A 95997-nucleotide genomic window follows, 5' to 3' on the forward strand; every position below is an offset into this window, starting at 1 on the left:
CGCGGGATAGGTGCGCCTGAGTTCCGCCCATACAGGGTCGGACGACCGCCTGAAACCCCAAACAAGACGTCAAATCCCCCGCAAAGCGAACAACCGCCGCAACCCCGCCGCCGCAAGCTTTTGCTCATGACTGCGCAACAGGTCCCTTGTGGGAGAAGGTGTCGCCGAAGGCGACGGATGAGGGGTGTTCCAGCTTGGCAAGGACGGCACTCCGTCCAACACCCCTCATCCGTCTCGGCGCTACGCGCCGATCCACCTTCTCCCACAAGAAGGGGAGAAGGGAAAGGCGGCCCTATCGCACCGGCGCTCCATAGACTGGCGTCGGAATGCCTTCCATGCGCGCCTTGATCTGCAGCGCCACGAATTTTGAATAGAAGCGCGACAGCGCAAGATTGCCGCCGTGGAACCACAGCGCTTCCTGCGCTGTCGGCTTCCACATGTTGCGCAACTCGCCTTGCCACGGACCCGGGTCGCCTTTCACGCCCGAGCCAATCCCCCAGCACGGCCCGACCTTGTCGGCGACTTCGCGCGAAACGATCGCCGCCACTGTCTCGTTCATCGAGAGATAGCCGGTGCAGGCGATGATTGCGTCGGCCGCCAGTTCCGTGCCGTCGTCGAAGAGGATGCCTGTCGGCGTCAGCGACTTGATCCCGACGCCGCTACGGATGCCGATCTCGCCGTCGATGATCAGATCGCAGGCGCCGACGTCGATGTAGAAGCCCGAGCCGGTGCGGTAGGCCTTCATCAGGAGCCCAGTCTCGTCGTCGCCGAAATCGATGGCGAAGCCGGCGCTGCGCAAGCGGTCGTAGAAGGCAGCATCGCGCGCCTTGATGACGTCGTAAAGCGCCCGCTGGCCTTGCGGCAGCAGCGCGAACGGCGTCGAGGCGACGATCATGTCGGCCTTTTCAGTGGTGATGCCGCGGGCCAGCGCCTTTTCCGAGAAGATCTCGAAGCCGATCTCCATCAGCGTGTCCGACTTGACCACCGTCGTCGGCGACCGCTGGACCATGGTCACCTCGGCGCCGCTCTCCCAGAGATCGACGCCGACGTCATGGCCGGAACTTGCCGCGCCGATGACGGCGACCCTTTTGCCGCGGAATTTCTCGCCGCTGGAATACTGGCTGGAATGCAGGATCTCGCCGTTGAAGACCTCGGCGCCCGGCAGGTCGATGCGCCTGGGCGGGCCATAAGCACCGGTCGCGAAGACGATGTGCTTCGGCTTCAGCGTGATGCGCTCGCCGGCGCGGTCGAGCTCGACCGTCCAGACCTTTTCGGTCTCGTCATAGGAGGCACTGACGCATGCCGTAGAGGTCCAGTAATTGAGCTCCATGACGCGCGTATACATCTCCAGCCAGTCGCCCATCTTGTCCTTGGGCGTGAACACCGGCCAGTTCTCGGGAAACGGGATGTAGGGCAGATGGTCGTACCAGACCGGGTCGTGCAGCACGAGCGAGCGATAGCGCTTGCGCCAGGAATCGCCGGCCTGGGCGTTCTTCTCGATGACGATGGCCGGCACGCCCAATTGCCTGAGCCGCGCCCCCAGCATGATGCCGCCCTGGCCGCCGCCGATGACCAGGCAATAGGGCTGCTGGCTAACGCCGAGGTCACGCGCCTCGCGGCGCCTTGCCTCCAGCCAGGTCTCGCGTTCCGGATCGGCCTTGTGGCGGACGCCCAGCGGCCGCGCCGGGCCTTTGCGCTCTTCAAACCCCTTGAGATCGCTCATCGCCGTGAACAGCGTCCGGCACTTGCCGTCCCTGAGGCGCATGATGCCTTGGCCCCACGCCGATGACGTCTCGAAAGAAAACCAGGCTTCGATGGTGCCTTCGTCCGAGGTGGCTTCGCCGCTGAGCTGCCATTGAGCAGGCCTTGTGGTTGCCAGCGTCGCCGCCAGCATGTCGCGGATCGCGGCCGCCCCCTCCATCGTCTTGATGTTCCAGGTGAAGGTCAAAAGATCGCGCCAGTAGCAGTCCTCGACGAACAGATTGGTTGCGGCCTCGACGTCGCCCGCTTCGAGCGCTCGCGCAAAAGAACCGAGCCAGGTGGCCGCCTGTTTCGACGGTGAAATGTCGAGCATCTGTCTTCCCTATCTTCCAGTGACGTTTGCGCTGCCGCCATTCTTACCCTGTCCCGGTTCTTTGCGGGAGAGGGTGAGGGCAGCGCAAACAGTCCGGAAGCTATGGCGCAGCGCAAGGTTGAAGCGACTGCCGCTGCTGTCAGGCCCGCGCGCGGGCCTGATCCGAACCGCTGTCCAGCCATGCAAGGTCGTCCGGCGAAAGCGAAATGTCGAGCGCCTGGAGGCTGTCTTCCAATTCGTCGAGCGTGCGCGGCCCGATCAGCGGGACGGACGGGAAGGGCTGCGCCAGGACGTAGGCGAGCGCGACGTGAATCGGGCTTTTGCCGAGCCGCTTGGCGAGCTCGATGGCACGGTCGCGGCGGCCGAAATTCTTCTCCGAGTACCAGACCCGGACCAGCTCCTCATTGTCGCGCCGGTCGCGGCCGGCGCGGTCGGTGAAGAAGCCGCGGCCCTGGCTCGACCAGGCGAAATTCGGCATCTGCCGGGCGGTAAGCCAGGTCTTCCACGCGTCGCTGGAGGAGGTGACGCAGCCTGCCCAGATCGGCTCCAGCATCTCGGCCAATGAGAAATTGTTGGAAAGTGCGCCGGGCTTCTGCTTGCCGGTGCGCTCGGCATAGGCAATCGCCTCGTCCATGCGTTCCATTGTCCAGTTCGAGCCGCCGAACGGACCGCGGATGCGGCCGGCCTTGACCTCGCGGTCCATTGCATCGACGAATTCGTCGACCGGCACGTCCGGATTGTCGCGGTGCATGAAATAAACGTCGATATGGTCGGTCTGCAGCCGCTCGAGCGACTGGGTGAGCTGCTTGCCGATGACGTCGGGATAGCAGAGCGGCGAGTGCGCGCCCTTGCCGATGACCACGGATTGCTCGCGCACGCCGCGGTTTTTCAGCCAGTGGCCAAGCAGGGTCTCGGTATAGCCGGAACCGTAGACGAAGGCCGTGTCGAACAGATTGCCGCCGGCCTCGAAATAGGCGTCGAGCAGGATGGCGCCCGACGAAAAGGTGCGGAAATCCTCGAAGCCGAGCGCCAGGCACGAGGCCCGCCGCGGCAGGCCCGGAATGCTGCGCTTGGGGATGGCGGTCCCGCCGGAGCGCAGCTTCCGTCCGGAGATCGTGTTGACGCGCTTTGCCGGTTTCTCGATGTCGTATTCGAGCCCGATCGCGGCACGCCATTTGTCGAGCACGCGCAGATTGCCGAGACTGTCGGCCCAGCCCATGCCGGGCCAGGCGAACTCCTGCTTCCCGCCGAGAATGGCCTCGCCGGCGGCGTCGACCTCGAACGCGTAAAGCCAGCCGTCCTCCTTGACCTCGACCACCTCGGTGTAACCCGGACGGATGATGCGGATTTCGCCGGTGCCGCCTTGCTGGCCGCCGGCATACCAGAAATCCGCGACCTCGATGCGGCCTTTGCTGCCGAGAATGCGCAAGACATTGTCCTGAGCGAGCGAGATGCTGCAGGAGACTTCCGCGACGATGCCGCCCGGAAAATGCAACAGCGCCGACGCCCATTCGTCGACACCGGATTGGCCGAGATGCGCAGTACCCACCACTTTGTCCGGCTCGGCGAAGGGCTTTCCCGCCGCGGCGCCGGCAATCAGCCGCGCCATCGACACGGGATAGCCGCCGACATCGAGGATGCCGCCGCCGGCAAGATCCTTGGCGTAAAGCCGGTGCTCCGGCATGAAGCCCGGCATGGCGAAGCCGAAGCTGGATTTGATCATCTTGATCTCGCCGATCGCGCCGGCACCGATCAGCTCGACCAGCTTGGCCGTCTGCGGATGCAGCCGGTACATGAAGGCTTCGCCGAGAAAGGTGCCGGCCTTGCGCGCCGCATGGATCATCGCGTCGGCCTCGAAGGCGGTCAGGCCAAGCGGCTTTTCGCAAAGCACATGCTTTCCGGCCTCGGCTGCCTTGATCGCCCATTCGGCATGGCTCGGATGCGGCGTCGAAATATAGATCGCGTCGACATCCGGATCGCCAAGCAAAGCCTCGTAGCCGTCGAGGATGCGGGCGCCGGGGAAAGCCTCGGTGAGCCCGGCCTTGCCGGGATTGCGCGCCCCTAGGGCGACCAAGGTGCCGGTGCGCGAATGGGCGACGCCGCCGGCAAAGGCCTTGGCGATGTTGCCGGGCCCGAGAATGCCCCAGCGAATTTTTTCTGGTTTGGAAGTCATGTCAAATCTCCGTGGGGTGGCCGCGAGCAATCGCGATCGGACAAAAGAAAGATGGGTTAGCGAATGCGTGCGCCGGTGGCGTCGAAGAGAAGCGAGCGGTCGGCCTTGATCGACACCACCAGGTCGTCGCCGTTGGCGCGATGCCGCGAGGCCTCGCGCTCGATGATCAGTTCTTCGCGCCCGCCCCCGGTCCCGGAATTGGCATAGACATAGCTCACCGATCCCAAGTGCTCGGCGACGTCGGCCTTGAGGGTAAGGTCGCAATCGCCCTGGCCGGCGTCGAAGAAATGCTCCGGCCGCACGCCGAGCACGACATCGCCGCCTATCGCAGGCAAGGCATCGGAAAGCGGCTTGCGCAGTCGCACGCCGCGATGGTTGACCAGCTCCACGATCGCCGCGCTGTTGTCGGTTCCGACCACTTTCGCCGCCAGAAAATTCATCTTCGGCGAGCCGACGAAGCCGGCAACGAAGCGGTTGGCGGGGTCGTCGTAGAGATCGAGCGGCGCGCCGATCTGCTCGATATTACCGGCGTTGAGCACGACGATCCTGTCGGCCAGCGTCATCGCCTCGGTCTGGTCGTGCGTCACATAGACCATGGTAACGCCAAGCTCCTTGTGAAGGCGCGATATCTCGACGCGCATCTGCACCCGGAGCTCGGCATCGAGATTGCTGAGCGGTTCGTCGAACAGGAACACTTGCGGCTCGCGCACGATGGCGCGGCCGATGGCGACGCGCTGGCGCTGGCCGCCCGACAATTGCCGCGGCCGCCGCTTCATCAGCTCGGCGATGCGCAGGATTTCGGAAGCCCGCTTCACCCGCCGCTCGGTATCTGCCTTGGGGTTGCCGGTCATTCTCAGGCCGAAGCTCAGATTCTGCTCGACCGTCATATGCGGATAGAGCGCGTAGGACTGGAACACCATGGCGATGCCGCGATCGGCCGCCTCGACGTCGTTCACCACCTTGCCGCCAATGGCGATCTCACCGTCGCTGATGTCCTCGAGCCCGGCGATCATCCGGAGCAGCGTTGACTTGCCGCAGCCGGAAGGGCCGACGAAGACGACGAATTCGCCGTCATCGATATCGATATTGGCGCCGTGGACGATCTCGAAGACGCCGAAGCGCTTGATGACGTTTTTGAGTGTGACTGCCGCCATGCTGATCCTTACTTGATAGCGCCGGCGGCGATGCCGGCGACGAAATGGCGCTGCAGAAGCACGAACACGACGAGCATTGGCGCCGTCAGCATCACCGCGCCCGCCATGATGCCGCCCCAGGACACCTTGGTGAGACCGATCAGCGTGCCGAGCGCCACGGGCGCGGTCATTGCGCCCGGCTTGGAATTGATCAGCAGCGGCCAGAGATAGTTGTTCCAGGAGGCAAGGAACAGGATGATGGCGAGCGCTGCCAGCATCGGCCGCGCCAGAGGCAGTGCGACGAACAGGAATATCCGCCATTCCTTGACGCCCTCGACCTTGGCGGCGTCGAACAGTTCGTGCGGCATCATCGAAAAGCTCTGCCGCATGAAGAGCACGCCCAGCGAATTGAACAGCGGCGGCACGATCAGCGCCACCCAGGTGTTGGCGAGCTTGAAGTCGCGCGCCACCATGATGAATTGCGGGATCAGCACGACCGCATAGGGCAGCGTGATGGTGCCGAAGATGATGGCGACGACCATGCCCTTGCCGAAGAAGTTGTAACGCGCCAGCGCCCAGCCGGCCATCGAGGTCAGCATCACCGACAGGAAGGTGTAGGTCACCGCCACCGAGACGGAGATGCCGATGGCACCGATGAAATTGGTGCCGCGCTGCAGATTGCTGACATTGTCGAGGAAATTGCCGTGCGGCAAAAGCTCGATGTCGGGGCTGAAGATGCCGTTGTCGGGCATCGTGGAAAAGACCACCATCATCCACAGCGGAAACAGCCAGACCAGCGCCAGCGGCGTCAGGAACAGATGCAGCGCGATGCTGCGGCCCAATCTGGCCTGGGAACGGCCGACCCGGGAATGGCTGATTGGGGAGCGCGAGGTCATTTCGGTTCCCTCGTCAGCCATATCTGCACCAGCGAAATGGCAATCGCCAGTCCGGCCATGGTGTAGGCGATGGCCGAAGCGTAGCCGAAATTGAGCGACCGGAAGCCCTGGCGATAAAGCAGCAGCCCGAGCGTTTCGGTGCCGCCGCCCGGCCCGCCGCGCTCGGTGATTAGGAAGGGCTCGGTGAACAGCTGCATGGTGCCGATGATCGACAGCACGGCGCAGAACACGATGATCGGCTTGAGCAGCGGCAGCGTGATGTAGAAGAACTGTTTGACCTTGCTGACCCGGTCCAGGGTCGCCGCCTCGTAAACATCCTCGGGGATGGACTGCAGGCCGGCGAGCAGGATGATGGCGTTGTAGCCGGCCCAGCGCCACGTCACCGCCATCATGATGACCGCCATCGCCGGGGTGACGTTGGTAAACCAGTCGACGTTGGGCAGGCCGATGCTGTTCAGCAATTTGTTGATGATGCCGTAGTCCAGATTGAACATCAGCCGGAAAACCGCCGAATAGGCGACCTCGCCGACCACGACCGGCGCGAAGAAGGCAAAGCGGAACAGGCCACGCGCCTTGAGCAGCGGCGAGTTCAAAAGCACCGCCATCACAATCGCTAGCGAAATCATCACCGGCACCTGGATGACAAGGATCAGCAATGTGTTCTTCAAGGCATTGAAGAAGGCCGGATCGCCGATCAGCCGGCCCCAGTTGAAGGTCGGCGCGAACCGCCACGGCACGGTGCGCGTCGCCTGGAACGAGATCAGGAAGGAATCGATGATCGGCCACAGCCAGAAGATCGAGAAGATCAGCAGATAGGGCGCAAGGAAGCGATACGCCGTGGCGTTCTGGTAGCGCATCGTTTTCCTCCTTTCTGCTTTTTCAAGTCTCTTGCCTTCTCCCCTTGTGGGAGAAGGTGGATCGGCGCGTAGCGCCGAGACGGTTGAGGGGTGCTGGCCGGAGTGCCGTCAACGCCAAGCTGGAGCACCCCTCATCCGTCGCCTTCGGCGACACCTTCTCCCACAAGGGGAGAAGGGGAGCCGCGCGCTCGGAGCCGCCTCGTTTAGATCACGACTTGACCGGCAGGCCGGTCGCCGCGGCGATCTGGCTTGCGGCATCGTCGAGCGCTGCCTTGGCGTCGGGATAGCCCCCGGCCAGATATTTGGTCTGCACCGCGCGGATGATGATTTCGGCGTCGCTCTGGAACGGCGTACCGCGGCTGGGGACGACCTTGGGCAGGGTGCCGAGGATGTCCTTCCACACGGCTTGGCCACCCCAATAGGGCAGGCCCTCGGAGACATAAGGGTCGTTGAGCGCCGAAATCAGCGACGGCACCAGGCCGAAGCCTTTCAGCATGGTGATCTGGCCCTCATTCGTCCCTAGCGTGTATTTCAGATAGGCGTAGGCGGCTTCCTTGTTCTTCGACACCGAGGTGATGGCGAGCGAGGAGCCGCCGAGATTGGCGGCGCGCGGACCGTCGGCGGTCAGGCTCGGCATCAAATAGACGCCCCATTTGCCTGTCCCATCGGGCGATTCGGTGCGCACAGTGCCTTCATACCAGCCGCCATACATCTGCGTGGCGACCTTGCCGGCGGTGTTGTTGGTGATCTTGGTGCTCCAGTCGGCAGAGGAAATGATGCCGGCGTCCTTCATCTCCTTGATCTTGGTCATGGCATCGACGCATTTGGGCTGGTTGACCGTGATCGATTGACCATCGGCGGAGAAGTAGGCGCAGCCCTGCTCGTTGGAGATCATGCGGAAGAATTCGGAATCGCCGTTGAAATCGGCGTTGGTCATCGTGACGCCGGGATTGGCGGCCTGGATCTTCTTGGCGGCAGCGATGAAATCGTCCCAGGTCTTGATCGAGGACGGATCGACGCCGGCCTTCTCGTAGAAGTCGCGTCGGTAGAACATCGCCACCGGCCCCGAATCCCACGGCATCGCATAGGCCTTGTCGTCCACCTCGAGCTCGGTGCGCTTGAAGTCGGGGAATTTTGCCTGGTCTTCCGCGGTGTAGCCGAGCGTGTGCAGGTCGACGAAGCAATCCGGGAACTGGCTCCAGTAGTTTTCCGCTTCGCCGTTCTCGATCGTCACGATGTCCGGCAGGCCCTCGCCACCGGCGGCACAGCCGGCGATCGACTTGTCGTAGGTCGGCTGGTTGCCGAGGTCCTCGACCGTGACCTTGATGTCGGGAAACTGCTTGTTGAAGCCCGCTATGGTGGCCTTCAGCGACGAAGCGGCGATATTCCAGCTCCAGATCGTGATTTCACCGGACTGCGCAAAGGCCGGGCTGGAGCCCAAGGCAAGCGCGAGCGCGGCGCAGGTCGATTTTATGCGCATTGAAATCCTCCCATTTCAGTTGCTCTCTGTTTGCGAGCGTGGCTAGACTAGGCCTCAGGAAAGCCTTGTCCGCGACAAAGGGAATAAGAAATGAGCGGAAAGTAAGATGCCGGAAAGGCCGTTTTACCAGCCTGGCGCCAGCAGCGTAGAGGGCCTGCCGCTGCTGCTGCAGATGTTCCACACCCAGCCCCTGGTGATGCTCAAGCCGCATTGGCATGCCCAGGTCGAGGTGAATTTCATCGTGCGCGGGGCCGTGCATTACCGCATGGACGGGCACGAGCTTTCGCTCTCTGCTGGCGACATGTGTCTGTTCTGGGGTGGCCTGCCGCACCAGATGGACGAAGCCTCCGACGATGCCATCTATGCCGGCGCGCATCTGCCGCTGGTGCATTTCTTCCGGCTGCATTTGCCGGTCGACGTCCGCAACAGGCTGATGACGGGCGCGACGCTGGTAACCGACGCCACCGACCGGTCGGACGACCACAATTTCGAGCGCTGGAACCGCTATGCCCGCTCCGGCGACCCGGTCAAGGCCGAGCATGCCGTCAACGAGCTTTTGCTGCGGCTGGAGCGGGTGCGCTTCGAGCCTTACCGGCTCGTGCCCGAAACTCCGGTCGAACAGGAGATAGGCAGTCCCTTCGATCAGCAATCGCTGCGCAATGTCGGGCGCATGTGCGACTTCATCGCCGAGAATTTCCTCTACGAGATCGATTGCGTCGACATTGCCGCGGCGGCCGACATCCATCCCAAATACGCCATGAGCATCTTCAAGAAATCGACCGGCATGACGCTCAACGAATATGTGAATTTGCTCCGCCTCAGCTACGCGCAGGCGCTGCTGATGCATCAGGATGCCAATGTACTGCGCGTCGCCATGGAATCGGGTTTCGGCTCGCTCAGCGCCTTCAACAAGTCGTTCCGCAAGCTTTCCGGCATGTCGCCGTCGGATTTCCGCAGGGGCGTGGCCGGCGCCAGATAAGGGGCCGGCTGGATTCAGCCTATAGTCTCCAGGCGCCTCGGCAAGCGGTTCATCGGCAGCGGCCCGTTCGCGGTGATCAGGAACTGGTCTTCGAGATTGAAGCTGGCGAGACCGTCGATGTAGAGCGGGATCTCGAATGCCAGCACCATGCCGGCTTCGATCACGACATCGCTGTCGGCCGAGATGAACGGCCATTGCTCGGAAAACACGGAATGGCCGACGCTGTGGCCGAAATGGCCGCGGCGATAGGAACGCAGGCCCTGGCGCGCCAGGCTTTCGCTGGCGGCGCGATGAACGGCGGCGAACGGCTTTCCGGGCATAAGCGCGGCAAGCCCATCGGCGAAGGCGCGTTCGGCTATCGCATGCAATTCGGCCTGTTCGGGCGACGGCGGCCCGAAGGTGAAATTCCGCGACATGTCCGAAGCATAGCCGTTCACGCTGCAGACCATGTCGGCCTTCAGCGGATCGCCGGCGGCGGCGACCGCATCGGCGCTTTTTGGGCGAGCGCCCAGCGTGACGTATTCGGCCGTCGCGATTTGCTGCGATAACCCGGCGGCTGCATCGGCGATGCCTTGCCGGTAGAGCGCGACCAGATCCGACTGACGCATGCCGACCGCTGCATGCTGCTGCAGCCGCGACAGGCCGGCTTCCGACAGGACGATGCCCTGCTGCAGAAGGTCGATCTCGCTTTGCGATTTGATTGCCCGCAGCCTGTCGAGGATCGGCGAGCCGTTGACCAGGGCCGTGCCGGGCAACATCGCCTGCATCGCGGACAAATCGCTGGCCGAGACAAAATCCAGCTCGATGCCGAGCGTTGCACGCTCCAGCCCGAATTCGGCGAGCATCGTCTTCAGCTCGCGGACAGAGCGGGCAAGCTCAAAGGTCGCTGGACGTGCAAAACCGGGGGCGCGGCCAACCAGGCCGGCCTCGATGCGCTGCGCAACGGGCCGGCCGGCCGTCGCCGGCTCAAGCGACGCGGATTCGATCCAGATCGGATGCGTGCGCACCACGGCATCCGCCACCGCCGCCCGGAACTGGGCAGCCTGGAAATCGGCAACCACTACGCCGATCGGCAGGTCGTCTCGTCTCGGGATGACCACGAAACCGGCGCCGGCCCGGCGGAACAGGCCGGCCGGGCCGATCCAGGCGCCGGTGGCATATTGGAATGCCTCAGGCTCGCAAAGCACCAATGCCTCGATATTGGCACGCTGCATCAGGTCTGTTGCGCGTTCTCGGTCGACAAAGCCGGTCACGGGATCTCCTCGCATGCAATCGAATCCGACGCCGATGCGGCGGCGTTTGGCCTCAGCGTAGCTTCAGTGCCGCTGTGGAGCAGCTTTTTTCTGGAAGCGCTGTTGACCTGCCGACCCTAAAAGCGCGTTGCGTTCGACCGGCCTCATGCGACGCGCTTCAGGTTCTTGTTTCATGCATGTCGGTGTCGCAAAACCGCTGCACAGTTTTGCGCGACATGCATCAAAGGCCTTGAGAGTTCGAACGCCAGGCGGGGAAACGAAAAAAAGCCGCGGCGAACCACGGCTTTCAACGCGACAAGTTGTCAGTTTCGAATGCTTACTCGGTTTCGTCAGAGGTGTCGTCGGCAGTGTTTGCCGCGTCTTTCGCGGCCTTCCTATCCAGCGCTGCCTGCAGGGCCAGGGTGGCCTGCGGTGAGGCCGGTGTCGTGGCAACGACCGCCATTGCATGAGCAACTCCGGTCGTCGACTTGTCCTTGGCCGCGGCCGAGGTGGCGGCTCCGTGTCCCTGCGAGCCGGCCCCAGCCGAGTTTCCGCCGTTGCCGTGGCTGCCGCCATTGCCGTTCCCGCCGCCATTGCCGCCGGGGGCAGCGAGGACCGGAGACGCGACAAGGGTGAGAGCGGCCGCCGCTGCGAATAGATAGGTGCGCGTTTTCATAATTCCTCCTTCGAGTGGCCCTCCCGCCAGGATGGGTTCCAGTGAGAAACGTGAGGACTTTCCAAAGTGGAGCCCGCTGTCCAACAAGTTCCGTTCAAATAGAGCATTCTGCAAGACGGACCTTGGTCCGAGGACGACACGCAAAAGTCCTGAATTCTATCTGCAGCGTACTTGGCGCGACCGCAGCGCCTGCTGGCAAGTGCGTCCTGTGCCGCCCAAATGCGAAAAAGCCGCGGCGGACCGCGGCTTTTCGATGCTTGATTTCCCTTGAGAGAAACTGGAGCGGGTGAAGCGATTCGAACGCTCGACCCCAACCTTGGCAAGGTTGTGCTCTACCCCTGAGCTACACCCGCTCGCGCGGCTTTCGGGCCGCAAGCCGCGCCTATATGGCTGAAGAGCGCGGCGATTGCAACAGGGAATTCGCAGGCTTTTTGCTTCGCCGGCAATGCGGACAAGCCGTCCCGCGACACGTCGCAAGGCAATCACCCCTGCATTGCGCGACGGGCTTGTCTTGGCCGCATCATTGGCCGTAAACGGCGTAGGCCGAACAAGCCGTTGAAAGCGGGCCATCAGAAGAAAGACCGATGCCGAAGACCGAAGCCGACCTTTTCGCCTTTCTTGCCGGACTCGGGATCGAGGTATCGACACAGCGGCATCCGCCGCTGTTCACTGTCGCCGATTCGCAGGTGCTGCGCGGCGAGATCGCCGGCGGCCACACCAAGAACCTGTTCCTCAAGGACAAGAAAGATAATTTCTTCCTGGTCAGCGTCGGCGAGGAGGCGGTGGTCGATCTAAAGCAGATCCATCATCTGATCGGCGCCGCGGGCCGCGTGTCTTTCGGCCGGCCGGAGATGCTGATGGAGCTTCTCGGCGTCGTCCCGGGCGCGGTCACCGTTTTCGGGCTGATCAACGACACGGAGCGAAGGGTCAAGGTCGTTCTCGACGAGGAGCTGATGAGCCATGCTGTGGTCAACGCCCACCCGCTGACCAATGAGGCGACGACTTCCATCGCCGCCACGGACCTGGTCAAATTCGTCGAGGCAACCGGACATGATGCTGTTATCTTGAAAGTCTCGGCATGATCGCCACATGGGTGACTGAAACCGGGTTCTGAAGAAGGATGTTGCGCCTGTCCCTTGGCCGGCGGCGCGACCGAAAGGGCGACGAGATGAGCGATAGCAACCCCTTTGGCCGCCCATTTGGCAGCAATGGCGGTCAGTATGCCACCACCGTGCAGTATGGCGGCACCGATGCCGCGCGTGAGAAGGTCGCACTTGCGGAGGTGCCGGCCGACGTCATCAAGGACACCACGACCGCTGGATTTGCCGCCGACGTCATCCAGGAATCGCGCCGCCAGCCGGTGCTGGTCGATTTCTGGGCGCCATGGTGCGGCCCCTGCAAGCAATTGACCCCGCTGCTGGAAAAGGCGGTGAAAGCCGCCGGCGGCAAGGTCAAGCTGGTCAAGATGAACATCGAGGACCATCCATCGATCGCCGGCCAGCTCGGCATCCAGTCGATACCGGCGGTCATTGCCTTCAAGGACGGCCAGCCGGTCGACGGCTTCATGGGCGCCATTCCCGAGAGCCAGATCACGCAATTCATCCAGAAGGTCGGCGGCAAGGATGGTGGCGCACCGCAAGTGGCCGAGGCGCTGGCCGCGGCCGCCGAGGCGCGCGAGGCCGGTGACGTGCAGACCGCGGCCGACATCTACGACGCTATCCTGGAACAGGCGCCGGAGACGATCGAGGCGATCGCCGGCTTGGGCGATCTGCTGTTCGAGGCCGGCGATACCGAAGGTGCCGATGCGATGCTGGCGCGGGCGCCGGAGGCAAAGAAGGATGCGCCGCAGCTCGCCGCGCTGCGCGCCAAGATGGCGCTCGCCGCGCAAGCAGCAGTGCTCGGCAATCCGGCGGAACTGGAACGGCGGCTGGCCGAAAATCCCGGGGATCACCAGGTGCGGTTCGAGCTTGCGATGATCCAGAACGCCAAGGGTGATCGCATGGCGGCGGCCGACAATCTGCTGGCGATCATCAAGGCCGACCGCTCGTGGAACGACGATGGCGCCAGAACCCAGTTGCTGCAGCTCTTCGAGGCATGGGGCATGACCGACGAGGCAACGCTGTCGGCACGGCGCAAACTGTCGTCGCTGCTGTTTTCCTGAGCTGGCGCAGACTGTTTTGTCCGGCGGGCTTGCGGTCGGCGGCGGCTGCGCCAGATTAGGTTTTCGGACGGCATTCGATTTCGGGTTTCCGGTGTCGCGCCTTGTGCCGGCCGGGAGGAGACGGGTTTGGTGCGCTTCCTGACGAAGCGATCGGAGGATTGAGGTGCAGGCGGGAAACGCGCATTACCGGCTCGCTGCGGACTTACCGTCGACCATGCCGATCTTTCCGCTTGAGGGCGCATTGCTGCTGCCGGGAGGCCGCATGCCGCTCAACATCTTCGAGCCGCGCTATCTGCAGATGGTCGATGAGGCGATCGCCGGGGCGCGGCTGATCGGCATGATCCAGCCCAGCCTCGACGGTGCGCTGCGTCCCGACGGCGAGCCGGAACTCTGCAATGTCGGCTGTGCCGGGCGCATCATCGCGCTGTCCGAGAGCGGCGACGGTCGTTATCTGATTTCGCTGCAGGGCGTGTGCCGGTTCCGCATTGTCCAGGAACTCACCGTCAGGACGCCGTTTCGCCAGTGCCGGTTGGCACCCTTTCTCACCGATCTCGACGACGACCAGGCGGAAGCCGAGATCGACCGGCCGGCGCTGCTCAAAGCGTTTCGCGCCTATCTGCAGGCCAACGATCTGGAGGCCGACTGGGAAAGCGTCAGCCGCGCCGAAAACGCCATGCTGGTCAACGCGCTGTCGATGATGGCGCCCTACGGGCCGGCCGAGAAACAGGCGCTGCTCGAAGCGGCCGATCTAAAGACACGTGCCGAAACGCTGATCGCCATCACCGAAATGGCGCTGGCGCGCGACAATGAGGATTTCGGTTCGAGTTTGCAGTAGGCTCTTGCCTTCTCCCCTTGTGGGAGAAGGTGGATTGGCGCGCAGCGCCGAGACGGTTGAGGGGTGCTGGACGGAGTGCCGTCGGTGCCAAGCTGGAACACCCCTCATCCGACCGAGGTTCGCTCGGCCACCTTCTCCTACAAGGGGAGAAGGGAAGTCCGCGCGCGAAACCCCGAAGCGGTTGCCTTGTGGAAGGACGGATCGAATGGCGGATGGACGTGACGGGAACAGGACTGTCGATCCCAAGCTGCTGGAACTGCTGGCCTGCCCGCTGACCAAGGGGCCGCTTGCCTGGGATCCGGAGCGCGGCGAGCTTGTCTCGCGGGTGGCAAAGCTTGCCTATCCGGTGCGGGACGGCATTCCGATCATGCTGCCATCGGAGGCGCGGGTCATCGCCATAGACGATGCCATGCCACCGCCGCGCCTGGGTGGCTCGGAATAAGGGCCGCTCCGCAGCGATCCTTCGCGCCCCCCTTGTCCTGCCGTCATCAAATTCCGCACCGCAGCAACGCTCTGACGAAGACAGGGGGCCTATTGAAAATTGCGTCCCTTGGGCATGACCTTCTCCGCCTTTCCCAATAATTCCGTTTGCGCGATGCTGCCCGGCCGAGCCTCGTCTGTACGGCTCGAAGGCTCAGGTCCTGCCTCTTCCAGCAGCACCGACAGCCACGGCGTCAGATCCTCGACCTTCTCGGCGACGATATGGATGACGTCCGATTCCGATTGCAGCTTGCCGGTGACGCGGATGAGACGTGCGCCCATGACGATGGGGCGGAAGCGGTCGAAAGTCCTTTCCCAGAAAATGATGTTGGCGACCGCATTCTCGTCTTCCAGCGTCAGGAAAATCGCCTTGCCATTGCCCGGCCGCTGCCGCACCAGCACGAGGCCGGCGACCGAAACGCGCCGGCCGTCCCGCACCTGGCCGAGCCGCGCATTGGGCGTGACGCCGGACCGATCCAGCCTTTGACGCAGGAAGGCGACCGGGTGCGCCTTCAGCGACAGGCCGAGCGAGCGGTAGTCGTGGACGACGTGCTCGCCGAGCGGCATTGTCGGGAGCCGGGTTTCAGGCTCGAGATCGCGCAAGCGGATCGCCGGCTGATCGAACAGCGGCAGCTTTTCGGCGGCACTCTTGCCGTCGAGCGCGCGGACCGCCCATAGAGCGTTGCGGCGGTTCAATCCAAGCGAGCGGAAGGCGTCGGCCTGCGCCAGCTTTTCGATCTCGTCGACGTTGAGGCCCGAGCGCAGCCAGACATCGCGCACGGATGTGTAGCCGTCGCCGCGCCTCACCACAAATGCTTCCATGCGCTCCTTCGACAGGCCTTTGACCTGGCGAAAGCCAAGCCGGACGGCATGGCTGGTCCGGATGACACCGCGCATTTGAACATGGCGGTCGAGAATGCGGGCCGGATCGAAAGGCGATTGCTCCAAGGCGCAATCCCAGCCGGAAAAGTTGACGTCGACCTCTCGGATCTCGACGCCATGATCATGCGCGTCGCGGACAAGCTGAGCCGGCTGGTAAAAACCCATCGGCTGGGAATTCAGAATCGCGGCGCAGAACACGTCGGGATAGAAGGTCTTGAACCAGCAGGAGGCATAGACCAGCAGGGCGAAGGAGGCGGCATGGCTTTCGGGAAAGCCGTATTCGCCAAAGCCCTCGATCTGCTTGAAGCAACGCTCGGCGAAGTCTTTTTCGTAGCCCTTGGCAACCATGCCGTCGACCATCCTCTTGCGGTAATTGCCGATCGTGCCGGTGCGCTTGAAGGTGGCCATGGCGCGGCGCAATTCATCGGCCTCGCCCGGCCTGAAGCCGCCGGCAACGATGGCAATCTTCATTGCCTGTTCCTGGAACAGCGGCACGCCCAGCGTCCTGCCGAGTATTTTTTCCAGTTCCGGCTTCGGGTATTCGGGCTTTTCCTTGCCTTGCCGGCGGCGCAGATAAGGGTGGACCATGTCACCCTGGATCGGGCCGGGCCGCACGATTGCCACCTCGATGACGAGATCGTAGAAGTTTTTCGGCCGCAGCCGCGGCAGCATCGACATCTGCGCGCGCGATTCGATCTGGAAGACGCCGATCGTGTCGGCGCGGCAGATCATGTCGTAGACATGTTTGTCCTCGGCCGGGAGAGTGGCCAACACATAGGGTTGGCCATATGCGTCCCGCGCCTCGGGATAATGATCCTGGAGCAGGGTGAAGGCGCGCTGCAGGCAGGTCAGCATGCCGAGCGCCAGCACGTCCACTTTAAGGATTTTCACCGCGTCGAGGTCGTCCTTGTCCCACTCGACCATCTTGCGCTCGTCCATCGCCGTCTTGACGATGGGTACGATCTCGTCGAGCCGGTCCCTTGTGATGACGAAACCGCCGACATGCTGCGACAAATGGCGGGGAAAGCCCATGATCTCGTTGGCGCATTCGATCACATGCCTTGTCGAGGGATCGGTCTGATCGAGGCCGCCGGCTTTTGTCTCCTTTTCGCCGAGCTCCGAGGTCGACCAGCCCCAGATCGAACTGGACAGCGCGCTCCGGACGTCGTCCGACAGGCCCATCGCCTTGGCCACTTCGCGCACCGCAGAGCGGCCGCGGTAGCTGACGACAGCGGCGGCCAGCGCGGTGCGCTTGGTGCTGTATTTGGAATAGATGTACTGGATGACCTCCTCGCGCTTTTCATGCTCGAAATCGACATCGATGTCGGGCGGCTCGTTTCTTTCTTCGGAAATGAAGCGCTCGAAAAGCGTGTCGATCTTGTCCGGGCCAACTTCGGTGATGCCGATGCAGAAGCAGACGATCGAGTTGGCGGCGGAGCCGCGCCCCTGGCAGAGAATGTTCTGGCTGCGGGCGAATTTGACGATGTCGTAGACAGTCAGGAAATAGCGCGCGTAGTTCAGGCGCTCGATCAGAGCGAGCTCCTCCTCGATGCGCTGCGTCACAAAAGCGGGCACGCCCGAGGGGTAGCGGATGGCGGCCCCCTCCTTGGCCAGCCTTTCCAGCTCGGCCTGTGGCCCGAGGCCCGATTCCGTCGGCTCGTCGGGGTAGTTGTATTGCAGGTCACTGAGCGAGAAGCTCAGCTCGCCGGCAAAACGCAGCGTTTCCGCCAGCGCTTGCGGATGCCTGCGGAAAAGCCGTGCCATCTCCAGCGGTAGCTTTAAATGACGCTCGGCATTGGCCGCCAGTTCCAGCCCCACCTCGGCGACGGGCACATTGAGGCGGATCGCCGTCAGCACGTCCTGCAGCGGGCGCCGTTCCGACGTATGGTAGAGCACATCGTTGGTCGCCATCAGCGGGATGCCGGCCAGTTCGGCCATCGCCGCCGCCTGCTCGATACGGAAGCGGTCGCTGCCGCGGTAATCCGGCGAAACCGCAAACCGCAGGCTTTCGCCGAAGCGATCCGTGAGCCGGCTAAGCACAGCAAGGCTATCGGCCGCGCCCGTCGACACATCCGGCAGGATGGCCAGCGACAAGAGATCGCCCCATTCGAGAAGATCGCTTTGTTTGAGAAGCGTTGCTCCCTTTTCGTTTTCGTCGCGCAAATTGGCCTGCGTCAGCATGCGGCAGAGATGGCCCCAGCCCTTGCGGTTCTGCGGGTAAGCGAGAATGTCCGGCGTGCCGTCGCAAAATACCAGGCGGCAGCCGGGATGATAGGAAACACCCTCCACCTTGGCCTGCTGCCAGGCGCGCACGACGCCCGCCACCGTATTGCGGTCGGCGAGCCCGATCGCTGAAAACCCCATGAATTTCGCCGCGACCACCAGCTCCTCCGGTTTCGAGGCGCCGCGCAGGAACGAGAAGTTCGACTGGATGCCGAATTCGGCATAGGGAACGGCTGTCAGCGCATTCATGCGAAGACTCCATGCATGAACCAGCGCGGAGCGGGCTGCGAGGCGCCGTAGAGGCCTTGGCGGTAAAGCCAGTAACGGCGGCCGTCGGCATCCTCGATGCGGAAATAGTCCCGGGTCGGCGCATCTTCCCGTCCCGCCGCCTCTCGCCACCATTCAGGCGCAATGCGCTCCGGCCCTTCGGCGCGCGCGACCCGGTAGAGCGCGCGCCGCCAGCGGAAGTTCAAAGGTGGGCCTTCCGGCATTTCGGTGGCCGGCACCTCGATCGGCTCGGGCGAACGGAAAAGCCGGATCGGCCGTTCCGGCTGGAAGACGGTCGTGGGAGCATCCTTCACCTTGTCCGGCTGCTTCGGCGGCGAGCTTCTCTGCGGCGCTTCGGCGAAGGGAATGGCGGCGACGGCGCGCTCCGGCAGATGGCTCTCGACGGCGACCGGCTTCAAGACCGCGCCTTCGCCGAGCCGGGCGCGGATGCGGTCGGCAAAAAGCGCGATGTCGGCGCCCCCGTCGTTCGTCTCGCCGGCAAGGTCTGCCTGCTGCATGTCGAAGGCGGCGGCGGTCAGCACCGAGAGGCGCACGAGATCGAAACCATAGCCGGCGTCGATATCCTGTTCGAGCGCGGCAAACCTTTCGTGAAACAATTTCTGGATCAGCAGCGGCTCGCGCAAAGGTCGCGAGGTGCCGACGGCGATGCGGCTGACGCCGCCATCGACGCGAAAGAGCAGCAGCGCCAGCCGCCTTGCGCCCTCGCCGCGACGCTCGAGGTCCTTCTTCAATGTGGCCGCCAGCATGCCTGTCAGCCGCTCGATGTCCTCGGTCAGCATGATCGGCTCGGCGAGGTGGCGTTCGACCGAAAGCGGCGCGACCGGCAGGCGCGGCGACACGGCTTCGTCGAGGCGGCCGAGCGCCTGGTCGAGGCGCAATAGCAGCGATGCGCCGAAGCGGCGGGCCAGCGGCGCGCGCGGTGCCGCCATGACGGCGCCCGCCGTGCGCAGGCCGACGCTTTCGAGGCTGGCGCGGACCTCTGGATCGATGCGCAGTGCCGCCAACGGCAAGGGCGCGAGAAGCGCTTCCTCCTCACCATCGGGAACGATGCGGTCGCCGGCAAACCGCGCCGCCGCCCAGGCCGAGCCCGGCGTGGCGGCAAGCCCGGCGCGGACATCGAAGCCCTGATGGAAAAAACGCGACAGGATGTCGTCCAGCATCGAGCGTTCGCCGCCGAAAAGATGGGTGCAGCCGGTGACGTCGAGATAGAGGCCATCGGCCCCGTCGAGCGCCACCAGCGGGGTATAGCGGTCGCACCAGTCGGCGAGGCCTTCGAGCAGGCGCCGGTCGGCTTCCGGATCGGCCTCCACGATGTCGATCGAGGGATGCATGGCGCGTGCATCGGCTATGCCCATGCCGCGTTTCAGGTTAAGCGCCTCGGCCCGCTCGTCGAGGGCGGCGATGCGCTGGGCGTTCCGGTCGCGGTGACTGATCACCAGCGGCAGGTGATCCGACGGCCGGGAACGCCAGGACCGCCCCAGGCGCTGCCGCAGGATCCTCTCGGCGGCGAGATGTGGAAACCACAGGGACAGGATTCTTTGCCCATTCCTCGCCCCGTCTTTCTTCGAATATGCGTTCATCGGGGTTCCACTCCAGTGTGAATTTTCCGGGCAAGGCAGTGCGGCTCTTGCCGATGGTGATGGTGAAGGCGGGCCGGCCGATCGAGCCGGCGAGCGGCCCGGCGATCGTCTCGCGCGCTGCCGCCGGTGCCGCCGACAGGATGAGGCGGACGGGCGCTGCCGTCGGCTCGGGCTCGCCGGCCTGGCGCAGCAGGAACAGCGGCCGGCCGGCACTCTGCGCCCGGGCGTGCAGCCGCCGCGTCGCGGTGAGATCCAGCCGCTGCGGGTTGCCACGGATTTCGAGGATGACTGCGGCCAGCGCCGTCATCCTGGCGGCCTCCTCGGCGACCCACAGCGCATCGAGCAGCCTTGGCGCCTCGGAAAACAGCAATTGCTCCGGCTCGATGCCGAAGAAGGCGTGAAGCCCCCCGGCATAGGGAAAGCCGGCCTCGCGGAAAACCTCGGATGTGCCGATCCACAGCACCGGCAGTCGCGGCCCCTGGCTGAGGATCAGGCTGATGAGCGACAGGACAAAACCGGCGACTGCTCCGGCATCGCGGGTCGCGGCGCCATGAAACTCGCTCAGCGCCGCCTTCGGCAGGCCGCCGCTCAGCGCAGCATCGAGGCGCTCGGCACCGGTGCGCAAAAACGCATCGGGCGGCGCCACGGCGAGGCCGCGACGGACAATCGTCAGATTCCGAGCGGGTGTCGGATTCCGAGAGGATGCCAGACTCTGGCGAGGCACATCCGCGTCAAACGACGAACCGGCCGGCGCTTCCAGGCGCTCGGACAAGGTCCCTTCGATCTTCGCGATCTGGCGGCGCAGGGCAAAAACAGTCTCCCGCGCCACGGCGCTTGTCGCCATGACGGTCAGCTTCCACTCACAATTGTTCCTGTTACGTTCCTATAGATTCCAGAGGGCGGCCAAAGAGTCAAGCGGAGTCATGGGGAATTTATTCCTGCCTTGATGGCATGGTCCGGGCGCTCCAGCCCGACCATTTGCCGAGTCCGGCCCGAAAGCCTATATGCCGGGATCAAAGGACAAAGCATGGCTCGCATCTACCAAACCCGCATCTGGCACGACCAGCTTTCGCCAACGATGGAGGAAATCGAGCTCCTGGCGCTGGAGGCCTATGCCCATCTGCCGGAGGAGTTTCGCAAGCTGACCGGCGAGATCGTCATTCAGATCGCCGAATTCCCGACCGACGAGATCATGGACGACCTTTCGCTGGAAACGCCCTTCGACCTGCTCGGCCTGTTCGAGGGGCGCGGCATCGCCGAGCGCTGGAATCCGCAGACCGGCGAAGGCCCGAACCGGATCACGCTCTACCGCCGCGCCATCCTCGACTACTGGGCCGAGAACGAGGAGACGCTGGGCGACATCGTCACCCATGTGCTGATCCATGAGATCGGTCACCATTTCGGCCTGTCGGACGATGATATGGAGAAGATCGAAGAGGCAGCGGAGTGACGTCGTTTTGGGACTGGAGAGCGCAGCGTTCCTTCGCGCCAGCGTCCAGAAGTGTCCCGCATTCGCGGGCACCCGAAGCGATGTCAGCGCTACCAGTCGCTGAGCTTGGTGTCGGGGCCGTATTCCTGGCCTTCGATGTCCTTCACCACCGCCTGGCCGCAGCGCATGGTCTTGGCATTCTTGTCATAGGCATAGGTCGGCGAGCCGAACAGGTGCCAGCCCTTGTTGAGCGCCGCCGTCACCTTGTGGCAGAAGCTGGCGTCGTCCGGGCCGGACAAAAAGCGGTAGAGTTTCATTTTCAATCCCGTCGTGAGTTACAATCATGCGCGAACAGCGGCGGCCTTCGCCAGCAGTTTTTCGGCCTGCGCCAAATGCAGCTGCTCGACCATCTTTCCGTTCAGCGCAATCACCGCCTTGCCGGTATTTTCGGCAAGCGCGAAGGCATCCTTGATCGCGCCCGCCTCGGCTATCGCTTCAGGCGACGGCGCAAAGGCCCGGTTTGCGGCCTCAATCTGGGCCGGATGGATCAGCGATTTGCCGTCGAAGCCCATGGCGGCCGCTTCCGTGCACTCGCGCGCAAACCCGTCCATATCGCTAAAATCATTGAAGACGCCGTCGAGCAGGTCGAGGCCGCCGGCGCGCGCGGCGACCACCATCTGCATCAGCCACGGCACGAGATAGCGCCGGTCGGGCGTGGTGAGAATTCCGGTGTCCTTGACCAGATCATTCGTTCCGGCAACGAAACAAACCAGTCGAGAGGCTGGGTCGCGGCCAAGCTCGGCGATCGGGCCGATGTTGAGCAGCGCCTCGGGTGTCTCCATCATCGCCCATAGCTTGACCTCGTCCGGCGCAAAATTGTCGTCGAGAACGTCACCGGCCTCGAGAATGTCGCGCGGCGTGTCGACCTTGGGCAGCAGGATGGCGTCGGGAGCGCATTTTGCCGCAGCCAGCAGATCGTCGGCGCCCCATTCGCTCGACAGCGCATTGATGCGCACAACCATCTCGCAGCGCCGGTTGGAACGGCCGGCGAAAATCCCCGCCAGTTTTTCGCGCGCGGAAAGCTTGTCGGCCGGGGCGACGGCGTCCTCGAGATCGATGACGACGGCATCGCAGGCCAGCGACCGGATCTTGGCCAATGCCTTGTCGTTCGAAGCCGGGACGTAAAGCACCGAGCGGCGCGGGCGGGAGGGTTCGGCAGTCATGTCCGATCTATGCCGCCTGCAGACGGCCGAGGCAAGCCGTGCATAAAAACTGCACGCAATTTCGGAAAATCTCCTCGTCTCCGCCCCGCTTGCCACCCGACAGAATGCGACAAGGGCGGCATGCAAGAGCAAACAAATTGCCGTTGGTCCCTGCCGTACCGGCTTCGCCGCGACAGCTGGTGGCTTGTCGATCCGCCGCCGGCAAACCTCCTCCCTTTCGTCCGCAAATCCCCGCCCAGATATTCCGGCCGCATCAAAGCGGCCGAGAAAGCCCGATCATGACAGCGTTCCTCACGCCGGCGCCGAGCTATTGCAGCCGCTTCGGCGTTGCCGTCCTGCTCGTCGCGCTGGCCGATTTTTTCTTCTATAGCCAACCGGCCGGCATCACGCTTTTCCTGTTCGGCGTTGCGATTGCCACCACGAGCATGGCTGTCCATCCTCTCGGCTCCTTCAACGATGGCAGGCCCTGGTTCAAGCCAGTTGCGCTGCTTGTGGCGCTGCTGCCGCTCGCGGAAAATGTCAGTGCGCTGTCCGTCTCGATCGGGCTGGCGGCGCTGGCCGTCTTCGCGCTTTCGCTGGCCGGGCGGTTGAAGCACGGGGTTGCCCGCATTGCCGGCCAACTCTCGCTATTCCTGCTTGCAACGCCCTTTCGGTTCGTCCTGGATTTCTTTCGCTGGCGCAAGGCGGCCCGGCAGCTTGGCCGACGGCGCGTGCGCCTTGCGACGATTGCCGTCTGGGTCATGCCGCTAAGCCTCGGCGCGGTGTTTCTCGCGCTGTTCGGCGCCGCCAATCCGGTCGTCGAATACTGGCTGTCGCTGATCGACCTAATGGCACTGCTCGAGCTCATCCAGCTGCCGCGTCTCGCCTTCTGGCTGTTCGTGCTGGTCGGCGTCTGGGCCTTTCTGCGCCCGCGCCTACCGCGCTTTCTCCGCTCCATTCCGCGTGTGCTGTCGCCTGTGCCTGTCGGCCGGGCGACGACAAAACCCGCCAAGGCGATCGAGGACATCATCTTCGGCAAGGCCGCGATTCTTCGTGCGCTGGTCGTCTTCAACATCCTTTTCGCGATGCAGACCGCGCTCGACGCCACCTATCTGTGGGGCGGCATCGCGCTTCCCGACGGGCTGACCTACGCCGCCTATGCGCATCGCGGCGCCTATCCCTTGATCATCACAGCGCTGCTCGCAGCCGGCTTCGTCCTGGCGGCGCTGCGGCCGGGCAGCACGACCTCCAGCGATCCGCTCATCCGCCGGCTGGTCTACGTCTGGGTGGCGCAGAACATCGTGCTGGTCATCTCGTCGATCCTGCGGCTCGACCTCTATATCGGCATCTACGCGCTGACCTACTGGCGCATCGCCGCCTTCGTCTGGATGGGACTGGTGGCGGCGGGCCTTGCCCTGATCATCGCCCGCATCGCGTTCGAAAAATCCAATGAATGGCTGCTTTCCGCCAATCTTCTGACGCTTTCAATGACGCTCTATGCCTGCTGCTTCGTCAACTTCGCGGCGCTGATCGCCAACTACAATGTCGAGCACTCATTCGAAATGACCGGCCAAGGCACCGAACTCGATTTCTGGTATCTGCGTACGCTCGGTCCCAGCGCCTGGCCGGCGCTCGACCGTTTCCTCGAGCATCAGGGCAGGACGAATGCGGCCAGCGTTTCCTCGTACCGCGAACTCGCCCGTTTGCTTGGGCAGGACGAGGCCCGCTACCGCGCCGGCCTAGAAAACTGGCGCGCCTGGAGCTTTCGCGACTGGCGGCGCCTTCGTGCTCTCGACACACGTATCCCGTTCGTGGTTCCTCCGATGTCCGAACCCTTCATGCCGGGCCGCTGATTTGATGCCGCACCACATACTGGTCGCCGACGACGATCCGCACATTCGCGAAATCATCTGCTTCGCGCTCGAAAAGGCCGGCATGAAGACGCTGGCGGTGCCGGACGGCGCGGCTGCCTTGCAGGCGATCGAACGCCGCGCGCCCGATCTCGTCGTGCTCGACATCGGCATGCCGGAAATGGACGGGCTGGAAGTGTGCCGGCGGCTGCGCCACACATCCGACGTGCCGGTGCTGTTCCTGTCCGCGCGGGATGAAGAGATCGACCGCATCCTCGGGCTGGAAATGGGCGGCGACGACTATGTCACCAAGCCGTTCAGCCCGCGCGAGCTGGTCGCCCGCGTCAACGTCATCCTGCGCCGCGCCCGGCCTGCGCCCGAACATGCCGACGATCGGCAATTCTCGCATGGCAGACTGGCCTTAGTGCCGGCAAGCCATACAGCCAGCTTCGACGGCAAGCCGCTGGTGCTGACGGGCATCGAATTCGCGATCCTGAAAGGGTTTTTGGCGCGTCCCGCGCATGTGCTCGGCCGCGACATGGTGATGGCTAATGCCTATGCTGCCAATATCCACGTCGCCGACCGCACCGTCGACAGCCATGTCCGCAACATCCGCGCCAAGCTGGCGGCGGTCGGCTGCGTCGATGCAATCGAGACCGTGCATGGCGTCGGCTTCCGGCTCGGCAAATGCGGCGCGTGAGCGCCCAAGAACGGATTGGCAGCAAATGGCGGCCACGGCTTGCCACGGTCGTCATTGCCATCCTGATCATGGTGATGGCACTGCCGCTGGCCGGCCTGTTCTTCTTCCGGCTGTACGAGAACCAGCTGATCCGCCAGACCGAGGCCGAGCTGATCGCGCAAGGTGCCGCCCTTGCCGCGATCTATGCGCTAGAGGTCCGTGAGGCCGGCCTTGCCCCGGAAAAGCTCGGCACACCCATGCCTCCACCCAGTACAAGGGATCGGGCTTCTGCCTACCAGCCGATCGAACCGCGCCTCGATCTTGCGTCCGACAGGATACTGCCGACCCGGCCCGCGGCCACGGCGGCCAGCGTCGATCCTGCCTTCGCGGCAATCGGCGCGCGGCTGTCGGGCATTCTTGCCGAGACGCAGAAAACCACGCTGGCCGGCTTTCGGCTGCTCGATCCCAGCGGCGTGGTCATTGCCGGCCGCGAGGAGGCCGGCCTGTCGCTCGCCGCCGTCGAAGAGGTTCGCGCAGCGCTTGCCGGCCGCTACGCCAGCGCGCTCAGGCTGCGGGTTCCCGACCAGCCATCGCCGCCGCTCTATTCGGTCAGCCGCGGCACCAAAGTCCGCGTCTTCGTCGCCATACCAGTTGCGGTCTCCGGCAAGGTCGCCGGCGTGGTCTATCTGTCGCGGACGCCGAACAACATCGTCAAGCATCTCTTTGGCGAGCGCGGCAAGGTGGCGCTGGCGGCAATCGCCATCCTCGGCGGCACGCTGCTGATCGGGCTGGTCTTCCTGCGCACCGTCAGCCGGCCGATCTATGCACTGATCGAGCGCACCGAGCGCATCGCCGCCGGCGACCGTGAGGCGATCAGGTCGCTTGATCACCACGGCACGCGCGAAATGGCGGCGCTCTCCGCGGCCTTCCTCGACATGGCCGAAAAGCTGCATGCGCGCTCCGACAGCATCCAGACCTTCGCCACCCACGTCTCGCACGAACTCAAATCGCCGCTGACGGCGATCCAGGGGGCAGCCGAACTGCTGCGCGATTCGGGCGGCGCGATGGACGAGGCCGAGCGGCGGCGTTTTTCAGACAATATCGTCACCGATGCCGGCCGGCTCAATCTGCTGGTGCGCCGCCTGCTTGACCTTGCGCGTGCCGAAAATCTCGAGCCCAGCGGCCAAGGCACATCACTCGCTCCGGCACTGGCGCTGCTGCCGGCCGACCACAGGCTGGCGGTGCGCCTCGAGGCGGGCGCCGATATCGGCCTGCGCATATCGGCCGAAAACGCCGCGATCGTGTTGGCCAATCTCATCGACAATTCGGCGCGACACGGCGCGACGCTGGTCTCGGTCACGGCAGCAAGCGCGGACGGCAAGGCCACCATTGTGGTGGACGATGACGGCGCCGGCATTTCGCCCAGCAACCGAGGCCGCATCTTCGAGCCGTTCTTCACCACGCGCCGCGATTCCGGCGGCACCGGCATGGGCCTCGGCATCGTGCTGGCCCTCCTGAAAGCGCATGATGGCACGATCCGGCTGGTTGACTCGGCGAGCGGCACGCGCTTCGAGATCATCCTGCCGGCGGCGTGACTCGGCGGTTCAGACCGGAAGGGCGAAAAAGGTGCATTACGACATCATCATCATCGGCGGAGCCATCGTCGGCTCCTCGGTCGCCTATTATCTGCGCGAGGAAGGGTTTTCGGGCCCGATCGCGGTTGTCGAGCGCGACCCGCAATTTTCCCATGCGGCGACAACGCTGTCCTGCGCCTCCATCCGCCAGCAGTTCTCGATCCCTGAAAACATCCGGCTGTCGCAGTTCACGCTGAAACTGTTCCGGCGGTTGAAGGAAGAATTCGGGGCGGACGCCGATATCGGCTTTCGCGAAGGCGGCTATCTGATCCTTGCCGGCGAAAACGGGCTGCCTATCCTGCAGGCCAACCACGAGGCGCAGATGGCCGAGGGCGCCGACATCGTGCTCGAGGATGCCGAGGCGCTTGTTCGTCGGTTTCCGTGGCTATCGGCCGAGGGTATCACTGCCGGGGCCTACGGCCGCAGCGGCGAGGGCTGGTTCGACGCGCATGCGATGCTGATGCTGTTCCGCAAGGCGCTGCGGACGAAGGATATCGACTTCATCACGGCGTCGGTGACCGGCATCGAGCGGCAAGGCGGCCGCGTCACCGGTGTGACCCTCGAAAATGGCGAGCGGCTTGAGGCCGGCATCGTCGTCAATGCTGCCGGGCCGAATGCCGGCAAGGTGGCAGCAATGGCCGGGCTGGCGCTGCCGGTGGAGCCGCGCAAGCGCAATGTCTTCGTCTTCGAGGCGCGCGAAAAATATGACGACATGCCGCTGCTGGTCGACCCGAGCGGCATCTATGTCCGGCCGGAAGGTTCGGTCTACATCACCGGCGGCGCCGAGCCGGAAGAGGGCGAAGGCCCCGCCGACCCCACAGATTTCGAACCCGACTGGCCGCTGTTCGAAGAGGTGATCTGGCCGGTGCTGGCGACCCGTATTCCGGCCTTCGAGGCGATCAAGCCGACGCGCGCCTGGGTCGGCCATTACGACTACAACACGCTCGACCAGAACGCGGTGATCGGTTCGCATCCCGAGGTCGGCAATTTCTTCTTCGCCAACGGTTTTTCCGGCCACGGCTTGCAGCAGGCGCCGGCGGTCGGCAAAGCGCTGGCCGAACTGATCGTCCATGGCGGCTATCGCACGGTGGATTGCTCGGCGTTTGGGTATAGCCGAGTCGCTGAGGGGCGGGCGTTTCGTGAATTGAACGTGATTTGAGGGAAGGCCGCCCAGAATAAGCCGCTCTGTCGAGTTCCCGCCCTCCCCTCTGTCCTGCCGGACAGAGGGGAGGCTGCCCCGCCGATATCAAAAGTCCGCACGCTAGTAGTCAAAACCTGACGCTTGGTACCCGAAACGGAATACCGCTGCCGACTCATTTCGGACATCTAGGGCAGATACTTAAAGAGCCATGGAAAGCAGGAATTTGGCTTGACCTCCACTAGTTGGAAGGCACTTTCAGTGTTGATGTTCGCAATTATCCCATTCCCTGGATGCAGCAACGACCCTGAGTCACCGGAGAACAAACGTATATACTCTGTTCTCCAGCATCAGGAGTTTGAATTACGTCAGCAGAATAATCGTGCCAATTATTTTTTTGGCAAGCGAGTAATGGATACTGAAATCAATACTATCGCCTTCCCTCTCGCCGGTGAGGCGAAAGGCTATGTAGTGTTTTATGCCACGCCCGAAGAGGGTGGGTTAATTCTGTCGGTTCCGCAGCAATATGACGATATCAGTCTGACGAAGCAGACGCTTGAAGCCATCGTTGATAAAGGCCTCATCTCAAAGCCGCTTGAAATTCACCTTGCGTCACGCGCGCACTGAGCGCTTTGCCAAAAAGTACATGGTAGCGTCCGCTTTCCACCCTGAGCGGGCTTACGGCCCCGGAACCAAGCGTCAGATTTCGACCACTAGTGGTTAAGTTCTAACGCTTGGTACCCGATCGTGAGCGCGGCCACATCGCGAGCGCTCCTTCTCCTACAGGCAGAAATGTCTGACGCCATCTGGCCGCAAATGTTATCTCTAGTGATCCGTCCTCGATCGAAGAAGGATGCAGTCAGTGGATGACTGGAGAATCGGGAATATCTGGATAACCAGAATTCTGGAGATGTGCGACCCCCTGCGGACGCCGTCGGAATGGTTTCCCGACTGCACCGATGAAGCGCTCGAACCGCATCTTCATTGGCTCACGCCGCGATTAATATCGCCTGCAACCGGCCGGCTTATTCTTCCCATCCAGAGTTTTCTTGTTCGTACCGGACACCACACCATTCTGGTCGACAGTTGCGTCGGCAACGATAAGACGTTCGCATACTTCCCCCATTGGCATCGCCGCAATGACGGCACCTTTTTGGAGCGCCTGGCAAATGCAGGTGTTGCTCCCGAGCAGATCGACTATGTGCTGTGCACCCATCTTCATGTCGACCATTGCGGTTGGAACACACGATTGGTGGACGGGCGTTGGATACCGACATTCCCGAACGCCCGCTACATCATGGCGCGGCGCGAGTTCGAGGCCGCACAGGCGGCCTCCGGTGATGACGAAGATCGGACCTATGAGGACAATGTGTTGCCAATCGTCGAGGCTGGTCGGGCTGTGCTTGTCGATATGGATTATGAACTCGATGGCGAAGTGTGGCTGGAACCGACGCCGGGCCACACCCCGGGGCACGTAGCCATCGGCCTGAAATCTCGAGGCGTAGGGGCAGTGTTTTCCGGCGATCTCATGCATTGGCCGATGCAATGCATATACCCTGACTGGAGCTTTCGGTACGACACGGACCCTGACCAGGCACGTCGGACGAGATGGGCATTCCTGGAGGCTTGCTCGGACAATGGCCGCATCGTAATGACGTCGCATTTTCCCTTGCCGTCGGTGGGAACCATCTCGCGACGCCAGTCATCATTCTGGTTCGAGGATCAGCAGCCGCCGTAGTCGCCGAGGACGCCGACTGGGCGATCGCCCTCGGCCACCCGCACTTGTCGAAGCGCCGCTCAAGCGCGGCGTCTTTCACTCGGTGGTCGACCTCCAGGGCGGCAATCTACCCCTTCCTCGCCGAGCACAACCAGCAGCCCAGACCCTTCATCTGGACCGCCGACCCCGACAGGATCGCCGCCGCGGTCAAACGCGGGCACCAAACGTTAGATTCGATCCACTAGCTGGCAAGGCAACGCGTCAGCGCTTGCGGTCGAACCAGAACGCGTCGGACACGCGCTTCATGCCGATGCGCTCATAAAAGCCGACGGCGTCGGGCATGGAAATCAGGCTTATGGCAACGGAAGGCCCGAGTTGCCGGCGCGCTTCATCAAGCAGGCCCTTGCCGATGCCGAGCCCTTGCGCCGATTTGCAAACGGCGAGCTCGGAAACGTAACAGACCCACGAGAAATCGGTAACACCGCGGGCAACACCGACCAGCGGCTTGCCTTCTGTATCGAGACGCGCGGTGAGCACCAAATTGGCCCCTGACAGCATCGCGTTCAATCGGGTGTCGTCATCGACGGGGCGATTGGCGCCGAGGCCGGATTCCACCAGAACGCGGCGGAACTCGGCGATGCCGAGACCCGGTTCGCTGGCGTAGAGGACCTTGGATCGCGTTGTCATGTCGACAAAAGTGCACCATGGGCCGGTGGTTTTGAAGCTGTTTTGTACCGATCTTGCGTTTCGATCGACGACGGAGGTCCAAAAACAGCCGCCTTTTATTTGCCCGCGGCTTTGTGTAAACCGGGCGCCAGCAATTTCCCGCAACAAGAAGAAGACGGGCAAGGACATGGAAAAATTCACCAAGCTCACCGGCGTCGCCGCGCCGATGCCGATCGTCAATGTCGACACCGACATGATCATCCCCAAGGATTATCTCAAGACGATCAAGCGCACCGGACTCGGCACCGGCCTGTTCGCCGAAATGCGCTACAAGGACGATGGTTCGGAAAACCCGGACTTCGTGCTCAACAAGTCGGCCTACCGCAAGGCGCAGATCCTGGTCGCCGGCGATAATTTCGGCTGCGGCTCGAGCCGGGAACATGCGCCGTGGGCGCTGCTCGATTTCGGCATCCGTTGCGTCATCTCGACCTCGTTCGCCGACATTTTCTACAACAATTGCTTCAAGAACGGCATCCTGCCGATCACCGTCAGCCCGGAAGATCTTGAGAAACTGATGGACGATGCTTCGCGCGGTTCGAACGCGACGCTGTCGGTCGATCTGGAGGCCAAGGAAATCCGTGGGCCTGACGGCGGCGTGGTCAAGTTCGACCTCGACGAGTTCAAGCGCCATTGCCTGCTCAACGGGCTCGACGATATCGGCCTGACCATGGAAAAAGCCGGCGCCATCGCTTCGTTCGAGAAGAGGAACGCCGCTGAGCGCCCCTGGGCCTGAGCGGTACGATGCCCCGGCCGCGACAGGCCGGGTTCGTGGCGGCTGAACGGAGGGACAGTCATGACACGTTCGCTTCTTGTCGGCGCCTGCGCGCTGGCGTGGATTCTGATGCCGGTGGCTGGCGCGCATGCACAGACCGACATGGTGCTCGTGCCGGCTGACGATGCGCCCGGCAGGGCCGCCGACCAGGGCGCGTTGAGCAATGCGGCCCTAGCCGACAATGACAAACAGGCGCCGATCCCGTTCGAGGGCGGCCAACTGACCATCACGCAGGAGGAAGAGTACGGGGAACGGGTGCTCGCCTTCGACGGCAAGGAACTGGCGCGCAATTACGACGTCTTCTTCGACAAGATCGTCGAGGTCGGCGGCGTCAAGGTGGCGCTGATCGATGTCGGCGACGGCGGCAATCAATGCGGCCCGGCCAAGGTGATCGTGTGGAAGCCGGAAGGCGGCACGATCCAGACGGTCACGGTCGAGCAGGACGAATGCGGCGCGCCGCCGACCACGATCTCCGACAGCGCCATCTATTTCGTGCCCTATCTTTTGCCGGGCGATTCCAAGCCGGCGCTGCAATGGTCGCCGACGGCCGGACTGATGACTTCCGGCAATCTCACCTACATGCCGGAGCCGGGCACCGACTGGAAAGACGTCGATCCGTCGAAATACGACAACATCATCGACGCCTTCCACAACGAGGCTGTCTACAAGCAAGCCGAGACGCTGCTTGGCAAGGACATGCCCGACATGGCGACCAGCCTGCTGGTCGGCGGCGGCACGGAAAAAACCGCGTCGGGTGCCTTCTTTGCCAGCGGCTGCGTGCCGCATGATTGCGGCGGCAATGACGGCTTCATGGCGGTCGACCCGGTCAAGCACAAGCTCTATTTCGCCCGCCGCGGCGACAAGCCCGAGCCGGACGCGTGGCCAGCGGTGAGTACATGGCCGGCCGACGTCAAGGAAGCGCTGGACAAGGCGCTGGGGTCGGCGAATTAGGGTTTTCGCACGGCGCGGTGACCATCACGCCTTCCCTGCTGAATAAAACCATATCTGCCGGGATCCGTCCCACCCCCCTCTGCCCTGCCGGGCATCTCCCCCGCAAGGGGAGAGATTGGCAGCTTCGTTCCGCCTACCTTGCGACGGTGATGATAGGCGAAACCGTCGCGACCGCCGATCTCCCTCCTTGCGGGGGAGATGGCCGGCAGGCCAGAGGGGGTTGCTGTCCCGCCGATATTAACTGCTTTGGCCCATGGCTCAGCCGGCCTTCCGGTGCAAAATGGCGGGAGATTTGCGGAGGACCCATGCGAAAACTGATCTCCACCGGTTCGCCCTTTGAGAACACCGCCGGCTATTCGCGCGCCGTGGTGCAGGGCGACTGGTGTTTCGTGTCCGGAACGACCGGCTACGATTATGCGACCATGTCGATGCCGGAGACGGTGGAGGCGCAAACGCGCAATTGCCTGACGACAATCGCCAAGGCGCTCGGGGACGGCGGCTTCGAGATGGCCGATGTGGTGCGGGCACATTACTACATCACCGATGCGGCTTTCGTAGATGTGGTGTTCCCGATCCTCGGCGAGGCGTTTGGCGAGATCAGGCCGGCAGCAACGATGATCGTGTGCCAGCTCAACAAGCCGGAAATGAAGGTCGAGATCGAGGTGACGGCGCTGCGGCGCACAGCCTGATGCCTGTCACGGTTGCGACAACGACACGGTTAGCACGAGGATCGGCCCATGGTGAAGGTCAGACGCATCGTTGCAAACATAGACACGCAGGATATCGCGGCGGCAAAACCCTTCTATCAGGATGTGCTCGGCCTCGATCTCAAGATGGATATGGGCTGGATCGCTACCTATGGCTCGCAAGAGACGATGTCCGTGCAGGTCAGTTTCATGGCCGAAGGGGGATCAGGAACGCCGGTGCCGGACATCTCTATCGAAGTCGACGACGTCGATGCCTCGCTTGAAAGCATGAGGACGGCCGGCTTTATCATCGAGTACGGTCCGGCAGACGAACCCTGGGGCGTGCGGCGCTTCTTCGTACGCGACCCGTTCGGCAGGCTGGTGAATATCCTTTCGCATCTGTAGACGTTTTATCTTGAGCATCGGATTTTCCCAAAACCGGTTGCCACTTTTGGGTCCGATGCTCTGAACCGCAGGCTTGCGCGTCGGTCGCTTGGCGTTTAGCAAGGCCGCGTTCATGCGCTAAAATAATCGGGACGGTTCTCATGGCTTCGAAAAATCTTCTCCTGCTTGCCGGCGATGGCATCGGCCCCGAGGCGATGGCCGAGGTGAAGAAGCTGATCGCCGCTATGAACGACAAGCTCGGCAGCGATTTCGTCACCGATGAGGGCCTTGTCGGCGGCTGCGCTTACGACGCACATGGCGCGGCGATTTCCGATGCCGACATGGCCAAGGCAATGGCGGCGGACGCGGTGCTGTTTGGCGCCGTCGGCGGACCGAAATGGGATGCCGTGCCTTACGAGGTGCGCCCGGAGGCGGGTCTGCTGCGGCTGCGCAAGGACATGGAGCTGTTCGCCAATCTTCGACCCGCCATTTGCTATCCGGCGCTGGCGGCGTCCTCCTCGCTCAAGCAGGAGGTGGTCGAGGGGCTCGATATCCTCATCGTGCGCGAGCTCACCGGCGGCGTCTATTTCGGTGAGCCGAAGCAGATCATCGATCTCGGCAACGGCCAGAAGCGCGGTATCGACACCCAGGTCTACGATACTTTCGAGATCGAGCGCATTTCGGGCGTTGCCTTCGAATTGGCACGCACGCGCAAGAACCACGTCACCTCGATGGAAAAGCGCAATGTGATGAAATCGGGCGTGCTGTGGAACGAGGTCGTCAGCCAGACGCAAAAGGCCAGGTATGCCGACGTCAAGCTCGACCATATGCTCGCCGATGCCGGCGGCATGCAGCTGGTGCGCTGGCCCAAGCAGTTCGATGTCATCGTCACCGACAATCTGTTCGGCGACATGCTGTCCGACATCGCCGCCATGCTGACCGGCTCGATCGGCATGCTGCCGTCGGCCTCGCTCGGCGCGCCGGATGCCAAGGCAAAAAAGCGCAAGGCGCTCTACGAGCCGGTGCATGGCTCGGCGCCCGACATCGCCGGCAAGGGCATCGCCAATCCGATCGCCATGATCGCCTCCTTCGCCATGTGCATGCGCTATTCCTTCGGCATGGTGACTGAAGCCGACAAGCTCGAAGGTGCGATCGCCGCCGTGCTCGACGACGGCCTGCGCACCAGGGATATTCATTCGCCGGGGATGACCGAGGTCGGCACCGCTGAGATGGGCGACGCGATCATCGCCAAGTTCCTGGGCTGATCCTGTGTAGGTCGACGTCCGCTGGGCGACTGCCGCCGATGCGGCGGCACTCCCGCGGTTAGATTTGGACACCCGCCGGCACCGGACCCCACTGGTTTTCACGCGGCTGGGTCGGGATCAGCGCAAAGATCAGGATGATCACGGTGCCGAAGGTCGGGATCAGGAAAAGCAGGAAGAGCCAGCCGGTCAGGCCGATATCGTGCAGGCGGCGCACGTTGAGCCCGAACCACGGCAGGGCTGTCGCCAGCAGGAAGAGGCCGCAAAGGCCGACCGTCACTGCCGGCAATTCACTGTTGTCGAGATTGCCCATGGCGTCGTCGATGAAGACGCCGAATCCTATCGCCACGATCAGCGCGATCGTCCAGAACAGGCAATAGCCCCAATATTCCTTGCGGCGGGCACGGCCGGCGAAGTTGAAATAATTTTCGGTCAGGCCACGCGAGAAGTAGCTCCACAGGCCGGTGGATTCGGCGGTTTGATTTTCAGCGGAACGGCCGAAATGTTGCGGCTGACGTGCCGCGGGCGCATTGCCGGCCTGAGATGGGGCGGCGGTTGCAGCGGAGGCACGGGCGGGTGCACTGGCAGGTTGGGCGTGGATCGAAAAAACATCGCGTGCCCGTCCGCCAGCCGGCTGGAATTCGACGGTCGTGCCTCCGGCAACCGACGCTTGGCGGCGCAAGTCCTCGCGCGCGAAGCTGTAGCGGTTGCCATCGGCCCCGGTAATGAAACCGAAGGCCTGGTCCTCGTCATAGTGAAGAACTTCGCCGCGCATGTCCTGCCCACCCCATTGCCCTGCCCCAGACTGTGCAAAGTTCCGGTAGACCGCAAGGGGCGTGCGCGAAATGGAAGGGGCAGACTATTCACCCCGGCCGTTTCTTCGATTTCTTGTGTTTCGCCGGTCCGCCTTCGAATTTCGCCTTGGCCGGTTTGCCGGCCCAGGGCTTTGCCTCGAATGCCGGGCGCTGGTCAGCCGGTGCGCGCTTCTCGAATTTGGGCGCGTTCTGATCGAATGTCCGCTTGCCGCGGTGCGGCTTCTTGTCGGGGCGCGGCTCCTGATAGCCGGCCCGCGACAGATCGGGCGTGCCGTCCAGCCGCTTGACCGCAATGTTGCCCTGCAGCTTGCGGTCGGGGCCGATCGCGGCGAGGAAGCGCTCGGCCCAGTCCGCCGCGATCTGCACGAAGGTTTCTTCCGGCTGCATCTTGATGGCGCCGATCTCGCGCTTGGAGATGCCGCCTGTCCGGCACAGCATCGGGATCAGCCAGCGCGGCTCGGCATTCTGCCGGCGTCCGACCGACAGCGAGAACCAGACGCTGTCGCCGAAATCGTCGCGGCGGCTCGGTGCCTCGTCCCGGCGCGCAAATTTTTCGCCCGACGGCGTGAACGGTGCGACGTCGAGAAGGTCCTCCGGCGCCGAGCGGCTGGAGCGGCACATCCGTACGAAGGCTGCGGCGACCTGTTCCGGCCCGTGCTGATCGAGAAGCGCCTGGACGAAGCCGCGCTCCTCATCCTTCATAGGCTCGCTGAGGACCGGGTCGGCGAGAATGCGCTCGTCATCGCGCCGGATCACGTCGTCGGCCGAGGGCGGGCTCGCCCAGGTCGCCGCAAGGCCGGCACTTTGCAGCAGCCGCTCGGTGCGCTTGCGGGCATTGTTCGGCACGATCAGCGCGCTGACGCCCTTGCGCCCCGCCCGTCCCGTTCGCCCGCTTCGGTGCAGAAGCGTCTCCGGGTTGGTCGGCAAGTCGGCATGGATGACCAGCTCGAGATTGGGCAGGTCGATGCCACGCGCCGCGACGTCAGTGGCGATGCAGACTTTGGCGCGGCCGTCGCGCATCGCCTGCAGCGCGTGGCTGCGCTCGTTTTGGCTCAGCTCGCCGGACAGTGCCACGACGGAAAAGTTGCGGTTGTTGAAGCGTGCTGTCAGGTGATTGACGGCGGCACGCGTGTTGCAGAACACCAGTGCGTTCTTCGCCTCATAGTACCGCAGCACGTTGATGATGGCGTTTTCGCGGTCGGCCTGCGCGACGCCCAGCGCCCGGTATTCGATGTCGAGATGCTGCTTCTCCTCGCCGGAGGCCGAGATGCGCACGGCATCGCGCTGGTAGCCCTTGGCCAGCGTGGCGATGGAGCGCGGCACGGTCGCGGAAAACATCAACGTGCGGCGCTCGGCAGGGGCGGCGTCGAGGATGAATTCCAGGTCCTCGCGAAAGCCGAGATCGAGCATCTCGTCGGCCTCGTCGAGCACGACTGCCTTGAGCGCCGACATGTCGAGAGAATTGCGGGTGATGTGGTCGCGCAGGCGGCCGGGCGTGCCGACGACGATATGGGCGCCACGCTCCAGCGCGCGTCGCTCGGTGCGCATGTCCATGCCGCCGACGCAGGACGACACCGTGGCGCCTGTCAGCTCGTAGAGCCATTCCAGCTCGCGCGTCACCTGCAGGGCCAGCTCCCGCGTCGGCGCCACGGCCAGCGCCAGGGGTGCCGCCGCGTGGGAAAAGCGCTCCGCGCCGTCGAGCAGCGTCGGCGCCAAGGCCAGTCCGAAAGCGACGGTCTTGCCGGAGCCGGTCTGGGCTGAAACCAGCGCATCGGCCTGACCGAGCTCAAGAACCGCTTTCTGCACCGGTGTCAGCTCGACATAGCCGCGTTTTTCCAGCGCCTTTGCCAGCGCGGGGACAATAGCTTCGAAGTTGGACATATGCTTCTTTCGAAATTCGGATTCTTAAATGCCCGGCGACGGGTCTGATGTCGGCAAGCGCCACGACGGGCGCCACGAGCCAAACGATGCCCGTTCGTACTTCGTGCCGCCCTCATTGTACAGGGCGGGCGATCCGCCTGGTTGCGATTGACTCCTTACGCAAACCGCGTAAAAGCCGGCACCGAACGGGATAGTTTTCGATGCGCGGCCTTTTGATGGCGCTTCTTGCCTTCGACATCCCCGGCCCCAATGCGAACCATTGGGCCGGACGTCTCGGTGCGCCTTTCCGTTCCAGCAAAACCACGTTCTTGGTCAAAAAAACCGGTAAAACGACCACCAAAACGGTCTGATTCCCTTGGCCCAACCACCCTCTCCCGGGTCCGGCCCGGGGTGAAACCCGCATTGGCCGGCGGGTTTTCTCCAGAAACCGAGCGGAGAGGGACAGGAGATTTCGATGAGTTTCAAGGTTGCGATCGTCGGCGCCACGGGCAATGTGGGCCGGGAAATGCTCAACATACTGGAAGAGCGCGGCTTTCCGGTGAGCGAGGTGGTGGCGCTGGCCTCGCGGCGCAGCCAGGGCACGGAAGTGTCGTTCGGCGACCGCACGCTGAAGGTCCGGACGCTCGACCAATATGATTTTTCCGACACCGACATCTGCATCATGTCGGCCGGCGGCAACGTCTCCAAGGAATGGTCGCCGAAGATCGGCAAGCAGGGCTGCGTCGTCATCGATAATTCATCGGCCTTCCGCTACGACCAGGACGTGCCGCTGATCGTTCCCGAAGTGAACCCGGATGCGATTTCGCTGTTCACACGCAAGAACATCATTGCCAACCCGAACTGCTCGACGGCGCAGCTGGTCGTGGCGCTGAAGCCGCTGCATGACTTCGCCACCATAAAGCGCGTCGTCGTCGCCACCTACCAGTCGGTCTCCGGCGCCGGTAAGGAAGGCATGGACGAACTGTTCACGCAGACGCGGGCGGTGTTCGTCGCCGATTCCGTCGACGTCAAGAAGTTCACCAAGCGCATCGCCTTCAACGTCATCCCGCATATCGACGTCTTCCTCGACGACGGCTTCACCAAGGAAGAATGGAAGATGGTGGCCGAGACCAAGAAGATGCTCGATCCCAAGATCAAGCTGACGGCGACCTGCGTGCGGGTGCCGGTGTTCATCGGCCATTCGGAAGCGGTCAACATCGAGTTCGAGAAGCCGATCACCGCCGATGAGGCGCGCGAGATCCTGCGCGAGGCGCCGGGCTGCCAGGTCATCGACAAGCGCGAGGACGGCGGCTACATCACGCCGCTGGAATCGGCTGGCGAGGACGCCACCTTCATCTCGCGCATCCGCGAGGATTCGACCATCGACAACGGCCTGTCGATGTGGATCGTCTCCGACAATCTGCGCAAAGGCGCGGCACTCAACGCGGTTCAGATCGCGGAGCTGCTGGTCGAGCGCGGGCTGATCCAGCCAAAGAAGAAGGCGGCATAACTTCTCGCTCACGGGCCGCATCGCCGCTTCGCGGCTGGCCCTCCGCGGGGGCGCCGGACGGCCGGCGGCCCGCGGTCGCAGGCTTGTGAGATGAGCATTGCGACTAAAATCGCGCTGCGTCCGGCTAACGGGTCGGACGCAGGCGCAATTGCCAGGATCATGCGCGCAGCGCTTTCGTCGTTCGACTGGATGCCGGTCCTGCATACACCGGATGAGGATATGGCCTTCATCAGCGGCACCGTGCTGGCGCAGCAGCACGTGACGGTCGCCGAAATCGACGCGGCCATTGTTGGCTTTGTCGCCGTTGCAGGAGAATGGGTCGAGCAGCTCTATCTGGATCCTGCCTGGACTGGCCAAGGCATCGGCGCCCGGCTGCTGACACAAGCAACCGCGAATTTGCCGGTTGTGAAATTGCATTGCTTTCAGTCGAACTCAGGCGCTCGGCGCTTCTACGAGCGCCATGGCTTTCGCGCGGAAGCTTTGGGCAACGGCACGAACAATGAAGAGCGATTGCCCGACATTTTGTACGTCCGAAGGCATTGATCCTTATCGTGCGGCGTCCGCAGCGAGTTTCTGCAAAACATCCAGCGCCTCCTCCGCCCGGTCGGCGGGCACGAACAGGTGATCGTGGTAGAAGGCCGAGACCGGATTGACGCCGATGCCGGCGGTGGCCAGCCGCGCGGTGATGGCGGCGAGGAAGCCGACCGCTTCCAGCGACGAATGGACGTTCAGCGTCAGCATCCGGCAGCGGAACACGGTTTTCAGGCCAGCGGTCTTGGCCTGGTCTTCAAGCACGATCAGCGTCATGCCCTCGTGCTCGCGAAACAGCATTACCGGATCGAGCTGGTCGGGAACGGCCGCATCAGGTGGCAACGTGGTGAAGACATGAACGCCGGCAAGCAACTCCGGCGTCATTGCCGCCAGCAACTTTTTCAGGTCGGTCTCTCCGGCCATCGCTTACTTTCGTTGTGCGATTAGGCGGCTGCTGCCGTCGCTTACTTTCGTTGTGCGATTAGGCGGCTGCTGCCGTCGAGCGCTCGGGAGATACCCTTACGGATTTCCAATAACGCCCTCCACCTCACCTCGCAAGGTGGACTTGGCCAGGTTGGTTGCTGGCTGAACTTGCACATCCAAGGTCGCCGTCCCCGGAGTGAAAAAGCACTGGAGGCATGTCGGATGGCCGTCATGGGACGCGTCCTTGGTTCGAGCTGGCAGAAAAGCCAGTGCTCGCAACGACCGGAGGGAACATCAATGACCAAGTCTCAGGCAGCATCCGTCTCACCGCGCGCCCTCTGGGCCGGTCGCGTGCTCAGCGCCGTCATCGTGCTGTTCATGATCTTCGACGGCGTCATCAAGCTACCGCCGCTCGAAATCGTCACCCAGACCATGGTGCAGCTCGGCTGGCCAGCCGATGCCAATGTCTCGCGCATGCTCGGCATCATTGGATTGGTCTCGACAGCACTTTATGTACTGCCGCGCACCTCGGTGCTCGGCGCCATCCTGCTCACCGCCTATCTCGGCGGCGCCATCGCCACGCATGTGCGTATCGGCAGCCCTTTGTTCTCGCATATGCTGTTCGGCGTCTACCTTGGCGCCATCCTCTGGGGCGGCCTGTATCTGCGCGATCCAAGGGTGCGCGCGCTGATCCCGTTCAGCCAATAGCAGCGACTTCCAAAGCCGTTCGATGGCGGCCACGCCGCCAGAGAGGGCGCTGTCTGCCGCCGCCTTTCTTCTCTTTGGATCAAATCGAGCGCCGCCCGGTCTGCTGCCGATCTTCTTCTTTGGATCAAATTGGCTGGTTGCGAGTTAGGGGGCGCAGCGGCGAGGACGGCACCCTGTTGGAGAGGAACGACAATGAAAAAGGTGATGATCTTGATGGCCCTGCTGGTGCCGCTCGGTGCCTGCTCCCGTACTGAGCAAGGCGCGGCCGTTGGTGGCCTGGGCGGTGCGGCGGTCGGCGCCGCAGTGGCCGGCAACCCGACCAAGGGCGCGGTGATCGGCGGTGCGGCCGGCGCCTTGGCCGGTGCGCTGATCGGCCGTGCCAGCGAAAGCGGCCAGTGCCGTTATCGCGATCGCAATGGCCGTGTCTACGTTGCGAGTTGCCCGGAAGGCTATTGATCGGGCCGCATCATACGGATGGACAGCAAAACGGCGGGCAAAGGCCCGCCGTTTTGTGACTGGTCAGCCGTTTTGTGAAGGGCAATCGATGACTTATTCGGCGCTGGCGGCTTCCGCCTCGGCCGGCGCGGCGGAAGCGGCGGCAACAGCGGCTGCAGCTTCCTCCTGCGCCTTCTTCAGCAGGGCAGCGCGCTCTTGCGCCTTCTTGCCGGGCTCGGCCTTCTTCGGGTTGGCGCGGGCTTCGCGCTTGGCGAGGCCGGCCTCGTCGAGGAAGCGCAGCACGCGGTCGGTCGGCTGGGCGCCGTGCGACAGCCAATGCTTGACGCGCTCGGCGTCAACCTTGACGCGTTCGCCGTCCTTGGGCAGCAGCGGGTTCCACGAGCCAAGCGACTCGATGAAACGGCCGTCGCGCGGCGAACGGGCATCGGCGACGACGACGTGGTAATAGGGACGCTTCTTCGAGCCCGCACGGGCCAGTCGGATTTTCAGTGGCATTTCTTTTCTCCTAAAAAGCTCTGATTTGGTTGATCGGTTGGTGGCTGGTCCTCAGCCGGTTTTCGTTATGCCGTTGGATGCGGCGATCTGCTCGTGATGGCGGATCACTTCGCGGACGACGAAGTTCAGGAATTTTTCCGCGAAATCCGGGTCGAGATGGGCGTCCTTCGCCAGTTGGCGAAGACGGGCGATCTGCTGCTGCTCGCGTGCCGGATCGGCAGGCGGCAGGCCATGCTCCGCCTTCAGCACGCCGACCGCCTTGGTGCAGCGGAAGCGCTCGGCCAGCATGTGGATCAGCGCCGCGTCGATGTTGTCGATCGAGGCGCGATAATTGACCAGCGCCGCGCGCGCGTCAGCCATGTCCTTTTCTTCGTTCATGGCGCCCTCATTTCTTCTTGCCGAGGCCAGGCAGCCCGCCGCCGGATCCCGGCAAACCAGGGAGCTTCATGCCGCCGGGCAAGCCAGGCAGGCCACCGCCAGCGGGAAAGCCGCCGGGCAGGCCCTTCATGCCGCCGAGCCCGGCCGCCTGTGCCTGCTTCTGCAAGGCCTCGAGCTGCTTGGGGTCCATCTTGGACAGATCGGGCATGCCGCCGCCCATCATGCCGCCTTGGCCGCCCATGCCGGGCATCATGCCGCCGAGCCCCATCTTGGAAGCGAGGCCGCCCATCATGCCGCGCATCAGGCCGCTACCTTTGCCCTTGCCGCCCATCGCCTTCATCATGTCGGCCATGCCGCGATGCATCTTCAACAGCTTGTTGATTTCGGCCGCGTCGGTGCCCGAGCCGGCGGCGATGCGCTTCTTGCGCGAGTGCTTCAGAATATCGGGATTGGCGCGCTCGGCCTTGGTCATCGACGAGATGATGGCGAGCTGGCGGCCGAACATCTTGTCGTCGAGACCGGCGGCGGCCATCTGGTCCTTCATCTTGCCCATGCCCGGCATCATGCCCATGATGCCGCCCATGCCACCCATTTTCGACATTTGCTGAAGCTGGCCGGCGAGGTCGTTCAGGTCGAACTTGCCCGACTGCATCTTCTTGGCCATCGCCGCCGCCTGCTCGGCGTCGATGTTCTCGGCTGCCTTTTCGACGAGGCTGACGATGTCGCCCATGCCGAGGATGCGGTCGGCGATGCGCTTGGGGTGGAATTCCTCCAGCGCGTCCATTTTTTCGCCGATGCCGATCAGCTTGATCGGCTTGCCGGTGACGGCGCGCATCGAGAGTGCTGCGCCACCGCGACCGTCGCCGTCCATGCGGGTCAGCACGAGGCCGGTGATGCCAACACGCTCATCGAAGCTTTTCGCCAGATTGACGGCGTCCTGGCCGGTCAGCGAATCGGCAACCAGCAGGATCTCGTGCGGCGACGACACCTTCTTGATGTCGGCCATCTCGACCATCAACGGCTCGTCGATGTGCGTACGGCCGGCGGTGTCGAGGATGACGATGTCGTGGCCGCCGAGCTTTGCCGCCTGCACGGCGCGGCGGGCGATGTCGACTGGCGTCTGGCCGGCGACGATCGGCAGCGTCGCGACCTTGACCTGCTCGCCGAGCTGACGGAGCTGCTCTTGCGCGGCGGGACGCCGCGTGTCGAGCGAGGCCATCAAGACCTTCTTGTTCTGGCGCTCGGCCAACCGCTTGGCGATCTTGGCCGAGGTCGTCGTCTTGCCGGAACCTTGCAGGCCGACCATCATGATGACGACCGGAGCCGGCGCATTGAGGTCGATGGCGACGCCCTCGGCGCCGAGCATCTCGACCAGCTCGTCATGGACGATCTTGACGACCATCTGGCCGGGCTTGATCGACTTGACCACGGCGGCGCCGACGGCCTTCTCGCGCACCTTGTCGGTGAAGGAACGCACCACTTCCAGCGCCACGTCGGCCTCGAGCAGCGCGCGGCGCACCTCGCGCAGCGCCGCCGAGACATCCGCCTCCGACAAGGCGCCGCGGCCGGTGAGGCCGTTCAGGATCGAACCAAGACGTTCCTGTAGCGATTCAAACATTCTTTTTCCTTTTCCCTGGCACCCGGATGATGCCCGAGAGGTAATGCGTTCGCGCCAGCTGTCCAAGCAAAAGCCGGTCCGGGCAAAAGCCCAAAGCCAAAAAGCACCCGGGGGCGCACAGCGCTGCCGGGTGTTGGCCTCCGGGATCGATTTACAGCACTTCACCTCAAAGAGGTTTCGGCGTCCCGGTCGGTTTGCTCGGAGGAATACTCGTCGCGGAATTTCGCGGCGTGTAGACAGGAAATCGGCCGCGGAGTCAAGCTTTGGTCAGGCTTTGCGCCAAATATGCTCAGGACCACCAGGCAAGGCGCATCAGCGCACGCTGCTGGCGCGCGCCATATCCGGCTCGACCTTCAGCGGGGAGCGCGGATGCAAAAGCAGCAGAACGGTCAACAGGCTGCTGACGATGCCGATCGCGGCGATGAGGACGGCGTCTGAAGTCGTCCAGCCGGCGGCTTCGAGCGGCTTGGCGTTGAACAGGGCGAAGGAATTATAGCTTTGCTGGTGCGAAATCAGCAGGAAGCCGGTCAGATTGTTGCCGAGATGGGCGCCGAAGCCGGCACCGAGATTGCCGGTTGCATAGACCAGAAGCGTCAGCAGCAGCGCAAAGGCGGCGATCGAGGCCAGCACGCAGGCATTGATCGCGGCGCTCGAGCCTGGGCTCCAATGTAGCGAGGTGAACAGCAATCCCGGCAGCAGCGCCCAGATGAAAGGGTTCTGGAACCGGCTCGCCAGGCCCCTGAGCAGATAACCGCGAAACAGCATCTCCTCCGACGAGGTCTGCAGAAAGGTCAGCGCAGCGATCGGGATCAGGAACAAAAGCCACGAGGACAGGCCGATCGTACCGCGCGCAATATCGGGCTGCAGGCCGTAAAGCAGGATCTCGGAAAGCAGCGAGGTGATCAGCACGGCGGCCAGCCCTTTCAGGAACCCCGACCATGAAATGCGCCGGCTGACGCCGATCAGGGCCGTCAGCTTCTCGCGATGGATCCAGCGCATGGCAGCCCAAAGGCCGAGCCAGATTCCGGCAAACGAAGCCAGCGCCGCGAGGATGCCCGCTGGAGAGGCCATGAAATCCTGCACCGCTCCTCCACCTGGCGGGGCGGTGCCAGACGACGCCTGCCAAACGGCAAAGGCATAGGTGCCACCGAACAGCACGGCGGCAGTGATTCCGAGCCAGAACAGGATGACGACGACCGTTCCAAGCAGAAGGCGCGGCAAAGTGGTCTTCTCGTTGGCGGTGTGCCGGTACTGTTGGAAGGCGGTCGGGTCGATCGTCACGCGGGCTCGCTGGCTGGTGCTTCGGCTCGCATGATCTAGAGCATCGGACGCAAAAGTGGAAACCGGTATTGCAGCGGCAATGCCGGCTTGTGGCAATGTCGGGGTGTGAGCGGCCGCCATTACAGGGCGACCGCCCTGTTTTGCGCGTCAGCGCACGACGTACACGATACGCCGGCTGCTCGGATCGACCAGCGCCGGCTGGCCGTTCACATAGACGTAGCGATAATCATAATCGGGTATCTCGCGCAGCTCGACGGTGTCGGGCAACATCGCGCCGGTAACCACCTCGCCTTCGAGATAGACCGGATCGAGCCGGTTCGTTTCGACATAGGTGCGGATTTCCGCCGGCGGCCGCCGGATGGGCTCGATCGCCTCGCCGGCAACGATCGCTCCGGTATAGCTGTCGGAATATTCGGCGCTATCGGCAGGCGGTGTCACGACGGCAATGTCGGCGCCGGCCGGACGCTGTGTCAGGACCACACGGCTGCCGCCGAAATCGGCCGTCACATAGTCGGAATAGACCCAGCCCTGGCCGTTGGCCTCGGCGATGGTGCACCATTTGCTGTTGGCGATGCAGCCGTCGAGCGTCGCCGACTGGCCGGCCGCGAGTACCCCGATGACCGGATATTGCGGGCCGGGGCCGGCGCGTACATTGAGATCGGTGATGGCCGAGACGGCGGTTTCGGCCAAAGCAGAGCCCGACATCGCTATGAGCGCTCCGGCCACCGCCGGAAACAATATGCGTTTCATGGTTTTCTCTCCGTTTCACAGTCCCTCGGGACCGAAAACGAAGCAAAGCGGCATGCGTTCCGGCTAAAAAGCCTCCGCCGGCTCACGATTTGTTCCAATAGTTTTCGGCAGGTCAGTCAAAAGCTCGTGAACAAAAGCAAGCTTTTGCGCCGCCACGTCGGAGATTACGAAGGGATACAGATCGGGCAGGCCCATGCAGCGGTTGATCGAGTTGGAAGCTTCCGACAGCACCAGCCAGCGGTCGAGGATCTTTTCGAAAGGCTCCGGCCTGGTGGCGGGTTCCGATGGTGCCGGCTGCAGCTCGCCGCCGGTATCGGCGCGCGGCAGCTCGTTGGCTTCGACGGTCTCCAGCCGGCCGAGCGGGAAATTCAGCGCATGCACCATCTCCAGCGTGTCGGTGATGTGCATGTGATGCGCCCATGTCTCGGCCCAGTCCTCCCACGGGTGCGACGTCGCATAGGCCGAGATATGGCGCTGCTGCCAGTCGGGCGGCGCGCCATCGGCGTAATAGGTCTTCAGCGCTTGTTCGTAGCCGGCGCGTTCGTCGCCGAACAAAGCGCGAAAACCGGCAAGCTTTTGCGGATCGTCACGGATCAGGCGGTCCCAATAGTAATGGCCGAGCTCATGGCGGAAATGGCCGAGCAGCGTGCGGTAGTTCTCGCCCATCTCGACGCGCCGCCGCTCGCGCTCAGCCGAGTCCGCCTCGGCGACGTTGAGCGTGATCAGGCCGTTGTCATGGCCGGTCAGGATACGCTCGCCACCGGGACCGCCACCGATAGGATCGGCAAGAAAATCGAAAGCGAGGCCGATCTCGTCGCCGGGATTCTGCTTGGATGCGACCGGCAGGCCGAAGGCGAGCAGCGAATAGACGGCACGCTTCTTTGCCGCCTCGACACGGATCCAGCGGCGGCGATTGCCGTCGACCGACAGATCCGGGATCAGCTGGTTCAGCGTGCAGGCGCGGCAGAAGGCGTGGCCAGGCTCCGCCATCCAGTTGCAGGCGCATTCGTCGGCGTTGGTGCATTGGAAGATGTCGTCGATGCCGGACAGCACAAAACGCGCATGCTCGGGATCATAGAGCACGAGGCTGGCGCAGTTCAGGCATTGCGCGTTCTCGAAATAGAGACGGTGGCCGCAATGCGGGCAGTCGAAAAGCTTCATTGGCGTCTCAAATCACTCGAAATGCGGAGGACGAGGCGAACAGGACAAGGCCAAACGCCTGTCACCGGCCCACGTTCCTGCCGGCCGATGCTATTTTGCCGCAAGCTGGGCCACGACCTCCCTGGCCACTGCCTCGCCCGACAATCTGGCGCCGCCGCAGGTCTGCATCAGCGGACCGGCCAAATGCTCGCCGGCGAAGAAGATCTTTTCCGCCACCGGCTGCATCAGCGTGGCGCGCGCTTGCGAGCGGCCGGGCCGCGCCGCCGCATAGGCGCCGCGCACAAACCGCTCAGCGCCCCAATTGGTCATCATTGCGCGTCCGACATGCTTTCGTGCGTCGCCGCCAAAGATGCCGCAGAGCCGGTCGACGACGAAGTCGATGCCGGCCGCCTCGCCCGCCGCCGACATCTCCCAAGCGAAATCGCCGCCGACGAAACCGACCATCAAATCGAAGTCGAAGGGAAAGCAGAGGAAGTAGATGTCGTGCCGGGCCAGCCGCTCGATCAGCAAATCGTCGAACGGCTCCAAGCCAAGCCTCGTGCCGGATATTTCGACCGGCAGCTTGGTCAGCATGCCCATCGGCAGATCGAAGAAGGCAGCGAAATGCCCATCGGGGAGTGCGGGCGAGAACGCAATCTCCTCGAAGGCGAGCACTGCCGGCGAGGCGGTGACGATGACAGCCTTGGCGCGGATGGTACCGCGATCCGTGACGCAGGCTACGCCCGGCCCATCCCAGAGGATCTTGCGCACCGGCGTCGACAGCTCCACCGGCACGTCGGCGCCGAAGCGCGCAACCAGCGTGCCGAAGCCTTCCCTGGTGAAATAGTTCGGATCGAGATCGGCGGCGGCCTGAAAGTCGCGGATCGATATCTCGTCCTCGTCGGCGCCGAAATCCATCGGCCCCGCGAAGGTTGCGGCGGCGCGCGGCGCGTGGCCTTTGGCGAGCAATGCCGAAAGGCGGTCATCGTCGCCTTCCCTCACCTGACGTGCCGCCACCAGTTCGAGCAGTCTTGCGTCGGCCACCTTCATCGCGGCCTCTTCGGCTTCGCTTGCCTTTCGCTCGCGGTAGTAGAGATGATCGACATTCATGTCGTGGTGATGAAGCGTCCAGGCGGCGGCTTTCGCCTCGGGAAAGTAGGGATTGCGGTCTGCCGCATGCAGCCAGGCGCAGCCGATGTCGAACGGCACGCCGAAATGCTGGTCGCTGGTCCAGGCGCGGCCGCCGACGCGGTTCATCGCTTCTAACAATTTGAAGGAAAAACCGGCGGCGCGCAGGGTCTTGGCAGCCGAAAGTCCGGCCGAACCGGCGCCGACGATCACGACATCAACGTCTTTCATGCTTATTCTGTCCCCGCCACAATAATTACTTGATCGTAGGCAAATTCCCGGGCATCCGCCAGTGTGGTGGATTTGAAGTTCCTGCTGTATTGAGTGCATCGGCGCAGCGCCGGGACAGTGACAAGCAGGTGTTTCGCTGGCAAATTCGCAATTGGGAACGTGATTCAGGCAACCAGGAGAGCAGCATGGCATTTCTTGCCAAGGGGAAGATGTTTGTAGTGGCCACGGTGGTGGCGGTGCTTGCGCTGGCGACGGGCGCGCAGGCGGCGGCCAGTTGTGGCAAAAACGGCGCCGGCTTCGAGGCGTGGAAACCGGAGTTTGCCGCGGAGGCCAAGGCCGACGGTGTCGGCTCGAAGGGTCTGGCCGCTCTGGCTCGCGCAACCTACGCGACAAAGACGATCTCCGTCGACCGCGCCATCCATAAGGCTTTCAGCGGCTCGGTCGAAGCTTTCATGAAGCGCCGTGGCGCGTCCGCGATCATTGCCAGGGGCCGTGCGCTGAAGAAGGCCAATGCGGCGCTGTTCGACAAGATCGAACGGAATTACGGCGTGTCGCCGGGTGTGTTGATCGCCATCTGGGGTATGGAGACGGGCTTCGGTTCCGCCATGGGCAACCAGAATACGGTCTCTGCCATTTTAACGCTCGCCTATGATTGCCGCCGTCCGGAGTTCTTCTATCCCCATGCCATTGCAGCCCTGAAGCTGGTCGATCGCGGAGCGTTGAGCGCCTCGTCGGTCGGTGCCGCACATGGCGAGATCGGCCACACGCAGTTCCTGCCCGGAAATGTTTTGACGTATGGCGTCGGCAACAAAAATCTGCGCGACAAGAGCACTGCGTTGGCTTCCACGGCCAACTTCCTCAAGGGCCATGGTTGGCGGGCCGGAGCGAGCGCGCAGGCGAATATGGGCGCAATCGCTGGCTGGAATTCCGCTAGCGTCTATCAACAGGCCATCGCCCGCATGGCCACAGCCATCGATGCCGACTGACAGAAATCTCTATTCGATAGAATGATTCGACAGAAAGCCCGGCCATGCGCCGGGCTTTCTATTTCACGTCGAGCGCGTAGGAGCAGCCGGCGAGAACCTTGCCGGGATGTGAATTAACGGTTGAGACATTGAGCGCAATGTGCGTGGAAAATGTCATGCCGTCGGCTTCCTCGCTGCTTTCGACGAGCACCTTCTCGCCAAGGAATTTGTCCGGTGTCGAGATTTGCGCTGTGACGCCGAGCGCTCGAGCGAGATCGGGCGCGGAAACATCGTCAAACACCGCCATCGGCCCGGTCGCGGTAAGGACGACGGCCGCCGTTTCGCGCCCGAAGACGCCGACCGTGGCCGGCAGCTCGTATTGCCTGAGGAAAGGATTGCCGGCGGTGACTTCCTTCCAGCCAAGTTTTTCCGCCGCGCCGGGCTCACCGCTCAGCCACAAGGCGAATCCGTTATAGGCCGGCACGTCGGCCCTGCATTCAATCAGCGCGGCGAGGTCGAGCGAGGTGGGATCGAATTCCTCCGCTCCGGCTGCTGCCAGGCCCGCCAGCAACATCAGCGGAAGTCGCGTGGCGCGTCGCAAACTAACCATCGCCGACCTGTCACTTGCCTTTGATGACCTTCCAGATGTCGGTGGATTGGTCGAGCTGAAGGCTGTTTATGTCGGAGAAGCCAATTCGGCCGCTGCGCACCGCATCGCCCAAGCGCCGGCAGAAGAGGCTCGGCATGCGTTCCTGAGAAACGCCCATGAAGGCTGCGATCTCATGTTTGAACGTAATGGTCCATGTAGCGACAGCGGCGATGCATCCCGCCTGGGGATCCTTCTTCGTGATGTCCTGTCCGGTCTGGCAGCCCGCCAGAATGCCGATCATCGCCGTCAAAATCAAAAGACCAAGTCGCATTATTACAGCCCCATTGCCCAAAAAAACAATTGGACAATCCGGCCATGAGGTCAAGCAAGAAAAGCTCTGCAGCTGTCATTAGAAACAACTACATTAGCTCACTAAGAGTATGGATCCAGGCTAAGCAGGATTTTCATGAATATATACTTAGCCTTTACGACCACGCGCCGCCAGCGTGCGCAGCCTCAGCGCATTGAGGCGGATGAAACCTTCGGCATCTTTCTGGTCGTAGGCGCCGCGGTCGTCCTCGAAGGTGACCAGCGCGTCGGAATAGAGCGTCTTCCTCGACTTGCGGCCGGTGACAATGACGTTGCCCTTGTAGAGCTTCAGCCGCACGATGCCTTCGACGTCTTCCTGGCTGTTGTCGATCATCGCCTGCAGCATCAGCCGCTCGGGCGCGAACCAGAAGCCGTTATAGATCAGCTCGGCATAACGCGGCATGAACTCGTCCTTGAGATGGGCGGCACCGCGGTCCAGCGTGATCGATTCGATCGCCCGGTGGGCCGATATCAGGATGGTGCCGCCGGGGGTCTCGTAGACGCCGCGCGATTTCATGCCGACGAAACGGTTCTCGACCAGATCGAGCCGGCCGATGCCATTGTCGCGGCCGAGATCGTTCAGCGCCGCCAGCATCGTTGCCGGCGACAGTTTCTTGCCGTTGAGCGCGACGGGATCGCCCTTGAGGAATTCGATTTCGATCTCTGTGACCTCATCCGGCGCATCCATCGGCGAGATGGTGCGCTGGTGGACGAATTCCGGCGGCTCGCTCCACGGGTCTTCCAGCACCTTGCCCTCGGAGGAGGAATGCAGCAGGTTGGCGTCGACCGAGAACGGCGCATCGCCCTTCTTGTCCTTCGGCACCGGAATCTGGTGCTGCTCGGCGAAATTGATCAGATCGGTGCGCGACTTGAACGACCAGTCGCGCCAGGGCGCGATGACCTTGATGTCGGGGTTGAGCGCATAGGCCGAGAGTTCGAAACGCACCTGATCGTTGCCCTTGCCGGTGGCGCCATGGGCGATCGCATCGGCGCCGGTCTCCCTGGCGATCTCGACAAGATGTTTCGAGATCAGTGGCCGGGCGATCGAGGTGCCGAGCAGATAGGTGCCTTCATAGACAGCGTTGGCGCGGAACATCGGAAAGACGAAATCGGATACGAACTCCTCGCGGACATCGACGATGCGAATATCCTTGATGCCCATCATCTCGGCCTTGCGCCTAGCCGGCTCCAGTTCGCCACCCTGGCCTAGATCGGCGGTGAAGGTCACGACCTCGGCGCCGAGCTCGGTCTGCAGCCATTTCAGGATGATCGAGGTGTCAAGGCCGCCAGAATAGGCGAGCACGACTTTCTTGACGGCTTTTGCTTTCGACATGGTGGGCGGTTCCGCGACAGGATTCTTGCGGGCGAGGTATCACGGCGTTTCGGGGCTGCGCAAGGGAGGAACAGGCGCCTGGGAGCCGCAAGCGCTGGACCAGACGCCGTGGCGGCGAGATGCTGGCGTCGGCGAGGCGCCTGCGCTATAGGCTGCGCCTTCTTGTCCGAGGCCGCCAATGTCCTTCATTCCCGACAACGCTACGCTTATCCAATTCGCCATCGCGACGGTGATCCTGGCGATTACGCCTGGGCCGGACATGACGCTGTTCGTGTCGCGCACGCTGAGCCAGGGCCGCGCCACCGGCTTCGCCTCGATGGCCGGCGCGCTGTGCGGCACGCTGATCCACACCACGTTGGTGGTGGTCGGCGTCTCGGCGCTGATCGTCGCCTCGCCGATGGCGTTCTTCGTGCTGAAGATTTTCGGCGCCGGCTATCTGGTCTTCCTGGCCTGGCAGGCGATCACAAAAGGGTCGGCGTTTTCACCGGAGAAGAAGAGCGGGCCGCAGATATCGCTGGTTCGCAGCTGGGCGGCGGGGCTCGGCGTCAATCTGCTCAATCCGAAGATCATCCTGTTCTTCATGACCTTCCTGCCGCAATTCGTCTCCGCGCATGATCCCAATGCGCCGGGAAAGCTGTTCTTCCTCGGCGCGATGTTCGTCGTGCTGTCGGTCCCGGTGACAGCGCCGATGGTGCTGGCGGCGGAAAAATTCTCGGCGGCGATGAAAGCCAGCCCGCGCGTGACGCGCGTCGTCGACTATCTGTTTGCCGGAGTTTTTTCGGCCTTCGCGCTCAAGATCCTGACGGCCCAGGCGAAATAGGGCGTCCGATTTGACGCCAGCTCCCAGCCGAGCGGCCGGCGCTCAGCCAGTAGAAAAATACCGCCGACCATGCCGCAGCCGATCACCGCCAGCATGACGCTTGTGTTGGTAACCTCGAAATTGGCGTCGTTCGTCTGGTGGACGAAGCCGAGGAAGACCGCCGCCACCGCCGCGCCCGCCAGTGCATAGAACAGCCAGTCGCGCCGGCCGAGGATTTCGGAAACCAGGATGGCGATCGCCGCCGGCATGAAAGCGAAATAGGCGACGAACAGCGCGACGAAGGGGACGGAAAAATAGAGGGAAGCCGTCGCCGCCGGCGGTGCCTGCTCCGGCGTGTAGCCCAGGGACGCCAGAAACATGATATTGAGAAATGCGCTGGCCGCCAGCGAGGCGACGCCATAACCGATCAGGATGACGGCGAAGCGGATCAGATAGGCGACGACGCGATTCACGCCTCGCCGTGCCCTGCGATCATCATCGCTTCCAGCGCCAGCCGGTCGACTTTGCGCATGCGCTCGGAGTCCGATTTGAGCTGGCCGCAGGCGGCGAGGATGTCGCGGCCGCGCGGCGTGCGGATCGGCGAGGCATAGCCGGCATTGTTGATGTAGTCGGCGAATTTCTCGATCGTCTCCCAGTCCGAGCACTGGTAGTTGGTGCCCGGCCACGGATTGAACGGGATCAGATTGATCTTGGCCGGGATGCCCTTGAGCAGCTTGATCAGCGCCTTGGCGTCCTCGATGGAATCATTGACGTCCTTTAGCATCACATATTCGAAGGTGATGCGCTTGGCGTTGGACAGGCCGGGATAGGCACGGCAGGCAGCGATCAGCTCGTTGAGCGGATACTTCTTGTTGATCGGTACCAAAAGGTCACGCAGATCGTCATTGGTAGCGTGCAGCGAGATTGCCAGCATGACGCCGATCTCTTCGCCGGTGCGGAAGATTTCGGGCACGACGCCCGAGGTCGACAGCGTGATGCGCCTCTTCGACAGGGAAAGCCCGTCGCCGTCGGATGCAATCAGCAGCGCCTTCTTCACCGCCTCGAAATTGTAGAGCGGCTCACCCATGCCCATCATGACGACGTTGGACACTTTCCGGCCCTCGGCCGGCACGATGGCGCCGTCGGGCGTGTCGCGGTCGGGGAAATCGCCGAGCCGGTCGCGAGCTGTCAAAAGCTGGGCGAGGATTTCTTCCGCCGTCAGGTTGCGCACCAGCTTTTGCGTGCCGGTGTGGCAGAAGGAGCAGGTCAGGGTGCAGCCGACCTGCGAGGAGATGCAGAGCGTGCCGCGGCCTTCTTCGGGAATGTAGACGGTCTCGATCTCGACCGGCCGGCCGGCGCCGCGCGGCGGAAAGCGGAACAGCCATTTGCGCGTGCCGTCGGAGGAAATCTGCTCCTCGACGATCTCGGGCCTGGCAACGGTGAAATGCCTGTCCAGTGCGGCGCGCAAATCCTTGGAGATGTTGAACATGCCGGCAAAATCGGAAACGCCGCGCACATAGATCCAGTGCCAGAGCTGCTGGGCGCGCATCTTCGCCTGGCGCTCCGGCACGATGCCGGCGGCGACGAGGGCGGCCCCGAGTTCGGCGCGCGTCAAGCCGATCAGCGACGACTTTTCAGGCGTCGTGCGGGTGCGCAACGCGTCACGCGCGCCTTCGGCGGTAAGATCGAATGAAAGGGTCATTGTTGCGCCAATATAAGCGATTTGCGGCCGATTACAGCATCGTGCCCGAAATGAAGCGCGGCGCATAGCACAGGTTGATGGCGGAGTCATGCAGGGGGTTCTTCCTTCTCCCCTTGTGGGCGAAGGTGGCCGAGCGAAGCTCGGTCGGATGAGGGGTGTTCCAGCTTGGCATCCCCTGCACTCCGTCCAGCACCCCTCAACCCTCTTGGCGCTGCGCGCCAATCCACCTTCTCCCACAAGGAGAGAAGGCAAGACCGCACGAACGCTGGTTCTTTACGTCGCTGTGTTAGGTGGTGAACGTCCCGGACGAGGACTTTACTTGCACTTGGCGATCGAGGCCAGCGCCGCCGAGATGCCCTTCAGCGAGAAGACGTAGGTGGTGGTATTGCCGCGGCCGGACTTGGCTGACACCTTCATGTCGGTGCCGGTCTTCATCGCGGCGATCAGCACCGGCTCCTCGGCGGCGTTCTCGACCCAGGCCGACTTGCCGCGCGTGAACATCGAAAAAGACTTCTTGTCGATGGTGACGGTGGCCTTGGAACCTTCCTGGAAGGTATAGCCGGCGATGAATTGCGGCTCGTAGGACACTTGCTGCCCCGGCCGCTGGCTGACGAAGAAGAACATGTCGCCATGATCGAGCGTCGGCGGCTGCTTGTCGGTTGGCACGGTCAGGACATAGCAGACCTTGCCGCCGCCCGACGCCTGGTAGCTGTAGGTGCCCCAGGCATTGTGCTGGCCGATCTTGGTTGCCGACTGCGCCAGCGCGGGCGCCGTCAAGGCCACCAGGGCCAGGCTGGAAACTATAGCAATCAATCCGCGCATCGCTTTTCCCGTATTCCACTGGTGCGGCGGCAGGCCGGCTCGGCGTCCTGCCCGTCGCTTCATTTTGATTTAATCTGGGTTACCAAACGGTGAATTTCCCCTGAGAAAAGGATGTTCACGCCAGGAAACCGCCGCCGTCTTCGCGCTGCCGCTTGAAAAAGCGGCTGGCGCAATGTCCCTGCCGCGACTTGGAGGCCACGAAAACGGCAAGAGTTTGACTTTTCAAGCAGCTAGGTCTTGCAGCGATTCTCGCTTTTCTGAGAGCTACGTGACGAATTTCCCGCCAGGCGGTATATGTCTGCGTTCGGCTCCACGGCACTCGGCCAGGGTGCCCTCCTTGGCGGCTTACGGGAGATTTGGCCATGGCCATTTCCGAGACAGTTCTGATCCTGGCGGGCGGCACAGTCGTCCTGGCGATCGTGTTCGGCATTCGTGTCGCCGTCCGCGCGGTGGCCAGCGGCGCGGTGTCCCGGTCGGATGGCGGAGAGGTGGCGGGCGGACCGGGCGCGCCCGACGTGGCGGGGGTCATTGCGCTGCCGCCTTTGATCTTCCTCGGCTTCCTGGCGGCGGCAACCGTGCTCGAGGTGCTCGCGCCGCTCTCGGTCATGGCCGGGCAGGCCCTCGCCCGCTATCTGGCCGGCGCCGTGCTCGCGGTGTGCGGCTTGGTGCTCATCTTTATGGCGGCGGGCCGCTTTCAGGCCGCTGGAACCAACATACCACCGACCTTGCCAACGACGGCGCTGGTCGTCGACGGTATCTATCGGTGGACCAGAAATCCGTTCTATCTGGGAGCGACCCTTATCTATCTGGGCCTCGGTGTCGCGGCCGGAAGTCTTTGGGGTATCGCGCTCGTCATTCCCTTGCTGTGGGTGATCAATACGGGCGTCATCGCGCCGGAAGAGCGTTATCTCGAGCGTAAGTTCGGAGACGCCTATCGCGCCTACAAGACGCGGGTGCGGCGGTGGCTTTGACGGCCGGAAAGTCGGTTCCCGCGCGATTTTTTGCGCCGTACCGGCTCAGCTCTTGTCGGCGATGGCCTGCCTGGCGGCGAGCCGGTGCGCCGGCGTGATGTGGGCGCTGACGGTTGTGATCGCCGCGGTCAGCACAGCGATGTCGTCGGTGAAGCCAAGCCCAAAGATGAAATCGGGGATGACGTCCGTCGGCAGCACGAAATAGCCGAGCGCAGCCAGCAATGTGCCCTTGGCGCGCAGCGGCGTCTTCTTGTCCATGGCGCAGTAATAGGCGGCGACCACCTCCTCCATGAACGGGATCTGCCGGGCAGCCTTCTTCGCCGTACGCCAGAACTTTTCGCGTACTTCGCTCTCATTGCCCAGCTTGCTGCCGAGGCCGAAGAAATCAAAACCGGATTTTTGCGCCATCAACCTCTCCTTGCCGCCGTCGCGTGACTTCACGCGTGACCGCGAGGCAAAATGTGGTGAAAGCCGAACCTCGCTGCAAGGTGCAGATAACGTCAGGTGCCGAAATAGCGGTTCATCTTCCTGGCCAGATCGAAATCCAGCGCGGTCAGGCCGCCGACGTCGTGGGTGTTGAGGGTCACGTTTACCGTCTTGTAGACGTTCGACCAGTCGGGGTGGTGGTCCATCTTCTCCGCAGCCAGGGCAACGCGGGTCATGAAGGCAAAGGCTTCCGAGAAATTCTTGAAAGTGAAGCTGCGGCTGATCGAACCACCATCCTTGGCCAGCGACCAGCCGTCGAGGCCGGCAAGTTCGGCGCTGATCGCCTCTTTTGCTAGTTTCTCCCTGGCCATGTCCGTCTACCGCATGATCCGCGAAGCGTCGGCGGCGCCGGCCAAACGGCTGGCGACGCGGTTGTCGGCACCTGAAAGCGGCCAAGCCTCCTCGACGACGTAAGGCCCGCCGCCGACCGAGTCGCGCGACGACATCAGCACGAAGCGGCCGACCCGGAACGGCAGCGTCGAAAAATTGCCGCGCGCCGACAGATACTGGGCGACGTCGAGCGGGCTCGCATTGCGCAGGCGGGCCAGCGTCACATGCGGCATGAACTTGCGCGGGTCGGCCGGGATGCCGAGCCGCTGGCAGATGCGCTCGATTTCGCTTTGCAGAGCGGAAAGATTGGGCGAAGCGGCGACCCCGGCCCACACCGCATGCGGCTTCTTCTGGCCGAAGGCGCCGACGCCGGACAGCGTCAGCGGGAAGGACGGGCGGTGAACGCGGTCGAGCGCGTTGGCGATTTCGTCGGCGACATGGCCCTCGACATCGCCAATGAAGCGCAGCGTCAGATGATAGTTTTCGACGTCGATCCAGCGGGCTCCGGGCAGGCCGCCCCTGAGCAGGGACAGCGAAAGAGCGGCATCACGCGGTATTTCGAGGGCGGTAAAAAGACGCGGCATGGCAAGCCTCCTGTCCTCGAATCGAACTCTTGCCCCTAGCGAATCATCGATATTCAAACGGGGCAAGGGGTTTGTTGGTCGCAGGCCTGCCTAAAAGCTTCCCCCGCGGAAGGTGTTGCGGCGGCGAACCCTCGCCTTCAGGAATTGCCCCGGATCGCTTCAATGGTCTTCTCCACGCTGGGCAGGATACCCTCGACGATGCGGTCGACGCCTCGGGCGTTTGGATGAAGACCGTCTTCGAGCTGCAGGACGGATTGGCCGGCGATGCCCTCGAGAAAGAAAGGATAGAGCGGCACGCCGTATTTTTCAGCCAGTCTCGGAAAGGTCGCGTCGAAGGCCCTCTGGTAATCGGCGCCGAGATTCGGCGCCGCGCGCATCCCGGCCAGCAACACGGCGATCTTGCGCTGCTTCAGCTTTGCCAGCATGGCGTCCAGGTTCTTTTCCGCTATGGCGGGCGAAACGCCGCGCAGCATGTCGTTGGCGCCGAGCTCCAGGATGACCAGCTGCGTGCCGTCCGGCACCGACCAGTCGAGCCGCGACAGGCCGCCGCTCGTCGTATCGCCGGAAACGCCGGCATTGGCGACCGTGACATCGTAGCCCTTGGCGCGAAGCGCGGCCTGCAGCTTTTCGGTGAACCCCTGACCCGGCCCAAGGCCATAACCCGCCATCAAGCTGTCGCCGAAGCCAACGATGGTGAAGGGCTCGGCGCGCGCCGACGAAATGGCGCTGCAGATCGCGAGGAAAAGGGCGAAGGCTGCGGCAAAAGTGTGTTTGAAAGCCATGCGGCAGGCCCCATATGACCAGGAACATCTGTTGGCGAAGGCAGGTTTTCGTCTTTGTCGAGCATCGGATGCTCTAGCCCTCTTTCCCCCATATAGGACGATTTGATTTTGGAAGAAGCCGTCATTTCGCTGAAAGACGTATCGCTGACGCTCGGCGAAGGCGCATCCTCGGTGCATGTGCTGAAGGGCGTCAGCCTTGATGTGGCGAGCGGCGAAGCGACAGGCATCGTTGGACCTTCGGGTTCGGGAAAGTCGACATTGCTGATGGTTTTGGCCGGGCTTGAAAGGGTCGATTCGGGTGCGGTACGAATTGCCGGCGAGCTGCTCAACGGCAAAAGCGAAGACCAGATCGCATCGTTTCGAGGGCGAAACATCGGCATCGTGTTCCAGTCGTTCCACCTCATCCCCAATATGACGGCGCTGGAAAACGTCGCCGTCCCGCTTGAGCTTGCCGGCCATGCCGATCCGTTCGGCGTGGCGGCGCGCGAACTGGCGGCGGTCGGCCTTAGCGATCGCATCACCCATTATCCCGGCGAATTGTCTGGCGGCGAGCAGCAGCGCGTGGCGATCGCCCGGGCGCTGGCGCCGTCGCCACGCATCCTGATCGCCGACGAGCCGACCGGCAATCTCGACCAGGCGACGGGACGGCACGTCGCCGACCTGCTGTTCGCCAAGGCGGCCGAACGCGGCATGACGCTGGTGCTGGTCACGCATGACCCGGTGCTCGCGGCGCGCTGCTCGCGCCAGGTGTCGATGCGGTCGGGGCTGATCGAGGACGCATCCAAGCCGGCCTCCAGGGCCGGCAAGGTGACCGCCTGATGCCGCTGTCGCAAACGCTGAGGCTGGCCTTCAAGTTCTCGCTGCGCGAAATGCGCGGCGGGCTGTCCGGTTTCCTGATCTTCCTTGCCTGCATTGCGCTCGGCGTCGCGGCAATCGGCGGCGTCAATTCGGTGGCGCAGGCGATTTCCGCCGGTGTTGCCGACCAGGGTCAGACGCTGCTCGGCGGCGATCTCCGCTTCCAGATCAACCAGCGCGATCCGACCAGAGCCGAACGCAGCTTCCTCGGCCGGCTTGGCACGGTTTCGCACAGCGCCAACATGCGCTCGATGGCGAGGCTCGAGGACGGCTCCGACCAGGCGCTGGTCGAGGCCAAGGCGGTCGACGGCGCCTATCCGCTCTATGGCGCGCTGGAGACCCAGCCGGTGCTGTCGCGAGAGGATTTGTTCGGCGAAAAATCCGGCGTCTTCGGCGCCGCCGCCCCGGACCTTTTGTTCGAGCGGCTGAACCTTGGCATCGGTGACCGGTTGAAGCTCGGCAGCGCGACATTCGAGCTGCGCGCCAAGCTGGTCAATGAGCCAGATGCGGTGTCGGATGGCTTCGGTTTTGCGCCGCGGCTGATGGTGTCGACCGACGGGCTTGCCGCTTCAGGCCTGATCCAGCCGGGCAGCCTGGTCGAGAACGCCTATAAGGTCCGCCTGCCCGGCGGCACCACTGAAGTACAGATCAAGGCGATCCAGGAGCAGGCCGCGAAAGAGTTCCCGCAGGCCGGCTGGTCGATCCGCACGCGCAGCAACGCAGCGCCGGCGCTGTCCTCGAACATCGAGCGGTTCTCGCAATTCCTGACGTTGGTCGGGCTGACGGCGCTGGTGGTCGGCGGCGTCGGCGTGGCCAATGCGGTGCGTGCCTATCTCGACGGCAAGCGCGGCGTCATCGCCACCTTCAAGAGCCTGGGGGCTTCGGGCGGGTTCGTCTTTGCCGTCTACCTGGTGCAGATCCTGATGATTGCCGCCCTCGGTATCACGCTGGGCCTGGTGCTTGGCGCGCTGATGCCGTTCGCGGCCAGCGCGGCACTCCAGTCGGTTATTCCGGTGCCGGCGGAAGGTGGGTTCTATCCCGGCGCCCTCGGCATGGCAGCGCTGTTCGGGCTGCTGGTGACGCTGGCCTTCGCCCTGCTGCCGCTCGGCCGTGCTCGCGACGTGCCAGCGACGGCGCTGTTTCGCGAAATGGGTTTTGAGGGCCGCGGTTTTCCCCGCCCGCTCTATGTCGCCGCGGCAATGGCCATCGCGCTGCTGCTCGCGGTGCTGGCGATCCTGTTTTCCGGCGACCGCCGTATTGCCTCGATCTTCGTCGGCGCCACGGTCTTTTCGTTCCTGGTCCTGCGTGTCGTCGGTACGCTGGTGCAGTGGGCGGCGAAGAGAAGTCCGCGTGTGCGCTCGACGGCGCTCAGGCTCGCCATCGGCAACATCCATCGGCCTGGCGCCTTGACGCCGTCCGTGGTGCTGTCGCTGGGTCTCGGGCTGACGCTCCTGGTGACGCTGGCGCTGATCGATGGCAATCTCAGGCGGCAGATTTCCGGCAGCCTGCCGGAACGGGCGCCGAACTTCTTCTTCGTCGATATCCAGAGCGGCGACGTCGATGCCTTCTCCGCGCTGGTCGGCAAAGAGGCGCCGCAGGGCACGCTGATTAAGGTGCCGATGCTGCGCGGCCGGGTGATGGCGCTCAACGGCGTCGATGTCGACAAGGTCAAGGTTCCGGCCGAAGGCGCCTGGGTGCTGCGCGGCGACCGTGGGCTGACCTATGACGCACAATTGCCGGAGAATGCAACGCTGACCGAGGGCAGCTGGTGGCCGGGGAATTATTCCGGCGAACCGCTGGTCTCGTTTTCCGCCGAGGAGGGCAAGGAGATCGGGCTGAAGCTCGGCGACACCATCACCGTCAATGTGCTCGGCCGCAACATCACGGCCAAGATTGCCAATTTCCGCCAGGTCGAATGGGAAACCATGGGCATCAATTTCGTCATGGTGTTCTCGCCCAACACATTCGCCGGGGCGCCGCATGGCTGGTTGGCGACGCTGACCGAGACGAATGCGTCGGCGGCCGACGACGCGCATCTTCTCAATGCCGTCACCCGGGCTTTTCCCGCGGTGACGACGGTCAGGGTCAAGGACGCGCTCGACATCGTCAACCGGCTGGTGGCGCAGCTCGGCACCGCGATCAGGGCTGCGGCGGGCGTGGCGTTGATCGCCTCGGTGCTGGTGCTGGCCGGGGCGCTCGCCGCCGGCAACCGGGCCCGCATCCACGACGCGGTGGTGCTGAAGACCCTGGGTGCGACCAGGAAAACGCTGATCGCGGCCTTTTCGCTGGAATACATGCTGATCGGCCTTGCGACCGCGATCTTCGCGCTGGCGGCGGGCGGTGTGGCGGCGTGGTACGTCGTCGCGCGCATCATGACACTGCCATCGCACTTCATGCCCGAGGTGGCGGTGGCGACCATCGGCTTTTCACTGGTGGTCACCGTGGGTATCGGCCTGGCCGGCACGTGGCGGGTGCTGGGCCACAAGGCGGCGCCGGTGCTGCGGAATCTTTGAGCCAGAGCCGGTTTTGATTAAATCTCGTTAATGTTTCGACCGGCAAGGCCAATAAAACCGGATCTCCGGCATTTCACGGAGCATTACGTCCGGTTACGGTCTTGTCCTTTACGCCAAGAACCATCATATTTCGGCGCAGGCATGCTGGAGCCCCGCCAGCGGCGCCTGGGTTCAAAAGGACCTGACACCGGACGGGGCAGAAGCAATATGAGGATTTCCATGGCTGATCCCGTTCGCAATTATCAGACGCGCGCCGTGCCCGGCGCCGGCGTCGATGCTGCCATCGACCAGGGCCTGCGCGCCTACATGATCAAAGTCTACAACCTGATGGGGCTTGGCCTCCTCATCACCGGCCTTGCCGCGGTCGGCACAATCATGCTGGCCACCACCAGCGATCCCGCCTCGGCGGTTGCCACGTTGCCAAGCGGCGAGATGCTGACCTCGTTCGGCTACGCGATCTTCGGCTCGCCGCTGAAATGGCTGGTGATCTTTGCCCCGCTGGCAGCGGTGATGTTCCTGTCGTTCCGGGTCCAATCGATGAGCGTTTCGGCGGCGCAGACGACGTTCTGGGTTTACGCCGGCCTTGTCGGCCTGTCGCTGTCGTCGATCTTCCTGGTCTACACCACCGCCAGTATCTCGCAGACCTTCTTCGCCACCGCCGCCGCGTTTGGCGGGCTGTCGCTCTACGGCTACACGACCAAGCGCGACCTTTCCGCGTTCGGCTCGTTCCTGGTCATGGGCCTGGTCGGCCTGATCATCGCGATGGTGATCAACATCTTCCTGCAGTCGTCGGCGCTTTCCTTCGCCGTTTCGGCGATCGGCGTGCTGATCTTCGCAGGCCTCACCGCCTATGACACGCAGAACATCAAGGAGATGTATTTCGAGGGTGACGAGACTGATGTCGCCGGCCGCAAGGCGATCATGGGCGCGCTGAGGCTCTATCTCGACTTCATCAACCTGTTCATGTTCCTGCTGCAGTTCATGGGCGACCGTCGCTAGTACGGCGTTCTTTGTTGACCATGATCTGTTCCGAAAACCGGTTTCCACTTTTCGGGATCATGGTCTGACTCCAGCGAGTTTGGAAAGGGCGGCCCAATGGCCGCCCTTTTCTTTTGTGCCGGCTTTTGCTGTGATATAGGGCAGATGAACGACGTGCATAAATTATGAGCAGCATCACCTTGCGGGCCGCGACGTCGGCCGATCTCGACCGGATCACGGAAATCTATGCCGACGCGGTGACAAACGGCACGGCGAGCTATGAACTCGACCCGCCAAGTCGTATCGAGATGGGAGCGCGCTTCGACAGTTTGGTAGCGGGTGGCTTTCCCTATCTCGTGGCGGAAAAAGGCGGCATTGTGCTCGGCTATGCCTATGCCGGCGCTTTCCGGCCGCGCCCGGCATACCGCTTCGTGGTTGAGGATTCCGTCTATGTCGCGCCCGACGCCAAGGGGCAGGGCGTCGGGCTGCTCCTGATGCAAAGGCTGATCGAGGCAGCCAAGGCGGCGGGCTTTCGCCAGATCATCGCGGTGATTGGCGATGGCCGGCCCGACAGCGCCTCGGTGCGGTTGCACGAGAAGCTCGGCTTTCACCATTCCGGCCGCCTGGAAGGCTCCGGCTACAAGCACGGACGCTGGCTGGACACGGTGTTCATGCAACTGCCGATCAACGGTGGAGCGTCGGTCCCGCCCGATCCGCAATCGCTGCCCGAGCGGAAGTTCCGCAAACAAAAATAAGGGGTTACGCCTCGACCAGCTTCAGCGTTCGGTCGAACACGCCAAGCACCCGGCCGAGTTCCTGGCCACGCTTGAGGATGCGTCCGCCGGCGGCGATGACGGCGAATGCGCCTTGCCGGCGCGCCAGCTTCGGATCCTTGACGATCTGGAAAAGCGGCACTTCGCTGGTGCGACGGAAGACGGAAAAAACGGCGCGGTCGGTGAGATGGTCAATAGCATAGTCGCGCCATTCATTGGCGGCGACCATACGGCCGTAGAGCCTGAGGATCTGGTCCAGTTCGCGGCGGTCGAACCGCACCGGCTGGTCGAGGCGTTCGTGTCTTGCCTCGTGCAGCGGGATCAATATTGCGGATGCGTCCCCATCCTCCGTCCCGCTGCTGCGATCAGTCATGCCTGGATCCTCGCAATGAATCGTACGCCGACCAAAGTTGGCGCTTTCGTTGCCGAATTGCAAGGCCCGGCCGGGCAACGGCAGCACCGCGCGGTTTCTCCAACGTCCAGTCACGTTTGCGAAACGCCTGTTGGAATTGGTGATGCTTCGCCACAATCCTGCCTTTTTTTATCCGTGCTCATGCCCCAATGTCCGACGAATTTACCGGCGTTGCCTGAGACGGTTCGGTCCGGCACCGGCTCGTAAACCCCAAGCCCCCCGCCCACGGGTCTGCGTCGGATCGAACCAACCTCGGTCTTTCCTTGGAAAGATCGGGTGCGACGATCCCAAAACCTAAATGACCGGCGTCAGAAGCAAGCTGACGCCGGTTTTTTATTGGCTGGAGCCGTGGCGGCGCGATCCATCCGGATAGGCTGTCGTCGGAGGCTTGAGCGCGGCTATCCCTTCTCCCCTTGTTGTGGAAGAAGGTGGATCGGCGCGCAGCGCCGAGACAGATGAGGGGTGTTGGACGGAGTGAGGCGTTGGCGTTCCCTGGAACACCCTCATCCGTCGCCTTCGGCGACACCTTCTCCCACAAGGGAGAAGGGAGAGCGCTCCATCTAAGGCTTGCGGATAAAGGCTGCACCCAGGATCGGACCGGGCACGCCGTCCTTGCCGACCGACTGCAGCAGCACGGCGCAGCCGCCCTTCTTGGCGATCTCGCTCATCGGCAGTTCGTAGCGCTGCGCCTTGCCGTGCCACATGCCGGCGGTCTGGATGCTGGAGACGGCGTTCCAGTAGGTCATGCTGCGGCCGGTGTTTTCACCCTTGCCGATCTTGATCGTCTGCGGCGGGTTGAAATAGACGATGACGACATGCGCGTCGGCGGGGCCGGTCACGGCGTCGCCGGCATCGATCATGACGCGATCGCTGGTCCGGCTGACCTTGATGCCGACGCGCATGCCTTCGCCGACCCTCTCCATGCGGGCCAGCGCGCCGTCGACTTCCTTGCGGCTGGCGCCATTGACATGGCTGCGGCCGTTGATGACGGCTTGCGGGGTGTAGACGGAACGGCTGCCGAAGGCGCGCATATACTCATATTGCCGCTCGGTATTTTCCTTGCGGCTCAGCGTATCCTGCCAGCCGAGGTAATCCCAATAGTCGACATGATAGGCGAGCGCGACGATGTTCTCCTTGGCGGCGAGCTCGGCGAAGAATTCGTCGGCCGGCGGACAGGAATTACATCCCTGGCTGGTGAAGAGCTCGACGACGCCTAATGGCTTGTCGGCCTGCTCGGCGAAGGCGCTTCCGGCAAACGCCGAGAGAGCCAGCGCAACGGCCGCAAGCCGCAATGGTCTTCGAGATGACATGGCCGTTCCGATCCCGCCGGTGATGCCGGCTTTGTTCTGATTGTCGAAATATGTGGCAGAAGCGGCAGTCAACGGGAAGTCACGTTGCGGTGAAATTTTGCCGTTGCAACCGCTGGCAAGGGCGCAATAGGTGGACGCGCACTTCACGATGGAAGCGATTCGGGCGGCAATCAGCATGTGGCAATCTCTCCTGGCGCCGGTCGACCTCTATTGCGAACGGACGGGGCCGGAATTCTGGGCTGAACCGCTCAATGCGCTGAGCAATCTGGCTTTTTTTGCCGCCGGGCTATGGGGTGTCTGGCAGGTGCGCAAGCGCGGCACCGGCGCCTTCGCCGAAGTGCTGGCCTGGTGGGTGGTGGCGATCGGCGTCGGCTCGTCGCTGTTCCACACCTTTGCCACAAGGGGAATGATCCTGGCCGACGTGCTGCCGATTGCAGGGTTCACGCTGGCCTACACGCTGTTCAACCTGCGACGTTTTCTCGGCATGAAATGGGGCAAGGCGATCGTCATCTTCGTCGCCTTTTACGCCGTTGCCGGGCTGGTGACCTTTACCGTGCCGGACTGGCTGCGCCAAGCGTCGAACGGCACGACCGGCTATCTGCCGCCCTTCCTGGCGCTTGCCTTCTTCGGCGCCTGGGTGGCGGCCAGCGGCAATCGTGCCGGCTGGTACAATCTGGCGGGTTCGGCGATCTTCGTCGTGTCGGTCGTCTGCCGGATGATCGATCCGCTGGTCTGCGGCGGCTTTCCGCTCGGCACGCATTTGCTGTGGCACATCCTCAACGGGCTGATGCTCGGCGTGCTGCTGGCGGCGACAGCGCGGTTTGGAAAGCCAAAGTAGGGCAGTTGGGCAGTAGGTGCTTGTCCTTGCTTCCCCTACTGCCCTACTCCCTTATTGCCCTACTCCCTTAAGCCGCAAGGTCGCGCAGCACGTATTGCAGGATGCCGCCATTCTTGAAGTAGTCGAGCTCGTCCAGCGTATCGATGCGGCAGATGATCGGAACCTCTTTGACGCTGTCGTCGCCATAGGTGATCCTGGCGATCATCTTCTGCCGCGGCTTGATGTTGCTCAGTCCGTCGATCTCGACCAGTTCGTCGCCCTTGAGGTTGAGCGAGGCCCACGAGGTGCCTTCCTCGAAGACGAAGGGGATTACGCCCATGCCGACCAGGTTGGAGCGGTGGATGCGCTCGAAGGACTGAGCGATGACCGCGCGGACACCGAGCAGATTCGTACCCTTGGCCGCCCAGTCGCGCGACGAGCCGTTGCCATATTCGACGCCGGCGAAGATGACCAGCGGCACGCCCTCCTTCTTGTAGTGCATGGCGGCGTCGTAGATCGATTCCTCTTCCTTCGATGGGTAATGGATGGTGTAGCCGCCCTCGCGGCCGTTCTCGCCCAGCATGTGGTTGCGGATGCGGATGTTGGCGAAGGTGCCGCGCATCATCACCTCGTGGTTGCCGCGGCGCGTGCCATACTGGTTGAAATCGGCGACGCCGACGCCGTGGTCGGTGAGGTACTTGCCGGCCGGGGAGGCCGCCTTGATCGAACCGGCCGGCGAAATGTGGTCGGTGGTGATCTTATCGCCGAACAGACCGAGCACACGCGCGCCCTTGATATCGCCGATCTTGCCGAAGCCTGATGTCATGCCGGCGAAATAGGGTGGGTTCTGCACATAGGTCGAATTGTCGTCCCAGGCATAGGTCTGGCCTTCCGGCGCCTTGACGTTCTGCCAGTACTCGTCGCCCTTGAAGACGTCGGCATATTTGCGGGCGAACAATTCGCGCGTGACATTCTTCTCGATGAATTCCTGGATCTCGACTGAACTCGGCCAGATGTCCTTGAGATAGACCGGATTGCCGTTGCGATCCTCGCCGAGCGGCTCGGTGGTCAGATCCTTGGTCACGGTCCCGGCCAGCGCGTGGGCGACGACCAGCGGCGGCGAGGCGAGATAGTTCGCCTGCACGTCGGGCGAGACGCGGCCTTCGAAATTGCGGTTGCCGGACAAGACTGCCGCAGCAATCAAGCCCTTATCGTTGATGGTCTTGGAGATCGGCGCCGGCAGCGGGCCGGAATTGCCGATACAGGTGGTGCAGCCGAAGCCGACCAGGTTGAAGCCGATCTGGTCGAGCTCCTTCTGCAGACCGGATTTCTCCAGATATTCGGAGACGACCTGGCTGCCCGGCGCCAGTGAGGTCTTGACCCACGGCTTCTGCTTGAGGCCGAGCCGGTTGGCGTTGCGCGCCAACAGCCCGGCGCCGATCAGCACGCTCGGGTTCGAGGTGTTGGTGCAGGAGGTAATGGCGGCGATGACGACATCGCCATGGCCAAGATCGTAGTCCGTGCCCTCGACGGCATAGCGCTTGTCGATTTCGGCGGCCTTCTTGTATTCGGTCTCCATGGCCTTGTCGAAGCCGGCCGGAATGTCTTCAAGTGCCACGCGGCCTTCCGGCCGCTTCGGGCCGGCCATCGACGGGACGACACTGCCGAGATCGAGCTCGAGCAGATCGGTGAAGACCGGATCGGCCGAGCCGACGTCGCGCCATAGGCCTTGCGCCTTCGAATAAGCCTCGACCAGGGCGATGCGGCTTTCGTCACGGCCGGACATGGTGAGGTAGCGGATGGTTTCGCTGTCGACCGGGAAGAAGCCGCAGGTGGCGCCATATTCCGGCGCCATGTTGCCGATGGTGGCACGATCGGCCAGCGTCATGTTGGACAGGCCCGGACCGAAGAATTCGACGAACTTGCCGACGACGCCCTTCTTGCGCAGCATCTGCGTGACGGTGAGCACCAGGTCGGTGGCGGTGACGCCCTCCCTCAGCCTGCCGGTGAGGCGAAAGCCGATCACTTCGGGCAACAGCATGGAGACGGGCTGGCCGAGCATCGCGGCCTCGGCCTCGATGCCACCGACGCCCCAGCCGAGAACACCAAGGCCGTTGATCATGGTGGTGTGCGAATCGGTGCCGACGCAGGTGTCGGGATAGGCGGTGGTCTCGCCATCTTCGCTGTTGGTCCACACGACCTGGCCGAGGTACTCAAGGTTGACCTGATGGCAGATGCCAGTGCCGGGCGGCACGACGCGGAAATTGCGGAACGCCTGCTGGCCCCATTTCAGGAATTTGTAGCGTTCCTCATTGCGCTCATACTCAAGCTCGACATTGCGGGCGAAAGCCAGCGGCGTGCCGAATTCGTCGACGATGACCGAATGGTCGATGACCAGATCGACCGGCACCAGCGGGTTGATCTTTTGCGGGTCGCCGCCGAGCGAGGCCATGGCGTCGCGCATGGCGGCAAGGTCGACCACAGCCGGAACGCCGGTGAAATCCTGCATCAGCACGCGGGCCGGGCGATAGGCGATCTCGACGCCGGCAGTGCCCCGGTCGGTCAGCCAGCCGGCGACCGCCTGGATGCTCTCCTTGGTGACGGAACGGCCGTCCTCGTTGCGCAGCAGGTTCTCCAGCAGCACCTTCATCGAATAGGGCAATTGAGCGATGCCGGTGAGGCCGTTCTTTTCGGCCTCGACAAGGTCATAGTAGATGTACTCGGTGCCGCCGGCGGTCAGCGTGCGGCGGCAATTGAAGCTGTCGAGTGATTTGGACACGTGCGATCCCTAACTGTCGGTTGCCGGGGAGGGAACGGACGCCAGTGGGCATGCAAATCACGCGCAAAGGTGCGGGTACGGCCATTTCCGCTATCCGTTCCCAAGCGTCCGGGCCGTTCAAGGCGGCACGCGCGCTGGTTCGGCGCAAATTCGGTTCCCGTGCCGACCGCTGGCACGGATGATGCGGATATAGAGAATTTTCTGGAATAGTTCTAGACACGGAATTGCCATTTTTGCTGCGGCGCACCGAAGCCGCGCTTGAACTTTCGGCGAAGGGGAACGGATGCGGCTGATCGCCGAAAATCTGGGCGGCGAACGCGGCGGCGAGACGGTATTTTCCGGCATCGAATTCGCGCTGGGGGATGGCCAGGCGCTGGTCGTCACCGGGGCGAACGGCGCCGGCAAATCGACGCTGCTCAGGATCATCGCCGGACTGTTGCCGGTGGCGGCAGGCCGTGTGCGGTTCGAAGGTGGGGGCGAAGACTTTCCGTCGGCCGCCTCGGCCTGTCACTATCTCGGCCACCTCGACGCAATGAAGAGCGCACTCACCGTTAAGGAGAATCTGTGCTTCTGGCGCGATTTTTCGGGCGCCGGTTCCAGGGGTGTTGAAGAGGCGCTGGAGACCGTCGGGTTGGGCGGCATCGGCCATCTGCCGTTCGGCTATCTCTCGACCGGCCAGCGCCGCCGCGCCGCGATCGCAAAACTGCTGGTCAGTCATCGGCCATTGTGGCTGCTCGATGAGCCGACGGCGGGACTGGACAAGGCTTCGGAGGAGAGATTCGGCGGGCTAATGCGGAAGCATCTCGATGGTGGGGGGATCGTGGTTGCGGCCACGCATTTGCCGCTGGGGCTGGAGGGGGCGAGGGAGCTTGTGATGGGGATGGTTGGGTGATGCCGGCGCTCTGTCGCACCCCCCTCTGTCCTGCCGGACATCTCCCCCGCAAGGGGGGAGATTGGCGGTTTCAACGACTCGCCCTCTCTTTCACGTTGAAGACTGACGAAAGCCGAGGCGACATCCAATCTCCCCCCTTGCGGGGGAGATGTCCGGCAGGACAGAGGGGGGTGCCTGGGCGAAAGCATCTCACATCATGCTAGCCCTCTTCCTGCGCGACATCCGCTTAAGTATCCGCGCCGGCGGCGGGGCGCTTACCGGCGTGATTTTCTTTCTCGCCGTTATCGCGACCATCCCCTTCGGCGTCGGTCCCGACCTGAAGCTGCTGGCCCGCATCGGCCCGGCGATCCTGTGGATCGCCGCCTTGCTGGCCTGCCTGCTCGGCCTCGACCGGCTGTTCCAGGCTGACCGCGAGGACGGCTCGCTCGATCTTCTGGTGCTTGGCAACGACCGGCACATGCTGGCCCTGACCGTGCTGACGAAATGCCTGGCGCATTGGGCGGGAAGCGTGCTGCCGCTGGTCGTCGCGGCTCCCCTGCTCGGCCTGTTCATGAACATGGAGCCGGCCGGCATCGGCGCCACGGCGCTGACGCTTCTGGTCGGCACGCCGGCGATCACCTTCATCGGTGCTGCCGGTGCCGCGGTGGCGGTAGCGTTGCCGCGCGGCGGACTGCTGATCTCGGTGCTGGTGCTGCCGCTGACCATTCCCGTACTGATCTTCGGCGTATCGGCAAGCTATGGCGCGGTGGCGGACCCCGATCCCTTCCTGCATCCCTTCCTCATTCTTACCGCGCTGACCCTGTTTCTTGCCGTGCTCGGGCCGGTGGCAGCGGCGCTGGCGCTGCGGCACGGAACGGATTGATGTGGCCGCTGCGCATAGAGAACCCGATCTTTCTCCAGACCATCTACGGCAACTACCCCGATCTGTCCTCCGTCGAGGTTACCGGGGCCAAGATGGACCGCAACGGGCCTAGCATGCACCTTTCCTTCATCTCGACCGTCCTTCCCTACCGGCCCCCCGCCAAATGGGCGGCGTTCAATGCCGTGTCTTTCGGGCTTGAGTTCATCGCGGTCGAATCCATTAGCCTTCGCAAGTTCCAGAGCCATGGCTCCAGTGCAATCAGGATGTGGGATGACGCCGGTAGAATCCTGCTTACCTGCGAAGGGGCTGTCAGGCTGTCCCTGACGTGCCAATACATGCGTATCAAAAACATATCAGGTGTTTTGCTTTCGCAGTGACCTTCGGCTTGCGATAACCGCAAATCTGCCGCAGACCCGTTCATTGCGACAAACAGCCGGTGAGGCTATGAATTTCGCCGTGAGAAGCCTTGGATCGGGAAAATGAGCATGCATGCCCTTTATGTCACCGCCGCCTATGCCATTACGGCCGTGGTGCTGGCCGGGCTGGTTGGCTGGATCCTGCTCGACCAGCGCGGCCGCAAGCGAGAGCTCGCCGAGCTGGAGGCGTCCGGCGTGCGCCGGCGCTCCGACAAGGCAGCAAAATCATGAGCACGGAAACGGAAACACCGGCGCGTCGCCGCCTGATCGTGCTGGTGCCGCTGCTGGTCTTTCTCGGGCTGGCGGGATTGTTCCTGGCGCAGCTGTTGTCCGGGCGCGACGTGTCGGAAGTGCCGTCGGCGCTGATCGGCTTGCCGGCGCCGCAGACCAACCTGCCGGCGCTCGAGGGCACCAATTTGCCGGGCCTCGATTCAAAACAGTTCGCCGGCAAAGTGACGCTGGTCAACGTCTTCGCGTCCTGGTGCGCGCCATGCCGCGACGAGCATCCGGTGCTGCTGGCGCTGTCGCAGGACAGACGCTTCGTCATGGCAGCGCTGAACTACAAGGACCAGCCGGAAAACGCCCGTCGGTTCCTTGGCGATCTCGGCAATCCGTTCCAGGCGATCGGCGTCGACCAGGCCGGGCGCACAGCGATCGACTGGGGTGTCTACGGCGTGCCGGAGACCTTCGTCATCGGCAAGGATGGCAAGATCGCCTACAAGCATGTCGGGCCGCTGACGCCGGACTCGGCGCAGACGCTGCTGCTGCCGGAGATCGAGAAGGCGCTGGCCGTGCCGGGCTGATGCCCGCCGATCGTGATAGGTCGACCGAAGACTCAGCCGTAGATCTGCTTGTGGACCTGATAGAGCATTTCTGAGCGGTCGGCGCGCATGTCGGCGAGGTCGCGGCTGCTGAAGCTGTCGATTTCGGCGACGAGGCGGTTGTAATGCCGGCGCTTGGCGATGCTGGCGCGAGCGCGGCTCATGAGGCTGTCGATGATCATAGCGAGTTTCCTTTTGCGCCGCATTTCGCGGCCAGTTGTTCCTCCCTTGATCGATACGAAGCATGACATAGTTATGGTGCGTTGCAAAAATAAGATGTTGCAATGCACCATTGCGCTGGGCGCATAGCCGGTTAACGGGATGTGACCTGCCGTCCGGCCCAGCATTCGCTCCCCTAATGCTTCTGACGCATCATCGATCTTGCCATATCGATCGCAGGCTGGCTTGATCGCGGCTCGCCAAGCGACTGATACCGGGAGGAACCATGACCAGCGAATTCTACGAAGTTCTCGATCCGCGCTTTTCGCGGCTGTTCAACGGCAACGCACAGGTCGACAGGCTGTTTACCGGCTGCCGATGGGCGGAGGGGCCGGCCTGGTTTGCGGCCGGGCGCTATGTGGTGTGGTCCGACATTCCGAACAATCGCATGCTGCGCTACGACGACACCGACGGCAGCGTCAGCGTGTTCCGTCAGCCGTCCGGCAATTCCAATGGCAACACCGTCGACCGGCAAGGCCGGATGGTCACTTGCGAGCACTCCGGCCGCCGCGTCAGCCGCACCGAGCATGACGGCTCGGTCATCACCATCGCCGACAAATGGCGCGGCAAGCGGCTGAACTCGCCCAATGACGCGGTGGTCACGTCCGACGGCTCGATCTGGTTCACCGACCCGAGCTACGGCATCGATACCGATTACGAGGGCGACAAGGCCGAAAGTGAGATCGGCGCCTGCCATGTCTACCGCGTCGATCCCGGCACCGGCGAGACCGAGGCGGTGATCACCGACATGGTCAGGCCCAACGGGCTCGCCTTCTCGCTCGACGAGAGCAAGCTCTACGTCGCCGACACCGGCCGCACGCATGGCGCCCAAAACCCGGCGCACATCCGGGTTTTCACTGTTGGCCAGGGCGGCAAGACGGTCTCCGGCGAAAAGGTCTTTGCCGACTGCACCGCCGGCCTGTTCGACGGTTTCAGGCTGGATGCGGACGGCCGCATCTGGACCAGTGCCGCCGACGGCATCCATTGCTACGATCCAGACGGGACGCTGATCGGCAAGGTCAAGGTACCGGAAGTCGTCGCCAATTGCGTGTTCGGCGGCAACAAGCTGAACTGCCTCTACATCGCCGGCACGACCTCGCTCTACATGGTCCGGCTCATGGTCAACGGCGCCAAAACCTATTGAACGGCCGCCAAGCATATCCAAGGGAGGGCACCATGCCATTCGTGAATATCCGCCTGGTCAAGGAGGTGATTGCCGATGACCCGGCCGGCAAAAAGGCCGCGATCGCCGCCCAGGTGACGGCGGCCATCACCGGCGCCACCGGCCTGACCAGCAACGATGTCTGGGTGGTGTTCGAGGAAGTCGCTGCACGCGACTGGTTCGTCGGCGAGACCGACGTCGAGACGCGGAGGGGCAAGGGCTGATTTCTCGACGAGCACAGCGGCAGTGCGGAAGTTTGCGAGAGGCCTGCGGGACAGCGCCCCCCTCTGCCCTACCGGGCATCTCCCCCACTTGGGGGGAGATCGGCAGCTTCGCCGCATGGCCCTTCTTTCAACGTTGGAGATTGGCGAAAGCAGGGATGACGGCCAATCTCCCTCCTTGTGGGGGAGATGTCCGGCAGGACAGAGGGGGGCGCGAAGGATCGCCGACGCTCGCTTCGCGTTCGCTCTGCCCTGGGATACGACAGCACGATGGCCGCCACTTAACGCGAGCGGATGAAGCCCGCGAAGGCCGAAACGGCGCTGCGCATCGCCAGCCGGTTTTCCGGTTCCGCCAGGATTTTCTCCACCTCCGGCGGCTTCTTGCCGAGCAACGCGATTTCGAGCGCTGCTTCCTCATAGAGCGCGAAAGACATTGTCCGCATGATCTCGGCAAGTGCGGCGGGCAAACAGCGAGCGCGGCGAGGCATGTACCAGCATGGCCGGTTTGCCGACGGCTGCATCGCGCGACACCAGCCAGTCGAGCGCGTTCTTCAGGCCGCCTGGCACACCATGGGCGTATTCCGGGCAGGAGACGATGACGCCGTCAGCGGCGGTGACCGCGTCGATCAGCGCCGCTGCTTGCGGTGGCGTTCGCTCGCCTTCGTCGTCGGGGTTGAAGATCGGCAGCCGCCCAAGCCCATCGTAGACGGCGACGTGACAGTCCGGCAGCGCGTTTTGCGCGAGTGCCGCGACCAGGGCCGAATTGGTCGAGGCGGCGCGCAGGCTGCCAGAGATGGCGAGGATGTTGAGCAAGGAAATGGAGACCGGCTCGAGCGATTCGTCGCCGGGCACACTACCACATGGTCTCTCTGTATTCCTCGTCCAGCCAGCGGTCGGTCGCCTCGGCCGAATCGGCGAGCGCCAACTGGTCGCGCAGGATCTGGCCGAGCGTCGGCAGCGTCGCGCGGTCGTACCAGCTCTCCGGCTTCCACAATTCGGAGCGCATGAAGGCCTTGGCGCAATGCATGTAGGCGGCCTTGACCGTCACCACGACGACGCTTTGCGGTGCCTTGCCGTCGACCGCCAGCCGCTCACGCAATGACGCATCGACGGTGATGCGGGCATCGCCATTGACACGCAGCGTTTCGTTCATGCCGGGAATGAGGAAGAGCAGCCCGATCGAGGGATTGAGAAGGATGTTCTCCAGCGTGTCGAGCCGGTTGTTGCCGGGCCGGTCGGGGATGGCGATGGTCTTCTCGTCAAGCACTGTTACGAAGCCCGGCCTGTCGCCCTTCGGCGTCACATCGGCATTGCCGGCGCCGTCGGACGAGCCGATCAGCACGAAGGGGCTCTTGCCGATGAAGGAACGGCAGTGGCCGTCCAATGCCTTCAGTTCCTTGCGGATCGAACCGTCGGTCGGCCGAGGCGTCTTGTAGATCGTCCTCAACTCGTCGCGCGTGGTGATGAATTCCATGCCCCTCTCCTCCTATTCTGACGCAATTCCCTAGGGAAAGCGCTACGCGCTTTTCCCCGGAAAACCGCTACACACTTTTCTTGGAATTGCTCTATTTGCCGGCTTTCTCTTCCTTGGCGGCCTTGTCCTCGAGCGAGTGGCGCAGGATCAACGGCATTTGGCTTAACGTGAAGACAAGGGTAATGGGAATCGTGCCCCAGACCTTGAAATAAAGCCAGGTTTCCTCAGAAAAATTGCGCCACACGACCTCGTTCAGCACAGCCAGAAAAAGGAAGAAAAGCCCCCATCGGAAAGTGAGCTTGCGCCAGCCTTCGGCGTCGAGATTGAAGGCGGAATCAAAGACATAGCCCAACAGCGATCTGCCAAACGCCAACCCGCCAAGCAGCGTGATGCCGAACAGGCTGTTGATGATTGTCGGCTTCATGAAAGCGAAGGTCTTGTCCTGCAGCCACAGCGCCAGCGCACCAAACACAAACACGACGATGGCCGAGACCAGCGGCATGATCGGCCAGCTGCGCGTCAAAATCCACGAAACGCTGAGCGACAGCGCCGTCGCCACCATAAAGAACGCTGTGGCAATCAGGATAGGCTCGCCGATATGGCTGAGGATCGGGAATTTCCCGACAAGCCACGCGCCGCGGATGGTGGTGAAAAAGAACACCAGACCAGGCCCGAGTTCGAGCAGGAATTTCAGGCCGGGGTTCAACGCCTTGCGTCGCGGATCGGACAGGTCGCGTTCGAGGATGGGTGGGTTCATGGGATCCTTCTTACGCACGATCCAATCCAAAAAGTCTGCAACTTTTCGGGATCATGCTCGTCAAGCCACGCCAGCGATCGCCCTGGCGAACTCGCTTGCGGAAAAGGGTTCGAGGTCGTCGACCTGTTCGCCGACGCCGATGAAGTAGACCGGCAATTTGTGCTTTGCCGCGATCGCCACCAGAATACCGCCGCGCGCCGTGCCGTCCAGCTTGGTCATCACCAGGCCGTTGACGCCGGCGACATTGCGGAAGATCTCGACCTGGTTGAGCGCATTCTGGCCGGTGGTGGCATCGACCGTCTGCAGCACGGTGTGCGGCGCTTCCGGATCGAGCTTGCCCAGCACGCGGACGATCTTTTCCAGTTCCGCCATCAGTTCGGTCTTGTTCTGCAGCCGCCCGGCGGTGTCGATGATCAGCACGTCGGAGCCGGCCTCCTTCGCCCGCTCGAAGGCGTCGTAAGCGAGGCCGGCGGCGTCGGCGCCGAGCTTCGAGGCAATGACCGGCGAGTTGGTGCGCTCGCCCCAGATCTTCAACTGCTCGATCGCGGCGGCGCGGAAAGTGTCGCCGGCGGCGAGCATCACCGAGAGGCCGCCATCGGTCAGCTTTGCGGCGAGCTTGCCGATGGTCGTGGTTTTCCCCGTGCCGTTGACGCCGACGACCAGGATGACATGCGGCTTGTGGCTGAGGTCGAGTTCCAGCGGCATGGCGACATGGGTCAGCACCTTCTCCACCTCCGCCGCCATGATGGCGCGGACTTCCGTCTCGGAGACATCCTTGCCGTAGCGGCTGGCGGAGAGCGCGTCGGTAACGCGCAAAGCCGTCTCCATGCCGAGATCGGCGCGGATCAGCACATCCTCCAGGTCCTGCAGCGTGTCCTCGTCGAGCTTGCGCTTGGTGAAGACGCCGGCGATGTTGCCGGACAACTCCCTGGAAGAGCGGGCAAGCCCGTCTCGCATGCGCTGGAACCAGGAGCGCCTCGGCGCCGGTTCGGGCGCTCTTTGCGGCTCGGCCTTCTGCTCGACCTTCTTGGTTACGGTCACCTTGCCGGGGGCAGGTTTTGGCTCCGGCGATGGTTGCGGAATGGCCTCTGGTTCGGGCGCAATCTCGGTCAAGACCGGTTTCGTTTCGACCGGGGCGGGCTGGCGGAGCGGAGGCGGGATTTCGGCCGGCGGCGCTTCGGGCGCTGCGGAGGGGCTCTCGGCGGGCGGTGCGGTATCTTGCAGAGGTTCGCGCTGCCCCTCACCCTTTCCCGTTCCGGGGCGAGCCGCTTGTCTCGCCGGTCCTCCGGACCCCCGTGAAGGACGGAGAGAGGGGGACGTCAGCGTTGCAGCTTCTTCTTCATCGCTTTCAAAAGGAGGCTCGGCCTGCCGATCAGCCCCCTTCTCCCCGTCACCATACGGGGAGAAGGTGCCGGCAGGCGGATGAGGGGCAGCGCCAGCTTCCGATGACCGAGGCTCAGTCTGGACAATCTCCGGCTGCTCCGGCTCGGGAATAACAAGCTCGGCCGGGATTTCTTCCGGCTCCTCAGCAGGCGTTTCCGACTCCGGCTGGATCTCTGGCTCGGGCGGAATGGTTGGTGCGGGTTCGAGCGGTGGCTGCGGCGCGGGCGGCGCTTCCGTCTCGACAGACGGCGGAGGCGCAGTGTCTGCCTCGGGCCGCGACTCTTCGCGTTTCAAAAACTCCGGGACGGCCTGCTCGGCCGCCGGCTTCAGCGCCTCCAGTTCGTCCCATTTGATCGGCGGCAGCGGTGCGGTCTCGTCGGGCCGCTCCTCGACAACTTCCTTCTTGCCGAACGAAAATATCTTCTTGAAAAACCCGGCCATGTCTTGCGCTCTCAGGCGGCGCGGGCGGCAAGCGGCGCGGCGATCAGTCTGATACCGTCATTGCCGGCGATATCAGCCTCGACGATGTCGCCCGGCGCCCCGGCTGACAACACGGCCAGCGTAAACCCTTCGGTGCGGCCGAGCCCATCGCGCTCGACCAGGATCGACTGGCGTGTGCCAGCGAGCGAGGAAAGGTGACGGCGGTAGGCGACCTCGCCGGCGGCGCGCAACCGTGCGGCGCGCTGCTTGACCATTTCGCGGCGAAGCTGCGGCATGCGCGCGGCGGGCGTGCCCTGGCGCGGCGAAAACGGGAAGACATGGAGATGCGTCAGGCCGCATTCCTCGACGATCTCCAGCGAGTTTTCGAACATGGCATCCGTCTCCGTCGGGAAGCCGGCGATGATGTCGGCGCCGAAAACGATGCCGTGGCGCAGTTTGCGCACATCCTCGCAAAAGCGGATCGACTGGTCGCGGCTGTGCCGGCGCTTCATCCGCTTCAGGATCATGTCGTCACCCGATTGCAGCGACAGGTGCAGATGCGGCATCAGCCTCGGCTCGGTGGCGATGGCGTCCAGCAGATCGTCGTCGGCCTCGATCGAATCGATGGAAGAAAGCCGCAGGCGTTTCACGTCTGGCACCTGCTTCAGGATGGTCTTGACCAATTTGCCGAGCTTCGGTGCGCCCGGCAGATCGGCGCCAAAACTGGTCATGTCGACGCCCGTCAGCACGATCTCGGCATAACCATTGCCGGCGAGTCGCTTGACCTGCTCAACCACGGCGCCCATCGGGACCGAGCGCGAATTTCCGCGACCGTAGGGAATGATGCAGAAGGTGCAGCGGTGGTCGCAGCCGTTCTGCACCTGGACAAAAGCGCGCGCCCGGCCCTCGATGGCGTCGACCATGTGGGTGGCCGTTTCGCGCACCGAAAAGATATCGTTGACGCGCGCCTTTTCGGTGTCGTTGACGCCGAAATCCGGCAGCGCGCGATATGAATGCGCCTTCAGCTTCTCCTCATTGCCGAGGACGAGATCGACCTCGTCCATGGCGACGAAATCCTTCGGGCCGGTCTGCGCGGCGCAGCCGGTGACGATGATGCGGGCGGCCGGGTTCTCACGGCGGGCTTTTCTGATCGACTGCTTGGCCTGGCGCACCGCCTCGCCGGTGACGGCGCAGGTGTTGAAGATGATAGCGCCGCCTTCGAGCCCGCCGAGGCCCGCACTTTCGGCTTCACGCCGCATCACCTCGGATTCATAGGTGTTCAGCCGGCAGCCGAAGGTGACGACGTCGATACCCCTGTTGCCACGAGGAGCCATCAGGCGGCGCTTTCGGTGTCGCGCGCCCACGCCCCGGTCGACGGATCGAAGCTGCCGGAAAATTCCCATTCGGCGGCACCGGTCAGGATGACGTGGTCGTCGTCGCGCCACAGGACGTGCAGCGAGCCGCCGCCGGGCGTCATCAGCGTGACGCTGCGGCCGGTGCGCCGGGTGCGGGCCGCGGCGACCACGGCGGCGCAAGCAGCCGAGCCGCAGGCCTTGGTCAGTCCGGCGCCGCGCTCCCAGGTGCGGATGGCCATGGTCTCCGGCGAAGTCACTTGCGCGATGGTGACGTTGGCGCGCTCAGGGAAGATCGGGTGGTTTTCGAGCAGCGGGCCGAAGCGCTCGAGTTCATAGGACCGGACGTCGCGGTCGACCCAGAAGATGGCGTGCGGATTGCCCATCGAGACGACCGACGGCGAATGCAGTACCGGCGCATCGATCGGGCCGATCTGCAGTTCGATCATGCGGGTGTCGCGAAACTCCTCGGCCAGCGGGATGTCCCGCCAGCCAAAGCGCGGCTTGCCCATGTCGACCGAGATCATTCCGCCGGCATGTTCCTCGGCATTGAGGATGCCGGCGACTGTTTCAAAGGCAAATGTCTTCTGGCCGGTCTCGGCGGCGAGCGCCTGGACGACACAGCGCATGCCGTTGCCGCAGGCTTGCGCACTGGTTCCGTCGGAATTCAAGATGTCGATGAAAAAGGCGGTGCCCGGCGTCCTGGGATCGTGGATCGCCATGATCTGGTCGAACCTGGTCGCGGCGTCGGCATTAAGCGCGACGGCTGCCGCAGGCGTTACGCGATCGGCACGGCCACGCATATCGGCAACGATGATTTCGTTGCCGATACCGTTCATCTTGGCGAAAGGGGCCGCGCTTGCCATGGATCGAAAGGTCTCTTGCCGATTTGGCGCCTATATGGCGGATACCGGCCGAAATTACCAGTGCGGCATGCTTTTCAGGTCACCGCGAATACGCCAAGCACGATCAGCAGGAAGATGATCAGCACGATGCCGATGAGGATGCGGGCGCCGGTTGCGGCGGCTCCAGCCAGTGCCGGCATGCCGAGCAGGCTTGCCGCGGCCGCGATAATCAAAAGAATGATGATCCACCTGATCATGAGAGACACCTCGCAGCCGGCAGGTTTGAACACCTACAAACGCTTCTGCGAGGGCTTGGGTTCCCTGCGGTGGCTGGGCGGGTCGAGGACCCGGCTGTGATATGCAGCTACGGATGCAATGTTGTCATAGTGTTGAATGAACGCTACCGTTGTGTCGATTTGACGTCCGGGAATGGATATTTCGCTGCTAAGCAATCTTGGATCCCTTTTTTCGTCTTACCCAAGATCTTCACCGCACCGAGACCGTAAGCTGACGACGTGTTTGGCGGGCCGGCGATAGAGTTTTCCAATGACTGAGCGTTGGGACACGATCATTATTGGTGGCGGCCAGGCGGGGCTCGCCATGAGTTACTATCTTCACCAACATGAACGTGAGCATGTCGTGTTGGAACGCGCGCGTATTGCCGGACGCTGGCGGACTGAGCGTTGGGATTCGCTTCGGTTTCAATTCATCAACCAGGCAATAGAGCTTCCTGGGGTTTCTTATCAGGACCCTGAACCGGAAGGATTCGCCCACCACACCGCCATCACGCGGTTCATCGAGCACTATGCGGCAAAAATTGCAGCTCCGGTTCGCGAGGGTGTGGAGGTCACGAAGCTCCGACACAGGGATACCGGCGATTATGCGTTGGAGACAAACGCCGGCAGCATGACGGCCCGCAATGTCGTTGTGGCGACGGGCCCTTTCCAGCGTTCGATGGTACCGGCGGTGGCCAAGGATTTGCCTCGATCCGTTTACCAGGTTCACGCTTCGAGGTACCGCAACCCCGACGAGCTCCCCCCCGGAGTGGTGCTGGTGGTGGGCAGTGGTGCATCCGGTAGCCAGATTGCGGATGAACTCCAGCAATCCGGGCGCGATGTCTATCTTTCGGTCAGTCCGCATCGTCGGGTGCCGCGGCGCTATCGCGGCCAGGATGTCTTGTGGTGGTTCGACAAAATGGGACGTTTCGAGATCACTATCGATAGTTTCCCGGAGCGGCGGTATCCCCCCTCGACCGTCGTAACCGGTGTCAACGGCGGTTACGATATGAACGTCCGCCGTTTTGCACGCGATGGTGGAGTGGTGCTGGGACGTGTACTCGGATGCGCCGATGGAAAACTGTTGGTGGCCGGGGATGCCTCGCAGATATTGGCTGAAGCCGATAGGTCCTATGACGATTTTGTCTCCGCGGCAGAGGCGCTGGCAGAGAAACCTGAAGTCGCGGACCACATCAGCGATGGCAATGAACGCTCAGCAACGCCAATCCTGGCGGAAGTCGGCGCGCCCGGTCAGTGGATATCTCCGGTGAGAACGTCGGCTCGGTCATCTGGGGAACGGGATATCGCTTCGACTATAACTGGATCGATTTACCAATTTTCGATTCGCGCAACGCACCTATTCAACAGCGTGGCGTGACAGCCTTTCCCGGCCTGTACTTTCTGGCCTTCATTGGATGCATACCTTCGGCTCCGGCCTTCTTTCATATGTGGGCCGCGACGCCGCCCATATAGCCAGGCATATGGAAGCTTTGCAGCCGCCTTCGCCGTCAGGCCAGCCGCCGCGCTAAACCTTTGGCACGTCCCAGACTTCGCCCGGCTGCAAGGCACGGAAACGATCCCGCGGCAGACCGGCGGCTCCAAGCGCTTCGCCGAGCTTTCTGGCCGGCTCGTCGATCGGCTCGTTGGTGAGCCGGAATGTGCCCCAGTGGCAGCCGGCGGCATAGCCAGCGTTGCACAAAAGCATGCCTTGCACCGCCTCCTCCGGATCCTGGTGATGCGGCGCCATGAACCAGCGCGGCTCGTAGGCGCCGATCGGCAGGATGGCGAGGCGGAAGCCGCCATGCTTTTCAGCCATCAGCCGGTAGTTGATACCGCCGTGGAAGCCGGTATCGCCGGCAAAATAGATCTTTGCACTTGGCGTTTCGACGACGAAACCCGCCCACAGCGCCATGCGCCGGTCGCGAGTACCGCGGGCCGACCAGTGGTGCACCGGCTCGACATGCACGGCGACGTCATCGCCGATATCGACCCGATCGCCCCAGTCATGCGCGGAAAGCCGCATACCGGGAACGGCAGCGCCGATGATGGCGTCGTTGCCGAGCGGCGTCAGCAGTAGCGGGTCGTGCGTTGCCTTCAGGCGCTTCAGCGTGGCGAGGTCGAGATGGTCGTAATGGTTGTGGCTGACCAGCACGAGGTCGATCGGCGGCAGATGGGAAAAGGCGATGCCCGGCGGATTGACGCGTTTCGGCCCGGCGAACGAGATTGGCGAGACACGCCGCGACCAGACCGGATCGGTAAGGATGTTCAGGCCGGCTGTCTGGACGAGCAGCGAGGAATGGCCGACCATGGTGAGGCGGAGCGCTGCACCATCGATCCGCTCGACCGGTCTTGCCGGTGGAAACGGACTCGGATTCGCCGCCGGCCATTTCGAGCGCTCGCCGCTCAATTGTCATTTCAACAGATCGGCAAAGCGACCCGGCGGCCGGCCGTCGGGATTGAAGAACAAGGTGCCGTCGAAATGATCGCTGGGCGGGCCGCTGTAATAGCGGTTGGCGGCTCTCTTTCTCGCGGCCAAGAAATCGGCTCCCTGCAGTTTGCTGATCGCCAAGAGATAATGCCGGAGCCAGCTGGCGCAAGCATTTGAGGTGAACGTCAAGAATTTGGAGCCGGCGCGCCGTATCGCACCGACCCGGAGGTATCAGCCAGGCAATGTGCATTTTGCGATAAATTTGCAACATTAGCGGCGCAAACCGTATTTTAACTATATCGGGTTGAAATTTCGCCACCTTCTCCATCTTGGTGAGAGGGACATTGCGCGGACGGCACCCCCCAGCCGGATCCGACGGAGGTTGAAGAATGAGATTTTCGAAAACCGGCCTGCTGGCCGTATCGCTGGCCGCGCTCGTTGCGAGCGGCTGTTCAACCTCGCGGTTCTCATCAATGGACGAGCAGCAGCCGGCGCCGCTGGAAGCTGCGCCCGCCGGCAAGGTGACTGCAAACCAGCTGCCGCCCCCGGCGACACCCGGCCCGGCCGATCCGTCGAAATTTCCAACCGCGCCGCAGAACACCCAGGTCGCCTCGTTGCCGCCCGACGGGACGGCGCCGGCCGGCGCGGCCGACCTGACCGCCTCCGGCGTCGCCGGCGTGTGGAAGGCAAGCGTGTCCGGCCAGAGCTGTCAGGTGGCGACGCCGCAGACCAAATTCGGCTCGGGCTATCGCGCCGGACCGCTGCATTGCCCGGCGCCGCTCGACGGCATCAAATCCTGGAACGTCGCCGGCAAACAGCTGACGCTCTTTGACGAGAACGGCGGCACGCTGGCACGGCTGTATTCCTCGGGCGGCGAGAAATTCGACGGCCAGACTTCCAACGGCCTGCCGATCTCGCTTACAAGGTAATCGAACCGCCCCTATTGTTACGCAATTCCGGACGGAAAACCGTTATACACTTTCCTGGAATTGCTGCAGAACGACGTGACCGATGCATCTGCGTGACGGCCTCCAGACCCATGCGACCGTCAAGCAGCGCTACGACCATCTGGTCGAGACGGGCGCCATCGGGCGCGACCCGGCGCAGGAGCGGATCGCCGCTGCGCTCGACCGGCTGATCGACGAAATATCGGCAAAGCGGCTGGCGCATAAATCAAGCGCACTTGGGTGGCTGTTCGCCCGCAAGCGCGAAGTGCACGAGGCAGTCAAGGGCCTCTACATCCATGGCGGCGTCGGCCGCGGCAAAACCATGCTGATGGATATGTTCTTCGAGCTGCTGCCGGTGCGGCGCAAGCGCCGCGTGCATTTCAACGATTTCATGGCCGACGTGCAGGATCGCATCCAGAAGCACCGGCAGGCTCGCAAGAACGGCACGGCCAAGGAGGACGATCCGATCCCACCGGTGGCGCGCGCGCTGGCCGAGGAAGCCTGGGTGCTGTGCTTCGACGAGTTTTCGGTCACCGACATCGCCGATGCGATGATCCTGTCCAGGTTGTTTTCGGCGTTGTTTGCCAATGGCGTGGTGCTGGTCGCCACTTCCAATGTCGCGCCGCAGGAGCTCTACCGTGACGGCCTGAACCGTCAGTTGTTCTTGCCGTTTGTTGCTATCTTGGAGCGCCACGCGCAGGTGCTGGCGCTGGACGCCGACAAGGATTACCGCCTCGACAAGCTCAGCCGCATGCCGGTCTACGTCACCCCGGCCGATGCCGCCGCCGACCATGCGCTCGACGACGCCTGGGCGGTGATGACGCATGGCAGGCCGACGGCCGAGACGATGCTGATGGTGAAGGGCCGGCATGTCGTAGTGCCGCGTGCTGCCGGCGAGGCGGCGCGGTTTTCCTTCGCTGATCTCTGCGAGAGGCCGCTCGGCGCCCGTGACTATCTTGCCATCGCCGGCCGTTTCTCGACCATCTTCATCGACCATGTGCCGGTGCTCGGCGAAGGCAAGCGCAACGAAGCCAAGCGCTTCATCCTGCTGGTCGATACGCTCTACGATCATCATGTGCGGCTGGTGATGAGCGCCGCAGCACCGCCGCCGCAGCTCTATACGGCCAAGCGCGGCAACGAGGTCTTCGAGTTCGAGCGCACCGCATCGCGGCTGATCGAGATGCAGAGCCACGACTGGCTGGAGGATTGGGTGGAAAGGCAGAAGGCGCGGGGATCATCGACAGAGGCGCGGCAGGCTTAGGGCTAGGAGCCCGATGCCCAGCAGGCTGATCTGCAGCGCTCCTTCACACCTGTCCAGCCATCGTTAAAAGGGTCCGTCCCGCCGCGTCTATAATCGATAAACATACATCACAAAATCCTCCGCCGGCCCATGCGGCACCTTTCGCGACTCGTAAAGTGCGCGAGCAGCAACATTGTCCGGCTCGGTGCCGACCCAGGCCTCCTCACAACCATGCTCGCGACCGAGTGCGAACATGGCGTCGAGCATCCTCGTCGCAATGCCCTGGCGTTGAAAGGCCGGCGCCACGCCGACCTCGTCTATGTAGAGTTCGCTCACCTTGTCCGGGTGCCGGTGGACGATCGCGGCGCATTGGCCGATAACGACGCCGTCGGCGAGGGCCACGATCATGAAATGGCCGGGCGCCGCGAGATAGGCAGAGAGTCGATCCGGCCTGACCGGCTCATCGAAAACCTCGTCGGCAACCCGCATCACAAGGGCGTCATCGCCCGGAAACAGCCTTCTGATTTCAGATGCCATTGTGTAGAATTCCTCTAGCCGGCTTCAGAACTTTTACGTTTACGTAAGTCCCATTGTTTCTAACCGATTGAAATTACTCACTCCAAAATAATCGTTTGAATTTTTGCACGGCCGGGGCTATTGCGTGCGGCGAATTTCGCGGTTCCGCAGCATTCCGGCCTCTTCCTCCGACGCCGTCATCAAATCGTCAAGGATTTGGGCGCCGTCATAGTCAAAGGGAAACATCCTGACATGGCACGCAACAAGATAGCGCTCATCGGCTCGGGCATGATCGGCGGCACCCTCGCCCACATGGTCGGCCTGAAGGATCTCGGCGACGTCGTGCTGTTCGATATCGCCGAAGGCATCCCGCAAGGCAAGGGGCTGGACATCGCGCAGTCGTCGCCGGTCGATGGGTTCGACTCCAGGCTGACCGGCGTCAACGACTATGCCGGCATCGAGGGCGCCGACGTCTGCATCGTCACCGCCGGCGTGCCGCGCAAGCCCGGCATGAGCCGCGACGATCTTCTGGGCATCAATCTGAAGGTGATGGAGCAGGTCGGCGCCGGCCTCAAGAAATACGCGCCGAAGGCCTTCGTCATCTGCATCACCAATCCGCTCGACGCCATGGTCTGGGCGCTGCAGAAGTTTTCCGGCCTGCCGAAGAGCCATGTCGTCGGCATGGCCGGCGTGCTCGACAGTTCGCGCTTCCGTTATTTCCTGGCCGAGGAATTCAAGGTCTCGGTCGAGGATGTCACCGCCTTCGTGCTCGGTGGCCACGGCGATTCCATGGTGCCGATGATCCGCTATTCCACCGTTGCCGGCATCCCGCTGCCCGACCTTATCAAGATGGGCTGGACCTCGAAGGAGCGGCTCGACCAGATCGTGCAGCGCACCCGCGACGGCGGCGCCGAGATCGTCGGCCTGCTCAAGACCGGTTCGGCCTTCTACGCGCCCGCCGCCTCGGCCATCGCCATGGCCGAAGCCTATCTCAAGGACAAGAAGCGGGTGCTGCCCTGTGCTGCCTTTCTTTCCGGCCAATATGGCGTCAAGAACACCTATGTCGGCGTTCCCGTGGTGATCGGCGCCGGCGGCGTCGAGCGTATCATCGAGATCGAACTGGCGAAAAGCGAACAGAAGATGTTCGACAGTTCGGTCGCCGCGGTGCAGGGTCTGTGCGACGCCTGCGTCAAGATCGCTCCGCATCTCGCGGCCAAATAAGCCGGCAACCAAGCCCGCCAAACAAGCTGGAGACATAGCGCATGAACATCCATGAGTATCAGGGCAAGGCGCTGCTGAAAGGTTTTGGCGCACCGGTGGCCGAGGGCGTGCCGGTGTTCAAGGCGAGCGAGGCGGAAGCCGCCGCCAAGGCGCTGCCCGGCCCGCTCTATGTGGTCAAGAGCCAGATCCATGCCGGCGGCCGCGGCAAGGGCAAGTTCAAGGAGCTCGGCGCCGATGCGAAGGGCGGCGTCAGGCTGGCGAAGTCGGTGGCCGAGGTCGTCGCCAACGCCAAGGAGATGCTCGGCCATACGCTGGTCACCAAGCAGACCGGCCCGGCCGGCAAGCAGGTCAACCGGCTCTACATCGAGGACGGCGCTGACATCGAGCGCGAGCTCTATCTGTCGATCCTGGTCGACCGCTCGGTCGGGCGCGTCGCCTTCGTCGTCTCGACCGAGGGCGGCATGGACATCGAGGCGGTCGCCCACGACACGCCGGAAAAGATCATCACCGTCGCCATCGACCCGGAAAAGGGCGTGACGGCCGACGATGTGAACACGCTCAACGCCGCACTGAGGCTCGACGGCGACGCCGCCAAAGATGGTGGCACGCTGTTTCCGATCCTCTACAAGGCATTTGTCGAGAAGGACATGAGCCTGCTCGAGATCAACCCGCTGATCGTCATGAAGAGCGGCCGGCTGCGCGTGCTCGACGCAAAAGTGTCGTTCGACAACAATGCGCTGTTCCGCCACCCGGACGTGCTCGAATTGCGCGACACCACCGAAGAGGACGAGAAGGAGATCGAGGCGTCGAAATACGACCTCGCCTATGTCGCGCTCGACGGTAATATCGGCTGCATGGTCAACGGCGCCGGCCTTGCCATGGCGACGATGGACATCATCAAGCTCTACGGCGCCGAGCCGGCCAACTTCCTCGATGTCGGCGGCGGCGCGTCTAAGGAAAAAGTGACGGCGGCGTTCAAGATCATCACCAAGGATCCAGCGGTCAAAGGCATTCTGATCAATATCTTCGGCGGCATCATGAAGTGCGACATCATCGCTGAGGGCGTCATCGCCGCGGTCAAGGAGGTCGGCCTGCAAGTGCCGCTGGTTGTGCGGCTGGAAGGAACCAATGCCGAGCTCGGCAAGAAGATCATCAACGACAGCGGGCTGAACGTGGTGTCGGCCGATGATCTCGACGATGCGGCCAAGAAGATCGTGGCGGCGGTGAAACACTGAGAAACTAGGAGCGTTGCGTTGGGTAGCTTCCCCATTCACTGGGAAGAAGAGGTTCAGAGCTTGGACCAGCTGCCCGACCGCAGCCCTATTCGGTCGAGGAAATCGAACAATACCTTTGGGAGTGCCACTATCATTGGAAGCTGGACGAAAAACCGATGCACTACAAAGTGCGGGGCGTAGTCGCTGAGGAGACCGATAATTATCGACGTTTCTGGCTTTATCAGGTGTCAGATGAGATTGGGCGCGAGTGGTACGTCGTCGTCGGAGCAGGAAAGAGCCCGTTCAAACCTACGATGAAAATGAGAGCCTGGATGTATGGCAAAGAGAATGATCTCGGACATGCACCTGACCGTTTCCTGCGGGATGAGATTGATGAACAGCACGCTGCCGATGCCCGATGACGGAAAAGGAATGAGCCTGTGCCTCCGCACAAGATAAACCTCGTCGAGGCGGCGGATACGAAGATCAAGAAGGTCTTCGATCCGCATATTGCCGGCGACGTCAACGATTCCCAGGTCAAGATCGCCAAGTTCGGCGACGTCTTCGACTGGCACGCGCACGACAATGAAGACGAGGCCTTCCTGGTGCTGCGCGGCCGCATCGCCATCGATTTCCGCGACGGCACGGTGGAGCTTTCCAGCGGCGAGTTCATCGTCGTGCCGCGCGCCGTCGAGCACCGGCCGCGCTCGCTGAGCGAAGAACCTGTTGTGCTGATGTTCGAGCCGGCGACGACGCTCAACACCGGCAATGCCAAGAGCGACCTCACGGTCGCCGACCTCAAGCGATTGTGACCACGGCGGCTATGACCATGAGCGCGCGGCCTTCCCCGATCAACGGTTTTTGAAAAGGACCACCATGTCCATCCTCGTCGACAAGAACACCAAGGTGCTGGTGCAAGGCCTGACCGGCAAGACCGGCACGTTCCACACCGAACAGGCGCTGGCTTATCACGGCACGAAAATGGTCGGCGGCATCCATCCCAAGAAGGGCGGCGAGACCTGGACCGGCACCAAGGGCGAGGCACTGCCGATCTTCGCCACCGTAGCCGAAGGCAAGGCGAAGACCGGCGCCAACGCTTCGGTCGTCTACGTGCCGCCGGCGGGTGCTGCCGAAGCGATCCTGGAAGCGATCGAGGCCGAGATCCCGCTGATCGTCTGCATCACCGAGGGCATACCGGTGATGGACATGATCAAGGTCAAGGCGAGGCTCGACCGCTCGAAATCGCGGCTGATAGGGCCGAACTGCCCCGGCGTGCTGACCCCCGACCAATGCAAGATCGGCATCATGCCCGGCAACATCTTCCGCAAGGGCTCGGTCGGCGTTGTTTCGCGCTCGGGAACGCTTACCTATGAGGCGGTGTTCCAGACCACCAATGTCGGTCTCGGCCAGACCACCGCCGTCGGCATTGGCGGCGACCCGGTCAAAGGCACGGAGTTCATCGACGTGCTGGAGATGTTCCTCGCCGACGACGAGACCACGTCGATCATCATGATCGGTGAGATCGGCGGCTCGGCCGAGGAAGACGCCGCGCAGTTCCTCAAGGATGAGGCAAAGCGTGGCCGCAGCAAGCCGATGGCGGGCTTCATCGCCGGGCGCACGGCGCCGGCGGGCCGCACCATGGGCCATGCGGGCGCGGTCATCTCGGGCGGCAAGGGCGGCGCGGAAGACAAGATCGCGGCGATGGAATCGGCCGGCATCAAGGTATCGCCGTCGCCAGCACGGCTCGGTACGACGCTGGTCGAGGCGATCAAAGGATAAGTGAGTAGCGAGTAGTGAATAGCGAATAGGAAAAACAGAGTAACGGCGCGAACCAGGGAAATCCTTACTCACTACTCTCTATTCGCTCTGAAAAGGAGACGGAGCAGGCGCTCCGCGGAAAAAAATGGCAAGACAAGATCAGGCCAACGACCAGTTTTCGCTTACCTCTTTCCTCTATGGCGGCAATGCCGATTATATCGACGCGCTCTATGCCGCTTATGAGGACGATCCCGCGTCGGTCGATCCCGAATGGCAGGACTTTTTCGCGGCGCTGAAGGACGACGCTGGCGACGTGCGCAAGAATGCCAAGGGCGCCTCATGGGCCAAGCCCTCCTGGCCGATGCAGGCCAATGGCGAGCTTGTCTCGGCGCTGGACGGCAATTGGGGCCTGGTCGAAAAGCACATCGAAAAGAAGGTGAAGGACCGAGCAGCCGGCAACGGCGCAGCGCTTTCCGACGCCGACGTGCATCAGGCGACGCGCGATTCCGTCCGCGCCATCATGATGATCCGCGCCTTTCGCATGCGCGGCCACCTGCATGCCAATCTCGATCCGCTCGGCATTGCCAAGCCGCTCGAGGATTATAACGAGCTGTCGCCGGAGAATTACGGCTTCACCGAAGCCGATTACGACCGGCCGATCTTCCTCGACAATGTGCTCGGGCTGGAATTCGGCACCATCCGGCAGATGCTCGACATCCTGACCCGGACCTATTGCTCGACGCTCGGCGTCGAATTCATGCATATCTCCGATCCCGAGGAGAAGGCCTGGATCCAGGCGCGCATCGAGGGCGCCGACAAGGAGATCTCCTTCACCGCCACCGGCAAGAAGGCGATCCTGCAAAAGCTGGTCGAGGCCGAAGGCTTCGAGCAGTTCATCGACGTCAAGTACAAGGGAACCAAGCGCTTCGGCCTCGATGGCGGCGAGTCGCTGATCCCGGCGCTGGAGCAGATCGTCAAGCGCGGCGGCCAGCTCGGCATGAAGGAGATCGTGCTCGGCATGGCGCATCGCGGCCGGCTGAACGTTTTGTCGCAGGTGATGGCCAAGCCGCACCGCGCCATTTTCCACGAGTTCAAGGGCGGCTCGGCCGCGCCCGACGAGGTCGAAGGCTCGGGCGACGTGAAGTACCATCTCGGTGCCTCATCCGACCGCGAGTTCGACGGCAACAAGGTGCATCTGTCGCTGACCGCCAACCCATCGCATCTGGAAATCGTCGATCCGGTGGTTATGGGCAAGGCGCGCGCCAAGCAGGACTATCTGTTTGGCCGCAGCCGCGAGGAGATCGTGCCGCTGGAAGAGCGCGCCAAGGTGCTGCCGCTGCTGCTGCATGGCGATGCGGCCTTTGCCGGCCAGGGCGTGATTGCCGAAATCCTCGGCCTGTCTGGCCTGCGTGGCCACCGCGTCGCCGGCACGCTGCATTTCATCATCAACAACCAGATCGGCTTCACCACCAACCCGCGCTTTTCGCGTTCGTCGCCCTATCCGTCCGACGTGGCCAAGATGATCGAGGCGCCGATCTTCCACGTCAATGGCGACGATCCGGAAGCTGTGGTCCATGCCACCAAGGTGGCGATCGAATTCCGCATGAAGTTCCACAAGCCGGTGGTGGTGGACATGTTCTGCTATCGCCGCTTCGGCCATAACGAGGGCGACGAGCCGGCCTTCACCCAGCCGATCATGTATCGCAAGATCCGCAACCAGAAGACGACCATGCAGATCTATGCCGACCGGCTGATCGCCGAAGGCCACATCAGCCAGGCCGAGCTCGAAAAGATGAAGGCCGACTGGCGGGCGCATCTCGAGCAGGAATTCGAGGTCGGCCAGCACTATAAGCCGAACAAGGCGGACTGGCTGGACGGCGCCTGGTCCGGCCTGCGCTCGGCCGACAACCAGGACGAACAGCGGCGCGGCAAGACCGCGGTACCGGTCAAGACGCTGAAGGAGATCGGCAAGAAGCTGACCGAGGTGCCGAAGGATTTCGAGGCACACAAGACGATCATCCGCTTCCTCGACAACCGCCGCCAGGCGATCGAGTCGGGCGAAGGCATCGACTGGTCGACGGCCGAGGCGCTGGCCTTCGGCGCCATCCTGCTCGACGGCAATCCGATCCGGCTGTCCGGACAGGATTCGGAGCGCGGTACCTTCTCGCAGCGCCATTCAGTGCTCTACGACCAGCGCGATGAGACCCGCTACATCCCACTCAACAATCTGTCGGCGGCGCAGGCCGGCTTCGAGGTCATCAACTCGATGCTGTCGGAAGAGGCCGTGCTCGGCTTCGAATATGGCTACTCGCTGGCTGAGCCGAAGGCGCTGACGCTGTGGGAAGCGCAGTTCGGCGACTTCGCCAATGGCGCCCAAGTGGTGTTCGACCAGTTCATCTCGTCGGGCGAGCGCAAGTGGCTCAGAATGTCGGGCCTCGTCTGCCTGCTGCCGCACGGCTATGAAGGCCAGGGGCCGGAGCATTCGTCGGCCCGGCTCGAGCGCTTCCTGCAGCTTTGCGCGGAAGACAACATGCAGGTCGCCAACGTCACGACGCCGGCCAACTACTTCCACATCTTGCGCCGGCAATTGAAGCGGGACTTCCGCAAGCCGCTGATCCTGATGACGCCGAAGTCGCTGCTGCGCCACAAGCGGGCGGTGTCGACGCTGCCGGAAATGTCGGGCGAAAGCGCCTTTCACCGGCTGTTGTGGGACGACGCCCAGCTGCTGTCGGGCCAGGCCATCAAGCTCACCAAGGATTCGAAGATCCGCCGTGTCGTGCTCTGTTCGGGCAAGGTCTACTACGACCTCTACGAAGAGCGCGAGAAGCGCGGCATCAACGACATCTACCTGCTGCGCGTCGAGCAGCTCTATCCGTTCCCGGCCAAGGCGCTGATCACCGAACTGTCGCGCTTCCGCAATGCCGAGATGGTGTGGTGCCAGGAGGAGCCCAAGAACATGGGCGCCTGGTCGTTCATCGATCCGTATCTCGAATGGGTGCTGGCGCATATCGACGCCAAGCACCAGCGGGTGCGCTATACGGGCCGGCCGGCCGCCGCCTCGCCGGCGACCGGATTGATGTCGAAGCATCTCGCCCAGCTTGCCGCCTTGCTCGACGACGCGCTTGGTGAATAGAACAGAACTGGGCGGATAAAATAGAACCGAAAGAAACGGACAGGCACAATGGCAACCGAAATCCGCGTCCCGACACTTGGTGAATCCGTCACCGAGGCGACCATCGGCAAATGGTTCAAGAAGGTCGGCGACGCGATCGCCGCCGATGAGCCGCTGGTCGAACTCGAAACCGACAAGGTGACGGTGGAAGTGCCGGCCGCCGCCGCGGGCACGCTCAGCGAGATCGCCGTCAAGGAAGGCGAGACGGTTGGCGTCGGGGCGCTGCTCGGCACGATTTCGGCAGGCGCCGGCGCAGCAGCCAATGCTGCCGCCGCTCCGGCAGCGAAGCCGGACGCGGTGTCGCAGGCCTCGGCTCCGACCGCGGCCTCGAGCGTCCAGCAGGCCGCGGCCGAGACGGCCAAGATCGCCGGCGACGCCGGCGCGATTGAGACACGCACAATGCCGCCGGCGCCGTCGGCGGCAAAGCTGCTGGCCGAACACAATCTTGCGGTCGACCAGGTCTCGGGCTCGGGCAAGCGCGGCCAGGTGCTGAAAGGCGACGTGCTCGACCTGATCGCCAGGGGCGCGCCGTCGCAGCCGGCCGAAATGCCAAAGGCAGCACCTGTGCCGGCACCTGTCGCCGCGCGCGCGCCGTCCTCGGCCGACGATGCGTCGCGCGAGGAGCGCGTGCGCATGACCAAGCTGCGCCAGACCATCGCGCGCCGCCTCAAGGAAGCGCAATCGACCGCCGCGATGCTGACCACCTTCAACGAGGTCGACATGAGCGCGGTGATGGCGCTGAGGAGCAAATACAAGGACGTGTTCGAGAAGAAGCACGGCGTGAAGCTCGGCTTCATGGGTTTCTTCACCAAGGCCGTCACCCATGCGCTGAAGGAGATCCCGTCCGTCAACGCCGAGATCGACGGCACCGACATCATCTTCAAGAACTACGCCCATATCGGCGTCGCCGTTGGTACCGAAAAAGGCCTTGTCGTGCCGGTCGTGCGCAATGCCGACCAGATGTCCATCGCCGAAATCGAGAAGGACATCGGCAGGCTCGGGCTTGCGGCGCGCGACGGCAAGCTATCGGTTGCGGATATGCAAGGCGGCACGTTTACGATTTCCAACGGTGGCGTTTACGGGTCGCTGATGTCGACGCCGATCCTCAATGCGCCGCAGTCGGGCATTTTGGGCATGCACAAGATCCAGGAGCGGCCGGTGGTGGTCGGCGGCCAGATCGTCATCCGGCCGATGATGTATCTGGCGCTGTCCTACGATCACCGCATCGTCGACGGCAAGGAAGCGGTGACGTTCCTGGTGCGGGTCAAGGAAAGCCTGGAGGATCCCGAGCGGCTGGTGCTCGACCTCTAGGGGCGGCCCGAGTGAGCCGGAGAATGGATCTGCGCCACCGGATTGGTTCCTCTCGTTTCCGGTCCGGTTTGTTTGTCACGATCTCCGCACTCGGCGTGCAGACGGTCTCCGCTGCGCTTGCCGCCTGCCCGCTCGAACTGGCCGTCTACGGCGACACTGAAAACGCAGCCGAGATCGATTTCAGGCCAACCGGCGAATCGGCCGCCGTCACCAACAGTTTCAAGATGGTGCTCGACAAGGACGTCGTTCTCGACGGAATCGTCATGTGGACGGAGGGCGTGGCGCGGCCGCATGGCTCACTGATGTACAAATGCCCGGCTGGCGACGTCACCGGCGACGAGCTCGCCGCCTGCACTGTGTGGGAGGGGGTCATCTATACGGCCGACGACCAGGGCAATATCGCGTTGCTGCCGGGCGAAGGAAAGGATGCGCCGAAGAAGCTGATCCTGCCCGATCTGGGGGCGTCGTTGCAGATGTCGGCGGCCTATGGCGCCAACGGCTTTTCCAAGGTGCCCTGGGACGTCTTTGCCCTGAAAGGATGTCAGGAATGAGCGGAAAAATCCTGCTGGTGACCGGCGGCAGCCGCGGCATTGGCGCCGCTACATGCAGGCTTGCCGCCGAGGCCGGCTACCGCGTTGCGGTCAATTACGCGTCGAATGCAAAAGCGGCCGAAACGGTGGTCGCCGACATCGAGGCCGGCGGCGGAGAAGCCTTTGCCCTCAAGGCCGATGTCGGCAGCGAGACGGATGTGCTGGCCATGTTCGAGGCGGTCGAAGACCGCTTCGGCGGGCTTGATGCGCTGGTCAACAATGCCGGTGTCGTCGACAGCCTGTCACGGGTCGACGAGATGTCGTTCGCGCGGCTCGAGCGCATGATGCGGATCAATGTGATTGGGCCGATGCTTTGCGCACGCGAAGCGGTGAAGCGCATGTCGACCAGAAATGGCGGCAAGGGCGGCGCCATCGTCAATTTGTCTTCGATCGCGGCAAGGCTTGGCGGGGCAGGTCAATATATCGACTACGCAGCCTCCAAGAACGCGATCAACGCCTTCACTGTCGGCCTGGCGCGGGAAGTGGCCGAGGAAGGCGTCCGTGTCAACGCGGTCAGCCCGGGCATCATCGACACGGAAATTCATGCCTCCGGCGGGCAGCCGGATCGCGCCGAGAAAATGGGCCGGGTGGTGCCGATGCAGCGCGCAGGCACTGCCGAGGAAGTCGCGGCCGCAATTCTCTGGCTGCTGTCGGACGAGGCCTCCTATACGACAGGCGCCAATCTGGAAGTCGGCGGCGGCCGCTAAAGCAAAGGGACAGTATCATGGCCTATGACGTCGTTATCATCGGATCGGGACCGGGCGGCTATGTCTGCGCCATCAAGGCGGCACAGCTCGGCCTGAAGACGGCGGTGGTCGAAAAGAACCCGACCTTCGGCGGTACCTGCCTCAACATCGGCTGCATCCCGTCGAAGGCGCTGCTGCATGCGTCCGAGATGTTTGCCGAGGCCGGCCATTCCTTCGATGCGCTTGGCGTCGAGATCGGCGCGCCCAAGCTCAATCTCGGCAAGATGATGGCACACAAGGATGCGACGGTGACGGCCAACGTCAATGGCGTCGCCTTCCTGTTCAAGAAGAACAAGATCGACAGTTTTCGTGGCACCGGCAAAGTAGTTGCGGCCGGCAAGGTGTCGGTGACCTCCGATGACGGCAAGGTCGAGGAGATCGAGACCAAGAACATCGTCATCGCCACCGGCTCCGACGTCGCCGGCATTCCCGGCGTCAAGGTCGATTTCGACGAGAAGGTGATCGTGTCGTCGACCGGCGCGCTGTCGCTGGACAAGGTGCCGGGCCATCTGGTGGTGGTCGGCGGCGGTGTCATCGGTCTGGAGCTCGGCTCGGTATGGGCGCGGCTCGGCGCCAAGGTCACCGTGGTCGAGTTCCTCGACTCCATCCTGGGCGGCATGGATGGCGAGGTCTCCAAGCAGTTCCAGCGCCTGCTGTCGAAGCAGGGCTTTGAGTTCAGGCTGGGCGCCAAGGTGACCGGCGTCGCCAAGGCCAAGAAGGGAGCGACGGTCACCTTCGAGCCAGTCAAAGGCGGGGCGGCCGAGACGATCGAGGCCGACGCCGTGCTGATCGCGACGGGACGACGGGCCTATTCGGACGCTCTCGGGCTTAAGGAGGCAGGCGTCGACGTCGACGAGCGCGGCTGGGTCAAGACCGACGGCCATCTCAGGACCAAAGTCCCCGGTATCTACGCCATCGGCGATGTCATCGCCGGCCCGATGCTCGCCCACAAGGCCGAGGACGAGGGCGTGGCGGTGGCCGAAACCATTGCCGGCCAGGCCGGGCATGTGAACTATGACGTGATTCCGAGCGTCGTCTACACCACGCCGGAAATCGCTTCGGTCGGCAAGACCGAAGAAGAATTGAAGAAGGCCGGCGTCGACTACAAGGCGGGAAAATTCCCGTTCAGCGCCAATGGCCGGGCGCGCGCCATGCTGCACACCGACGGCTTTGTGAAAATCCTGGCCGACAAGGCCAGCGACCGCGTGCTCGGCGTCCACATCGTCGGCTTCGGCGCCGGCGAGATGATCCACGAGGCGGCGGTGCTGATGGAATTTGGCGGCTCGTCGGAAGACCTAGCCCGCACCTGTCACGCCCATCCGACAATGTCGGAGGCGGTCAAGGAGGCGGCACTGGCGACGTTCTTCAAGCCCATCCATATCTGAGCAAACGCGGTGAATCGCAAAGCTTAGAGATTGGCTGAAACAGCCGCGATTCGTCATCCCAGGGCGGAGCAGGAGCGGAGCGATGTCGCGGAGACCCTGGGATCCATGCCGTTACCTAAGCGGCAGTGTTCCGGCGAACCAGAATCGAGTGCCTCTTCGCATCGGCTGGTAACCGGTGATTCAGTTGTGTGCGTCAAGTTCTGCAAAAATGGCGTGGCAGTAGCTGTGACGTCGGCGTGTCCGCCGCGCAGCCCCCGTGTTTAGCGGAGCGGCGGACACACGGCGGTGCTCAGGCGGCCAATGCTCTCAGGCTCTCCTTCTTGTGCTCGCGCAGATGATCCATGTTGAGATAGCGGGTCGCCTCGAGCCAGTTCTCGTGGATCTCGACCGCCAATGCCCGAACCAGCCGCAGGCAGCTCCGCGGGTTGGGGAAGATGCGAACGACCAGGGTGCGCCGCTTGATCTCCTGGTTCAGCCGCTCCAGCATGTTCGTCGACT

At 63.2% G+C, this 95997-nt stretch carries 98 protein-coding genes, 1 tRNA gene and 3 pseudogenes; 51 read left to right on the forward strand and 51 right to left on the reverse strand.

The window, feature by feature from the left end; genetic code table 11:
• Positions 1 to 292 precede the first annotated feature (292 nt).
• The 6 genes from NKH63_RS27145 to NKH63_RS27170 form a co-directional block, all read right to left on the reverse strand.
• Positions 293 to 2074: an NAD(P)-binding domain-containing protein gene (locus NKH63_RS27145; protein WP_352481106.1), complete on the reverse strand. Its 1782-nt coding sequence runs from the start codon at positions 2072 to 2074 to the stop codon at positions 293 to 295.
• Between the two features lie 139 nt (positions 2075 to 2213).
• Positions 2214 to 4247, reverse strand: coding sequence for an aldo/keto reductase (locus tag NKH63_RS27150; protein WP_352919580.1), 2034 nt, complete (start codon positions 4245 to 4247; stop codon positions 2214 to 2216).
• A gap of 56 nt (positions 4248 to 4303) precedes the next feature.
• A complete protein-coding gene (locus NKH63_RS27155) occupies positions 4304 to 5401 on the reverse strand; it encodes an ABC transporter ATP-binding protein (RefSeq protein ID WP_352481104.1) in 1098 nt (365 codons plus the stop codon).
• Positions 5402 to 5409: 8 nt separating this feature from the next.
• The gene (locus NKH63_RS27160; protein WP_352481103.1) at positions 5410 to 6276 is read right to left on the reverse strand and encodes a carbohydrate ABC transporter permease; all 867 of its coding nucleotides are present in this window, start codon (positions 6274 to 6276) and stop codon (positions 5410 to 5412) included.
• Positions 6273 to 7133, reverse strand: coding sequence for a carbohydrate ABC transporter permease (locus NKH63_RS27165; protein ID WP_352481102.1), 861 nt, complete (start codon positions 7131 to 7133; stop codon positions 6273 to 6275). The genes NKH63_RS27160 and NKH63_RS27165 overlap by 4 nt, the downstream gene beginning before the upstream one ends.
• A 208-nt stretch (positions 7134 to 7341) precedes the next feature.
• Entirely contained in the window at positions 7342 to 8613 is a 1272-nt protein-coding gene (locus NKH63_RS27170) for an ABC transporter substrate-binding protein (protein WP_352481101.1), read from the reverse strand.
• A gap of 106 nt (positions 8614 to 8719) precedes the next feature.
• On the opposite strand from NKH63_RS27170, the gene NKH63_RS27175 reads away from it, so the two are divergent.
• Positions 8720 to 9592, forward strand: coding sequence for a helix-turn-helix domain-containing protein (locus NKH63_RS27175; RefSeq protein ID WP_352919584.1), 873 nt, complete (start codon positions 8720 to 8722; stop codon positions 9590 to 9592).
• A 14-nt stretch (positions 9593 to 9606) separates the two neighbouring features.
• On the opposite strand, the gene NKH63_RS27180 is transcribed toward NKH63_RS27175, so the two are convergent.
• The 3 genes from NKH63_RS27180 to NKH63_RS27190 all read right to left on the reverse strand — a co-directional run bounded on the left by NKH63_RS27180 (position 9607) and on the right by NKH63_RS27190 (position 11853).
• The gene (locus NKH63_RS27180; protein WP_352919587.1) at positions 9607 to 10845 is read right to left on the reverse strand and encodes a M24 family metallopeptidase; all 1239 of its coding nucleotides are present in this window, start codon (positions 10843 to 10845) and stop codon (positions 9607 to 9609) included.
• A gap of 316 nt (positions 10846 to 11161) precedes the next feature.
• Entirely contained in the window at positions 11162 to 11500 is a 339-nt protein-coding gene (locus NKH63_RS27185; protein WP_023720576.1) for a hypothetical protein, read from the reverse strand.
• A 278-nt stretch (positions 11501 to 11778) separates the two neighbouring features.
• A tRNA-Gly gene (locus NKH63_RS27190) sits at positions 11779 to 11853 on the reverse strand.
• A 231-nt stretch (positions 11854 to 12084) separates the two neighbouring features.
• On the opposite strand from NKH63_RS27190, the gene NKH63_RS27195 reads away from it, so the two are divergent.
• The 4 genes from NKH63_RS27195 (at position 12085) to NKH63_RS27210 (ending at position 14938) form a co-directional block, all read left to right on the forward strand.
• Entirely contained in the window at positions 12085 to 12582 is a 498-nt protein-coding gene (locus NKH63_RS27195) for a prolyl-tRNA synthetase associated domain-containing protein (RefSeq protein ID WP_352516121.1), read from the forward strand.
• Positions 12583 to 12668: 86 nt separating this feature from the next.
• Positions 12669 to 13661: a thioredoxin gene (trxA, locus tag NKH63_RS27200; protein ID WP_352919591.1), complete on the forward strand. Its 993-nt coding sequence runs from the start codon at positions 12669 to 12671 to the stop codon at positions 13659 to 13661.
• Between the two features lie 163 nt (positions 13662 to 13824).
• Positions 13825 to 14496 carry an LON peptidase substrate-binding domain-containing protein gene (locus NKH63_RS27205; protein WP_023720579.1) on the forward strand — a complete coding sequence of 224 codons (672 nt, stop codon included), beginning with the start codon at positions 13825 to 13827 and terminating at the stop codon, positions 14494 to 14496.
• A 205-nt stretch (positions 14497 to 14701) separates the two neighbouring features.
• Positions 14702 to 14938 (forward strand): Trm112 family protein, encoded by a 237-nt coding sequence (locus tag NKH63_RS27210; protein ID WP_023720580.1) that lies wholly within the window; start codon positions 14702 to 14704, stop codon positions 14936 to 14938.
• An 89-nt stretch (positions 14939 to 15027) separates the two neighbouring features.
• Here NKH63_RS27210 and NKH63_RS27215 read toward each other — a convergent pair whose 3' ends face one another.
• Genes NKH63_RS27215 through NKH63_RS27225 form a run of 3 tightly spaced genes read right to left on the reverse strand, consistent with a single transcriptional unit; the run spans position 15028 to position 20793 of the window.
• Entirely contained in the window at positions 15028 to 18330 is a 3303-nt protein-coding gene (locus NKH63_RS27215; protein WP_352496001.1) for an error-prone DNA polymerase, read from the reverse strand.
• The gene (locus NKH63_RS27220; RefSeq protein WP_352919594.1) at positions 18327 to 19805 is read right to left on the reverse strand and encodes a DUF6504 family protein; all 1479 of its coding nucleotides are present in this window, start codon (positions 19803 to 19805) and stop codon (positions 18327 to 18329) included. The genes NKH63_RS27215 and NKH63_RS27220 overlap by 4 nt, the downstream gene beginning before the upstream one ends.
• Positions 19738 to 20793 carry an ImuA family protein gene (locus NKH63_RS27225; protein WP_352641078.1) on the reverse strand — a complete coding sequence of 352 codons (1056 nt, stop codon included), beginning with the start codon at positions 20791 to 20793 and terminating at the stop codon, positions 19738 to 19740. The genes NKH63_RS27220 and NKH63_RS27225 overlap by 68 nt, the downstream gene beginning before the upstream one ends.
• Before the next feature lie 183 nt (positions 20794 to 20976).
• Between NKH63_RS27225 and NKH63_RS27230 the strand changes: the two genes are divergently transcribed.
• Positions 20977 to 21399: a metallopeptidase family protein gene (locus NKH63_RS27230; RefSeq protein ID WP_023721935.1), complete on the forward strand. Its 423-nt coding sequence runs from the start codon at positions 20977 to 20979 to the stop codon at positions 21397 to 21399.
• 89 nt (positions 21400 to 21488) lie between these two features.
• On the opposite strand, the gene NKH63_RS27235 is transcribed toward NKH63_RS27230, so the two are convergent.
• Both NKH63_RS27235 and NKH63_RS27240 read right to left on the reverse strand, forming a co-directional pair.
• A complete protein-coding gene (locus tag NKH63_RS27235; RefSeq protein ID WP_023721934.1) occupies positions 21489 to 21695 on the reverse strand; it encodes a DUF1737 domain-containing protein in 207 nt (68 codons plus the stop codon).
• Between the two features lie 24 nt (positions 21696 to 21719).
• Complete coding sequence (locus NKH63_RS27240; RefSeq protein ID WP_352919597.1) at positions 21720 to 22601, reverse strand: HpcH/HpaI aldolase/citrate lyase family protein; 882 nt, start codon at positions 22599 to 22601, stop codon at positions 21720 to 21722.
• A 278-nt stretch (positions 22602 to 22879) separates the two neighbouring features.
• Here NKH63_RS27240 and NKH63_RS27245 point away from each other — a divergent pair, with 278 nt between their 5' ends.
• From NKH63_RS27245 to NKH63_RS27275, 7 genes and pseudogenes are all read left to right on the forward strand, one after another.
• Complete coding sequence (locus tag NKH63_RS27245; protein ID WP_023721932.1) at positions 22880 to 24433, forward strand: DUF4153 domain-containing protein; 1554 nt, start codon at positions 22880 to 22882, stop codon at positions 24431 to 24433.
• A gap of 4 nt (positions 24434 to 24437) precedes the next feature.
• On the forward strand, positions 24438 to 25130 hold the full coding sequence (locus NKH63_RS27250; protein WP_352481091.1) for a response regulator transcription factor: 693 nt from the start codon (positions 24438 to 24440) through the stop codon (positions 25128 to 25130).
• Complete coding sequence (locus NKH63_RS27255; RefSeq protein WP_023721930.1) at positions 25118 to 26704, forward strand: ATP-binding protein; 1587 nt, start codon at positions 25118 to 25120, stop codon at positions 26702 to 26704. The genes NKH63_RS27250 and NKH63_RS27255 overlap by 13 nt, the downstream gene beginning before the upstream one ends.
• A 31-nt stretch (positions 26705 to 26735) precedes the next feature.
• Positions 26736 to 27902, forward strand: coding sequence for an NAD(P)/FAD-dependent oxidoreductase (locus NKH63_RS27260; RefSeq protein ID WP_023721929.1), 1167 nt, complete (start codon positions 26736 to 26738; stop codon positions 27900 to 27902).
• A gap of 210 nt (positions 27903 to 28112) precedes the next feature.
• On the forward strand, positions 28113 to 28508 hold the full coding sequence (locus NKH63_RS27265) for a hypothetical protein (protein WP_352919600.1): 396 nt from the start codon (positions 28113 to 28115) through the stop codon (positions 28506 to 28508).
• Positions 28509 to 28743: 235 nt separating this feature from the next.
• Positions 28744 to 29619: an MBL fold metallo-hydrolase gene (locus NKH63_RS27270; protein WP_352481087.1), complete on the forward strand. Its 876-nt coding sequence runs from the start codon at positions 28744 to 28746 to the stop codon at positions 29617 to 29619.
• 58 nt (positions 29620 to 29677) lie between these two features.
• Positions 29678 to 29843 (forward strand): annotated as a pseudogene (locus NKH63_RS27275) (IS630 family transposase); the annotation flags it as partial.
• 16 nt (positions 29844 to 29859) lie between these two features.
• On the opposite strand, the gene NKH63_RS27280 reads toward NKH63_RS27275, so the two are convergent.
• Positions 29860 to 30285, reverse strand: coding sequence for a GNAT family N-acetyltransferase (locus tag NKH63_RS27280; RefSeq protein WP_352496013.1), 426 nt, complete (start codon positions 30283 to 30285; stop codon positions 29860 to 29862).
• A gap of 166 nt (positions 30286 to 30451) precedes the next feature.
• On the opposite strand from NKH63_RS27280, the gene leuD reads away from it, so the two are divergent.
• The 5 genes from leuD (at position 30452) to leuB (ending at position 34382) form a co-directional block, all read left to right on the forward strand.
• On the forward strand, positions 30452 to 31057 hold the full coding sequence (gene leuD, locus NKH63_RS27285) for a 3-isopropylmalate dehydratase small subunit (protein ID WP_352919602.1): 606 nt from the start codon (positions 30452 to 30454) through the stop codon (positions 31055 to 31057).
• Between the two features lie 60 nt (positions 31058 to 31117).
• On the forward strand, positions 31118 to 32047 hold the full coding sequence (locus NKH63_RS27290; protein ID WP_352481086.1) for an Ivy family c-type lysozyme inhibitor: 930 nt from the start codon (positions 31118 to 31120) through the stop codon (positions 32045 to 32047).
• A 305-nt stretch (positions 32048 to 32352) separates the two neighbouring features.
• Positions 32353 to 32736, forward strand: a complete 384-nt coding sequence (locus tag NKH63_RS27295) for a RidA family protein (protein ID WP_352481085.1) — start codon at positions 32353 to 32355, stop codon at positions 32734 to 32736.
• A gap of 51 nt (positions 32737 to 32787) precedes the next feature.
• Complete coding sequence (locus NKH63_RS27300; RefSeq protein WP_352481122.1) at positions 32788 to 33138, forward strand: VOC family protein; 351 nt, start codon at positions 32788 to 32790, stop codon at positions 33136 to 33138.
• A gap of 140 nt (positions 33139 to 33278) precedes the next feature.
• Positions 33279 to 34382 carry a 3-isopropylmalate dehydrogenase gene (leuB, locus tag NKH63_RS27305; protein WP_352919607.1) on the forward strand — a complete coding sequence of 368 codons (1104 nt, stop codon included), beginning with the start codon at positions 33279 to 33281 and terminating at the stop codon, positions 34380 to 34382.
• A gap of 58 nt (positions 34383 to 34440) precedes the next feature.
• Here the strand turns inward: leuB and NKH63_RS27310 are convergent, their stop codons facing one another.
• Both NKH63_RS27310 and NKH63_RS27315 read right to left on the reverse strand, forming a co-directional pair.
• Entirely contained in the window at positions 34441 to 35154 is a 714-nt protein-coding gene (locus NKH63_RS27310; protein ID WP_352481083.1) for a DUF805 domain-containing protein, read from the reverse strand.
• Between the two features lie 88 nt (positions 35155 to 35242).
• Positions 35243 to 37075, reverse strand: coding sequence for a DEAD/DEAH box helicase (locus NKH63_RS27315; RefSeq protein WP_352587998.1), 1833 nt, complete (start codon positions 37073 to 37075; stop codon positions 35243 to 35245).
• Between the two features lie 200 nt (positions 37076 to 37275).
• On the opposite strand from NKH63_RS27315, the gene NKH63_RS27320 reads away from it, so the two are divergent.
• From NKH63_RS27320 to NKH63_RS27330, 3 genes are all read left to right on the forward strand, one after another.
• The gene (locus tag NKH63_RS27320; RefSeq protein WP_023721917.1) at positions 37276 to 37425 is read left to right on the forward strand and encodes a hypothetical protein; all 150 of its coding nucleotides are present in this window, start codon (positions 37276 to 37278) and stop codon (positions 37423 to 37425) included.
• Positions 37426 to 37529: 104 nt separating this feature from the next.
• On the forward strand, positions 37530 to 38564 hold the full coding sequence (locus NKH63_RS27325; protein WP_023721916.1) for an aspartate-semialdehyde dehydrogenase: 1035 nt from the start codon (positions 37530 to 37532) through the stop codon (positions 38562 to 38564).
• A gap of 159 nt (positions 38565 to 38723) precedes the next feature.
• Positions 38724 to 39107, forward strand: coding sequence for a GNAT family N-acetyltransferase (locus tag NKH63_RS27330; RefSeq protein WP_352516117.1), 384 nt, complete (start codon positions 38724 to 38726; stop codon positions 39105 to 39107).
• 3 nt (positions 39108 to 39110) lie between these two features.
• Here NKH63_RS27330 and NKH63_RS27335 read toward each other — a convergent pair whose 3' ends face one another.
• Complete coding sequence (locus NKH63_RS27335) at positions 39111 to 39518, reverse strand: ACT domain-containing protein (RefSeq protein WP_352481080.1); 408 nt, start codon at positions 39516 to 39518, stop codon at positions 39111 to 39113.
• 297 nt (positions 39519 to 39815) lie between these two features.
• On the opposite strand from NKH63_RS27335, the gene NKH63_RS27340 reads away from it, so the two are divergent.
• On the forward strand, positions 39816 to 40226 hold the full coding sequence (locus NKH63_RS27340) for a DoxX family protein (protein ID WP_023721914.1): 411 nt from the start codon (positions 39816 to 39818) through the stop codon (positions 40224 to 40226).
• Positions 40227 to 40418: 192 nt separating this feature from the next.
• Positions 40419 to 40682 (forward strand): YMGG-like glycine zipper-containing protein, encoded by a 264-nt coding sequence (locus NKH63_RS27345; protein ID WP_023680734.1) that lies wholly within the window; start codon positions 40419 to 40421, stop codon positions 40680 to 40682.
• A 93-nt stretch (positions 40683 to 40775) separates the two neighbouring features.
• On the opposite strand, the gene rpsP is transcribed toward NKH63_RS27345, so the two are convergent.
• From rpsP to NKH63_RS27380, 7 genes are all read right to left on the reverse strand, one after another.
• Positions 40776 to 41177 carry a 30S ribosomal protein S16 gene (rpsP, locus tag NKH63_RS27350; protein WP_023721913.1) on the reverse strand — a complete coding sequence of 134 codons (402 nt, stop codon included), beginning with the start codon at positions 41175 to 41177 and terminating at the stop codon, positions 40776 to 40778.
• 51 nt (positions 41178 to 41228) lie between these two features.
• Positions 41229 to 41555 carry a chorismate mutase gene (locus NKH63_RS27355; protein WP_023721912.1) on the reverse strand — a complete coding sequence of 109 codons (327 nt, stop codon included), beginning with the start codon at positions 41553 to 41555 and terminating at the stop codon, positions 41229 to 41231.
• A gap of 7 nt (positions 41556 to 41562) precedes the next feature.
• A complete protein-coding gene (gene ffh / locus NKH63_RS27360; RefSeq protein ID WP_352481079.1) occupies positions 41563 to 43173 on the reverse strand; it encodes a signal recognition particle protein in 1611 nt (536 codons plus the stop codon).
• A gap of 312 nt (positions 43174 to 43485) precedes the next feature.
• Positions 43486 to 44454, reverse strand: coding sequence for a CPBP family intramembrane glutamic endopeptidase (locus NKH63_RS27365; RefSeq protein ID WP_023721910.1), 969 nt, complete (start codon positions 44452 to 44454; stop codon positions 43486 to 43488).
• A 147-nt stretch (positions 44455 to 44601) separates the two neighbouring features.
• Positions 44602 to 45204, reverse strand: a complete 603-nt coding sequence (locus NKH63_RS27370) for a DUF1236 domain-containing protein (RefSeq protein WP_023721909.1) — start codon at positions 45202 to 45204, stop codon at positions 44602 to 44604.
• A gap of 63 nt (positions 45205 to 45267) precedes the next feature.
• Positions 45268 to 46365 carry a zinc-binding metallopeptidase family protein gene (locus tag NKH63_RS27375; protein WP_352481078.1) on the reverse strand — a complete coding sequence of 366 codons (1098 nt, stop codon included), beginning with the start codon at positions 46363 to 46365 and terminating at the stop codon, positions 45268 to 45270.
• 90 nt (positions 46366 to 46455) lie between these two features.
• On the reverse strand, positions 46456 to 47703 hold the full coding sequence (locus tag NKH63_RS27380) for a flavin monoamine oxidase family protein (RefSeq protein WP_352919612.1): 1248 nt from the start codon (positions 47701 to 47703) through the stop codon (positions 46456 to 46458).
• 185 nt (positions 47704 to 47888) lie between these two features.
• On the opposite strand from NKH63_RS27380, the gene NKH63_RS27385 reads away from it, so the two are divergent.
• Positions 47889 to 48689 carry a lytic murein transglycosylase gene (locus tag NKH63_RS27385; RefSeq protein WP_023721906.1) on the forward strand — a complete coding sequence of 267 codons (801 nt, stop codon included), beginning with the start codon at positions 47889 to 47891 and terminating at the stop codon, positions 48687 to 48689.
• Positions 48690 to 48747: 58 nt separating this feature from the next.
• Here the strand turns inward: NKH63_RS27385 and NKH63_RS27390 are convergent, their stop codons facing one another.
• The 3 genes from NKH63_RS27390 to NKH63_RS27400 all read right to left on the reverse strand — a co-directional run bounded on the left by NKH63_RS27390 (position 48748) and on the right by NKH63_RS27400 (position 50959).
• Positions 48748 to 49242: a hypothetical protein gene (locus NKH63_RS27390; RefSeq protein ID WP_352495991.1), complete on the reverse strand. Its 495-nt coding sequence runs from the start codon at positions 49240 to 49242 to the stop codon at positions 48748 to 48750.
• A 46-nt stretch (positions 49243 to 49288) separates the two neighbouring features.
• Complete coding sequence (locus NKH63_RS27395; RefSeq protein ID WP_352481075.1) at positions 49289 to 49588, reverse strand: hypothetical protein; 300 nt, start codon at positions 49586 to 49588, stop codon at positions 49289 to 49291.
• A gap of 147 nt (positions 49589 to 49735) precedes the next feature.
• Positions 49736 to 50959 carry an argininosuccinate synthase gene (locus NKH63_RS27400; protein WP_352481074.1) on the reverse strand — a complete coding sequence of 408 codons (1224 nt, stop codon included), beginning with the start codon at positions 50957 to 50959 and terminating at the stop codon, positions 49736 to 49738.
• Positions 50960 to 51137: 178 nt separating this feature from the next.
• Here NKH63_RS27400 and NKH63_RS27405 point away from each other — a divergent pair, with 178 nt between their 5' ends.
• Positions 51138 to 51779, forward strand: a complete 642-nt coding sequence (locus NKH63_RS27405) for a LysE family translocator (protein ID WP_023721902.1) — start codon at positions 51138 to 51140, stop codon at positions 51777 to 51779.
• Here the strand turns inward: NKH63_RS27405 and NKH63_RS27410 are convergent.
• From NKH63_RS27410 to NKH63_RS27425, 4 genes and pseudogenes are all read right to left on the reverse strand, one after another.
• Positions 51751 to 52231: pseudogene (locus NKH63_RS27410) on the reverse strand (hypothetical protein). The gene NKH63_RS27405 and the pseudogene NKH63_RS27410 sit on opposite strands and share 29 nt — an antisense overlap.
• Entirely contained in the window at positions 52228 to 53460 is a 1233-nt protein-coding gene (gene rlmN, locus NKH63_RS27415) for a dual-specificity RNA methyltransferase RlmN (protein WP_352919614.1), read from the reverse strand. Before rlmN ends, NKH63_RS27410 begins: the two are co-directional and overlap by 4 nt.
• Positions 53461 to 53491: 31 nt before the next feature.
• Positions 53492 to 53632 carry a hypothetical protein gene (locus NKH63_RS27420; protein ID WP_352919616.1) on the reverse strand — a complete coding sequence of 47 codons (141 nt, stop codon included), beginning with the start codon at positions 53630 to 53632 and terminating at the stop codon, positions 53492 to 53494.
• A gap of 143 nt (positions 53633 to 53775) precedes the next feature.
• Positions 53776 to 54282 carry an invasion associated locus B family protein gene (locus tag NKH63_RS27425; protein WP_023721899.1) on the reverse strand — a complete coding sequence of 169 codons (507 nt, stop codon included), beginning with the start codon at positions 54280 to 54282 and terminating at the stop codon, positions 53776 to 53778.
• Positions 54283 to 54644: 362 nt separating this feature from the next.
• Here NKH63_RS27425 and NKH63_RS27430 point away from each other — a divergent pair, with 362 nt between their 5' ends.
• Complete coding sequence (locus NKH63_RS27430; RefSeq protein ID WP_352919619.1) at positions 54645 to 55253, forward strand: methyltransferase family protein; 609 nt, start codon at positions 54645 to 54647, stop codon at positions 55251 to 55253.
• Positions 55254 to 55298: 45 nt separating this feature from the next.
• Here NKH63_RS27430 and NKH63_RS27435 read toward each other — a convergent pair whose 3' ends face one another.
• The 4 genes from NKH63_RS27435 to NKH63_RS27450 all read right to left on the reverse strand — a co-directional run bounded on the left by NKH63_RS27435 (position 55299) and on the right by NKH63_RS27450 (position 57435).
• Positions 55299 to 55661, reverse strand: coding sequence for a YkvA family protein (locus NKH63_RS27435; protein ID WP_023721897.1), 363 nt, complete (start codon positions 55659 to 55661; stop codon positions 55299 to 55301).
• A 92-nt stretch (positions 55662 to 55753) separates the two neighbouring features.
• Positions 55754 to 56050 carry a 4a-hydroxytetrahydrobiopterin dehydratase gene (locus NKH63_RS27440; RefSeq protein WP_352481071.1) on the reverse strand — a complete coding sequence of 99 codons (297 nt, stop codon included), beginning with the start codon at positions 56048 to 56050 and terminating at the stop codon, positions 55754 to 55756.
• A gap of 6 nt (positions 56051 to 56056) precedes the next feature.
• Entirely contained in the window at positions 56057 to 56653 is a 597-nt protein-coding gene (thpR, locus tag NKH63_RS27445) for an RNA 2',3'-cyclic phosphodiesterase (protein ID WP_352919621.1), read from the reverse strand.
• 137 nt (positions 56654 to 56790) lie between these two features.
• Positions 56791 to 57435: an arylesterase gene (locus tag NKH63_RS27450; protein WP_023721894.1), complete on the reverse strand. Its 645-nt coding sequence runs from the start codon at positions 57433 to 57435 to the stop codon at positions 56791 to 56793.
• A 108-nt stretch (positions 57436 to 57543) separates the two neighbouring features.
• Here NKH63_RS27450 and NKH63_RS27455 point away from each other — a divergent pair, with 108 nt between their 5' ends.
• From NKH63_RS27455 to NKH63_RS27470, 4 genes are all read left to right on the forward strand, one after another.
• Positions 57544 to 58254 (forward strand): ABC transporter ATP-binding protein, encoded by a 711-nt coding sequence (locus NKH63_RS27455; RefSeq protein ID WP_023721893.1) that lies wholly within the window; start codon positions 57544 to 57546, stop codon positions 58252 to 58254.
• Complete coding sequence (locus NKH63_RS27460) at positions 58254 to 60803, forward strand: ABC transporter permease (RefSeq protein ID WP_352894773.1); 2550 nt, start codon at positions 58254 to 58256, stop codon at positions 60801 to 60803. Before NKH63_RS27455 ends, NKH63_RS27460 begins: the two co-directional genes overlap by 1 nt.
• Before the next feature lie 219 nt (positions 60804 to 61022).
• The gene (locus NKH63_RS27465; RefSeq protein WP_254817871.1) at positions 61023 to 61802 is read left to right on the forward strand and encodes a Bax inhibitor-1/YccA family protein; all 780 of its coding nucleotides are present in this window, start codon (positions 61023 to 61025) and stop codon (positions 61800 to 61802) included.
• 164 nt (positions 61803 to 61966) lie between these two features.
• Positions 61967 to 62536 carry a GNAT family N-acetyltransferase gene (locus NKH63_RS27470; RefSeq protein ID WP_352494036.1) on the forward strand — a complete coding sequence of 190 codons (570 nt, stop codon included), beginning with the start codon at positions 61967 to 61969 and terminating at the stop codon, positions 62534 to 62536.
• A gap of 4 nt (positions 62537 to 62540) precedes the next feature.
• On the opposite strand, the gene NKH63_RS27475 is transcribed toward NKH63_RS27470, so the two are convergent.
• Positions 62541 to 62927: a DUF2794 domain-containing protein gene (locus NKH63_RS27475; protein WP_023721889.1), complete on the reverse strand. Its 387-nt coding sequence runs from the start codon at positions 62925 to 62927 to the stop codon at positions 62541 to 62543.
• A 599-nt stretch (positions 62928 to 63526) separates the two neighbouring features.
• Entirely contained in the window at positions 63527 to 64276 is a 750-nt protein-coding gene (locus NKH63_RS27480) for a DUF1223 domain-containing protein (RefSeq protein WP_023721888.1), read from the reverse strand.
• A gap of 175 nt (positions 64277 to 64451) precedes the next feature.
• On the opposite strand from NKH63_RS27480, the gene NKH63_RS27485 reads away from it, so the two are divergent.
• Positions 64452 to 65114, forward strand: a complete 663-nt coding sequence (locus NKH63_RS27485) for a ceramidase domain-containing protein (protein WP_352919625.1) — start codon at positions 64452 to 64454, stop codon at positions 65112 to 65114.
• Between the two features lie 67 nt (positions 65115 to 65181).
• Here the strand turns inward: NKH63_RS27485 and acnA are convergent, their stop codons facing one another.
• Positions 65182 to 67872 carry an aconitate hydratase AcnA gene (gene acnA, locus NKH63_RS27490; protein WP_352919628.1) on the reverse strand — a complete coding sequence of 897 codons (2691 nt, stop codon included), beginning with the start codon at positions 67870 to 67872 and terminating at the stop codon, positions 65182 to 65184.
• Between the two features lie 283 nt (positions 67873 to 68155).
• Between acnA and ccmA the strand changes: the two genes are divergently transcribed.
• The 5 genes from ccmA to NKH63_RS27515 all read left to right on the forward strand — a co-directional run bounded on the left by ccmA (position 68156) and on the right by NKH63_RS27515 (position 70845).
• Positions 68156 to 68764, forward strand: a complete 609-nt coding sequence (ccmA, locus tag NKH63_RS27495) for a heme ABC exporter ATP-binding protein CcmA (RefSeq protein ID WP_023721885.1) — start codon at positions 68156 to 68158, stop codon at positions 68762 to 68764.
• A 196-nt stretch (positions 68765 to 68960) separates the two neighbouring features.
• The gene (ccmB, locus tag NKH63_RS27500; RefSeq protein ID WP_023721884.1) at positions 68961 to 69626 is read left to right on the forward strand and encodes a heme exporter protein CcmB; all 666 of its coding nucleotides are present in this window, start codon (positions 68961 to 68963) and stop codon (positions 69624 to 69626) included.
• A complete protein-coding gene (locus NKH63_RS27505; protein ID WP_352481064.1) occupies positions 69626 to 70003 on the forward strand; it encodes an Imm50 family immunity protein in 378 nt (125 codons plus the stop codon). Before ccmB ends, NKH63_RS27505 begins: the two co-directional genes overlap by 1 nt.
• A 102-nt stretch (positions 70004 to 70105) precedes the next feature.
• On the forward strand, positions 70106 to 70273 hold the full coding sequence (gene ccmD / locus NKH63_RS27510) for a heme exporter protein CcmD (RefSeq protein WP_023721882.1): 168 nt from the start codon (positions 70106 to 70108) through the stop codon (positions 70271 to 70273).
• Positions 70270 to 70845, forward strand: coding sequence for a DsbE family thiol:disulfide interchange protein (locus NKH63_RS27515; protein ID WP_352790086.1), 576 nt, complete (start codon positions 70270 to 70272; stop codon positions 70843 to 70845). Before ccmD ends, NKH63_RS27515 begins: the two co-directional genes overlap by 4 nt.
• A 32-nt stretch (positions 70846 to 70877) precedes the next feature.
• Here NKH63_RS27515 and NKH63_RS27520 read toward each other — a convergent pair whose 3' ends face one another.
• Positions 70878 to 71045, reverse strand: coding sequence for a hypothetical protein (locus tag NKH63_RS27520; protein WP_023721879.1), 168 nt, complete (start codon positions 71043 to 71045; stop codon positions 70878 to 70880).
• Between the two features lie 263 nt (positions 71046 to 71308).
• Between NKH63_RS27520 and NKH63_RS27525 the strand changes: the two genes are divergently transcribed.
• On the forward strand, positions 71309 to 72226 hold the full coding sequence (locus NKH63_RS27525) for an SMP-30/gluconolactonase/LRE family protein (protein WP_352481062.1): 918 nt from the start codon (positions 71309 to 71311) through the stop codon (positions 72224 to 72226).
• 32 nt (positions 72227 to 72258) lie between these two features.
• Positions 72259 to 72468, forward strand: a complete 210-nt coding sequence (locus NKH63_RS27530) for a tautomerase family protein (protein WP_352481061.1) — start codon at positions 72259 to 72261, stop codon at positions 72466 to 72468.
• 278 nt (positions 72469 to 72746) lie between these two features.
• Here the strand turns inward: NKH63_RS27530 and NKH63_RS27535 are convergent, their stop codons facing one another.
• From NKH63_RS27535 to NKH63_RS27570, 8 genes are all read right to left on the reverse strand, one after another.
• Complete coding sequence (locus NKH63_RS27535) at positions 72747 to 72899, reverse strand: hypothetical protein (RefSeq protein ID WP_352919631.1); 153 nt, start codon at positions 72897 to 72899, stop codon at positions 72747 to 72749.
• Positions 72880 to 73317, reverse strand: a complete 438-nt coding sequence (locus tag NKH63_RS27540) for an NADPH-dependent FMN reductase (RefSeq protein WP_352919634.1) — start codon at positions 73315 to 73317, stop codon at positions 72880 to 72882. The genes NKH63_RS27535 and NKH63_RS27540 overlap by 20 nt, the downstream gene beginning before the upstream one ends.
• A 1-nt stretch (position 73318) precedes the next feature.
• Positions 73319 to 73939 carry a pyridoxamine 5'-phosphate oxidase family protein gene (locus NKH63_RS27545; RefSeq protein ID WP_352481060.1) on the reverse strand — a complete coding sequence of 207 codons (621 nt, stop codon included), beginning with the start codon at positions 73937 to 73939 and terminating at the stop codon, positions 73319 to 73321.
• 91 nt (positions 73940 to 74030) lie between these two features.
• Positions 74031 to 74696, reverse strand: a complete 666-nt coding sequence (locus tag NKH63_RS27550; protein ID WP_352817258.1) for a septation protein A — start codon at positions 74694 to 74696, stop codon at positions 74031 to 74033.
• A 60-nt stretch (positions 74697 to 74756) separates the two neighbouring features.
• Positions 74757 to 76520 carry a signal recognition particle-docking protein FtsY gene (ftsY, locus tag NKH63_RS27555; protein WP_352494044.1) on the reverse strand — a complete coding sequence of 588 codons (1764 nt, stop codon included), beginning with the start codon at positions 76518 to 76520 and terminating at the stop codon, positions 74757 to 74759.
• 11 nt (positions 76521 to 76531) lie between these two features.
• Entirely contained in the window at positions 76532 to 77833 is a 1302-nt protein-coding gene (gene mtaB, locus NKH63_RS27560) for a tRNA (N(6)-L-threonylcarbamoyladenosine(37)-C(2))-methylthiotransferase MtaB (protein ID WP_352494045.1), read from the reverse strand.
• Complete coding sequence (dapF, locus tag NKH63_RS27565; protein WP_352919637.1) at positions 77833 to 78717, reverse strand: diaminopimelate epimerase; 885 nt, start codon at positions 78715 to 78717, stop codon at positions 77833 to 77835. Before dapF ends, mtaB begins: the two co-directional genes overlap by 1 nt.
• Positions 78718 to 78791: 74 nt before the next feature.
• The gene (locus NKH63_RS27570; protein WP_031195454.1) at positions 78792 to 78953 is read right to left on the reverse strand and encodes a DUF1328 family protein; all 162 of its coding nucleotides are present in this window, start codon (positions 78951 to 78953) and stop codon (positions 78792 to 78794) included.
• 289 nt (positions 78954 to 79242) lie between these two features.
• On the opposite strand from NKH63_RS27570, the gene NKH63_RS27575 reads away from it, so the two are divergent.
• On the forward strand, positions 79243 to 80349 hold the full coding sequence (locus NKH63_RS27575; protein ID WP_352919640.1) for a flavin-containing monooxygenase: 1107 nt from the start codon (positions 79243 to 79245) through the stop codon (positions 80347 to 80349).
• Positions 80350 to 80496: 147 nt separating this feature from the next.
• On the opposite strand, the pseudogene NKH63_RS27580 reads toward NKH63_RS27575, so the two are convergent.
• Positions 80497 to 81507 (reverse strand): annotated as a pseudogene (locus NKH63_RS27580) (MBL fold metallo-hydrolase).
• A gap of 281 nt (positions 81508 to 81788) precedes the next feature.
• On the opposite strand from NKH63_RS27580, the gene NKH63_RS27585 reads away from it, so the two are divergent.
• Both NKH63_RS27585 and zapE read left to right on the forward strand, forming a co-directional pair.
• Entirely contained in the window at positions 81789 to 82328 is a 540-nt protein-coding gene (locus NKH63_RS27585; protein ID WP_352919643.1) for an AprI/Inh family metalloprotease inhibitor, read from the forward strand.
• Between the two features lie 82 nt (positions 82329 to 82410).
• Positions 82411 to 83607: a cell division protein ZapE gene (gene zapE / locus NKH63_RS27590; RefSeq protein WP_352494048.1), complete on the forward strand. Its 1197-nt coding sequence runs from the start codon at positions 82411 to 82413 to the stop codon at positions 83605 to 83607.
• Positions 83608 to 83694: 87 nt separating this feature from the next.
• Here the strand turns inward: zapE and NKH63_RS27595 are convergent, their stop codons facing one another.
• A complete protein-coding gene (locus tag NKH63_RS27595) occupies positions 83695 to 84123 on the reverse strand; it encodes a GNAT family N-acetyltransferase (protein ID WP_031195456.1) in 429 nt (142 codons plus the stop codon).
• Positions 84124 to 84354: 231 nt separating this feature from the next.
• On the opposite strand from NKH63_RS27595, the gene mdh reads away from it, so the two are divergent.
• The 10 genes from mdh (at position 84355) to lpdA (ending at position 95499) form a co-directional block, all read left to right on the forward strand.
• On the forward strand, positions 84355 to 85323 hold the full coding sequence (gene mdh / locus NKH63_RS27600; RefSeq protein ID WP_023723107.1) for a malate dehydrogenase: 969 nt from the start codon (positions 84355 to 84357) through the stop codon (positions 85321 to 85323).
• 41 nt (positions 85324 to 85364) lie between these two features.
• Positions 85365 to 86558 (forward strand): ADP-forming succinate--CoA ligase subunit beta, encoded by a 1194-nt coding sequence (gene sucC / locus NKH63_RS27605; RefSeq protein ID WP_352494049.1) that lies wholly within the window; start codon positions 85365 to 85367, stop codon positions 86556 to 86558.
• A 155-nt stretch (positions 86559 to 86713) separates the two neighbouring features.
• Complete coding sequence (locus NKH63_RS27610; RefSeq protein ID WP_352919647.1) at positions 86714 to 86959, forward strand: hypothetical protein; 246 nt, start codon at positions 86714 to 86716, stop codon at positions 86957 to 86959.
• An 18-nt stretch (positions 86960 to 86977) separates the two neighbouring features.
• Positions 86978 to 87349 carry a cupin domain-containing protein gene (locus NKH63_RS27615; RefSeq protein WP_352494050.1) on the forward strand — a complete coding sequence of 124 codons (372 nt, stop codon included), beginning with the start codon at positions 86978 to 86980 and terminating at the stop codon, positions 87347 to 87349.
• Between the two features lie 64 nt (positions 87350 to 87413).
• Positions 87414 to 88316 (forward strand): succinate--CoA ligase subunit alpha, encoded by a 903-nt coding sequence (sucD, locus tag NKH63_RS27620; RefSeq protein WP_352919650.1) that lies wholly within the window; start codon positions 87414 to 87416, stop codon positions 88314 to 88316.
• 124 nt (positions 88317 to 88440) lie between these two features.
• Entirely contained in the window at positions 88441 to 91428 is a 2988-nt protein-coding gene (locus tag NKH63_RS27625) for a 2-oxoglutarate dehydrogenase E1 component (protein ID WP_352717863.1), read from the forward strand.
• Between the two features lie 48 nt (positions 91429 to 91476).
• A complete protein-coding gene (gene odhB / locus NKH63_RS27630) occupies positions 91477 to 92778 on the forward strand; it encodes a 2-oxoglutarate dehydrogenase complex dihydrolipoyllysine-residue succinyltransferase (RefSeq protein ID WP_352548534.1) in 1302 nt (433 codons plus the stop codon).
• A gap of 23 nt (positions 92779 to 92801) precedes the next feature.
• Positions 92802 to 93329: a hypothetical protein gene (locus NKH63_RS27635; RefSeq protein WP_352588024.1), complete on the forward strand. Its 528-nt coding sequence runs from the start codon at positions 92802 to 92804 to the stop codon at positions 93327 to 93329.
• On the forward strand, positions 93326 to 94075 hold the full coding sequence (locus tag NKH63_RS27640; protein ID WP_023722722.1) for an SDR family oxidoreductase: 750 nt from the start codon (positions 93326 to 93328) through the stop codon (positions 94073 to 94075). Before NKH63_RS27635 ends, NKH63_RS27640 begins: the two co-directional genes overlap by 4 nt.
• Positions 94076 to 94092: 17 nt before the next feature.
• A complete protein-coding gene (lpdA, locus tag NKH63_RS27645; protein WP_352919654.1) occupies positions 94093 to 95499 on the forward strand; it encodes a dihydrolipoyl dehydrogenase in 1407 nt (468 codons plus the stop codon).
• 289 nt (positions 95500 to 95788) lie between these two features.
• On the opposite strand, the gene NKH63_RS27650 is transcribed toward lpdA, so the two are convergent.
• Positions 95789 to 95997 (reverse strand): transposase (locus tag NKH63_RS27650; RefSeq protein ID WP_352495195.1); only part of this gene is annotated, 209 nt, incomplete at its 5' end.

It is taken from the genome of Mesorhizobium sp. M0960 (genome assembly GCF_040319055.1).
GTDB lineage: Bacteria > Pseudomonadota > Alphaproteobacteria > Rhizobiales > Rhizobiaceae > Mesorhizobium.

Excerpts from the sequence above, each read along its gene's own strand:
- NKH63_RS27145 (WP_352481106.1), bottom strand. The coding sequence starts at position 2,074 with ATGCTCGACATTTCACCGTCGAAACAGGCGGCCACCTGGCTCGGTTCT.
- NKH63_RS27150 (WP_352919580.1), bottom strand. The coding sequence starts at position 4,247 with ATGACTTCCAAACCAGAAAAAATTCGCTGGGGCATTCTCGGGCCCGGC.
- NKH63_RS27155 (WP_352481104.1), bottom strand. The coding sequence starts at position 5,401 with ATGGCGGCAGTCACACTCAAAAACGTCATCAAGCGCTTCGGCGTCTTC.
- NKH63_RS27160 (WP_352481103.1), bottom strand. The coding sequence starts at position 6,276 with ATGACCTCGCGCTCCCCAATCAGCCATTCCCGGGTCGGCCGTTCCCAG.
- NKH63_RS27165 (WP_352481102.1), bottom strand. The coding sequence starts at position 7,133 with ATGCGCTACCAGAACGCCACGGCGTATCGCTTCCTTGCGCCCTATCTG.
- NKH63_RS27170 (WP_352481101.1), bottom strand. The coding sequence starts at position 8,613 with ATGCGCATAAAATCGACCTGCGCCGCGCTCGCGCTTGCCTTGGGCTCC.
- NKH63_RS27175 (WP_352919584.1), top strand. The coding sequence starts at position 8,720 with ATGCCGGAAAGGCCGTTTTACCAGCCTGGCGCCAGCAGCGTAGAGGGC.
- NKH63_RS27185 (WP_023720576.1), bottom strand. The coding sequence starts at position 11,500 with ATGAAAACGCGCACCTATCTATTCGCAGCGGCGGCCGCTCTCACCCTT.
- NKH63_RS27195 (WP_352516121.1), top strand. The coding sequence starts at position 12,085 with ATGCCGAAGACCGAAGCCGACCTTTTCGCCTTTCTTGCCGGACTCGGG.
- trxA (WP_352919591.1), top strand. The coding sequence starts at position 12,669 with ATGAGCGATAGCAACCCCTTTGGCCGCCCATTTGGCAGCAATGGCGGT.
- NKH63_RS27210 (WP_023720580.1), top strand. The coding sequence starts at position 14,702 with ATGGCGGATGGACGTGACGGGAACAGGACTGTCGATCCCAAGCTGCTG.
- NKH63_RS27215 (WP_352496001.1), bottom strand. The coding sequence starts at position 18,330 with ATGAATGCGCTGACAGCCGTTCCCTATGCCGAATTCGGCATCCAGTCG.
- NKH63_RS27225 (WP_352641078.1), bottom strand. The coding sequence starts at position 20,793 with ATGGCGACAAGCGCCGTGGCGCGGGAGACTGTTTTTGCCCTGCGCCGC.
- NKH63_RS27230 (WP_023721935.1), top strand. The coding sequence starts at position 20,977 with ATGGCTCGCATCTACCAAACCCGCATCTGGCACGACCAGCTTTCGCCA.
- NKH63_RS27235 (WP_023721934.1), bottom strand. The coding sequence starts at position 21,695 with ATGAAACTCTACCGCTTTTTGTCCGGCCCGGACGACGCCAGCTTCTGC.
- NKH63_RS27240 (WP_352919597.1), bottom strand. The coding sequence starts at position 22,601 with ATGACTGCCGAACCCTCCCGCCCGCGCCGCTCGGTGCTTTACGTCCCG.
- NKH63_RS27245 (WP_023721932.1), top strand. The coding sequence starts at position 22,880 with ATGACAGCGTTCCTCACGCCGGCGCCGAGCTATTGCAGCCGCTTCGGC.
- NKH63_RS27250 (WP_352481091.1), top strand. The coding sequence starts at position 24,438 with ATGCCGCACCACATACTGGTCGCCGACGACGATCCGCACATTCGCGAA.
- NKH63_RS27255 (WP_023721930.1), top strand. The coding sequence starts at position 25,118 with ATGCGGCGCGTGAGCGCCCAAGAACGGATTGGCAGCAAATGGCGGCCA.
- NKH63_RS27280 (WP_352496013.1), bottom strand. The coding sequence starts at position 30,285 with ATGACAACGCGATCCAAGGTCCTCTACGCCAGCGAACCGGGTCTCGGC.
- leuD (WP_352919602.1), top strand. The coding sequence starts at position 30,452 with ATGGAAAAATTCACCAAGCTCACCGGCGTCGCCGCGCCGATGCCGATC.
- NKH63_RS27290 (WP_352481086.1), top strand. The coding sequence starts at position 31,118 with ATGACACGTTCGCTTCTTGTCGGCGCCTGCGCGCTGGCGTGGATTCTG.
- NKH63_RS27295 (WP_352481085.1), top strand. The coding sequence starts at position 32,353 with ATGCGAAAACTGATCTCCACCGGTTCGCCCTTTGAGAACACCGCCGGC.
- leuB (WP_352919607.1), top strand. The coding sequence starts at position 33,279 with ATGGCTTCGAAAAATCTTCTCCTGCTTGCCGGCGATGGCATCGGCCCC.
- NKH63_RS27310 (WP_352481083.1), bottom strand. The coding sequence starts at position 35,154 with ATGCGCGGCGAAGTTCTTCACTATGACGAGGACCAGGCCTTCGGTTTC.
- NKH63_RS27315 (WP_352587998.1), bottom strand. The coding sequence starts at position 37,075 with ATGTCCAACTTCGAAGCTATTGTCCCCGCGCTGGCAAAGGCGCTGGAA.
- NKH63_RS27320 (WP_023721917.1), top strand. The coding sequence starts at position 37,276 with ATGCGCGGCCTTTTGATGGCGCTTCTTGCCTTCGACATCCCCGGCCCC.
- NKH63_RS27325 (WP_023721916.1), top strand. The coding sequence starts at position 37,530 with ATGAGTTTCAAGGTTGCGATCGTCGGCGCCACGGGCAATGTGGGCCGG.
- NKH63_RS27330 (WP_352516117.1), top strand. The coding sequence starts at position 38,724 with ATGCGCGCAGCGCTTTCGTCGTTCGACTGGATGCCGGTCCTGCATACA.
- NKH63_RS27335 (WP_352481080.1), bottom strand. The coding sequence starts at position 39,518 with ATGGCCGGAGAGACCGACCTGAAAAAGTTGCTGGCGGCAATGACGCCG.
- NKH63_RS27340 (WP_023721914.1), top strand. The coding sequence starts at position 39,816 with ATGACCAAGTCTCAGGCAGCATCCGTCTCACCGCGCGCCCTCTGGGCC.
- NKH63_RS27345 (WP_023680734.1), top strand. The coding sequence starts at position 40,419 with ATGAAAAAGGTGATGATCTTGATGGCCCTGCTGGTGCCGCTCGGTGCC.
- rpsP (WP_023721913.1), bottom strand. The coding sequence starts at position 41,177 with ATGCCACTGAAAATCCGACTGGCCCGTGCGGGCTCGAAGAAGCGTCCC.
- NKH63_RS27355 (WP_023721912.1), bottom strand. The coding sequence starts at position 41,555 with ATGAACGAAGAAAAGGACATGGCTGACGCGCGCGCGGCGCTGGTCAAT.
- ffh (WP_352481079.1), bottom strand. The coding sequence starts at position 43,173 with ATGTTTGAATCGCTACAGGAACGTCTTGGTTCGATCCTGAACGGCCTC.
- NKH63_RS27370 (WP_023721909.1), bottom strand. The coding sequence starts at position 45,204 with ATGAAACGCATATTGTTTCCGGCGGTGGCCGGAGCGCTCATAGCGATG.
- NKH63_RS27375 (WP_352481078.1), bottom strand. The coding sequence starts at position 46,365 with ATGAAGCTTTTCGACTGCCCGCATTGCGGCCACCGTCTCTATTTCGAG.
- NKH63_RS27380 (WP_352919612.1), bottom strand. The coding sequence starts at position 47,703 with ATGAAAGACGTTGATGTCGTGATCGTCGGCGCCGGTTCGGCCGGACTT.
- NKH63_RS27385 (WP_023721906.1), top strand. The coding sequence starts at position 47,889 with ATGGCATTTCTTGCCAAGGGGAAGATGTTTGTAGTGGCCACGGTGGTG.
- NKH63_RS27390 (WP_352495991.1), bottom strand. The coding sequence starts at position 49,242 with ATGTTGCTGGCGGGCCTGGCAGCAGCCGGAGCGGAGGAATTCGATCCC.
- NKH63_RS27395 (WP_352481075.1), bottom strand. The coding sequence starts at position 49,588 with ATGCGACTTGGTCTTTTGATTTTGACGGCGATGATCGGCATTCTGGCG.
- NKH63_RS27400 (WP_352481074.1), bottom strand. The coding sequence starts at position 50,959 with ATGTCGAAAGCAAAAGCCGTCAAGAAAGTCGTGCTCGCCTATTCTGGC.
- NKH63_RS27405 (WP_023721902.1), top strand. The coding sequence starts at position 51,138 with ATGTCCTTCATTCCCGACAACGCTACGCTTATCCAATTCGCCATCGCG.
- rlmN (WP_352919614.1), bottom strand. The coding sequence starts at position 53,460 with ATGACCCTTTCATTCGATCTTACCGCCGAAGGCGCGCGTGACGCGTTG.
- NKH63_RS27420 (WP_352919616.1), bottom strand. The coding sequence starts at position 53,632 with ATGCCAAGCTGGAACACCCCTCATCCGACCGAGCTTCGCTCGGCCACC.
- NKH63_RS27425 (WP_023721899.1), bottom strand. The coding sequence starts at position 54,282 with ATGCGCGGATTGATTGCTATAGTTTCCAGCCTGGCCCTGGTGGCCTTG.
- NKH63_RS27430 (WP_352919619.1), top strand. The coding sequence starts at position 54,645 with ATGGCCATTTCCGAGACAGTTCTGATCCTGGCGGGCGGCACAGTCGTC.
- NKH63_RS27435 (WP_023721897.1), bottom strand. The coding sequence starts at position 55,661 with ATGGCGCAAAAATCCGGTTTTGATTTCTTCGGCCTCGGCAGCAAGCTG.
- NKH63_RS27440 (WP_352481071.1), bottom strand. The coding sequence starts at position 56,050 with ATGGCCAGGGAGAAACTAGCAAAAGAGGCGATCAGCGCCGAACTTGCC.
- thpR (WP_352919621.1), bottom strand. The coding sequence starts at position 56,653 with ATGCCGCGTCTTTTTACCGCCCTCGAAATACCGCGTGATGCCGCTCTT.
- NKH63_RS27450 (WP_023721894.1), bottom strand. The coding sequence starts at position 57,435 with ATGGCTTTCAAACACACTTTTGCCGCAGCCTTCGCCCTTTTCCTCGCG.
- NKH63_RS27460 (WP_352894773.1), top strand. The coding sequence starts at position 58,254 with ATGCCGCTGTCGCAAACGCTGAGGCTGGCCTTCAAGTTCTCGCTGCGC.
- NKH63_RS27465 (WP_254817871.1), top strand. The coding sequence starts at position 61,023 with ATGGCTGATCCCGTTCGCAATTATCAGACGCGCGCCGTGCCCGGCGCC.
- NKH63_RS27470 (WP_352494036.1), top strand. The coding sequence starts at position 61,967 with ATGAGCAGCATCACCTTGCGGGCCGCGACGTCGGCCGATCTCGACCGG.
- NKH63_RS27475 (WP_023721889.1), bottom strand. The coding sequence starts at position 62,927 with ATGACTGATCGCAGCAGCGGGACGGAGGATGGGGACGCATCCGCAATA.
- NKH63_RS27480 (WP_023721888.1), bottom strand. The coding sequence starts at position 64,276 with ATGTCATCTCGAAGACCATTGCGGCTTGCGGCCGTTGCGCTGGCTCTC.
- NKH63_RS27485 (WP_352919625.1), top strand. The coding sequence starts at position 64,452 with ATGTGGCAATCTCTCCTGGCGCCGGTCGACCTCTATTGCGAACGGACG.
- ccmA (WP_023721885.1), top strand. The coding sequence starts at position 68,156 with ATGCGGCTGATCGCCGAAAATCTGGGCGGCGAACGCGGCGGCGAGACG.
- ccmB (WP_023721884.1), top strand. The coding sequence starts at position 68,961 with ATGCTAGCCCTCTTCCTGCGCGACATCCGCTTAAGTATCCGCGCCGGC.
- NKH63_RS27505 (WP_352481064.1), top strand. The coding sequence starts at position 69,626 with ATGTGGCCGCTGCGCATAGAGAACCCGATCTTTCTCCAGACCATCTAC.
- ccmD (WP_023721882.1), top strand. The coding sequence starts at position 70,106 with ATGAGCATGCATGCCCTTTATGTCACCGCCGCCTATGCCATTACGGCC.
- NKH63_RS27515 (WP_352790086.1), top strand. The coding sequence starts at position 70,270 with ATGAGCACGGAAACGGAAACACCGGCGCGTCGCCGCCTGATCGTGCTG.
- NKH63_RS27520 (WP_023721879.1), bottom strand. The coding sequence starts at position 71,045 with ATGATCATCGACAGCCTCATGAGCCGCGCTCGCGCCAGCATCGCCAAG.
- NKH63_RS27525 (WP_352481062.1), top strand. The coding sequence starts at position 71,309 with ATGACCAGCGAATTCTACGAAGTTCTCGATCCGCGCTTTTCGCGGCTG.
- NKH63_RS27530 (WP_352481061.1), top strand. The coding sequence starts at position 72,259 with ATGCCATTCGTGAATATCCGCCTGGTCAAGGAGGTGATTGCCGATGAC.
- NKH63_RS27535 (WP_352919631.1), bottom strand. The coding sequence starts at position 72,899 with ATGTCTTTCGCGCTCTATGAGGAAGCAGCGCTCGAAATCGCGTTGCTC.
- NKH63_RS27545 (WP_352481060.1), bottom strand. The coding sequence starts at position 73,939 with ATGGAATTCATCACCACGCGCGACGAGTTGAGGACGATCTACAAGACG.
- NKH63_RS27550 (WP_352817258.1), bottom strand. The coding sequence starts at position 74,696 with ATGAACCCACCCATCCTCGAACGCGACCTGTCCGATCCGCGACGCAAG.
- ftsY (WP_352494044.1), bottom strand. The coding sequence starts at position 76,520 with ATGGCCGGGTTTTTCAAGAAGATATTTTCGTTCGGCAAGAAGGAAGTT.
- mtaB (WP_352494045.1), bottom strand. The coding sequence starts at position 77,833 with ATGGCTCCTCGTGGCAACAGGGGTATCGACGTCGTCACCTTCGGCTGC.
- dapF (WP_352919637.1), bottom strand. The coding sequence starts at position 78,717 with ATGGCAAGCGCGGCCCCTTTCGCCAAGATGAACGGTATCGGCAACGAA.
- NKH63_RS27570 (WP_031195454.1), bottom strand. The coding sequence starts at position 78,953 with ATGATCAGGTGGATCATCATTCTTTTGATTATCGCGGCCGCGGCAAGC.
- NKH63_RS27575 (WP_352919640.1), top strand. The coding sequence starts at position 79,243 with ATGACTGAGCGTTGGGACACGATCATTATTGGTGGCGGCCAGGCGGGG.
- NKH63_RS27585 (WP_352919643.1), top strand. The coding sequence starts at position 81,789 with ATGAGATTTTCGAAAACCGGCCTGCTGGCCGTATCGCTGGCCGCGCTC.
- zapE (WP_352494048.1), top strand. The coding sequence starts at position 82,411 with ATGCATCTGCGTGACGGCCTCCAGACCCATGCGACCGTCAAGCAGCGC.
- NKH63_RS27595 (WP_031195456.1), bottom strand. The coding sequence starts at position 84,123 with ATGGCATCTGAAATCAGAAGGCTGTTTCCGGGCGATGACGCCCTTGTG.
- mdh (WP_023723107.1), top strand. The coding sequence starts at position 84,355 with ATGGCACGCAACAAGATAGCGCTCATCGGCTCGGGCATGATCGGCGGC.
- sucC (WP_352494049.1), top strand. The coding sequence starts at position 85,365 with ATGAACATCCATGAGTATCAGGGCAAGGCGCTGCTGAAAGGTTTTGGC.
- NKH63_RS27610 (WP_352919647.1), top strand. The coding sequence starts at position 86,714 with ATGCACTACAAAGTGCGGGGCGTAGTCGCTGAGGAGACCGATAATTAT.
- sucD (WP_352919650.1), top strand. The coding sequence starts at position 87,414 with ATGTCCATCCTCGTCGACAAGAACACCAAGGTGCTGGTGCAAGGCCTG.
- NKH63_RS27625 (WP_352717863.1), top strand. The coding sequence starts at position 88,441 with ATGGCAAGACAAGATCAGGCCAACGACCAGTTTTCGCTTACCTCTTTC.
- odhB (WP_352548534.1), top strand. The coding sequence starts at position 91,477 with ATGGCAACCGAAATCCGCGTCCCGACACTTGGTGAATCCGTCACCGAG.
- NKH63_RS27635 (WP_352588024.1), top strand. The coding sequence starts at position 92,802 with ATGGATCTGCGCCACCGGATTGGTTCCTCTCGTTTCCGGTCCGGTTTG.
- NKH63_RS27640 (WP_023722722.1), top strand. The coding sequence starts at position 93,326 with ATGAGCGGAAAAATCCTGCTGGTGACCGGCGGCAGCCGCGGCATTGGC.
- lpdA (WP_352919654.1), top strand. The coding sequence starts at position 94,093 with ATGGCCTATGACGTCGTTATCATCGGATCGGGACCGGGCGGCTATGTC.